General features: G+C 64.8%; 113 protein-coding genes and 2 riboswitches (1 of these 115 only partly in view). Of the genes, 51 read left to right on the top strand and 62 right to left on the bottom strand.

All coding sequences use genetic code 11. The features are described 5' to 3' along the window. Window positions 1-754 carry the 3' portion of a WYL domain-containing protein gene (locus ISO4_RS06335; RefSeq protein WP_228547953.1) on the top strand. The gene continues 32 nt to the left of window position 1, outside the view, so the window shows 754 of its 786 coding nt (coding positions 33-786); the start codon falls outside the window, past its left edge; the stop codon is at window positions 752-754. Between the two features lie 209 nt (window positions 755-963). Then, window positions 964-1275 (top strand): YecR family lipoprotein, encoded by a 312-nt coding sequence (gene yecR, locus ISO4_RS06330; protein WP_194855556.1) that lies wholly within the window; start codon window positions 964-966, stop codon window positions 1273-1275. A gap of 160 nt (window positions 1276-1435) precedes the next feature. Here yecR and ISO4_RS06325 read toward each other — a convergent pair whose 3' ends face one another. Then, on the bottom strand, window positions 1436-2053 hold the full coding sequence (locus tag ISO4_RS06325; protein WP_194855555.1) for a trimeric intracellular cation channel family protein: 618 nt from the start codon (window positions 2051-2053) through the stop codon (window positions 1436-1438). A gap of 22 nt (window positions 2054-2075) precedes the next feature. Then, window positions 2076-2171, bottom strand: a riboswitch (glycine riboswitch). After that, window positions 2172-2257: riboswitch (glycine riboswitch) on the bottom strand. A gap of 185 nt (window positions 2258-2442) precedes the next feature. On the opposite strand from ISO4_RS06325, the gene ISO4_RS06320 reads away from it, so the two are divergent. Together ISO4_RS06320 and ISO4_RS06315 are read left to right on the top strand one after the other, a co-directional pair. Further along, window positions 2443-3348, top strand: a complete 906-nt coding sequence (locus ISO4_RS06320) for a flagellar brake protein (protein WP_194855554.1) — start codon at window positions 2443-2445, stop codon at window positions 3346-3348. 6 nt (window positions 3349-3354) lie between these two features. Next, window positions 3355-4251 (top strand): HD-GYP domain-containing protein, encoded by an 897-nt coding sequence (locus ISO4_RS06315; protein ID WP_194855553.1) that lies wholly within the window; start codon window positions 3355-3357, stop codon window positions 4249-4251. 35 nt (window positions 4252-4286) lie between these two features. Here ISO4_RS06315 and ISO4_RS06310 read toward each other — a convergent pair whose 3' ends face one another. Further along, window positions 4287-5132 carry a LysR family transcriptional regulator gene (locus tag ISO4_RS06310; RefSeq protein ID WP_194855552.1) on the bottom strand — a complete coding sequence of 282 codons (846 nt, stop codon included), beginning with the start codon at window positions 5130-5132 and terminating at the stop codon, window positions 4287-4289. Window positions 5133-5234: 102 nt separating this feature from the next. On the opposite strand from ISO4_RS06310, the gene ISO4_RS06305 reads away from it, so the two are divergent. The 7 genes from ISO4_RS06305 to ISO4_RS06275 are packed head-to-tail and all read left to right on the top strand — an operon-like array spanning window position 5235 to window position 11235. Then, on the top strand, window positions 5235-6980 hold the full coding sequence (locus ISO4_RS06305; protein ID WP_194855551.1) for a diflavin oxidoreductase: 1746 nt from the start codon (window positions 5235-5237) through the stop codon (window positions 6978-6980). A gap of 9 nt (window positions 6981-6989) precedes the next feature. Continuing rightward, window positions 6990-8687 carry an NADPH-dependent assimilatory sulfite reductase hemoprotein subunit gene (locus ISO4_RS06300; protein ID WP_194855550.1) on the top strand — a complete coding sequence of 566 codons (1698 nt, stop codon included), beginning with the start codon at window positions 6990-6992 and terminating at the stop codon, window positions 8685-8687. A 14-nt stretch (window positions 8688-8701) separates the two neighbouring features. Beyond that, entirely contained in the window at window positions 8702-9028 is a 327-nt protein-coding gene (locus ISO4_RS06295) for a DsrE family protein (RefSeq protein ID WP_194855549.1), read from the top strand. Between the two features lie 20 nt (window positions 9029-9048). After that, window positions 9049-9462, top strand: a complete 414-nt coding sequence (locus ISO4_RS06290) for a DsrE/DsrF/TusD sulfur relay family protein (protein ID WP_067610517.1) — start codon at window positions 9049-9051, stop codon at window positions 9460-9462. 2 nt (window positions 9463-9464) lie between these two features. Next, a complete protein-coding gene (locus tag ISO4_RS06285; protein WP_194855548.1) occupies window positions 9465-9845 on the top strand; it encodes a DsrE family protein in 381 nt (126 codons plus the stop codon). Then, window positions 9833-10828, top strand: a complete 996-nt coding sequence (locus tag ISO4_RS06280; RefSeq protein WP_194855547.1) for an NAD(P)H-dependent flavin oxidoreductase — start codon at window positions 9833-9835, stop codon at window positions 10826-10828. The genes ISO4_RS06285 and ISO4_RS06280 overlap by 13 nt, the downstream gene beginning before the upstream one ends. Before the next feature lie 44 nt (window positions 10829-10872). Next, window positions 10873-11235, top strand: a complete 363-nt coding sequence (locus ISO4_RS06275; protein ID WP_194855546.1) for a DUF488 domain-containing protein — start codon at window positions 10873-10875, stop codon at window positions 11233-11235. Window positions 11236-11348: 113 nt separating this feature from the next. On the opposite strand, the gene ISO4_RS06270 is transcribed toward ISO4_RS06275, so the two are convergent. The 3 genes from ISO4_RS06270 to ISO4_RS06260 form a co-directional block, all read right to left on the bottom strand. Next, on the bottom strand, window positions 11349-11750 hold the full coding sequence (locus ISO4_RS06270) for a GreA/GreB family elongation factor (protein ID WP_194855545.1): 402 nt from the start codon (window positions 11748-11750) through the stop codon (window positions 11349-11351). Window positions 11751-11957: 207 nt separating this feature from the next. Beyond that, window positions 11958-13310 carry an NADP-specific glutamate dehydrogenase gene (gene gdhA, locus ISO4_RS06265; RefSeq protein ID WP_194855544.1) on the bottom strand — a complete coding sequence of 451 codons (1353 nt, stop codon included), beginning with the start codon at window positions 13308-13310 and terminating at the stop codon, window positions 11958-11960. Between the two features lie 18 nt (window positions 13311-13328). Then, a complete protein-coding gene (locus tag ISO4_RS06260) occupies window positions 13329-13475 on the bottom strand; it encodes a hypothetical protein (RefSeq protein WP_194855543.1) in 147 nt (48 codons plus the stop codon). Between the two features lie 562 nt (window positions 13476-14037). Between ISO4_RS06260 and rnk the strand changes: the two genes are divergently transcribed. The 3 genes from rnk to ISO4_RS06245 all read left to right on the top strand — a co-directional run bounded on the left by rnk (window position 14038) and on the right by ISO4_RS06245 (window position 16115). Continuing rightward, window positions 14038-14412, top strand: a complete 375-nt coding sequence (gene rnk, locus ISO4_RS06255) for a nucleoside diphosphate kinase regulator (protein WP_194855542.1) — start codon at window positions 14038-14040, stop codon at window positions 14410-14412. Window positions 14413-14475: 63 nt separating this feature from the next. After that, window positions 14476-15150, top strand: coding sequence for a FadR/GntR family transcriptional regulator (locus tag ISO4_RS06250; protein WP_194855541.1), 675 nt, complete (start codon window positions 14476-14478; stop codon window positions 15148-15150). Next, window positions 15150-16115 carry a bile acid:sodium symporter family protein gene (locus tag ISO4_RS06245; protein WP_194855540.1) on the top strand — a complete coding sequence of 322 codons (966 nt, stop codon included), beginning with the start codon at window positions 15150-15152 and terminating at the stop codon, window positions 16113-16115. The genes ISO4_RS06250 and ISO4_RS06245 overlap by 1 nt, the downstream gene beginning before the upstream one ends. Here the strand turns inward: ISO4_RS06245 and ccoS are convergent. From ccoS to nirK, 7 genes are all read right to left on the bottom strand, one after another. Then, window positions 16039-16260, bottom strand: a complete 222-nt coding sequence (gene ccoS / locus ISO4_RS06240; RefSeq protein ID WP_083209689.1) for a cbb3-type cytochrome oxidase assembly protein CcoS — start codon at window positions 16258-16260, stop codon at window positions 16039-16041. The two genes, ISO4_RS06245 and ccoS, sit on opposite strands and share 77 nt — an antisense overlap. Further along, a complete protein-coding gene (locus ISO4_RS06235) occupies window positions 16257-18668 on the bottom strand; it encodes a heavy metal translocating P-type ATPase (protein WP_067610503.1) in 2412 nt (803 codons plus the stop codon). Before ISO4_RS06235 ends, ccoS begins: the two co-directional genes overlap by 4 nt. A 213-nt stretch (window positions 18669-18881) precedes the next feature. Continuing rightward, on the bottom strand, window positions 18882-19769 hold the full coding sequence (locus tag ISO4_RS06230) for a c-type cytochrome (RefSeq protein WP_067610499.1): 888 nt from the start codon (window positions 19767-19769) through the stop codon (window positions 18882-18884). Window positions 19770-19774: 5 nt separating this feature from the next. Beyond that, the gene (locus tag ISO4_RS06225; RefSeq protein WP_067610497.1) at window positions 19775-19972 is read right to left on the bottom strand and encodes a cbb3-type cytochrome oxidase subunit 3; all 198 of its coding nucleotides are present in this window, start codon (window positions 19970-19972) and stop codon (window positions 19775-19777) included. Next, a complete protein-coding gene (ccoO, locus tag ISO4_RS06220; RefSeq protein WP_228547952.1) occupies window positions 19969-20622 on the bottom strand; it encodes a cytochrome-c oxidase, cbb3-type subunit II in 654 nt (217 codons plus the stop codon). The genes ISO4_RS06225 and ccoO overlap by 4 nt, the downstream gene beginning before the upstream one ends. Further along, on the bottom strand, window positions 20619-22097 hold the full coding sequence (gene ccoN / locus ISO4_RS06215) for a cytochrome-c oxidase, cbb3-type subunit I (protein ID WP_228547951.1): 1479 nt from the start codon (window positions 22095-22097) through the stop codon (window positions 20619-20621). Before ccoN ends, ccoO begins: the two co-directional genes overlap by 4 nt. A 38-nt stretch (window positions 22098-22135) precedes the next feature. Next, a complete protein-coding gene (nirK, locus tag ISO4_RS06210) occupies window positions 22136-23491 on the bottom strand; it encodes a copper-containing nitrite reductase (RefSeq protein WP_194855538.1) in 1356 nt (451 codons plus the stop codon). A 159-nt stretch (window positions 23492-23650) separates the two neighbouring features. Between nirK and ISO4_RS06205 the strand changes: the two genes are divergently transcribed. Together ISO4_RS06205 and ISO4_RS06200 are read left to right on the top strand one after the other, a co-directional pair. Then, window positions 23651-24829, top strand: a complete 1179-nt coding sequence (locus ISO4_RS06205; protein ID WP_194855537.1) for an NnrS family protein — start codon at window positions 23651-23653, stop codon at window positions 24827-24829. Window positions 24830-24917: 88 nt separating this feature from the next. Continuing rightward, the gene (locus ISO4_RS06200) at window positions 24918-25646 is read left to right on the top strand and encodes a succinate dehydrogenase iron-sulfur subunit (RefSeq protein WP_194855536.1); all 729 of its coding nucleotides are present in this window, start codon (window positions 24918-24920) and stop codon (window positions 25644-25646) included. Between the two features lie 59 nt (window positions 25647-25705). Here ISO4_RS06200 and ISO4_RS06195 read toward each other — a convergent pair whose 3' ends face one another. From ISO4_RS06195 to ISO4_RS06185, 3 genes are read right to left on the bottom strand one after another with little or no spacing between them, the layout of a single operon-like run. After that, window positions 25706-26647 (bottom strand): acyl-CoA dehydrogenase middle domain-containing protein, encoded by a 942-nt coding sequence (locus ISO4_RS06195; protein ID WP_194855535.1) that lies wholly within the window; start codon window positions 26645-26647, stop codon window positions 25706-25708. Beyond that, window positions 26644-27369 (bottom strand): SDR family oxidoreductase, encoded by a 726-nt coding sequence (locus ISO4_RS06190; protein ID WP_194855534.1) that lies wholly within the window; start codon window positions 27367-27369, stop codon window positions 26644-26646. Before ISO4_RS06190 ends, ISO4_RS06195 begins: the two co-directional genes overlap by 4 nt. A gap of 26 nt (window positions 27370-27395) precedes the next feature. Further along, the gene (locus tag ISO4_RS06185; RefSeq protein ID WP_142947330.1) at window positions 27396-28010 is read right to left on the bottom strand and encodes an acetyltransferase; all 615 of its coding nucleotides are present in this window, start codon (window positions 28008-28010) and stop codon (window positions 27396-27398) included. Between the two features lie 151 nt (window positions 28011-28161). Between ISO4_RS06185 and ISO4_RS06180 the strand changes: the two genes are divergently transcribed. Further along, window positions 28162-28857, top strand: coding sequence for a 4'-phosphopantetheinyl transferase family protein (locus tag ISO4_RS06180; protein ID WP_194855533.1), 696 nt, complete (start codon window positions 28162-28164; stop codon window positions 28855-28857). Between the two features lie 13 nt (window positions 28858-28870). Here ISO4_RS06180 and ISO4_RS06175 read toward each other — a convergent pair whose 3' ends face one another. From ISO4_RS06175 to ISO4_RS06155, 5 genes are all read right to left on the bottom strand, one after another. Beyond that, window positions 28871-29617 (bottom strand): LamG domain-containing protein, encoded by a 747-nt coding sequence (locus tag ISO4_RS06175; RefSeq protein ID WP_194855532.1) that lies wholly within the window; start codon window positions 29615-29617, stop codon window positions 28871-28873. Between the two features lie 11 nt (window positions 29618-29628). After that, window positions 29629-34035 (bottom strand): phosphodiester glycosidase family protein, encoded by a 4407-nt coding sequence (locus ISO4_RS06170; protein ID WP_323745345.1) that lies wholly within the window; start codon window positions 34033-34035, stop codon window positions 29629-29631. Window positions 34036-34335: 300 nt separating this feature from the next. Then, on the bottom strand, window positions 34336-36111 hold the full coding sequence (locus ISO4_RS06165; RefSeq protein WP_194855530.1) for an acyl-CoA dehydrogenase C-terminal domain-containing protein: 1776 nt from the start codon (window positions 36109-36111) through the stop codon (window positions 34336-34338). A 40-nt stretch (window positions 36112-36151) separates the two neighbouring features. Then, complete coding sequence (locus ISO4_RS06160; RefSeq protein WP_194855529.1) at window positions 36152-36568, bottom strand: YbaN family protein; 417 nt, start codon at window positions 36566-36568, stop codon at window positions 36152-36154. Between the two features lie 44 nt (window positions 36569-36612). After that, window positions 36613-37518: a LysR family transcriptional regulator gene (locus ISO4_RS06155; protein ID WP_194855528.1), complete on the bottom strand. Its 906-nt coding sequence runs from the start codon at window positions 37516-37518 to the stop codon at window positions 36613-36615. Between the two features lie 132 nt (window positions 37519-37650). On the opposite strand from ISO4_RS06155, the gene ycaC reads away from it, so the two are divergent. Beyond that, window positions 37651-38274, top strand: a complete 624-nt coding sequence (ycaC, locus tag ISO4_RS06150; RefSeq protein WP_228547950.1) for an isochorismate family cysteine hydrolase YcaC — start codon at window positions 37651-37653, stop codon at window positions 38272-38274. 44 nt (window positions 38275-38318) lie between these two features. Here ycaC and ISO4_RS06145 read toward each other — a convergent pair whose 3' ends face one another. Further along, on the bottom strand, window positions 38319-39797 hold the full coding sequence (locus ISO4_RS06145) for a DUF945 family protein (RefSeq protein ID WP_194855527.1): 1479 nt from the start codon (window positions 39795-39797) through the stop codon (window positions 38319-38321). A gap of 247 nt (window positions 39798-40044) precedes the next feature. Then, a complete protein-coding gene (locus ISO4_RS06140; RefSeq protein ID WP_194855526.1) occupies window positions 40045-41841 on the bottom strand; it encodes an acyl-CoA dehydrogenase C-terminal domain-containing protein in 1797 nt (598 codons plus the stop codon). A 236-nt stretch (window positions 41842-42077) separates the two neighbouring features. Between ISO4_RS06140 and ISO4_RS06135 the strand changes: the two genes are divergently transcribed. After that, window positions 42078-42266 carry a Trm112 family protein gene (locus ISO4_RS06135; RefSeq protein WP_194855525.1) on the top strand — a complete coding sequence of 63 codons (189 nt, stop codon included), beginning with the start codon at window positions 42078-42080 and terminating at the stop codon, window positions 42264-42266. A gap of 29 nt (window positions 42267-42295) precedes the next feature. Then, window positions 42296-43357: a phospholipase A gene (locus tag ISO4_RS06130; RefSeq protein WP_194855524.1), complete on the top strand. Its 1062-nt coding sequence runs from the start codon at window positions 42296-42298 to the stop codon at window positions 43355-43357. 207 nt (window positions 43358-43564) lie between these two features. On the opposite strand, the gene pdeM is transcribed toward ISO4_RS06130, so the two are convergent. Genes pdeM through ISO4_RS06110 form a run of 4 tightly spaced genes read right to left on the bottom strand, consistent with a single transcriptional unit; the run spans window position 43565 to window position 49335 of the window. Next, window positions 43565-44209, bottom strand: a complete 645-nt coding sequence (gene pdeM, locus ISO4_RS06125; RefSeq protein ID WP_194855523.1) for a ligase-associated DNA damage response endonuclease PdeM — start codon at window positions 44207-44209, stop codon at window positions 43565-43567. After that, window positions 44206-46680 carry a ligase-associated DNA damage response DEXH box helicase gene (locus tag ISO4_RS06120; RefSeq protein WP_194855522.1) on the bottom strand — a complete coding sequence of 825 codons (2475 nt, stop codon included), beginning with the start codon at window positions 46678-46680 and terminating at the stop codon, window positions 44206-44208. Before ISO4_RS06120 ends, pdeM begins: the two co-directional genes overlap by 4 nt. Further along, window positions 46664-48259 carry an ATP-dependent DNA ligase gene (locus ISO4_RS06115; RefSeq protein ID WP_194855521.1) on the bottom strand — a complete coding sequence of 532 codons (1596 nt, stop codon included), beginning with the start codon at window positions 48257-48259 and terminating at the stop codon, window positions 46664-46666. Before ISO4_RS06115 ends, ISO4_RS06120 begins: the two co-directional genes overlap by 17 nt. After that, the gene (locus ISO4_RS06110) at window positions 48259-49335 is read right to left on the bottom strand and encodes a ligase-associated DNA damage response exonuclease (RefSeq protein ID WP_228547949.1); all 1077 of its coding nucleotides are present in this window, start codon (window positions 49333-49335) and stop codon (window positions 48259-48261) included. The genes ISO4_RS06115 and ISO4_RS06110 overlap by 1 nt, the downstream gene beginning before the upstream one ends. Window positions 49336-49385: 50 nt before the next feature. Here ISO4_RS06110 and ISO4_RS06105 point away from each other — a divergent pair, with 50 nt between their 5' ends. From ISO4_RS06105 to ISO4_RS06095, 3 genes are all read left to right on the top strand, one after another. Continuing rightward, window positions 49386-50135 carry an SDR family NAD(P)-dependent oxidoreductase gene (locus ISO4_RS06105; RefSeq protein WP_194855520.1) on the top strand — a complete coding sequence of 250 codons (750 nt, stop codon included), beginning with the start codon at window positions 49386-49388 and terminating at the stop codon, window positions 50133-50135. A 339-nt stretch (window positions 50136-50474) separates the two neighbouring features. Next, entirely contained in the window at window positions 50475-51929 is a 1455-nt protein-coding gene (locus tag ISO4_RS06100; protein WP_194855519.1) for a flavin-containing monooxygenase, read from the top strand. Further along, window positions 51913-52836, top strand: coding sequence for an alpha/beta hydrolase (locus ISO4_RS06095; RefSeq protein ID WP_194855518.1), 924 nt, complete (start codon window positions 51913-51915; stop codon window positions 52834-52836). Before ISO4_RS06100 ends, ISO4_RS06095 begins: the two co-directional genes overlap by 17 nt. Here ISO4_RS06095 and ISO4_RS06090 read toward each other — a convergent pair whose 3' ends face one another. Then, on the bottom strand, window positions 52837-54189 hold the full coding sequence (locus tag ISO4_RS06090) for a nicotinate phosphoribosyltransferase (protein WP_194855517.1): 1353 nt from the start codon (window positions 54187-54189) through the stop codon (window positions 52837-52839). A 77-nt stretch (window positions 54190-54266) separates the two neighbouring features. Beyond that, on the bottom strand, window positions 54267-54782 hold the full coding sequence (locus ISO4_RS06085) for a macro domain-containing protein (protein WP_214013205.1): 516 nt from the start codon (window positions 54780-54782) through the stop codon (window positions 54267-54269). Window positions 54783-54894: 112 nt separating this feature from the next. Between ISO4_RS06085 and ISO4_RS06080 the strand changes: the two genes are divergently transcribed. Then, complete coding sequence (locus ISO4_RS06080) at window positions 54895-55368, top strand: LEA type 2 family protein (protein WP_142947347.1); 474 nt, start codon at window positions 54895-54897, stop codon at window positions 55366-55368. 36 nt (window positions 55369-55404) lie between these two features. Further along, complete coding sequence (locus ISO4_RS06075; RefSeq protein WP_194855515.1) at window positions 55405-56172, top strand: SDR family oxidoreductase; 768 nt, start codon at window positions 55405-55407, stop codon at window positions 56170-56172. Here the strand turns inward: ISO4_RS06075 and ISO4_RS06070 are convergent. Further along, window positions 56169-56540 carry a 3D domain-containing protein gene (locus ISO4_RS06070; protein WP_323745344.1) on the bottom strand — a complete coding sequence of 124 codons (372 nt, stop codon included), beginning with the start codon at window positions 56538-56540 and terminating at the stop codon, window positions 56169-56171. The two genes, ISO4_RS06075 and ISO4_RS06070, sit on opposite strands and share 4 nt — an antisense overlap. 32 nt (window positions 56541-56572) lie before the next feature. Between ISO4_RS06070 and ISO4_RS06065 the strand changes: the two genes are divergently transcribed. Together ISO4_RS06065 and ISO4_RS06060 are read left to right on the top strand one after the other, a co-directional pair. Continuing rightward, window positions 56573-57445: an alpha/beta fold hydrolase gene (locus ISO4_RS06065; RefSeq protein WP_228547948.1), complete on the top strand. Its 873-nt coding sequence runs from the start codon at window positions 56573-56575 to the stop codon at window positions 57443-57445. A 94-nt stretch (window positions 57446-57539) separates the two neighbouring features. Beyond that, entirely contained in the window at window positions 57540-58373 is an 834-nt protein-coding gene (locus ISO4_RS06060; RefSeq protein ID WP_142947350.1) for an SDR family oxidoreductase, read from the top strand. On the opposite strand, the gene ISO4_RS06055 is transcribed toward ISO4_RS06060, so the two are convergent. The 4 genes from ISO4_RS06055 to ISO4_RS06040 form a co-directional block, all read right to left on the bottom strand. After that, on the bottom strand, window positions 58360-58989 hold the full coding sequence (locus ISO4_RS06055; RefSeq protein WP_228547947.1) for an acyl carrier protein phosphodiesterase: 630 nt from the start codon (window positions 58987-58989) through the stop codon (window positions 58360-58362). The genes ISO4_RS06060 and ISO4_RS06055 overlap by 14 nt on opposite strands. A gap of 253 nt (window positions 58990-59242) precedes the next feature. Further along, window positions 59243-59836: a GNAT family N-acetyltransferase gene (locus tag ISO4_RS06050; RefSeq protein WP_194855512.1), complete on the bottom strand. Its 594-nt coding sequence runs from the start codon at window positions 59834-59836 to the stop codon at window positions 59243-59245. Window positions 59837-59886: 50 nt separating this feature from the next. After that, complete coding sequence (locus ISO4_RS06045) at window positions 59887-60294, bottom strand: hypothetical protein (protein ID WP_194855511.1); 408 nt, start codon at window positions 60292-60294, stop codon at window positions 59887-59889. Between the two features lie 68 nt (window positions 60295-60362). Then, on the bottom strand, window positions 60363-60701 hold the full coding sequence (locus ISO4_RS06040; RefSeq protein ID WP_142947352.1) for a histidine triad nucleotide-binding protein: 339 nt from the start codon (window positions 60699-60701) through the stop codon (window positions 60363-60365). A gap of 252 nt (window positions 60702-60953) precedes the next feature. Between ISO4_RS06040 and ISO4_RS06035 the strand changes: the two genes are divergently transcribed. Next, entirely contained in the window at window positions 60954-61865 is a 912-nt protein-coding gene (locus ISO4_RS06035; protein ID WP_142947353.1) for a 6-carboxytetrahydropterin synthase, read from the top strand. A gap of 190 nt (window positions 61866-62055) precedes the next feature. Here the strand turns inward: ISO4_RS06035 and ISO4_RS06030 are convergent, their stop codons facing one another. Beyond that, window positions 62056-63006, bottom strand: a complete 951-nt coding sequence (locus ISO4_RS06030) for a LysR family transcriptional regulator (RefSeq protein WP_194855510.1) — start codon at window positions 63004-63006, stop codon at window positions 62056-62058. 194 nt (window positions 63007-63200) lie between these two features. Between ISO4_RS06030 and ISO4_RS06025 the strand changes: the two genes are divergently transcribed. Both ISO4_RS06025 and ISO4_RS06020 read left to right on the top strand, forming a co-directional pair. Beyond that, window positions 63201-63455 carry an Arc family DNA-binding protein gene (locus ISO4_RS06025; protein ID WP_323745343.1) on the top strand — a complete coding sequence of 85 codons (255 nt, stop codon included), beginning with the start codon at window positions 63201-63203 and terminating at the stop codon, window positions 63453-63455. Between the two features lie 150 nt (window positions 63456-63605). Continuing rightward, on the top strand, window positions 63606-64829 hold the full coding sequence (locus tag ISO4_RS06020) for a GGDEF domain-containing protein (protein WP_142947356.1): 1224 nt from the start codon (window positions 63606-63608) through the stop codon (window positions 64827-64829). Between the two features lie 15 nt (window positions 64830-64844). Here ISO4_RS06020 and ISO4_RS06015 read toward each other — a convergent pair whose 3' ends face one another. Beyond that, on the bottom strand, window positions 64845-66419 hold the full coding sequence (locus ISO4_RS06015; RefSeq protein ID WP_194855508.1) for an HD-GYP domain-containing protein: 1575 nt from the start codon (window positions 66417-66419) through the stop codon (window positions 64845-64847). 158 nt (window positions 66420-66577) lie between these two features. Here ISO4_RS06015 and thrS point away from each other — a divergent pair, with 158 nt between their 5' ends. From thrS to cysS, 3 genes are read left to right on the top strand one after another with little or no spacing between them, the layout of a single operon-like run. Next, window positions 66578-68494, top strand: coding sequence for a threonine--tRNA ligase (thrS, locus tag ISO4_RS06010; RefSeq protein WP_194855507.1), 1917 nt, complete (start codon window positions 66578-66580; stop codon window positions 68492-68494). 9 nt (window positions 68495-68503) lie between these two features. After that, window positions 68504-68932 carry a phosphoribosyl-AMP cyclohydrolase gene (gene hisI, locus ISO4_RS06005; RefSeq protein WP_142947359.1) on the top strand — a complete coding sequence of 143 codons (429 nt, stop codon included), beginning with the start codon at window positions 68504-68506 and terminating at the stop codon, window positions 68930-68932. Between the two features lie 9 nt (window positions 68933-68941). Further along, window positions 68942-70324, top strand: coding sequence for a cysteine--tRNA ligase (gene cysS / locus ISO4_RS06000; RefSeq protein ID WP_142947360.1), 1383 nt, complete (start codon window positions 68942-68944; stop codon window positions 70322-70324). Between the two features lie 15 nt (window positions 70325-70339). Here the strand turns inward: cysS and ISO4_RS05995 are convergent, their stop codons facing one another. After that, window positions 70340-71014 (bottom strand): START domain-containing protein, encoded by a 675-nt coding sequence (locus tag ISO4_RS05995; protein ID WP_255442127.1) that lies wholly within the window; start codon window positions 71012-71014, stop codon window positions 70340-70342. Between the two features lie 170 nt (window positions 71015-71184). On the opposite strand from ISO4_RS05995, the gene yidD reads away from it, so the two are divergent. From yidD to ISO4_RS05970, 5 genes are all read left to right on the top strand, one after another. Beyond that, a complete protein-coding gene (yidD, locus tag ISO4_RS05990; RefSeq protein WP_194855506.1) occupies window positions 71185-71421 on the top strand; it encodes a membrane protein insertion efficiency factor YidD in 237 nt (78 codons plus the stop codon). Continuing rightward, window positions 71414-71722 carry a hypothetical protein gene (locus tag ISO4_RS05985; protein WP_194855505.1) on the top strand — a complete coding sequence of 103 codons (309 nt, stop codon included), beginning with the start codon at window positions 71414-71416 and terminating at the stop codon, window positions 71720-71722. The genes yidD and ISO4_RS05985 overlap by 8 nt, the downstream gene beginning before the upstream one ends. An 80-nt stretch (window positions 71723-71802) precedes the next feature. Beyond that, a complete protein-coding gene (locus tag ISO4_RS05980) occupies window positions 71803-73881 on the top strand; it encodes a TonB-dependent receptor domain-containing protein (protein WP_194855504.1) in 2079 nt (692 codons plus the stop codon). Window positions 73882-73921: 40 nt separating this feature from the next. Continuing rightward, a complete protein-coding gene (locus ISO4_RS05975) occupies window positions 73922-75223 on the top strand; it encodes a hypothetical protein (RefSeq protein WP_194855503.1) in 1302 nt (433 codons plus the stop codon). Between the two features lie 120 nt (window positions 75224-75343). Beyond that, window positions 75344-75874 carry an outer membrane beta-barrel protein gene (locus tag ISO4_RS05970; RefSeq protein WP_194855502.1) on the top strand — a complete coding sequence of 177 codons (531 nt, stop codon included), beginning with the start codon at window positions 75344-75346 and terminating at the stop codon, window positions 75872-75874. A gap of 95 nt (window positions 75875-75969) precedes the next feature. Here the strand turns inward: ISO4_RS05970 and folE2 are convergent, their stop codons facing one another. Together folE2 and ISO4_RS05960 are read right to left on the bottom strand one after the other, a co-directional pair. After that, complete coding sequence (folE2, locus tag ISO4_RS05965) at window positions 75970-76932, bottom strand: GTP cyclohydrolase FolE2 (protein ID WP_142947366.1); 963 nt, start codon at window positions 76930-76932, stop codon at window positions 75970-75972. Window positions 76933-77125: 193 nt separating this feature from the next. Further along, window positions 77126-77983, bottom strand: a complete 858-nt coding sequence (locus ISO4_RS05960; RefSeq protein WP_194855501.1) for a tetratricopeptide repeat protein — start codon at window positions 77981-77983, stop codon at window positions 77126-77128. A 249-nt stretch (window positions 77984-78232) separates the two neighbouring features. Here ISO4_RS05960 and dctP point away from each other — a divergent pair, with 249 nt between their 5' ends. Next, window positions 78233-79249 (top strand): TRAP transporter substrate-binding protein DctP, encoded by a 1017-nt coding sequence (gene dctP / locus ISO4_RS05955; protein ID WP_323745342.1) that lies wholly within the window; start codon window positions 78233-78235, stop codon window positions 79247-79249. Window positions 79250-79283: 34 nt separating this feature from the next. Here dctP and ISO4_RS05950 read toward each other — a convergent pair whose 3' ends face one another. Both ISO4_RS05950 and ISO4_RS05945 read right to left on the bottom strand, forming a co-directional pair. Continuing rightward, window positions 79284-80567 carry a TRAP transporter large permease gene (locus tag ISO4_RS05950; protein WP_194855499.1) on the bottom strand — a complete coding sequence of 428 codons (1284 nt, stop codon included), beginning with the start codon at window positions 80565-80567 and terminating at the stop codon, window positions 79284-79286. Window positions 80568-80600: 33 nt separating this feature from the next. Beyond that, window positions 80601-81194: a TRAP transporter small permease gene (locus ISO4_RS05945; protein ID WP_142947370.1), complete on the bottom strand. Its 594-nt coding sequence runs from the start codon at window positions 81192-81194 to the stop codon at window positions 80601-80603. Window positions 81195-81466: 272 nt separating this feature from the next. Between ISO4_RS05945 and ISO4_RS05940 the strand changes: the two genes are divergently transcribed. The 5 genes from ISO4_RS05940 (at window position 81467) to ISO4_RS05920 (ending at window position 85416) form a co-directional block, all read left to right on the top strand. Next, window positions 81467-82006, top strand: coding sequence for a MarR family winged helix-turn-helix transcriptional regulator (locus ISO4_RS05940; protein ID WP_142947371.1), 540 nt, complete (start codon window positions 81467-81469; stop codon window positions 82004-82006). Between the two features lie 4 nt (window positions 82007-82010). Continuing rightward, window positions 82011-82556 carry a diaminobutyrate acetyltransferase gene (gene ectA, locus ISO4_RS05935; protein WP_142947372.1) on the top strand — a complete coding sequence of 182 codons (546 nt, stop codon included), beginning with the start codon at window positions 82011-82013 and terminating at the stop codon, window positions 82554-82556. Between the two features lie 33 nt (window positions 82557-82589). Then, window positions 82590-83894 carry a diaminobutyrate--2-oxoglutarate transaminase gene (gene ectB / locus ISO4_RS05930; protein ID WP_194855498.1) on the top strand — a complete coding sequence of 435 codons (1305 nt, stop codon included), beginning with the start codon at window positions 82590-82592 and terminating at the stop codon, window positions 83892-83894. A 76-nt stretch (window positions 83895-83970) separates the two neighbouring features. Continuing rightward, the gene (locus ISO4_RS05925; RefSeq protein WP_194855497.1) at window positions 83971-84369 is read left to right on the top strand and encodes an ectoine synthase; all 399 of its coding nucleotides are present in this window, start codon (window positions 83971-83973) and stop codon (window positions 84367-84369) included. 396 nt (window positions 84370-84765) lie between these two features. Further along, entirely contained in the window at window positions 84766-85416 is a 651-nt protein-coding gene (locus ISO4_RS05920; RefSeq protein WP_194855600.1) for a response regulator transcription factor, read from the top strand. Between the two features lie 25 nt (window positions 85417-85441). Here ISO4_RS05920 and ISO4_RS05915 read toward each other — a convergent pair whose 3' ends face one another. The 8 genes from ISO4_RS05915 to ISO4_RS05880 form a co-directional block, all read right to left on the bottom strand. Then, complete coding sequence (locus ISO4_RS05915) at window positions 85442-88906, bottom strand: hybrid sensor histidine kinase/response regulator (RefSeq protein ID WP_194855496.1); 3465 nt, start codon at window positions 88904-88906, stop codon at window positions 85442-85444. Window positions 88907-88935: 29 nt separating this feature from the next. Continuing rightward, the gene (locus tag ISO4_RS05910) at window positions 88936-89157 is read right to left on the bottom strand and encodes a hypothetical protein (RefSeq protein WP_142947377.1); all 222 of its coding nucleotides are present in this window, start codon (window positions 89155-89157) and stop codon (window positions 88936-88938) included. A gap of 13 nt (window positions 89158-89170) precedes the next feature. Continuing rightward, on the bottom strand, window positions 89171-89767 hold the full coding sequence (locus ISO4_RS05905) for a 3'-5' exonuclease (protein WP_194855495.1): 597 nt from the start codon (window positions 89765-89767) through the stop codon (window positions 89171-89173). A 2-nt stretch (window positions 89768-89769) separates the two neighbouring features. Continuing rightward, a complete protein-coding gene (locus ISO4_RS05900; protein WP_194855494.1) occupies window positions 89770-91584 on the bottom strand; it encodes a DUF294 nucleotidyltransferase-like domain-containing protein in 1815 nt (604 codons plus the stop codon). A gap of 79 nt (window positions 91585-91663) precedes the next feature. After that, window positions 91664-93460 (bottom strand): sodium:solute symporter family protein, encoded by a 1797-nt coding sequence (locus ISO4_RS05895; protein WP_194855493.1) that lies wholly within the window; start codon window positions 93458-93460, stop codon window positions 91664-91666. A gap of 31 nt (window positions 93461-93491) precedes the next feature. Next, window positions 93492-93749, bottom strand: a complete 258-nt coding sequence (locus tag ISO4_RS05890; RefSeq protein ID WP_067609617.1) for a DUF4212 domain-containing protein — start codon at window positions 93747-93749, stop codon at window positions 93492-93494. Window positions 93750-93871: 122 nt separating this feature from the next. Further along, a complete protein-coding gene (locus tag ISO4_RS05885; protein WP_194855492.1) occupies window positions 93872-94192 on the bottom strand; it encodes a hypothetical protein in 321 nt (106 codons plus the stop codon). Window positions 94193-94453: 261 nt separating this feature from the next. Continuing rightward, window positions 94454-95416, bottom strand: a complete 963-nt coding sequence (locus ISO4_RS05880; RefSeq protein ID WP_194855491.1) for a tRNA dihydrouridine synthase — start codon at window positions 95414-95416, stop codon at window positions 94454-94456. Between the two features lie 245 nt (window positions 95417-95661). On the opposite strand from ISO4_RS05880, the gene ISO4_RS05875 reads away from it, so the two are divergent. From ISO4_RS05875 to dxs, 4 genes are all read left to right on the top strand, one after another. Then, window positions 95662-96072 (top strand): GFA family protein, encoded by a 411-nt coding sequence (locus ISO4_RS05875; RefSeq protein ID WP_194855490.1) that lies wholly within the window; start codon window positions 95662-95664, stop codon window positions 96070-96072. A 94-nt stretch (window positions 96073-96166) separates the two neighbouring features. Beyond that, window positions 96167-96403 carry an exodeoxyribonuclease VII small subunit gene (locus tag ISO4_RS05870; RefSeq protein ID WP_067609609.1) on the top strand — a complete coding sequence of 79 codons (237 nt, stop codon included), beginning with the start codon at window positions 96167-96169 and terminating at the stop codon, window positions 96401-96403. Continuing rightward, complete coding sequence (locus ISO4_RS05865; protein ID WP_194855489.1) at window positions 96393-97295, top strand: polyprenyl synthetase family protein; 903 nt, start codon at window positions 96393-96395, stop codon at window positions 97293-97295. Before ISO4_RS05870 ends, ISO4_RS05865 begins: the two co-directional genes overlap by 11 nt. An 81-nt stretch (window positions 97296-97376) precedes the next feature. Further along, complete coding sequence (gene dxs, locus ISO4_RS05860) at window positions 97377-99299, top strand: 1-deoxy-D-xylulose-5-phosphate synthase (RefSeq protein ID WP_194855488.1); 1923 nt, start codon at window positions 97377-97379, stop codon at window positions 99297-99299. A 20-nt stretch (window positions 99300-99319) separates the two neighbouring features. On the opposite strand, the gene thiL is transcribed toward dxs, so the two are convergent. From thiL to ISO4_RS05830, 6 genes are all read right to left on the bottom strand, one after another. Continuing rightward, window positions 99320-100240 carry a thiamine-phosphate kinase gene (gene thiL, locus ISO4_RS05855; protein ID WP_194855487.1) on the bottom strand — a complete coding sequence of 307 codons (921 nt, stop codon included), beginning with the start codon at window positions 100238-100240 and terminating at the stop codon, window positions 99320-99322. Window positions 100241-100269: 29 nt separating this feature from the next. After that, a complete protein-coding gene (gene nusB, locus ISO4_RS05850) occupies window positions 100270-100767 on the bottom strand; it encodes a transcription antitermination factor NusB (protein ID WP_194855486.1) in 498 nt (165 codons plus the stop codon). Beyond that, a complete protein-coding gene (gene ribH / locus ISO4_RS05845) occupies window positions 100767-101237 on the bottom strand; it encodes a 6,7-dimethyl-8-ribityllumazine synthase (protein ID WP_067612907.1) in 471 nt (156 codons plus the stop codon). Before ribH ends, nusB begins: the two co-directional genes overlap by 1 nt. Window positions 101238-101247: 10 nt before the next feature. Continuing rightward, complete coding sequence (gene ribBA, locus ISO4_RS05840; protein ID WP_194855485.1) at window positions 101248-102357, bottom strand: bifunctional 3,4-dihydroxy-2-butanone-4-phosphate synthase/GTP cyclohydrolase II; 1110 nt, start codon at window positions 102355-102357, stop codon at window positions 101248-101250. Between the two features lie 66 nt (window positions 102358-102423). Then, entirely contained in the window at window positions 102424-103086 is a 663-nt protein-coding gene (locus ISO4_RS05835; RefSeq protein ID WP_142947391.1) for a riboflavin synthase, read from the bottom strand. Window positions 103087-103186: 100 nt separating this feature from the next. Next, window positions 103187-103606 (bottom strand): GFA family protein, encoded by a 420-nt coding sequence (locus ISO4_RS05830; protein WP_194855484.1) that lies wholly within the window; start codon window positions 103604-103606, stop codon window positions 103187-103189. A gap of 98 nt (window positions 103607-103704) precedes the next feature. Between ISO4_RS05830 and ISO4_RS05825 the strand changes: the two genes are divergently transcribed. Beyond that, on the top strand, window positions 103705-104337 hold the full coding sequence (locus tag ISO4_RS05825; RefSeq protein WP_194855483.1) for a nitroreductase family protein: 633 nt from the start codon (window positions 103705-103707) through the stop codon (window positions 104335-104337). 37 nt (window positions 104338-104374) lie between these two features. Here ISO4_RS05825 and ISO4_RS05820 read toward each other — a convergent pair whose 3' ends face one another. The 3 genes from ISO4_RS05820 to ISO4_RS05810 form a co-directional block, all read right to left on the bottom strand. Beyond that, a complete protein-coding gene (locus tag ISO4_RS05820; RefSeq protein ID WP_142947394.1) occupies window positions 104375-105346 on the bottom strand; it encodes an NAD(P)H-dependent flavin oxidoreductase in 972 nt (323 codons plus the stop codon). A gap of 172 nt (window positions 105347-105518) precedes the next feature. Then, entirely contained in the window at window positions 105519-106145 is a 627-nt protein-coding gene (locus ISO4_RS05815) for a TetR/AcrR family transcriptional regulator (RefSeq protein WP_142947395.1), read from the bottom strand. A 78-nt stretch (window positions 106146-106223) separates the two neighbouring features. Further along, window positions 106224-106925: an FMN-dependent NADH-azoreductase gene (locus ISO4_RS05810; RefSeq protein ID WP_194855482.1), complete on the bottom strand. Its 702-nt coding sequence runs from the start codon at window positions 106923-106925 to the stop codon at window positions 106224-106226. A 147-nt stretch (window positions 106926-107072) separates the two neighbouring features. On the opposite strand from ISO4_RS05810, the gene ISO4_RS05805 reads away from it, so the two are divergent. Continuing rightward, window positions 107073-107954, top strand: coding sequence for a LysR substrate-binding domain-containing protein (locus ISO4_RS05805; protein ID WP_194855481.1), 882 nt, complete (start codon window positions 107073-107075; stop codon window positions 107952-107954). Here the strand turns inward: ISO4_RS05805 and ISO4_RS05800 are convergent. Together ISO4_RS05800 and ISO4_RS05795 are read right to left on the bottom strand one after the other, a co-directional pair. Then, window positions 107951-108277 carry a YnfA family protein gene (locus tag ISO4_RS05800; RefSeq protein ID WP_323745341.1) on the bottom strand — a complete coding sequence of 109 codons (327 nt, stop codon included), beginning with the start codon at window positions 108275-108277 and terminating at the stop codon, window positions 107951-107953. The two genes, ISO4_RS05805 and ISO4_RS05800, sit on opposite strands and share 4 nt — an antisense overlap. Further along, on the bottom strand, window positions 108274-108600 hold the full coding sequence (locus ISO4_RS05795) for a DUF2834 domain-containing protein (protein WP_142947398.1): 327 nt from the start codon (window positions 108598-108600) through the stop codon (window positions 108274-108276). The genes ISO4_RS05800 and ISO4_RS05795 overlap by 4 nt, the downstream gene beginning before the upstream one ends. A gap of 179 nt (window positions 108601-108779) precedes the next feature. Between ISO4_RS05795 and ISO4_RS05790 the strand changes: the two genes are divergently transcribed. Continuing rightward, window positions 108780-110048 (top strand): GGDEF domain-containing protein, encoded by a 1269-nt coding sequence (locus ISO4_RS05790; RefSeq protein WP_194855480.1) that lies wholly within the window; start codon window positions 108780-108782, stop codon window positions 110046-110048. A gap of 2 nt (window positions 110049-110050) precedes the next feature. Here the strand turns inward: ISO4_RS05790 and ISO4_RS05785 are convergent, their stop codons facing one another. From ISO4_RS05785 to ISO4_RS05775, 3 genes are all read right to left on the bottom strand, one after another. Next, window positions 110051-110788: a TFIIB-type zinc ribbon-containing protein gene (locus ISO4_RS05785; RefSeq protein WP_194855479.1), complete on the bottom strand. Its 738-nt coding sequence runs from the start codon at window positions 110786-110788 to the stop codon at window positions 110051-110053. A gap of 21 nt (window positions 110789-110809) precedes the next feature. Beyond that, window positions 110810-111394, bottom strand: coding sequence for a DJ-1/PfpI family protein (locus ISO4_RS05780; RefSeq protein ID WP_194855478.1), 585 nt, complete (start codon window positions 111392-111394; stop codon window positions 110810-110812). Window positions 111395-111407: 13 nt separating this feature from the next. Beyond that, the coding region (locus ISO4_RS05775) for a RibD family protein (protein WP_194855477.1) at window positions 111408-111720 on the bottom strand (313 nt) is incomplete at its 5' end.

The following is a 111720-nucleotide window of genomic DNA, read 5'->3' as shown; positions in this document are numbered from 1 at the left end:
GGCTACACGGGACCTGTCTAACTATCGTGAGAGGTACTTAACGGAGAGGAAGCAATCTCTGGAATTCGATCAAACGACGAAGAGCTACATAGCGGACAACCGTTTCGTTCCGCTGTTTGAGCACAAGTCGATAGAAGCACTATCCATGCTCTCTAGTGGACAGTTTTCCTCTGCCGAACAAGACACTGCCCTCATACCAAGCGAACTCCCAACTACGCTCAACGAGATTGAACCCAACTTGTTGGGGGTTATCACGAGGGCGATAAACCTCCAGAGAGTTATCTCTATTGAATATCGTTCTCACTCCAGCGGCTTCAAAGTTAGAGACATTGCACCGTTCGCGATTGTGAACAACGGTTTGCGGTGGCATATCCGAGCTTATGATCGCGATAGGGCGAGGTTCACCGACTTCGTTTTGGCTCGAATTAGTAATCCTTTCTTTGTGAAGTCGAATGTTTTACCCGAGGAGATGCCAGATCACGACATTCAGTGGAACCGGATTGTGGAACTTGAACTTCAACCACACCCCAATTTAAGCAATCCAGAGACCACCGAATATGAGTTCAACATGGATAACGGCGTGTTGAGAGTGAGACTGCGGGCTGCCGTAGCAGGTTACGTGCTCCGGAGATGGAACGTCGACTGCAGCGCCAAAGGAACACTCAAAGGAAGTGCTTATCAGCTATGGCTTAGGAACAGTCAAGCTCTATATGGAGTGGAAACCCTCAGTATTGCACCGGGTTACGGCGAATAGAGGAGTTGGCATTCTCTCCTCCTACCCGCTTTCCACCCGAAAGTGAGTAGACCACCGGCACGGGGGAGCACAGCCGAGAGATGCATTAGCTGGATGAGTTACCGTTAACTTCTCTGTAATAGTCAACCCTGTTTAGGTCGTTGAATTATGACAACTCTCGTGTCATCTTCTCCCGCTCAAAATCAATAAGAGCTCAACAGGGGGGATTAATGTTGTTAAGAACAGCATCCATAGCGGTAATTTTAAGCGTTTTCTTTTCCGGCTGTGCGGTGACAAAGGTACCTCAGCCGACCGGTGGCAGCAAAGCCGATGGCACAGTTCATCTCTCTTATGAGTACGGCTCGTTTGAACAGCCAACTGTTGATGAGGAAGCAGCCTTGCGGAAAGCTCAACAACGCTGCCAAGCTTGGGGTTATGATGATGCAGACGCATTTGGAGGAGCTGTCGAACAATGCCAACAGTCGAACCAGTATGGATGCACCAGATACTTTGTTACCATGACCTATCAATGCATGGATTAAACTGAAGCATCCACTATCAGCTTTGCATCCTTCAAGTGAGGCCAGCCTTTAACGCTGGCCCCAGCTTTTTTGCCTCGTTATTAACCTTCTAATCTATTCCCCAAAGGCATCTGCTATTACCCCAAGCAGGACGGACTACACCGGACGATTGATCCATAGCCTAACCCCAGCGCGCCTGCGAATAACGGAACACCGGCAGCGAGACACGCCAGCGGATGGCCACCATGCGCAGCAGCAGGCCGACGCTGAACGCGGCCAGTTGCGTCACGCCCTCGCCCACGCCCTGGCGCAGCAGGAACAGGTACAGCACGGCCACCACCAGAGACACACAGGCGTAGATTTCCCGGCGCAGCACCTGGGGCACCCGGCCGCACATAATGTCCCTGATGATCCCGCCGAAGATGCCGGTGGTGATCCCCGACATGACCACCACGATGGGCTCATAACCCAGTTCCAGCGCGACATTGCAGCCGATAATGGTAAAAGCGACCAGCCCGATGGCATCGAGAACCAGAAACAGCTGGCGCAAGTGGCGCATGAACCGGGCGATCGCAATGGTGACCAGGCCACCGGTGAGGGTCATGTAGATATAGCTGGGATGCTGGGTCCAGGTGACCGGGAAGTTGCCCAACAGGATGTCGCGAACGGTACCGCCACCCAGGGCGGTGAGAAAGGCGATCACGGCCACCCCGAACAGATCCATGTTGCGGCGTCCGGCGGCCAGGGCTCCGGACATGGCTTCGGCGGTGATGGCAATGAAATAGACAGAGGTCAGCACACAGTACTCCTGCGTTTACTTGGCCTCTCCCCCTGTCCTGCTACCTGAGAGTTTACAGAGCGGGTCTGCTTGCCCCTTCGGTGGACTGCGTGAGCAGCCTCTCTCCAGACGGCGTTGGATGGTGTCCGCAGTACCTGTGCCTGAGCGTTTATGGGAGGTTGCGCCTTCGGCGGGGCCCGCGGCCCTCTCTCCTGCGGATGAGCGGAGTATAGAGGCGGGCAGGTCGGCCGTCGAGAAACCCGACGACATAGTGACACCGCGCCGACGGGCCTATTTCAAGAATCGGAATAACGGTGGCGAGCCACAAAGGTATTGCGACATCGTGAACGCTCGTACTTTTTTCGTACTAACCACTGTTCAGAATGCGATTTTCAGGCTACCTTCACGCTATGTTCACACTAACCGTCAATGCGGCACATCCGCTGGCTGCAAGGGCCCTAAAACCAACACTGGCGTATAAGAACGAGTATGCAGCTATGTCACATTCCAATGGCAACCATACCGCGAACGTGATCCAGCGCCTGGTAAGTCACGACCACGACATAACTCTATTTTCCAAGCGCCTGGCCCACTCCTTGAAGGCGGAGGTAACGGGGCTCGATACAAAAATCGGACTGCTTCTCCTGGAAGTCAGCGCCGCCGGAAGAGACCTGACGCATTACGTTCGTGATGGTTATTTTTCGTTCGACATCGAAGCAAAAATCACTCCCGAGGGTCACGAAAAAGAGGTGCACAGTTTTGACCGGATTCCGGCGGAGGTGCACAAGAAGGACGCCGACACATACCTGATTCGGTGCCAACTTCCAGAGTCCGTGTTCGTGACCGAAAGCCGCGGCGCATTGCGAATACCGTTCATACTCGGCATGAACGCCAGAGTGTCGATTTCCGCCTACGACGCCGAGCTGACTATAGAGGCGAGGGTTCGGAACTTCTCCGCGGGCGGCTGTCTGGCCGATATGTCGATCGAAGACAGTCTTTCATTATACGTGGGGCAGACAGTGCCGGACCTGGCCATCACCTTCCCCAATGGCGAATATCTTTTCTCGAAAGGGCGGGTTCGCCATATACGCCCATTCGGCAGCCTCGGACGTGCGGCGGTCGGCCTTCAATTCATCGACGTGTCCAGCACCATGAGCAAAGAGATATTCCAACATATCTCAGAGTGCGAACGGGAAGCCGCCAGCCGGTCCGGTCTGAAGGAGAACGTCACACCTTCGGAACTTTTCATTGCAAAAAGAACCGTCGCCGCGGCCACCAGTATTAGTAAAAGCGAGAAGTCCAAAATGTCCCGGTAGCCCGCCATGGTTCCAGAAGTGTTAAAGGTCGCTCAGCAGCTCAAAGTCATCATGATGTTCATAAAGAACCGCGGCATCTTCAGCGAAGACGCGCTGTTCGAATGTGGTGATATATTAATCGACTGCGTGAAGAGCAACCGGAAACAGCTGCTCTATGCACTCTCATTCTTGAGGGGGCAACCCGAATGGGTACGTCATGCGATACAGTCATCGGGCATTTTCGCGGACATATTGATAGCGCGGGATCCACACTCGGCACTGATCCGGGAAGCAGTCATCGGCGCCTTGATCCACAACATGGGGAAGCCGCTTTTAATCGGCAGACAGATGCCTTCTTTGAAAGTAAATATGAACCCGAGGCAAAGAGCGATCCTCAGAACGCACTCTCAAACCCTGTTAAAGAAGCTCTCCGACTTGAATTGGGAGCCTGGAAAGGCTTGCCGGGACATCATTGAAAACGCGAATGAGCGTTTGGATGGGAGTGGTTACCCCGCCGCCAAGATAGCCTCGGAGTTGTCGGAGCAGACCAAGTTGATATCCGTTATTAAGGCTGTCAACAAGCTGACCCATGAGCGAAACGGCGCGGCACCAAGGCCGCCTTTGGACGCGTACAGGTGGATCCACGCTCAGCCCGATGTCTATGACCCCCGAATTGTGGTCGAATATATCCAACATTACGGGCTCTACCCTATCGGGAGCCTAGGTAAATTCTCCGGCGGCTTTCTGGCCTGGATCATGGATATAGACGGCAAAGGCATGCCGAACAAAGTGCAGCTCACAAAAAATCTGGCGTTTCAGGACACATCCATTGATACCGTTTTGACCTCCGCGGACTTCCACCAGATTGGCGCCCTGGAGGGCATCGTCAACCCGGACGATTTCGACGTAAAGCCGCTTTTTTAAGCCGGCTTACGGCAGGTGCGGATCCGGAAGCGTCACTACTTCGGCGGTTCATCCTGTTCCATCAGCGACGCGCGCAATGCTGCGAAGGCTGAAGCGGTAAGCTCGGAGTTCTGCTCCCGTGCATAAACCAGATAGACCGGATAGCTGAATTCCGGCGCGGCGGGGACCCGCTCCAGTTCACCGCTCTCCAGATACGGTTGAACCACCCTGGTGCGAAAGTAGCCGCTGCCGCCGTGCCGCAACAAATAGCGCAGCGCCAGCGGCCCCAGATCCACATTGATCGCGGCTCGGGCTCTTTCCGGCCAGGCGCTGTCATGCTGCCGGCGAAAATCCGCGCCCCAGTCCACATAGACATAAGGCGCTTCCTCGGCACCGCGACGCACCAGAATCAGCTTCTCCTCCATCAACTGTTCCACTTGCATGCCGGGCCAGTAATCAGGCTGATGAACCAGGGCGGCGTCCAGCACGCTCTGCTCCAGTTTTTCATGCAAGGTGGTGCGCTCGCCGACTTCGGCGCGCACCGCAACGTTCGGACAGGCTTCGCGCAGAGCGGACAACCAGTTCAACAGCCACGGATTCCAGAGGCTGACTTCGCCCCCCAGGGTGAGCACCTGGCCGGCGCCCTCCGGCAACGGCAATGCACGCCGGGCCGCGTCCCAGGTACGAACCAGCTGGCTGGCATGGGTGGCGAACTGCTCCCCATTGGTGGTCAGGCGGGCACCACTGCGGTTTCGCACGAACAGGCGGCAGCCGAGCTGGCCCTCCAGGTTGTGGACGCGCGCGGTCACGGTGGTCTGGGTAACGTGCAGACGTTCGGCGGCGGCCATGAAGCTGCCGGAGCGGACGATCTCCAGGAAGGTGCGAGCCAGCTCGATATCCATGCTTAATATCAATATTTTGAATGTTAAGCCCCATTGTATTTCATTATTCGGCGATCATGCAGCCGTTCATACTGCCGGCTTCAGGTATTGATGGAGTCCGCGATGACCGCGCACGCGCTGGCGCCGCCTTTTTCGGAAACGCAATGGCGACGAATCCACACGCTGCTGGAGGAGCTGGATGACCAGCAGGCGCTCTGGCTGAGCGGTTACCTGGCCGGCCAGAACACCGACACCGCCCGCTTGGGCCAGAAGCCGGAGGACGCTCCGGCGCTGCTGATCGCCTACGGCACGGAAACCGACAACAGCCGGGAGCTGGCCGAGCGATTCAGCGAACAATGCCGTGAAGCCGGTGTGGCGGCGGAGGTCCAGGACCTGGCCCGGGTGCGCCCCCGGCAGCTGGTTAAGCGCAAGCACCTGGTGGTGATCACCGCCACCCATGGCGACGGCGACCCGCCGGAACCGGCATTACCGTTCTTCGAGGGACTGGCGGACGACGCCACCGCGCCCCGGCTGAAGGGGCTTCACTTCGCGGTGCTCGCCCTGGGGGACAGCACCTACGAGCACTTCTGCACCGCCGGCCGACAGCTCGACGCGCGCCTGGAGGCGCTGGGCGGCCAGCGCTTACTGGAACGCCAGGAATGCGATGTGGATTTCGAAGCCCCGGCGAAGGCATGGCTGGCCCGGCTGATCGAGAAGCTGCCCAAGCGCGAATCCAACACCGCCCCGGCCGCTTCAACCAGCGCCACGAAGCGCGGGCCGGTCTATGACAAGCGGCGCCCGCTGGAAGCGGAAATCCTGGTCAACCAATGTCTCACCGCGCCCGACAGGACCAGCCCCATCCACCATCTTGAATTGGCTCTGGAGGCTCCGGATTTCGCGGTGGCGCCGGGCGACGCCGTGGGCGTGCTCGCCGACAACCCTCCGGAGCTGATCGCCGCCGTGCTGGACGCCACCGGCCTGAGCGGCGAGCAACCGGTGACCGTGGACGGCGCCCCCCAACCGCTGGTGCAGGCCCTGCGCCAACACCGTGACCTGACCATACCCGGCGGACGTTTCCTGGAGTACTGGGCGGAGCTGACGGAAAGCGCCGCCCTCCGCGAGGCCGTGGCCGGCGGCACCCGGACACAGCGGGCCGTGCTCAAACAGCATCAGGTCCTGGACCTGCTGCGCGATTACCCGGCGCGGCCCGACGCCGAGGCCCTGGTGGCGTCGTTGCGTCCACTGCAGCCCCGCCTCTATGACCTGGCCAATGCCCTGAGCGCCTTCGACGATGAACTGCATCTCACCGTTAAGCGCTTCCGCTATCCGTTCGCCGGACGCTGGGAAACCGGGGTCGCTTCCGCTTACCTGCTGGATCTGCAGGCCGGCGATTCGGTGCGTCTCTACCCGCATCGGAATGCGCGCTTCCACCTGCCGGACGATCCCGATACACCGCTGGTGCTGATCGCCGAGGGAACGGGTATCGCGCCCTACCGCGCTTTCCTGCAACACCTGGCGGCGGCGGGCCGGCATACACCGTGCTGGCTGGTGTTCGCGGAACAACGCTTTGAAGAAGACTTTCTTTACCAACTGGACTTTCAGGAGGCGCGCGATAACGGCCTGCTCAAGCGGGTGGACACAGTGTTTCAAGCCGAACAGCCCGGTCGGGAGCTGGCCGACCCGCTGCTGGAGCAGGTCGACCGGCTCAGCGAGTGGCTCGAGCGCGGCGCCCATCTTTACTTCTGTGGCGACAAGGACCGTCTTGCCGAAGCCGAAGCCCGGGTACGCGACGCCTTCGACCGGCGCCTGGGCGCCGGCCATTGGAAACAACTTTCGAAGGCGAAACGTCTTCACCGGAACCTGTATTAGGAGGGCCATATGATCGACCGCAGTTCCGATCTCAGCCAGCCCGTGGACGCCCTGAACGAGAGCGAGCAACTCAAGGCCCGCAGCCGCTATCTGCGTGGCGGCATCGCCGAAGGTCTGCAAGACCCGCTCACCGGCGCGGTTCCCGGTGATGACCCGCTGCTGATGAAATTCCACGGCATCTATCAGCAGGATGACCGCGACCGGCGCGCGGACCGCCGACGGCGGCACCTCGAGCCGATCTATCAGTTCATGGTGCGAATGCGCATCCCCGGCGGTGTGCTCGACAAACACCAATGGTGGGGAATCGCGGAGCTTTCCCGGCGTTACGCGGAACGGGGCATCCGCATCACCACCCGGCAAACCGTACAGTTGCACGGTGTACGCAAACCCCACCTGCGTGCGCTGATGCAGGGTCTGCGGGACATCGGCCTGGACACCATCGCCGCCTGCGGTGACGACAGCCGGGGCGTGGTGTGCGGCACCAATCCGTTTTTGTCCCGGGCACACCAGCGCGTCGCGGAACTGGCCCGCATCACCAGCGACAGGCTGATTCCCAAAACCGGCGCTTACCCCGAAATCTGGTATCGCGAGTCCGCTCCCGCCACGCACAGCGAAGAGCCGGTCTACGGCGAACTCTACCTGCCGCGCAAGTTCAAGGTCGGCTATGCGATACCGCCGGTCAACGATATCGACGTCTACGGCCAGGACCTGGGCCTGATCGCGGTGATCGACAATGGTGAGCTGCAGGGCTTCAACGTTTGTGTCGGCGGCGGCATGGGTCAGCTGGACAGCCGCGAGGACAGCTACCCCCGGCTTGCGGAGGAAATCGGTTTCATCGATGCCGAAGACGCCCCCGCTTTCAGCGAAACGGTGATGACCATCCAGCGCGACTTCGGTGATCGCAAGGACCGCCACCGGGCCCGTTTCAAATACACCTTGGATCGTCTCGGCCTGGACTGGTTCCTCGACGAACTGGCGCACCGCCGGGGACGCGACCTTGAGCCGGCGCGGCCACGGCGCTTTGAGCACAACGGAGACCGGCTGGGCTGGCAGCAGGGCGACGATGGCCTCTGGCACGCCACTCTCTATATCGAAAGCGGGCGCCTGGACGATGCTCTGCGGGGGCAGATCAGCGGCTTGCTGGAACAGTACGGCGGCCGTTTGCGCATGACCACCAATCAAAACCTGCAACTGACCCATATTGAAACGCACGAGCTCGAACAGCTGCAGTGGCGCCTGGAGGACCTGGGCCTGGCATGGCGTCTGACACCCGACACTCAGGCGGCGCACACCCTGAGTTGCGTGGCGCTGCCCACCTGCGGCCTGGCCATGGCCGAAGCGGAACGCTACACACCCCGTTTGCTGGATGTGTTTCAGCGCCTCAAAGGCCAGTACGGACTCGCCGACGTCCCGATCACCCTGCGTTTAACCGGCTGCCCCAATGGCTGCGCGCGTCCCTATCTCGGCGAGATCGCCCTGACCGGGCGGGCGCCGGGTCTCTACAACCTCTACCTGGGCGGCAGTTTCCACGGCGACCGGCTGGCCCGTCTGTACGCGGGCAACGTCAATGAAGAGCGCTTTCTTGAATTGCTCGCCCCTTTGCTGGAGCGCTTCGCCGAAGAGCGGGACCACGGCGAACACTTCGGCGATTTTCTGGTGCGTCGTGGCCTGCTCGACGACACGCCCGTCGCCCTCACCTCTTTCTGAAAACGGAGCTTGCCATGTCTCACTATCTTTTTATTCAAAGCCAGGACCCGTTCACGGAGACCCGCACCCACCATCAGTTTGACCTGATCGGCCAGCTGCACGACGCCGGCCATCAGGTGGCGGTTCTGCTGGTACAGAATGGCGTGACGCCGGCCCGGCGCGGCGCCAAAAGCGATCTGTTCGACGATCTTTTGCTGTGGGGCGTCACGGTCCGGGCTGATCAATTCGCCCTGGCGCAACGGGAAATCGACCACGCCGATCTCAAGGACCAGATCGGTGTCGCCGACATGGACCTGGTGATCGATGCCATGCTCGCCGGCCATAAAGTGATCTGGCACTAACCGCCCAACCGGAGCCTGTGATGAGTGATACCAAGACATTGACCTTCGCCTTCATGGAGCCGCCCTTTGAAAGCGAGCGGACCGTGACCTTTTTTCGGCTACTCGATGCCGCCCTCGACCGGGGCGCGGGCGTGCGTGTCTTCGCCTACGAAGGCGCCGTGGCGCTGGCCTTCGCCAGACAGCAGCCGCACGGCAACGCCGTCCATCACCGCGACAGCGAGGAAGAGGATCACCCGCTGACCAAGGACTGGATCGCCGCGCTACAAGAGAAGGCGCGCAGCAAAGGGATCGGGTTCGAGTGGATCAACTGCGGCCTGTGCGTGGACGAACGCGGCGTCAACGACGTCATCGAAGGCTGTGGCCGGGGCGGCCCGCCGGACCTGTGGCGTTACGCCAGCGAGGCCCATAACACTCTGACCATCGGTACGAGGTAATCATGAAAGTACTGCAAGTGATCGACCAAGCCTACCGGACCACCACCGAGGAACAGGACGACACCATTCTCTGGCTGACACAGTCAATGCGTGGCGCCGGTGGCGACCTGATGGTGCTGCTCAGCGGCCACGGTGTGCACTACGCGATATCGCGCGAACGGCAGCCGGCGTTGACGCTGGGCACATGGCGGCAAACCCAGCCGGCGGAACTGCCCCGTGATATCGCCAACCTGGTGGAAAGCGGCGTGCCGGTGTACGCCATCCAGGACGATCTGGAAGAGCGCGGCCTGGGTGGGCTCGCGCTGCAAAACGGCGTTCGCCCGGTCGCGCGCCGCGCGGTGGCGGAACTCTATGAGCAAGCGGACCAGGTATGGCACTGGTAACACCGACCCTGCACACGCCGCTTTGCGACCTGCTGGGTTGCCGGTGGCCGATTTTGCTGGCCGGCATGGGCGGCGTGGCCCGTCATCGCCTGGCCGGCGCCGTGGCCCACGCCGGCGGCTTCGGCGTGCTGGGCATGGTGCGCGAGCCGCCCCATCGCCTACGCGCCGAAGTGGAAGCGCTGCGGGCCGCCGGTATTGAACACTTCGCCGTCAATCTGATTCCCGCCGCCACGGCGCCGGCGCTGCTTGAGCAGCAGATCAGTACCTGCCTGGACCTTTCGGTGCCCTGGATGGTGCTGTTCTGGGATGTGGATCAGCGGCTGATCCGGCGCCTCAAGGACGCCGGCGTCGGCGTTATCCACCAAATCGGCGCAAGCGGGGACGCGCAGGCCGCCGTGGACGCCGGCGCGGACGTCCTGATCGCCCAGGGCGTCGAGGCCGGAGGCCATGTGCGGGGCCGCATGACCACCTTCAGCCTGCTGACCGAGCTGATTCCCTGGAGCCCGGTGCCCGTCGTCGCCTCCGGCGGTATCGCGGAGGGCAGAGGTCTCGCCGCGGCCCTGACGCTGGGGGCTCAAGGTGTCAGTCTGGGCAGCACTTTCCTGGCCACCCATGAGGCCAACGCCCACGATCATCACAAGCGGCGACTGATACAGGCCCGGGGCGAACACACGGTTTACACCACGACCTTCGACCGCAACTGGCACGAACCGGCACCGGTGCGGGTGCTGGCTAACCGGGTTACCCGAGGGGATTACGACGACTTGAAATCCCAGGGCCGCGACCAAATCATCGGGGAACAGGACGGTCAGCCGGTCTACCTGTTCTCCACCGATTCCCCATTACAGGGCGCCAGCGGCGACCTGGACGACATGGCGCTTTACGCTGGCCAGTCCTGCGGCGCCATCAACGCCATCGAGCCGGCGGCTCACAGGATTCAACAGCTGGTCACCGGCGCTGAAAAGGCCCTGCGCCGGCGCTAAGGCGCAGGGTGACCGGCGAAACGATAACCGCAAGGAGTGCATGTATGAAGCAACCGCACCGGATTCAGTGCAAGCGGGTCTACGACGACGCAGACAAAAATGATGGCTATCGCGTACTGGTGGACCGCGTCTGGCCGCGCGGCATCAAAAAGGAAGACCTGCGGGCCGACGAATGGCGCAAGGAGCTGGCCCCGTCCAGTGAACTGAGAAAATGGTTCAACCACGACCCCAAACGCTGGGCGGCGTTCTACCAGAAATTCCACGCCGAACTGGACCAACAAGGCGACGCCGTTGAATCTGTTCTGAAAGGCGCTGATGGCGGCACGCTGACGCTGCTCTACGCCGCCAAGGACGAAGCGCACAACAACGCGGTGGCGCTGAAAATGTATATTCAGAATAAATCGTAGTGGCAGACGAGGGGCGCCCAGCGCTCCTCTTTCCGATTATGGTTTTCCCTGTTTTTTATCTCGGCGCTTCTCTTTCAAGCTCCGTTTGGCCTTTTTCTTTTCTTTCTCTTTGCTCATGATTCATCATCCTCGGCACATGACTCAATTTTGGTAATCAATACGCTGTATTCATGACCCAGAAACCGGGGGTGTACGACATCACCGACTCTGGCGCCGAACAGCGCCTCACCGAACGGCGAGAGAATGGAAATGACACGGTTCTCGGGGCAGGCTCTCCCCGGCTCCACAAGCACGAAATCCACCTCGCCCCTATAATCAAGATCCAATAGCCATACCCGACTATCAATACCCGCGGACGCTGGCTTGTTATCACCCAACTTGCGCCGCTCCATACGCTCAAAAAGGGCGGCTAGAGTGTGCGGGCGTAAAGGATGACACCAGGAACGGATCGACAGATATTTTCGCGCGGCCTCTGAAAGACCACGCCAACGCCGGTGCGAATGCCCGAGCGCCATGGCTGCATCTCCTAAACAGAAATAAGAAAAGGGTTACATGAAGTAGCCGGACGGACAGACGTCCGCCCGGCTTAAACCAGAAAGGTGGGAAAGAGGAGCACTAAAAACCGGCGGGGGAACACGACGCACCTTAAGGAAAATGAGCCAATAGAGACCAGACCATAGCTCACCTATAAAATAAAGCAAGCCATGGCCTAGAAATAGACGTCAGAACACCCCTTGTTCGATCATTGCGTCCGCCACTCGTCGGAATCCAGCGATATTCGCACCGAGTACCAAGTTACCTTGCACTCCGAACTCCCTGGCCGTGTGGCTCGCACGCTGATGAATATCGTACATTATGGTTCTGAGCGCCGTATCCACCCGCTCCGCCGACCAACTCGCCATGGCCGCGTTCTGTTGCATCTCTAGCTGGCTGACGGCGACGCCCCCGGCATTGGCGGCTTTTCCGGGGCCATAGCTGATGCCTGATTTCAGAAATACGGATACGGCGTCGCGCGTACAAGGCATGTTAGCGCCTTCGGAGACACAGATTACGCCATTGGCGACTAATGCTTCAGCGTCGGATCCGGACAGCTCGTTCTGGGTGGCGCAAGGGAAAGCAAGATCGGCATTCTCGCACCACACTGCGGATCGTCCCTGTGGGTAGTCGCTTGCAGGGATGAAATGCGCATCCCGGTGCGTTTCCAGATAAGCAGACAAAGCGCCACGATCACGCTCTTTGATGGATTTCAAAAGAGGGACGTCCAACCCCGCATGGTGCACCAGCGTGCCCGTGGAGTCCGAGCACGTAACGGGCCGGGCACCCAGTTCCGTAAGCTTCTCCATGGTATATATCGCGACATTGCCGGCACCGGAGACCAAGCAGGTTTTACCGGCTATCGACTCACCGCGTTCAGCGAGCATATTCTCGGCAAAGTAAACACAACCGTACCCGGTGGCCTCCTTGCGGCCCAACGATCCGCCCCAGTCCGCTGATTTACCCGTCAATACCCCCTCGAAGCGGCCACTTAAGCGCCGATACTGGCCGTAAAGGTAGCCAATCTCTCGATGACCGACACCAATGTCTCCGGCAGGCACATCAACAGTGGCACCTATGTGACGGTAAAGCGCTGTCATGAACGCCTGGCAAAAACGCATTACTTCGCCCTGCGAACGGCCTTTGGGATCGAAATCAGAGCCTCCCTTGCCGCCGCCTAACGGCAAACCGGTCAGAGCATTTTTGAAAATCTGCTCAAAACCCAGGAACTTGATAATGCCTCCATTTACGCTCGGATGGAATCTTAAGCCACCCTTATACGGACCCAGCGCGGAGTTGAATTGTACGCGATAGCCTTTGTTGACGCGTACACGGCCGTTGTCATCTACCCAGGCGACACGGAAGAAAATCTGTCGCTCGGGCTCCAATAGCCGTTCCAGCACACCTTCGTCACAATAACGAGGCTCGGCCTCCAGCACCGGTGTCAGTGCTTCCAGCACTTCTTCCACCGCCTGATAGAACTCCGTTTGACCAGGACTGCTCTGCTGCAAACCCACCAAAATATCTGAAAAATTACCCATATTGAATTCCTAGAAGTCTCACCCCGCGGGAAGGCCCGCTCCCTCCTCAATACCGAGATGAATATTCATATTTTCGACCGCCGCGCCGGTCGCGCCTTTTCCGAGATTATCGAGACGCGCGATCAAACAGCACCGCTCCTCATTGACAAAGACGAATAGATCCATTCGTTTGTTCCGATTGCTACCTCGTGGATCAAAAAACCGGCTTCAAGGTTAATGACACTGTCCTGCGACATCACACGGACGACCGGCTCATCTTGATACCGCGCGGTTAATACTTCGTGCAACCGCTTCGATGTGACTCCAGGTGGCAAACAGGCAAACTGCAGAGCACCATTGTACCCGGTCTGGGACAACGCAGAGACCACCGGATAGCTACTCGGCAAGACGCCCGCGTCCTCCAAAGTCGTCCCCCTGGCCCATCGACAAAAGCACTATACCGCGTGGTTCCCCTTTGGAGACCGGGAGCCAGCCTCCCCGGGTCGAAAATAACCCCTGGCAAAAATTGGCAGGAGTGCTAGGGTATCGGAATGAACAGCTCTCTTGAACCTGCGCGCCGGACGGCGCCACCAGAAAGTCTCTCACTGAAACCGGCTGTCGGCGCTGTCCGACGGTCGGCAGCTGCGCTCGCCTTCCATTTCTGACGCCGCACCCCAATGGAACGTCCCCGGGGGTTCGGCGCCGCCGGGGACACACAATCTTCTGCACTTCCATTGGAGAAACTGGCATGACCGACTTGCCCCCTATTGTTATTTCCACCCTCGACCGGGATAGGCTTTACGCACTTCTTGAACGCCATCACGAAGACCTTGAAGTGGTCGCTCGGCTTTACGAAGAATTGGATCGAGCCGAGTGCCGCCCTCAAGAGGCGATGCCCGACAATGTAGTAGCCCTGCACCGCTGGGCCTACTTCAAAAACCAAGACAACGGACGCGAACATCGCCTGATGCTCGTGTTTCCCCAGGAGGTGAATGAGGGCGCTGATCGCCTCTCCATCCTGAGTCCAGTCGGGGCGGCGTTGCTGGGACTGTCCGTCGGCGCCAGCATCGATTGGCCAAGCAACGGCAAAACACTGCGTCTGACCCTGATCAGCGTGGACTGACACCCTCTTGCATTTCCAATAAATTCATAGGATGATCCCATTATTATTCATGGGACCAATTCTATGAACACAAACACCCTGCCCCGTCGCTCCCTGGTGGACGGCGCCATTGATCGTCTGCGCCAGGCGGTGGAATCCGGCGAATGGCCGGTGGGCCGCCGATTACCGGTGGAATCGGCGTTGGCCGAGGAGCTGGGCGTGGGCCGGAACACCGTGCGCGAAGCAGTGCGGGTGCTGGTGCACGTGGGCCTGCTGGAAACCCGCCAGGGCGACGGCACCTATGTGCTGCGCCGCCTGGATCCGGCGGAATCGCTACGGCGGCTGCGCCGCACCACCCTGCGCGATCAACTGGAAATGCGGATCGCCCTGGAAAGCGAGGCGGCACGCCTGGCCGCCGAGCGCCGGGACGAAGCCGACCTCCAGGCCATGCGCGAGGCCCTTGAGGCGCGCCAACAGGCGGGTGACGACCTTGAAGCCCGCATTCATCATGACCGGCGGTTCCACAACGCCATCGTCAGCGCCGCCAACAACCCCGCCCTGAGCGCCTTGTATGAGTATTTCAGCGAGGCGGTAACCGAAACCATCGAACGCACCGAGCGCGATGCGGCACTACCCGAACCCGACCATGCCGACCACGCCGTACTGCTCGGCACCCTGGAACGAGGCGACGCCGAGGCCGCCGCCAAAGCGACCCGCACCATGCTGACACCGGCACTGCGCGCGCTGGACACCCTCTGATGCGCCTGCGCCCGGACCCGTTCACCCTGATACTGCTGGCCGCCATTCTGGCCGCGTCGCTATGGCCCAGCGAGGGCACGACGGCCGAGTGGCTGGGGCGACTCGGCTCCCTGGCGGTGGCGGTGCTGTTTTTTATCCACGGCGCCGCCCTGTCGCGGGACCAGATCCGCGCCGGCGCCACGCACTGGCGGTTGCACCTGTTTATCGCCGCGCTGACGTTTCTGTTTTTTCCGCTTTTGGTTCTGCCCATCGACGGCCTGGCGCCGCGCTGGATCCCCAAGGATCTGGCTCTGGGGTTTCTTTACCTGGGCGTACTGCCGTCGGCGGTGTCCTCGTCGATCGCCTTTACCGCCATGGCCCGCGGCAACGTGCCCGCCGCCGTCTGCAGCGCCGCGGCCTCCAACGTGTTCGGGATGATGCTCACGCCCTTCTTGCTGATGTTACTGGTGAGCACCACCGGTGACGGCGGCTTCGATACCCTACAAGCGCTCAGGGATATCGTGCTTCAATTGCTGCTGCCTTTTGCCCTCGGCCATGGGCTGCGACACTGGCTCGGCCCCTGGCTGGACCGGCACCCCGGCTTTTCCGCCCGCTACGACCAGGGCGTTATTCTGCTGATCGTCTATGCGGCGTTCTCCCAATCGGTGGCAAGCGGTCTGTGGCAGCAACTGCCGGTGACGGCCATCGTGCTGGCCGTGGCGCTGTGTCTGCTGTTGCTGGTGATACTGCTGGCGCTCACCACCTGGCTGTCGCGGCGCGCCGGCTTTAACCGGGCCGATGAAATCGCCGCGGTCTTTTGTGGCTCGAAAAAGAGCCTGGCGTCGGGACTGCCGATGGCCAAGGTCCTATTCGCCGGCCATCCCGGGTTCGGCATGATCATTCTGCCGATCATCTGCTACAACCAGATCCAGATTCTGGTGGGCGCCGCCCTGGCCCGGCGCTATGTTCAATCCTCTCCGCACTAACCTCTTCCGGGTCGTCGGCCAAAGGCAAAAGACCCGGGCTCTCCATATCCTCGAATTGATCGTGATTCACTGCCCAGAAAAACATCGCCACAGCACCTGCCAGAATCAGCAGGGACAGAGGAATCATGACGAGGATAATATTCATAACCGAGCGCCTTCCTGCACTTCCTGAATGGAGCCCGCGTGACTCCGCTTACGGTCAATACGCAGCGCATTGAGAACCACCACCAGGGAACTGGTGGACATGCCGATGGCCGCCAGCCAGGGCGGCACCCAGCCCATCGCCGCCAGTGGCATGGCACAAAGGTTATAGCTAAGCGCCCACCGTTGATTCTGGGCCAGCACTCGCAGCGTGGTGCGGGCCACTGTGCGACACTCGGCAATGGCGCTCAAGCGACCGGAACACAGGACGATGTCCGCCTGCGCCTGGGCCAGGTCACTGCCGGAGGAGAGCGCGACGGAAACATCAGCGCCCGCCAGTACCGGGGCATCGTTGCTACCGTCCCCGACCACCAGCACGCGATGACCGGCCTGGCGCAGTTCGCCGATGCGAGCCAGCTTGTCGGTGGGCATGCAGCGCCCCCGCCAGGCGGCCACCCCCAGCTGCGATGCGACCTCGGCGACCCGCGCCCGGGCGTCGCCGCTCAGTATCTCACTCTCAATGCCCCATGCCGTCAGCTGATCTATCAAATCACCGGCGTCGGCACGGATCCTTTCATGAACCTGGAAGCGCGCAAGCACACCTTCGTTGTCGGCGAGGAGAAGGTCGTCCTCGCCTTCGCCACCGCCAGTGGCGAAGTCTCCCCGTCCAAGGCGTAATGCCCTGCCCGCGACGGTACCGGTGATACCCAAACCAGGTAGCACCCGAGCATGATGCGCGGGCAACAGCGCCCGGTCGTTGCTGTTGGCCAATGCCCGTGACAGCGGGTGCTCACTGGTATCGGAAAGACTGGCCGCCCATTGGAGGGCGGTATCCATATCAATCGAATCATCGAGGGCGGTCACGGCGATAGATGGCTCGGTAAGCGTGCCGGTTTTATCAAAAACAACCCGATCGACCCCCGCCAGTATTTCCAACCCGTCGGGGCGCAGCACTAATACGCCCTGACGCGCCAAGACTGAGAGGCTGCGCGTGATAGCAGCGGGAACGGCGAGCGCGAAGGCGCAGGGGCAGGAAACCACCAGCACCGCCAGACAGGCGTCCAGTAGGCGGCTAGGATCCACAATCGCCCACACCAGCGCCGTCAGGGCCGTCAGCCCCAATACGCGCAGCACGAATCGGGATGCGGTCTTTTCGCCGGCACGGGCCAGCCGGGGGCGCTCGGTTTGAGCGCGGGTGGCAAGCCCAGCCAGGTTGGCCAAGAAGGTGTCCTCGCCGCAGTGTGTTACCTGAAGGGTGATCGCTTGGCCTTGAACCACGCTGCCGGCAATCACCCGGTCACCGGCACACTTCTCCACCGGCCTGGATTCGCCTGAAAGCAACGACTCATCGACCCTTGCACGGCTGTCCAGCAGCAGGCCGTCAGCCGGTATCGATCCACCGTCGCGCACCCGGACCCGGTCTCCGGAGACCAGTTCGCTCAGTGCTACGCGGTGAGGTTGGTCGTCACTATCAAGCTTTTCGGCCCAACTCGGAGTTAACCGCGCCAACGCATCGGTGTGGTCTAGAGCGCGGTGCCGTGCGCGCATTTCCAAGTAGCGCCCAGTGAGCAAGAAGAAAACGAGCATGGCCACGGAGTCAAAGTAAACCTCCGTGCCACCGGTCAGACATTGAAAAAAGCTAGCGCCGTAGATCACCGCGATCGCCAGTGCGATCGGTACGTCCATGTTGAGGTGGCGGGCGCGCCAGGCTTGCAAGGCGCCGGCGAAAAAGGGGCGTGCCGAATACAGCACCACCGGCGACGCTACCAGGAAACCCAGCCAGCGGAACAGTTCCAGTGTCGCCCCCTGGATCTCATTGTCGGGCCCAAGATAGAGGACCAGGGCGAACATCATCGCCTGCATCATGCCAAACCCAGCTACCAACAAACGTTTTAGCAATTGTTTGGATTCGTCGCGGCGCGCATCGTCGAGGGCCCGCGCGTCCAACGGGCGAGGTTGATAGCCGGCACCAGTGAGGGCTTCCAGCAGACTCGACAGTGGCGTCTGATGCGGATCGAAGATAATGCGAGTGCGCCGGGTCATCGCGTTGACCTGTACCCTGTGCACGCCCGGAAGCCCCATTAAGGTCCGCTCAATCAGCCAAGCGCACCCACCACAACGAACCCCATCGACTAACAGGCACACTTCGCTGCGTTTGCCCGAAAGCGGACGCAACACATGGCGCGCCAAGCGCGGATCCCGCCAAACCTGGGCGCCGGCATCGGATTCCGCGTCGGGCTTATGGGAGGGACCACGACGCAGCCGGTAATAATCGCTCAGGCCTTGTGCATCGATCCACTCCGCCGTGCCCTGACAGGCGCTCGAGCATACCGGCCGCGGTGCGCCTTCCAGCGTGGCGGTCAAAGGTACATCAGCCGTTGGTGCGCCACAGTGGTGGCAGGGCGCGGTCATCGTGGCCTCTCCTCGGTGCTCTCTTCGGACCTCTGCTGTTCGCGGGTTAACGGCACCCCCCGAAACGATTGGCTTTCGCCAGTGACGTCCCCAGGAGTTTGATAGGCCTGGCTCACCACGATCAGATGCACGCTTCCCGCCAGGCTGGCCAATAAGATAATGAGACCAAGCCACAACAGAGGCACCCGGTACCAGGGCGTTTCAGCGCCGGAGCTATTTTCCATTTGCCAGCATCCAGGCGGCAACTAGTCGTATTTCCGCCTCATCCAGGCGACCTTTCCATGCCGGCATTTGTCCATGCCGCCCCTGACTAATCGATGTCATGATCTGGTCAAGTTCGCCCCCATAAAGCCAGGCATCATCACTAAGATCCGGTGCGCCGATGGCCGGGTTGCCGGAACCATCAGGCCCATGACAGCCGGCACAGGCGTCGAACCGCTTTTTTCCAACTTCAGCGGCTGTCGGACGGTGGGGCGCCCCCGACAAGCTGCTCACATAGTGGGCCAGATTTTTCACGCGTCCGTAGCCGAGAAACTCCCAGCCCGGCATCACCCCTTCTCGACCCGTCCGAATACTAGCCAGAATGGCTTTCTCGTCGCCGCCATAAACCCAGGCGTCGTCAAGCAAATCGGGGGCGCCGATAGTGGTATTGCCGCGTGCATCCCTACCATGGCAAGCCGCGCAGTTGTCCTGGAAAAGGCGCCCGCCCAAGCGAACCGCCTCGGCGTCGGCCGCCAGGTCTGACGGGGCGCCGTTCCGGGCTTTCTCCAGTAACGGGGCCAACAGCGCCTGGTTGCGCTCCTCCGCTCGTTCCAGCTGACCCCGAGAGCTCCAGTCCAGCAGACCATCATAGGCACCAAACCCGGGATAGAGCACCAGGTAGCCAATACCGACGATAAAAGTGCCTGCCGACATCAGGTACCACCAGCGAGGCAATTGACGCACCCCCTCGCGAAGAGTGCCATGGGCCCATACGTGCCCGGTGGTGCCATCCTCACGAGTGGGGATAGACACCCGGGTACCCCAGAGAAACAGAAACAGCGTTATACCCAGATTCAGCACCACCAGGAACATGATCCAAAGCGACCAGTGAAGACTCATGATGATTAATCCCCCTTGTCGGTTTTCGGGAATGTTCCTGAACGTGCCGGGTCGGCGTCCACCGGATCTTCCATGGGTAAGTCAGCCATGCGACGAAAGACGGGCTTGTGCCGGTCGCGCCAGACCCATATCCAGATACCGATAAACACCGACATCAACACAACAATCATGACGCCGATGGCGTGTCCCCATATTGGATTCATGGCACGGCATCCCCTTTCAAGGCGTCGGGTGACGGACGGTTACGTCCCAGGCCTTGCAGGTAGGCCACCAGGGCATCCAATTCCGTCTTGTTTTTGAGAGCCTCCGGGGCCTCGGCGATCGACTCACTGCTATACGGATCACCAAGAGCCCGTAGGGCCCTCATACGCGCCTGTATATCCGCCGGATCGATAGTAGCCTCGGCTAGCCAGGGATAGGCGGGCATATTGGATTCCGGTACCAAGGAGCGTGGTGCAATGAGATGTTCGCGCTGCCAAGCGTCGGTGTACTTACCACCAACCCTCGCCAAGTCAGGCCCGGTACGCTTGGAACCCCATTGGAACGGCCGGTCGTATACCGACTCCGACGCCACGGAATAAGGCCCATACCGTTGAGTCTCGAACTGCAGTTTGCGGATCATCTGTGAATGGCAGACATGACAACCCTCGCGTACATAGATGTCACGGCCAGCCAAGCGCAACGGTCCGTAGGGCTTAATGTTGTCGGCGGGCTGGACCCTGTGCGCCTCCATGAACAGAGGGGTAATCTCCGCCAACCCGCCGAGCGAGACCATGAAGGCGGTTAGAATGCCCAACAACCAAGCATGCTTTTCAATCTTCTCAAAATGACGATAGCGAATCGGAAATTTCATGACGCACCCCCACTGGCAGCGGTCAAGGGTTGGGGGGTCTGATCATGCGTAGGTTCCGGGATTGGAACGGGTATCGGTTTAATTAAGTGCGCCCTGGCATCATCAGCGGTGTGCCAAAGATTCCACAACATCAGCCCCATGCCAGCGAGAGTGAACAGGCCACCGAGCCAGCGCACCACGTAAAGAGGCTTGATCGCCATCAGGCTTTCCATGAAGGAGTAGGCCAGAGAACCGTTCGCCAGTGTCTCGCGCCACATCACGCCTTCCATCACGCCAGCGGCCCACATGCCGCCGATATAGATAAGCGTTCCCGCCACATGCAGCCAGAAGTGTACCTCCATCGCAGTCCTGGAATACATTGGCTTGCCCAGCGCTCGCGGCGCCATCGCGTATAAGGAACCAATGGTGATCATCGCCACCCAGCCCAGGGAACCGGAATGGACGTGCGCCACGGTCCAGTCCGTGTAGTGGGACAGGCTGTTCACGGACTTGAGCGCCATCATCGAGCCCTCAAATGTGGCGGCGGCGTAGAAAACCAGCGAAAGCACCATGAATTTGGCGGCCGGATCCGTTTTCAGACGGTGCCAGGAACCATTGAATGTCAGCAGTCCGTTGGCGGCCGAACCCCAACTGGGCATCAGTAGCACCAGAGAAAACGCCACCCCTACGGACTGCACCCAATCCGGCAGCGCGGTATAAATCAGGTGATGCGAGCCGGCCCACATGTAAACCGAAATCAGGGCCCAGAAATTGACGATCGAAAACCGATAGCTCCAAAGCGGCTGGCGGGCCTGACGCGGCACGAAATAATACATCATGCCAAGGAACCCGGCGGTCAGGAAGAACGCTACAGCGTTGTGGCCGTACCACCATTGCACCATGGCATCGACCGCTCCCGAATAGATCGGATAGGACTTGGTCAGTGAAACCGGAATCACCATGTTATTGACGATATGCAGCAGACCCACGGCGATGATAAAAGCACCGTAGTACCAGTTCGCTACATAAATGTGCTGAACGCGGCGGCGGGCCAACGTGGCAAAGAAAACGACCCCGAACGACACCCAAGTTACCGCGATTATAATATCAATCCACCACTCCGGCTCAGCGTACTCCTTACTCTGTGTCAATCCTAACGGCATCGTGACCATCGCCAGCACACAGGCTGTCTGCCACCCCCAAAAGGTAAATCGGGCCAGTCGCCCGAGGGCCAGACGTGTATGGCCGGTCCGTTGCACAACGTAATAGCAGGTACCAATGAGCGCGGAGCCGCCGAACGCGAAAATAACGCCAAAGGTGTGGTCAGGCCGGATACGGCTGAACGTCAACCAAGGCACGCCGAAGTTCAATGACGGCCAGTACAGCTGTGCCGCGGCGAACACCCCGACGGACATCCCTATGGCGCCCCAAACAACGGCCGCCAGCAGGAAAAGACGTACAATCTGATCGTCATAGGTTTCGGTGGTTTGTGACATGGGCATTCCGGTGGCTTCCCTTTGTTGATTCGAGCGGTTTACTCATGGGGCTCAAAGATGTCGTGATCCGGTTCGCCACTAACATCAAGGAAGCCTACCAGACCGCGCTCCATCCGTGACAGCGCATGATCGACAAGCAAGTAACGGCCGGGATAGTCCACTTGGAACTCCACCATAGTGGTGCCACCTGGCGCGACGGAGGTGGTCTGCACATCCTTCAAGGGCTCACCACTCAAGCTTCCCTCATGATAAACGCGGTCGAATATTTCACCGATAACATGGAAAGAAGAGGTGGCATTGGGGCCACCCACACCGAAGAAAATACGCACCGTCTCTCCGACCTTCGCCTCCATGCGATGGGTCTTGGTAAGGGCGTCGGTCGCGCCGTTAAAAACGTAGTATTCAGGCTGTTCGTCGAGCATCTTATCCAGGGAAAATGACAATTCCCCCCGCTGACCGTGTGGTTCCGTGGTATAGAGTTCTCCCTGCATCACGTAGAATTCTTTATCCACCTTTGGCAACCCGCCGGGCGGCTCCACCAGGATCAGCCCATACATACCATTGGTGATATGGTGCGCAACCATGGGCGTGGCGCAGTGGTAAACATAGAGGCCCGGTTTCAGCGCCAGGAAAGCAAAGCTTTCAGTTTTGCCCGGGGCCACCTGAGTCACCTCGGCGCCACCTCCCGGACCAGTGACGGCATGGAAATCCACGGAGTGAATCATGGTGGATGCCTTGTCATTATGAAGCTCGACAGTGACCCGGTCGCCCTGCCGAACCCTCACGAAGGGTCCTGGTATCTGATCATTGAACGTCCAGAACTTGTAGCGCGTCCCATCCGCCAAATGACCCACCTTTTCCGTGGTTTTAAGACTTACACTAACGTTCTGGGCGGAACGGGACCCTATGGCCGGCGGCAGGTCCATGGGCGAATGGCTCAAATCATCGCTTTCTATGCTGGCACGCGCCTCCGCCCCCGGTTCGCCGACCAGAATGCGGCCTTCCATGCCTGCTGCACGATGCCCCGGTACCGAGCACCAGTAGAAAAACTCGCCGGCCTTACCGGTACGAAAGATCAGCACGGAACTTGAACCCTCGCCGCTGACACGATCGGAGCGCGCCTCGAAGGCTTCCGCGACGACATCGTGAAGCGCCCCGTCGCCGTTAATCATGTTGATCTGAACAAGGGTGTCTTCCGGCACCCTTAAGGTCGGATTAACCTGGCCATCGATTTCGCCGCCCTGGCCGATATAGACCAATTTACCCTCAGCTACCGCAGTACGCAGGGTGAAGGTCATGTCCGCCATGTATTCGGAATCCGTGCTCGCCGCGAGCAAGGGAGCCGACAGGACAGCAAACAGCGCGGTGAATAGGAGTAAGGGGGAAAACTTCATAATTATCACTCTCTGTGGCGTTTTGGCCGCGCGTACCCAACAGCTTCAGGGCAGCGCTTTTTTATTTCCTGGTAGTACCCTCTATAATAGGTATATCGTATACCTATTATTTGGCATGCCGCAAACCCCCTTTTCCCTTTAATCCGCTGGAGTCTTGCCATGGATCAAGATCACGCCGGAAACCGGCCTCTTCCAGATTTTCCTTTGCTGCGATTCCCGTTTCGGCTTTTCTTTATTTCTTCCGCCCTGGTGGGTGCCATCCTGATTCCATCGTGGCTGTGGGTCTGGACCCACGGATGGCTGGGCTTGGCGCTCGAACCGGTGTCCTGGCATCAGCATGAAATGCTGGCCGGCTTTGCAAACGCTGCGGTAGCTGGTTTCTTACTCACCGCGATATGCAACTGGACCGGGACGCCGCCCCTGTCGGGCCGGCGTCTGTTAGGCCTGTGGTTGTTGTGGCTCGCAGGACGGCTGGGCATGGCGCTCGGCGCCGACTTCCCCCTGCTCGCCGCACTATTGGATCTCGCCTTCTTGCCTGTGGTGGCGCTGAGCTTGGGGTTACGTGCCTGGCACGCACGCCAGCGCCGCCAGGTGGTGTTGCTGCTGGTATTGATGATGCTCTGGGGGTTGGATCTGCTGTTTCACTGGACCGGAGACGCACGCTTCCTGCACGCGCTGGTTCTACTGACCGCATTATTGATCCTGGTGATTGGCGGCCGGATTACACCGACGTTCACCGCGAACTGGCTACGGATGCAAGGCCTCGATCCTGAGAGCGTTGTGAGCCGCCCGTGGCTGGATCGCGCTGGCCTGGTGGCCACCTTGGTGCTGGTTGTGCTGGAGGCAGGGGCCTGGAAGGTTCCGGCGCTGACCGGCACGGTGGCCCTATTGGCGGCGTTGCTGGTGCTAGCCCGGCTGGTGAGCTGGTCCGGCTGGCGAACCGCCCGCGAGCCGCTGTTGTGGCTCCTCCATGCTGGCCACCTTTGGGTGGCGATTGGCTTTTTGCTGCGAAGCCTGGCGGCGTTCTCGCTGGTGCCCGATAGCGCCTGGCTTCATGCGCTCGGCGCCGGCGCCATGGGCACCATGATTCTGGCGGTAATGACCCGAGTGGCCGTCGGGCACACCGGCCGACCGCTTCGCCTGCGTCCCGGCGGCCTTTGGGCCTACGGGCTAATTCTGGCCGCTGGCATGGCACGCGTCCTGGTCTCACTAGGCTGGCTACCGCTGATGTCCGGCCTATGGGTGGCATCGCTTGCCTGGAGTACCGCCTGGTTGATATTCCTGATGGTCTACGGACCGATACTGATGGCTCCTCGCGCCGACGGCAAACCGGGTTGATGCGAAAACCACTCATAACAGCCGGACACAGTGCGCGACCACGGTATCCCCTGATTCCATCGCAAGGAGCTAAATTGGAGGGCGCCTCATGATTCAGGTTCATCTTTATCGTTATCTCCCTGACCAGGACACGCATCCGCATATGGACCGCGTTGATCTTCCCGACCAGTTTCATAGCCGTATGGTTTTGGATGCCCTTGAGTATCTGCATGAGCAGGACCCCACTCTGGCCTACCGACGCTCTTGTCGAGAGGGCGTGTGCGGCTCTGACGGTATGAATATCGATGGCAAAAATCGCCTAGCCTGTGTGACGCCAGTGAAGGAGGTGCTGGGGAAAAGCGGAGACCTGACTATTCGCCCGTTGCCGGGAATGCCGGTGATTCGGGACCTGGTCGTGGACCAGAGTTTGTTCTTTGAGCAATACGAGAGAACGAAACCGTGGTTAATCAATCGAGAACCGGCGCCGGGTAAAGAGCGACTGCAAAGCCCTAGTGAGAGGGCCAGACTTGACGGGCTTTATGAATGCATTCTGTGCGCCTGTTGCACCTCTCAGTGCCCGTCCTGGTGGTGGAACCCGGTTGAGTACCTGGGCCCGGCCGCTCTGCTCCAAGCATACCGGTTTATCGCCGACTCGCGCGACGATGGCTCGCCCGAACGTCTGGCCTTGTTGAAAGATCCTTACAGCCTCTTTCGTTGTCGTAGTATTGGGAACTGCACTTGGGTGTGCCCCAAGGGTCTGAATCCGATGCAAGCCATCGGCCGGATACGTCAGGAAATGGTTAAGGACGCACTTCGCAAGGAGCCGGACCCCAGCTAAGCCCCGCCCGATCCCCGGCGCGGCGAGGCTTATAACCATGGACTTCGCCTCGTCCGGCCTTAATTCAACTCAACTGTCTCCCAGGCACGCTGCGCGCGCAGGGCGCGCGGCTTGCCGGCGACCTGGAACAGCGGGCGGTCGCGCCGCCAGCGTTCGGCGGCGGCGTCCCGCTCATCGGCCCAGAGCGCGTCCGCTTGCTGGTAAAGGTCGTTGGTGCGCGCCAGGGCGCCGGCCAACGCGATATGGGTGGCCGGCGCACCGGCGGGTTGCGCCGCCACGGCGGCGAGCCCGGCCTGGCTGGCGATAAGACTTTCCAGAAAAGACCGGGGCCAGCCCCGGGCGCGGCCTTCGCGGACCAGCCAGGCCTGCACCGCCAGGGCGATGAAGGTGTCCTCCACGGTGCGGAACGGCTTCACGAAGTCGCTGTAGCCGTCACCGGGCAGTACCGCGTCGGCCTTGGCGCCGTCGAACACGGCGGCCACATGGGGCACTTCGGGCACGAACTCCAGCGGCGGCTTTTCCACCAGGCTGACGCCCTGGGCGTGGGTGTCGACCTTGGCGATCTTGAGCGCCGGGCGTTCGTTGTCGCCGCCGCCATCCACGCGCCCCACCACCAGCAGGCCGGTACAGGCGGAACCCAGCGTGGTCCAGGTTTTCCGACCGCTGACGGTAACGCCGCCCGGGCCGCCGTCGAGGAAGCGCGTCTCGATGTCGCGGGGGCGGTTACCGCCGGCTTCGGTGGCGCACATGGCGAGCAGCTCGTGGTCGTCCACGGTGCCGCCGTTCACTTGAATCAGTTGTCGCAGCGCCGACTGATAGCCGGCGGCGAACGCCCAGCCCACCCGGTCGGCGGCGAAGCCGCCGCGCAGGGCCAGCCCTACCGCGTCATGGCGCTCGGCGGCCAGTCGGCGCCATTGTTCGCACCAGGCTTGCAGGCCGTCCGGCGCGGGGACCTCGGTGGGCCGGGTCAGACAGAACGTCAGGTCGTCATTCATGGTCAAAACGCCGCTCTCCCCACCGACGCACCGCCGTCGATAAACAGGGTCTGGCCGGTGATGTAGCCGCTGTGCTCGCCGAGCAGGAATGCCATGGCGGCGGCGATTTCGTCCGGCTTGCCGAAGCGGTCCATGGGTACGGACGCCAGATAGCGGGCCTCGCCCTCGCTGCCGGGCGGATTGTTTTCGCGGAACAGTTCGGTCTCGGTGGGCCCGGGGGCCACCGCGTTAACGGTGATGCCGGTGCGCGCCAGTTCCAGCGCCCAGGTGCGGGTGAAATTCACCAGCGCCGCCTTGGCCGAGGCGTAGGCGGTGCGCCCGGGCATGCCCAGCACCGTCAGGCTGGACACATTGAGCACCCGGCCCCAGCCCTGTTCGCGCATGTTCGGCAGCACCGCCTGGGTGGCCTGGATGGCGGAGTGCAGGTTGACGCCCATGACCGCGTCGAAGCTGTCCAGGTCGATCTCGCCGAGGGGCTGCGGGCGCACCAGGCCGACGTTATTGACCACACCGTCGAACCGGAAGCGGCGCGCCAGGTCGGCGAACACCGCGTCCGCCTGCTGGCGGTCGGACAGATCCGCCGACACCAGGGTGCCGGGAAAGTCCCGGTCGTCCGCCCGGCGGGCGATGCCCACCACGCCGTGGCCGGCGGCCGCCAGCCGCTGGGACAGGGCCCGGCCGATGCCCTTGCTGGCACCGGTGATCAAATAGGTTCTTGTCGTGGTCATTCAACGCTCCAATTGAAAAGGCCCGTTCAACGGGCCGGCACGCCCTTCACGGTGGCACCGTCGGGCACATCGTGCAGCACCACGGCGCCGGCGCCCACCACCACATTGTTGCCAATAGTGACGCCTTCGCGCACCACCGCGCCGATACCGATAAAGCTGCCCTCGCCCACGGTGACGTTGCTGGCCAGATGGGTGCCGGGGCAGAGGTGTGCACCGTCGCCGATCACGCAGTCCCGGTCCACGGTGGCGCCGGTGTTGACGATCACCCCAAGGCCGACGCGGCTGTCCACGCTGACCACGCCGCCGGCCAGCACCACCGCGCCGGGGGTGATCTCGGCGAAACGGCTCACCGACGCCTGGGGGTGGATGATGGTGGCCAGGCTCACGTTCTTCGACACCAGTTCGCGCAGGCGGCTCAGGCGGGCGTCATTACGGCCGATGCCCACCGCCACCGAATCGATGTGCACCAGGGCGTCGAGCAGCGCGCCGCTGCAACCGACGATCTGCCAGCGCTCGTTGGCCTGTTTGTCCGGCCAGGCGTCATCGTAGAACTCGATTTTGCGCCACCCGGACGCCATCGCCGTATCGGCGAGTACCTTGCCGTGCCCGCTGGCACCCAGAATCGCTAACGACCTTGTCATACCCACCTCCTCACGCCGGTGCTGGTCTCTTCGTTGTACCACAAAAGCGGCGGCGGTGAGCGTGGCGACATGCGACGTCCGCGGCGGTGAAAAAGACAGCGGTCCGCCCCGGTGCGTACAATAACGGCTCTCGCACGCCACGACCGATCCCATGACCGACCAGCGCTTGATACCGCCCTGCCTGCACGACCTGGACGTTAGCGCCTGGGACGCCGGCCTGTATCTGGCGCGCTGCCGGTTCCGCCCGGAACAACTGCGCGACAACGCCTTCCAACTGGCCCGCGTCCCCGAGCCGGACACCCTGAGCGGCGCCATCGCCAAGCGCCGCTGCGAGTACCTGGCCGGCCGGGTGTGCGCCGCCACCGCCGGCCAAGCGCTCACCGGTGAGCGCCTGCTTCCGGCGCTGGGCAAAGACCGCGCGCCGCTGTGGCCGGCGCCCCTGGTGGGCGCCATCACCCACAGCCACGGGCGTGCCGCGGCGCTGGTGGGGCACCGGGATCAATGGCAAGGGCTGGGTCTGGATTATGAGGCCTGGCTGGCGCCGCGCCGGGCGCTACGCCTGGCCGGGGAGATACTGACCGAACAGGAACGCCAGGCCCTGCAGGGCCTGGATGAGGCCGAGCAGGCACGCCGGATCACGCTGACGTTTTCGGTGAAGGAGAGTCTGTTCAAAGCGCTCTACCCGCTCACCGGACGGCGCTTTTACTTCCAGGACGCCGCCCTGGACGGAGAAGACCGGATCCGCCTGCTGACCACGCTGTCCGCCGACTGGCGGCAGGGTATGGCCCTGCCCTACCAGTGGCGGGACGACGACGGTGTGCTCAGTTGGATCCGGGTGCCGGCCTGAGGTCGGTCAGCGTTCATTCCTCGCAGAACAAATTTCCCTCGTGCTGGCGACTCAAACGCACCAGGTCCACCGCGCCGGAGAAATAGGCGTCGCCCTCACCGCCGACACTGACGCCCAAGGCGTCGGTGCTCAGCACCGGTACGCCGGGTTCAGCGCCGAAGGCGGCCACGACGTCACAATCCACCGCGAGGGTGACACGCTCACCGTCCGAGGCGAGCTGGATTTCACGCCAGCCGCCGCCGCTTTCCAGACTGGTGAGCATGCGCTGGCTTTGCGCCGGCAAATCCACTAACAGACGATCGTTGCTGAGAGTCACCGTCAGCGCGGTGCCGTTGGCGGACGCCAGCGACACCACCGGGCCGGTGTCCGCCTGGTCGGTGCGCGCCCTCAGGTGCAGAGAGAAGCGCTCGCCGATCACGGTGTTGTTCAATGCGCTGGTGGCGCGCGTGGCAAACCGGGTATCACCGTCGAAAACCGCCACCCGACCGATGGCGCCGCCGTCCTCGAGTGCCGGCGCCACCGGCTCGCCGGCGCTGTCGAGCACATAGAGCGCGTCGCCATAGGCGGAGGCGTCATCAATGCAGGGGCTGTCGCAGTTTTCCTGCTCTTCCATCACCCAGAAGCCGAGCACGAAGCCGTCCACCGGCATGTACTCCACCGGCGCCGGCACGTCGCGCTCCACGTAACGGGTATCGTCGCCGCCGCAGGCCGCCAAAGCGGCGGCGAGCAGCACTACGGGCAAGGTGTTCTTCAATCTCATTACGGCTCTCCTCAGCGATCGGTGCGCGGCTGCAGGGTGACGTCGTCCACCACGGTGCCGTCCAGGGTACGGGTCAGCACATGCAGGTCGTCGCCCTGGATATCCAGAGTGGTGTAGGTGTTCACGTTGTCGTCGAACAGCACGTCCGCCACCAGCGCGATGCCGCCACCGTTGTTGTCGTAGTACTTGGCGGAGTCGGAACCGGCAATCAGGTAGGTAGCCCCGCCCGGCGTCGGTTTGCCGCCGCTCAGCGGCAGGCTGCGCGAGTACATGTGGTCGTGGCCGGAAAGCACCAGATCGATGCCGGTTTCATCCACCACCGGCGGGATGTAAGCCAGTGAGCGGCCGTTGCCGGAGGCGGCATTACCGTTGTACGGCGGGCGATGCACCATCAGCACCTTCCAGGTGGCATCGCTGGCGTTCATGTCCCGGCGCAGCCAGTCCATCATCACCGGCCAGTCTTCCTCGGCCTGCAGCTCGGAGGTGACCACGGCGATGTGGACCGGGCCGTAATCAAAGCTGTACACCGCCCGGTCGTAGGGCGCCGGCAGGCCGTTATCGCTTTCCGGCAGCGGGAACAGGTCGGCGAATTTCTGCGCGCCTTCGTTGTAAACCTCATGGTTGCCCTGGGTGGGCACGAACGGATGCGAGGCCAGCATGTCGTCGCCTTCCAGAGCTTCCAGGAACAGGCGCACCAGGCGGTAATCGGTGAGGTCCTCGGTGACGTCGCCGACGTGCAGGATCAGATCACCGTCCGGCAGTTGCGCCTGCATCTTGCGATACAGCTCGGTTACCAGGCCGCTGCCATTAAAGATGTTTTCGTTGGACAGGGTCTGGGTATCGCCGAACAGATGGATGCGTACGCGGTCGTCGCCGTCATCGGTGGTGAAACCGAAGGTCTCGCTCATGGCCCCGTTGGCGCCCACCTGGTACTGGTAGCCGGCGCCCGGCTGCAACCCTTCCAGGGTGGCCCGGTGCACGCGCACCACGCCGGCCTCGCTGCCGTAGAAGAACGGCACCACCGCGGATTGCGCGGCCACGTCCTGGCTCAGGCCGTCCGTACCGAAACGTACCCGCGATTCGGTCACCGAGGTGTCGGTGAACCAGGCCACGTTCATGGAGGTGGCGTCGTGGCCGGGGGTCAGGAAGACATGACGCGGTGCCGTGTCCAAACGCTCGACCAGGGCGCGCACGTCGGTCATCAGCGAGGAGCCCTGGGCGTCGTAGGCGCGGAACAACAATGACCGCGTGTCGGCGGACGCCGGCAGGGTGACCTGCAGCATGCCGTCGGCGTCGGTGTCGCCGAGTACGTTGACGTTGCTGATCTGGTCGGTGCCACTGTTGTACTCGAAGGTCTCCAGGGTGACGCCCGGGGCCGGTTCGCCGGCCTGGTTCACCACCAGCATGTTGGTGCTTTCGCCTTCCACGCCCCAATCGGTCAGCAGGCGATAGCGGCTGCCCACTTCCTTGCGCACCACCGGATGATGGAAGGTGTCGCCGTCCAGTTGGCCGTCGACCACCACCGAGACGAAGGTGTTCTGAATGTAGTCGCGCACGCTCAACTTCAGGTAAGCGACCACGCCAGTGGCATCGCTGAAACCGCTGAAGTTGCCCTGCCAGCGCCCGTTGGTTTCGCTGACACCGGACGCGGTGAGGTCGGCGTCTTCCACCGTCATGCTGGCCTTGGTGCTGTCATAATCCAGGGTCAGGGACAGGTCGTTGAAGGCACCACCGCCGGTCACGCGGATGGGAATACTGAAGGTGCCGCCCGGGTACAGACTCAGATTCTCGCTGTCCAGATAGAGGCGCGGCGCACCGGTGACCACATTGAACAGATAGTTGCCGGCGGTGACGTTGCCGTTGACGTCGAACAGGCGGTAATCCAGACGATGCCAGCCGTCGTCCAGGCCCTGCGCCTGGTAGCGGATGCGGTCACTGCCGTTGTGGGTCAGGGACGAGGACACGTCCTGGCCGTCCAGGGTCAGCTGGCTGGCGCCGAAGTCCACGCCGGAGGCGTCGTTGACCTGAAGGGTGATCAGCGGATCGGCGCTGTCCACCGTCTCGCCGGAAGCCGGGCTGGCGGTGACGCCGGGGCCTGCCAGATCGGTGTCGTCACTGTAGATGGCGGTGAAATCGTCCAGCACCACATGGGAGTCGATACGCTCGGCGGTCTTCAATACCAGGAATCGGAACGGTTGGTAGAACGTCAGCGGTTCCTTGTAGCCGGTGCCGATGCTGGCCTTCATGAAGTGCCAGCCGCGTTCCGGCAGCGCTTCGCCTTCGTTGTTGTAGTTGATGGTCACGGTCTTGCCGTCGGCGTCCTTGAGGCTGCCGCGTACCCACCAGACCTTGCCGGCCAGTTCGTCGGGGATGTACACATTGACGCCCAGATACTTGGGATAGCCGGGCAGCGCGGTGACGCCACCGGGATCGGTGAGGTAGGCACCGAAGGTGCCGGGCTGGTCCGGGTTGGCTTCCCAGTTCAGTTCCATGGAGTAGCTGCCGTCGAAGACCTGATCCTCGACACGCTCGATGTTGACCTGATTGTGGCGCGCGCCGGCGGCCTGGAAGGCACTGACGTCGCCTTCGAAGTCGGCGACGATTGCCGGCGCCACACCGATATTGATGGTCAGTTCGGCGCTGCGGCCGGCGGCGGACACGGTGACGGTGCAGCTTTCGCCCTGCACACGGGTGGTGGTGACGCTGCCGTTCTCCGGGTTCACCTGGCACAGCGCGGCGTCGTCCACCTGATAGTCCAGCGCTTCAGCGGAGAAAGTCACCGACTCACCGTCACTGATCAGTTCCGGTTGCAGAGTTACAGTGGCGCCGCTGTCCACGGCGATGGCGTCGCTGGGGAAGCGGATTTTGTCCAGCTCGTCGGTGACGCGAACCCGCGCCACGCCCTTGCGCTCGCCGACCTGAACCACCACGTACCCTTCGCTGGCGCCGTCGCCGGCGCGGAAGGCGCCGGTGCGCGCGTCGATCAGCCCCAGGGACGCATCGCTGATGCCGTACTCGGGGATCTCACCGCCCTGCTCCCAGGAGCTGGCGTCATAACCCACGCCCTTGAAACGGCGATAGGTGGAGCCGGCCATCAGCGTGATGGTGCGCGGATAGACCGCCACCGCGTTGCTGGCCGCGCGGGCCCGTTCGGTATTGAGCGCCAGCCCCCACTTGGTGGCGGTAACCCGCTCGCCGCCGTCGGACGGCGTGTTAAGCAGATGGGTGTACCGTTCACCGGGCAGCCGCGCCGCCAGGGTGGTGGAGCCGCCGCCATCCAGATTGATGGCCCGGTCGGCGCCGTAGGCGATCATCAACTGGCCCAGCTTGGTCTGGGTGATGCCGTCGGTGAGCGAGCCCACCGGCTTGTCGACCACCAGGAAAAAGTAGCTGCCGTCATTGCGCACGCCGAAAGCGGTACGGCCACTGATGGCGTTCTCGTCCTGGTTGGCGCCGAGCTGGCCGTCTTCCACCAACAGGCCGCGACCGAAACCGCCGCCCAGGGCGCTTTTAACCCGGGCCCAGTCCGGGTCATCGGTTTCGTAGCGGATGTCCACACGGGAGCCGGTGGTCAGGGTACCGCCGTCGACCAACAGCGCGTGGCCGGCCGGCAATACATAGCCGTTGCGGTCCTCGATGCGATCCACCACGGTGCCGCTGAGTGGCGGCAACTGGGCACTGATACCGCCGTGTTCCAGGGTCACCACGCTGATGCCGTTGGGTTCCGCTTCGATCAGCGCGGCGGAGCGGCCGGCCAGATCCACGGTGCCCCGGTAGCTTTCCGCCAGATACAGTTCCGCATCGCCGGTGCCGCGGGTGAAGCTGGTGTTCACCTGGCTGGCGTTGTCGAAGTAATGCACCTCGCCCAGCTCGCCCAGGGCGTTGCCGTCCTGGTAGAGATTGAGGGTGAAGGTGGGCACGTCCTGAAGAATGTCCGCGCCGCCGTCTTCATAGACCGCGATCACGTCTTCATTGCGGTCGGAAAAGCCGGTGTAGGTGATACCGTCCTTCTTGATCAGACCGCTGTTCCAGCCCTGGGTCATGCTGTAAGGGTCCGCGTTGACCGCCAGGATCAGGTTTTCGCCGTTGTCGATGGCGTGGTTGGCCGAGACCGTGGTGCGCTCGAAGGAGAACTGGCCTCGCGAGCGGGTCAGCGGCACCAGCGACAAACTGTCGCCGAGGGTGAACTCGGCGCTGATGATGGCTTCGTCGCGGGTATGGTTCAGGCGGCCCTGGGTGAGCGTCAGATCCTGGTTCACCGCGTAGCGATGGAAGTCGGTGATCTCCGTGTTCTCCGGCTCGCGCGCGGTGGTGCCGGAAACCGTCGGCGGCGTTGCCGTCTCGAATTGCTGATCCGCGTCCTCGGGGGGCGCGATCACGTTGGCGGTGAATGACTCGGCGCCGGACAGATCATCCACATAAGGGACGTCCGTGGTGGTCTCAAGATACTCCGTATCCGTATCGCCTCCGCAACCGCTCAATGCCACGGCGGTTAACAGAGTCAGCGGAGCGGCGCGCATCCAACGCCGCCAATGATGGCAACTCACGATTTTCTCTCCCGGTATAGAAAGGACTGACTGACAGGCCAGCGGCCAAAAGCGGTAAGTTAGTTGCCATTGATTGCAGGGGCGTGAACAGAACGTGACAGCATTTATGTCAGTGCAAAAAAAAGCGGCCCGAAGGCCGCTTTTTAGGTTTCCAGAATCAGAACCGGGGGATCAGAACAGGTCCTGATCCAGGCTCATCATGGTGCCGGCACCGGCCTTGATCTGCTCGGCCAGGGCGCCGGCGCGGGGCAGCAGGCGCTCGTAGTAGAAGCGGCCCACGGTGACCTTGGCGCGGCCGAAGTCGTCGTCGCGTTGCGCGGCGGTGACCATCATGCGCGCCCACAGCCAGGCGTAGGTGACGTAACCGAACAGGTCGAGGTATTCCACCGCGTTGGCGTTGACCGCGTCCGGGTTGTCGCCGGCCTGGCGCAGCATCTCGGTGGTGGTGCTTTCCAGCAGCTCCACGGCGCTGACCAGACGTTCCTTGATGCCGTCCAGGCCCGGCTGGTTGGCGTTGTCGTCGATCCAGCGGCGGATGTCGGCGAGGTACGCTTCCACGTATTTACCGCCGTTGCGGGTCACTTTGCGGCCGGCCAGATCCAGCGCCTGGATGCCGTTGGTGCCTTCGTAGATCTGCGAGATGCGGCAGTCGCGCACGAATTGCTCCATGCCCCACTCACGCACGTAGCCGTGGCCGCCGAACACCTGCTGGCCGATCACGGTGGTGTCGAAGCCGCGGTCGGTGAAGAACGCCTTGGCCACCGGGGTCATCAGGGCGACCCGGTCCTGGGCGGCTTTTTTCTCGGCCTCGTCCTCGGAGAACTTGGCCTTGTCCAGCTCCATGCCCACATAGGCGGACAGCGCCCGGCCGCCTTCGTTGAGGGCGCGCATGGTCAGCAGCATGCGGCGCACGTCGCCGTGGACGATGATCGGGTCGGCGTTGCCGCCTTCGTTCTGGACGCCGGTGGCGGCGCGGCCCTGCAGGCGCTCGCGGGCGTAGTCGGCGGCGCTCTGGTAGCTCACCTCACCCAGACCCAGGCCCTGGATGCCGATGGACAGGCGCTCGTAGTTCATCATCGTGAACATGGCCGCCAGGCCCTGGTTGGGCTCGCCGATGATCCAGCCCTTGGCGTCGTCGAAGTTCATTACGCAGGTGGCGGAGCCCTTGATGCCCATCTTGTGCTCGATGGAACCGGCGGCCACGCCGTTGCGCTCCCCGGCGTCGCCGTTGGCGTCGGGCAGGAACTTGGGCACCAGGAACAGGGAAATGCCCTTGGAGCCGGCGGGGGCGTCCGGCAGCTTGGCCAGCACCAGGTGGATGATGTTGTCCACCATGTCGTGCTCACCGCCGGTGATGAAGATCTTGGTGCCGGAGATGTTGTAGGAGCCGTCGTCGTTGGGCACCGCCTTGGAGCGCATGATGCCCAGGTCGGTGCCGCAGTGCGGCTCGGTGAGGCACATGGTGCCGCTCCACTCGCCGCTGTAGAGCTTGGGCAGGTAGGCCTGCTTGAGCTCTTCGGAGGCGTGCGCGTCCAGGCACAGGGTGGCGCCGTTGGTGAGCGCCGGGTACAGCGCGAACGAGGAGTTGGCGCTGTGCATCATCTCCTCGAACAACACCGCCAGGGATTTGGGCATGCCCTGGCCACCGAATTCCGGGTTGCCGGAAAACGCGCTCCAGCCGTTCTCGGCGTAGGTCTTGAAGGCTTCCTTGAAGCCTTCGGGGGTGGTCACTTCGCCGTTGTCGAAGTGGCAGCCCTGCTCGTCGCCTTCCCGGTTGAGCGGGAACAGCAGGTTTTCCACCATCTTGCCCGCTTCATCGAGGATCGCGTCGGACAGATCGCGGGTCACCTCGGCGGTGGCGGACATGGAAGCCCAGAGCTTATCGGCCTCGAACACATCGTTAAGGACGAAGCGCATGTCTTCCAGGGGCGCTTTATAGGTGGCCATTGGCATATCTCCCGAAACAGCTTGGTCGCGGGACGATAGTTTAGTCCCGGCGAACAGGGCGTAAATGTTTATTTGTGACCCGCCGTTCATCCTCTTCCCGGGGCTCCGGGCGGCGCCACAGCCACAACATCAGGGCGCACAGAAACAGCGGGACGCCGATCTTGACCGGGTTGGGCACGGGGGACAAGGCGATGATGCCGATACTGACGAGCATCATGGTGGAGGCGGCGCATTTGCCGCGCCGGGATATGGCGCCGCGCTCACGCCAATGGAGGATGGGCGGCCCATAACGGGGATGATCCAGCAACCAGGACTCCAGGCGCGGCCAGCCCCGGGCGCCGGCCCAGGCGGCCACCAGCATGAACACCACGGTGGGCATGCCCGGCAGAACCACGCCGATCAAGCCCAGGGCCACGCACAGCAGCGCCAGGGCACGCCACAGGAATACCTTGATCATGGGCTGATTACAGCACGGCGGCCCCCCGCCGGGCCAGCGGCGGCCTATTGCTCCTCGAAGGAGGCGTAGTAGGCCGCCAGGCTGTCGATCAGGGCGCGCACCGCCGGCAGCATGCCGCGGCGGGACGGAAACACCGCATGAATAATATCCCGGCGCGGAGCCCAGTCCGGCAGCAGATGGACCAGGTCGCCCCGCGCCAGGGCGTCACGGACGGTCAGCAGCGGCAGTTGCACCACCCCGACCCCGCCCAGCGCCGCCCGGCGCAGGGCCACCATATCGGTGGTCACGAAGCGCGGTACATGGCGCACCGATAGCGGCCGGTCTCCGGGGCCGTACAGGTCCCATTCATAGCGCGGCGCCGGGCTGCCCAGCCACAGCGTGGGCCAGCCGGCCAGGTCTTCCGGTCCGGCGGGCGTGCCGTGGCGTTGGATCAGATCCGGGCTGGCGAGCAGCCCCAGGTGCCGCTCGGACAGCACCTTCATCACCAGGTCGCTGTCCTCCAGCGGCGGTTGACGGACGCGGATCGCCACGTCCACCGCTTCGTGCACCAGATCGACCCGGCGGTTGGTGGCCTCCAGATGCACGGTGACCCCCGGGTAATCGCGCATGAAGCCGGCCAGGAACGGGCCCACGTGCACATGCAAAAGCGTCACCGGACAAGCCAGCCGGATCACCCCGCGGGGCTCCGCCCGCACGCTGTCGATGGCCTCCTGGGCGGCGTCCGCCTCCACCAGCATGGCCTTGCAGTGCTCGTAGTAGGTGTGCCCGGTCTCGGTGGTGGAGAAGTGGCGGGTGGAACGGTGGATCAGGCGCACGCCGAGCCGCTCTTCCAGGGCCGCCACCCGGCGGCTGAGTTTGGATTTGGGCACGCCGATGGCGCGGCCGGCCGGCGCGAAGCCGCCGTGCTCCACGGTTTGCGCGAAGTAATAGAGGTCGTTCAGGTTTTCCATTGCGCCGCCATTATCGTCCCATAAATAGAACAAAGCGTAGCACTTTAGCCCACTACCGGGCATACCGTCTCATTTATAGCATTCAAAGCATGGAGAGGCAGCCGGCTTCTCCAGCCATCAAGGAGCTATATCATGAGTACTTACAATCGCTTGAATAAGGACGACGCGGCGGTACTGCTGGTGGACCATCAGGCCGGCCTGTTGTCGCTGGTCCGCGACATCGACCCGGACCGCTTCAAAAACAACGTGCTGGCCCTGGCGGATATGGCCGAGTACTTCCAGCTACCCACCATCCTCACCACCAGTTTCGAGGACGGCCCCAACGGCCCGCTGGTGCCGGAGCTCAAGGCGCAGTTCCCGGACGCGCCCTACATCGCGCGGCCCGGCCAGATCAACGCCTGGGACAACGAGGATTTCCTCAACGCGGTGAAGGCCACCGGCAAGAAGCAGCTGATCATCGCCGGCGTGGTCACCGAGGTGTGCGTGGCGTTCCCGGCCCTGTCGGCTCTGGAGAAGGGCTTCGAAGTGTTCGTGATCACGGACGCGTCCGGCACCTTCAACGCCATGACCCGCGACGCCGCCTGGCAGCGGATGACCGCCGCGGGCGCGCAGTTGATGACCTGGTTCGGCGCCGCCTGTGAGTTGCACCGCGACTGGCGCAACGACATCGAGGGCCTGGGTACGCTGTTTTCCAATCACATTCCGGATTACCGCAATCTGATCACCAGCTACAACACCCTGACCTCGAAAGCCTGACCCGGTGGGCGCTCGCCGAAACGGCGGGCGCCCCGGCAGCGGGGTTAATAGCCGCCGCTGTCCAAGGTCTCCGGCAAGTCAGCACTCACCCCACCGCGGGCGGCCGCCTGGCCCTTGCTCATCAGTTCCTCGACCGTCATCGACGCCCCATTGAGAGTGACCTCGCCCTGCTCCAGTGTCAGGCGGGTACGTAACCGGCCGTCCTGCTGGCGTAGCCAGCCGCTGCTTTGGTAATCCACCAGGCCGGCGCGCAGGCCGGGCGGCAGCAGCGCGGAGGCGGCGTCGAAATCCACACTCAGGTCGACCAGCCGGGCCAGCGCCGCGGGCGGCAGCATCTGCAGCTCGGCGAAGCTCGGGTTGAGGCCGTCCAGGCCGTTGTAGTCGAGGGCGCTGTCCAGGGTGAGCTGGCGTTCGCCGGCGCCGTCCACCACCATCTTGACGGTCATGCCGGTGCGTTCGGGATGCAGCAGCTGGGTGCTCATCACGGTGATCATCTCTTCCCCCAACGCGGCCATCCGCTCGCCCTTCTCCTGCATCGCGGCGGAGTCACCCTCGCCGCTCATCGCCTGCATCATCATTTCCAGTTGCAGACTGTCCAGCTCCTGGGAGATGCGCTGCACGCGGATGGCGGCGGCGCGGTCGAAGCCGTGCCAGTCAAAGCCCAGCCAGGCGCTGTCGACGCGCTCCGGCACCTGGTCACCGCTCAGCGCGTCCAGCCACAGGCCGCTGTCGCCGCTCAGGGTATCGCCGTCTTCCCGGGTGCGGGTGCGCAGGGTCACGTTGCCCGCCACCTGCTCGCGGCCACCGGCGCTGACGCTGAGACCGTTGGCCGCCATGGTCATGTCGATCAGCGGCAGCACCTCGCCGAGCATGGCCTTAAGGCGGACTTCCGCGTCCAGCTCGGGCAGCACCAGGGCGCCCTGCGGGCCGGCCACGCGCAGGTCGCGGCCGCGCACAAAGAAGTCGCCGACCTTGGCGACCGGGTCGTCGACCCGACCGTCCATGCGCAGCTCCGCCAGCGAGGCACTCAGCTCCGGGCTCTCGAACCGGAACGGCGACACCAGCACACGCAGGTCCACGCCGCCGTCGAAGGTATACCAGCTGTGCCCGATCACCGGCGGCTGGCCGGCGAACAGGCCGTCGACCATCTGCTTGATTTCCGGCGGCAGCGGGCTCAGGTCCAGCTCGCTGCGCGCGTAGGCGAGCCCCAAGGACGGACCGTCGGGGCCGAACAGCAGCGGCCCGTAGTGAATCTCGCCGCGATCACAAAGCTTGCCGGAGTAGGCCTGCAGCATGGCCATATCCGGCGGCAGCCGATCAAACACCAGACAAATACGCGTGTCGGCGCCGAACAGCCCCTTGTCGTACTCGGCGATATCCAGCCGCACCAGGTCGGAGCCCGGTATGATTTCCTGGCCCGCCACCTGGGCGCGCACCGTGTCTTCCACCTTATTGCCGATCACATAGCCGGCGGCCAGCCAGAGCCCGCCCAGCACCAGGACCGCGAGAAGCAGTTTTTTCATTTTTCCCCCAGAATATTATTGTTCCGGCCGGCAGCCGGTACCCCCAGCCGCTAACTATAACGGCATCGCCGGGAAATTTTCACCACGCGGTTCGCAGCTTCCAGCCGCACAAAAGCGTCTCTGGGATCCTGCCGGGTGGCTAACGCCACCCTTTCGCTTGCCAGGCAAGCTCCCCACAGGTGCCACACACCACAAAAAAAGCCCGGCGCGAAGGCCGGGCTTTTCGGTCGTACAGTGACGGCCGCAATCAGAACGCGAAGTGCTCCGCGTCCAGCTCCATCAGGCTGTCGATGCCACCCTCGATAGCGCCTTTGTGGCCGGCGATACGGGGCAGAATGCGCTTGAAGTAGAAACGCGCGGTGCTGATCTTGGCCTTGTAGAAGTCCTCGTCGCCGGCGCCGGCGTCGAGCTGCGCCTGGGCCTTGCTGGCCATCAGCGCCCACAGGTAGGCCAGGGTCACGTAACCGGAGTACATCAGGTAATCCACGGAGGCGCCGCCGGCGTACTCCGGGTTCTGCATCGCCTGCATACCGATGGCCTGGGTCAGATCGCCCCACTCTTTGTTGCTGGCCGCCAGCGGCTCGATCAGCTCCTTGAGCTTGTCGTTGTCGGCGTTGGCTTCGCAGAACTTGTGGATGATCTTGGTGAAGTTGCGCAGGGCCTGGCCCTGGGTCATCAACACCTTGCGGCCCAGCAGGTCCAGCGCCTGGATGCCGGTGGTGCCTTCGTACAGGGTGGAGATGCGCGCGTCACGCAGGTTCTGCTCCATGCCCCACTCGCGGATGAAACCGTGGCCGCCGTAGATCTGCACGCCGTGGTTGGCCGCTTCCAGACCCACCTCGGTGACGAACGCCTTGGCGATCGGCGTCAGCAGCGCCATCAGGGCGTCGGCCTCTTTGCGCTCTTCCTCGTCCTTGGCCAGCTTCACGGTGTCACCCAGCTGGGCGCAGAAGTACACCAGCGCGCGGCCGCCTTCGGCGAACGCCTTGCTGGTCAGCAGCATGCGGCGCACGTCCGGGTGCACGATGATCGGGTCGGCCGGGCCGTCGGCGTTCTTGGCGCCGGACAGGCTGCGCATGGCGAGGCGGTCCTTGGCGTAGGTCAGGCCGCCCTGGAAACCCAGCTCGGCGTGGGCCACGCCCTGGATGGCGGTACCCAGACGGGCGAAGTTCATAAAGGTGAACATGCAGTTCAGGCCTTTGTTCTCCGGGCCGATCAGGTAGCCGGTGGCGCCGTCGAAGTTCATCACGCAGGTGGCGGACGCCTTGATGCCCATCTTGTGTTCGATGGAGCCGCAGGCCACGCCGTTGCGCTCGCCCACGCCGCCGTTACCGTCGGTGAGGAACTTGGGCACGATGAACAGGGAGATACCCTTGGTGCCCTTGGGCGCGTCCGGCAGGCGGGCCAGCACGATGTGGACGATGTTGTCGGCCATGTCGTGTTCGCCGGCGGAGATGAAGATCTTGGTGCCGGTGATCTTGTAGGAGCCGTCGGCCTGGGGCTCGGCCTTGGTCTTGAGCAGACCCAGGTCGGAACCACAGTGGGCTTCGGTCAGGCACATGGTGCCGGTCCATTCACCGCTGGTGAGCTTGGGCAGGTAGGTCTGCTTCTGCTCGTCGGTGCCGTGGGCTTCGATGGTCGCCACCGCGCCGTGGGACAGGCCCGGGTACATGCTCCAGGACCAGTTGGCGGTGCCGGTCATTTCGGAGATGGCGATGCTGGAGGAGCCCGGCAGGCCCTGGCCGCCGAATTCCGGGTCGCCGCCCATGGCCGGCCAACCGCCTTCCACGTACTTGGCGTAGGCTTCCTTGAAGCCTTTCGGGGTGGTCACCACGCCGTTCTCGAAACCGCAGCCTTCCTCGTCACCGGAACGGTTCAGGGGCGACAGCTCGTTTTCGGCGAACTTGGCGCCCTCTTCCAGGAAGGCGTTGAGCAGTTCGCTGTTCACTTCTTCCAGACCCAGTTTGGCGTAGTGGCCGTCCAGGTCGAGAACTTCGTTCAGCACAAAGCGCATGTCGCGCAGGGGAGCCTTGTAATCAGGCATGTCGGATCTCCCGGAATGGTTTGCAATGCAGGGAAACCGGCCCCGGAGGTCTGTGGAAAGAGCAGCGAAACGGGGCGGGTCCATCGTCAGGACGGCAATGGTAGCGCCGCCCGAAAGCCGGTGCCCACAACTATTTGTGACCCGTAAGTCAAACAAGCGTTTGAAACCACTTTTCGTCCGGGAAGGCTGGTATAGTTCCGCTCAGTATCAGGGCACACGAACAGGAGCGACCCGCCATGATCGACCCCAACCTGCTGGATATTCTGGTCTGTCCGGTGAGCAAGGCACCGCTGATTTTCGACGAGCGGAAGAACGAATTGATGTGCAAGGCGAGCGGCCTCGCCTACCCGGTGCGCGACGGTATTCCTCTCATGTTGGAAGAAGAAGCTCGCACCATGGAAGACGACGAACTTCGCTCCCTGTAGGCCCGAGAACCACCGCCAAGGATGCCCCGATGAAACGGCTGCTCTCCTCATCGCTGTTACTCTTTTCCTTTGTTTTCGCCGCCGGCCAGACCGCCTTCGCTCAACAGACGGAGGGCGGTAACGGCGACGCCACCGCCGAGGATAACGCCGCGGCGGCCGCCCAGGAGCAGGCCCGCAAGCGCGAGGCCTGTCTGCTGCGCGCGGCCCAGACCGCCGGCGACGACGTCACCCTGGAACAGCTGCGCGGCTGGTGCGACGACGGCGCCCCCGAGCAGCGGCTGCCCCACGAGGACGCCCTGCTCGCCCGCCTGGCCCTGGAGCAGACCAGCCAGGAAAACCCGTTCGTGATCACCCCGCACCGGCGCAACTACCTGATGCCCTACAGCCACTGGAGCAACCCCCAGTGGAACGACCCGGACCGCGAGGACCAGAACCTGGATTCCGGCGAGGTGAAGTTCCAGTTCTCCCTGAAAGCGCCGGTGTACGACGACTTCTGGGACGGCAGCACCCTGTACATGGCGTTTACCGGGGTGTTCTTCTGGCAGGCTTACAATAGCGAGGAATCGCGCCCATTCCGGGAGATCAATTTCACCCCGGAGGTGTTCCTCGCCAAACCCATCGACTGGCAGCTGGGCCCGGTTCAGTCCGAGCTGCTGGCGTTCGGTTTCCGCCATGATTCCAACGGTCAGGACGAGCCCACCTCACGCAGCTGGAACCGTCTCTACCTGCGCCATGTGTCGCAGATCGGCTCCTACTATGTGTCGGTGATGCCCTGGTACCGTATCCCCGAGGAAGAGAAGGATTTCCCGCTCGATCCGCGCGGCGACAACAACCCGGACATCGAAAAGTACATGGGCAATTTCCAGCTGGAGGTGGCGCGGGTGTTCGGCAACCACGTGCTGGAGTTGATGGTGCGCAACAACCTGCGCTCCGACAATAAAGGCGCCGGACAGATCAACTACTCGTTCCCGATCAACGATCGCTTCAAGGGGCTGGTGCAGGTCTTCACCGGCTACGGCGACTCGCTGATCAACTACGACGATTACGAAACCCGCTTCAGCCTCGGCATCCTGCTCACCGACACCCTTTAAACCTCCCCGGGCAGGAGCGGGCTGTGGGAGCGGGCCTTGCCCGCGAAAGGGAGCGAAGCTCCCGGCAGGATCCCAGAGCACTCTCTAACGGCAGCACAAACAGCCTCTCTGGAATCCTACCGGCCGGCTTTACCGGCCTTTCGCTTGCAAGGCAAGCTCCCACAAACCTCGCTTCGTAGCGAATCCTGGCAGGGTTGCCTCCCCGCTCTAGGGCAGAGGATACAGGTCACCATCCAGAGCCATCACCACCTTTTCCCCTCGTGCCGGGCGAATCGGCCAGCCTCCAGTAAGACCGCCGAAGGCGGGTAGCACGGTGACACCCTCGCGCAGCCAGAATACCGGGGCGCGCACGCTGTCGGCGCCGCCATGCAACCGGTAAGCCGGGTGCAGATGGCCACCGAGGACATGTCGACCGCTGACCGGATAGGGGTCATGGACAAGCCGGAACGGCCCCAAGTCCAAATGCGAGTGCCAGATCATATCCAGGTCGAGACCCTCGGCGTGACGGTCATGATTGCCAATCACGACCTCCGGGGTCAGTAACGCATGGCGCGCCCGCCAAGCTGGCCAAGCATCCAGAAACGGCTCACCCCGACTTGGCCGATGGTGGAAAAAATCCCCTAGAACGATCAGTCGTGCCGGCTGAAAATGTTCGATTAAAATACTGAGCCGGTCCAGGTCCGCGCGGCTCTCGCCCCCCGGTACCGCCAACCCACGGCGACGCAGAAAGGCGCCTTTGCCAAAATGCGTGTCCGCCACCAGCAACGCGCTGTCGCCGGGATAGAACAGGGCCCGGTCGCCGTGCAGCCAGACGGTCTCACCGGCCAGGGTCAGTGCCAGGCTGTCGCTCATGCGTCCCCCGCCCGCCGGTCCGCGTGTTTCTCCAGGCGCTCGGTCATGCGCGCCACCCGGTCGCGCCAGCTCTCGGTGCTCAGCCGGTTACGCAGGCGCTCCACCCACAGCGGAAACGCCAGCGGCGTGAACCGCTCGGGGGTGGTGAGCACCAGGGCCTGGTCGCGGGCCCGCTCCAGCACCGCCCGCAACCGGCCGATTTCCAGCTGGCTTTCCAGCACCTCGCGGCGCGCCTGATCCAACAGCAGGTGGTCCGGGTCGTAGCGGTCCAGGGTGTCGTAGAGCAGGCCGCTGGACGCCTGCAGCTGCTTGCCGGTTTTGCCCTTGCCGGGGTAGCCCTGGAACACCAGCCCGCTGATCCGGGCGATGTCCCGGAAGCGGCGGCGCGCCAGTTCGCCGGCGTTGAGCGCCGCCAGCACATCCTCCACCAGGGATTCCGGCGTCAACAGCGCGCGCCAGTCGTCCTCGTGCAGCGGCGGCACCTTGGCCGCGGTGAGCAGCTCCAGCCCGTAATCGTTCACCGAGATCGAGAAGGTGGCGGGAAACCGCTGCCCCAGCCGCCAGGCCAGCAACGACGCCAGCCCTTCGTGGGCGAGCCGGCCGGCGAACGGAAACAGGAACCAGTGGGTACCTTCGCGGGAGCGGCTGCGCTCGATCAACAGTTGGCGCCGCGACGGCAGCGCCGACTGGTCGAGCTGCACTTCCAGCACGTCACGGATCGCCTGCACTTCCTGGTCCCGGTAATCGCCGCCGGCCACCTCCTCGAGGATATCCAGCACCGTGTCCGCCAGCTCCGTGGACAGGGGCAGCCGCCCGCCCTGCCAGCGCGGCACCAGCGAGCGCCGCCCCTTGGCCGCGCGCACATAGGCGGTCATATCACGCACCCGGATCAGCTCCAGGGCCCGGCCGGAAAACAGGAACACATCGCCGGGCTTGAGGCGGGCAACAAAACTCTCTTCGATGGTGCCGATACTGCCGCCGCGTGGGTATTTAACGCGCATCTGGTAATCGCTGGTGATGGTGCCCACCGCCATGCGGTGGCGGCGCGCCAGCCCCTGGTCGGTGACCCGGTAGACGCCGTCGTCCTCCACCACCCGCCGGAACTGGGGGTAATGCTCGAGCACCGCGCCGCCCCGGGTAATAAAGTCCAGGCACCATTGAAACTGGGTGTCGGTGAGGCCGGCGAAGGCGTGGGTGGCGCGGGCCTCCGCCAGCACCCGGGGCGCCTGGAAGCCGTCGCCCACCGCCAGGGTCACCAGGTGCTGCACCAGCACATCCAGGCACAGGGTCAGGGGCGGGCGCGCCTCCACCCGGCCGGCGGCCCAGGCGCGCCGGGCGGCGGCGATCTCCACCAGCTCGAAGGCGTGGCTGGGCACGCACAGGATTTCGCTGTCGGCGCCGGGCCGGTGGCCGGAGCGCCCGGCGCGCTGCATCAGCCGCGCCACGCCCTTGGGACTGCCCACCTGCACCACCCGGTCCACCGGCGAGAAATCCACGCCCAGATCCAGGCTCGAAGTGCACACCACGCAGCGGAAGGCGCCGTCGCGCAAACCCTGCTCCAGCTTCTGCCGCAGGCGCCGGTCGATGGAGCCGTGGTGCAGACCGATCTCGGTGATCCAGTCCAGCCGGGCTTTGGCCAGCGCCTCGAACCACAGCTCAGCCTGGGCGCGGGTGTTGGTGAACAGCAGCGCCGTCCGGCCTTCTTCCAGGTAGTCGATCACCGGTTGCAGTTGCGCCAGCCCCAGATGCCCGGCCCAGGGAAAGCGGTCCACCTGGTCCGGGCAGAGGCCGCGCACCGTCAGTGTCTTGGGGCTGTCTCCGGCAATGCGCTCACCGCCGGGTTGCCCGCCTTGCGCGCCGCCGAGCAGCACCGCCATGGCCTGGTCCAGATTGCCCAGGGTGGCGGACAGCCCCCACACCGGCAGGCCGGGCCGGCGCGCGCGCAGCCACGCCAGGCACAGCTCCAGCTGGACGCCGCGCTTGCTGCCCAGCAGCTCGTGCCATTCGTCCACGATTACCGCGTCCAGGTGCTGGAAGCGCTGCGCGGCGTGCTTGTACGACAGCAGCAGCGACAGGCTCTCCGGCGTGGTGATCAGCGCTTCGGGCAACCGCTTGCGCTGGCGCGCCCGGGCGGCGGAACCGGTGTCGCCGGTGCGGGTTTCCACACGCCAGTCCAGGCCCACGCCGTCCAGCGCCTCGCGCAGATTGCCGGCGGTGTCCTCGGCCAGCGCGCGCAGCGGGGTGATCCACAGCACCCGCAGGCCGCCGCCCCGGTCGCCGCGGTCCAGCGCCCGGGACACCGGCCCCAGCCAGGCGGCCAGGGACTTGCCCGAACCGGTGGGGGAATGAATCAGGCCGGAGCGGCCGTCGCGGAACGCCGCCCAGCCGCGGCGCTGGAACGGCGCCGGGGACCAGCCCTGGCGGGCGAACCAGGCGTCCACCGCCGCCAGACCGTCAGCTGCCGTAGGCATCCAGCAATTCCTTGACCTGGGTCAGGCTGTCCGCCTGATCCGGCGTCAGGTCCTGGCGCCAGCGGGCGATGCGCGGAAAACGCAGGGCGATGCCGGATTTATGGCGCGGCGACGGCTGGATGCCCTCGAACGCGATCTCGAACACATGATGTGGCTGCACCGACCGCACCGGGCCGAATTTCTCCATCGTGTTGCGGCGGATCCAGCGGTCCAGGCGGCCGATCTCCTGGTCGCTCAGCCCGGAGTAGGCTTTGGCGATCGGCACATAGCCGTCGCCGTCCGGCACCGCCAGGGTGTAATCGGTGTAGAGGTTGGCGCGGCGGCCGTGGCCGGGCTGGGCGTAGAGCAGCACCGCGTCCAGGGTCAGCGGATCGATCTTCCACTTCCACCAGTCGCCACGCACCCGGCCGCTGCGGTAGGGGCTGTCCCGATGCTTCAGCATCAGCCCTTCCACCTGGTGCTCGCGGCTGTCGGCGCGCAACGCGGCCAGCGCCGGCCAGTCCGGCGCGTCCACCAGCGGGCTCAGTTTCAAGGCCGGCTCGCCGGCGTCGGCGATCAGGGTTTCCAGGGCCGCGCGGCGCTCGCGCAGGGGACGGGCCCGCCAGTCCCGCCCCTGGTACTCAATCAGGTCATAGGCGAGAAACGCCACCGGCACTTCACGCAGCAGCTTCTCGCCCACTGTTTTGCGCTGAATGCGGCGCTGCATTTGCGAAAACGGCAGCACCCTGTCGTGCCAGGCCACCAGTTCACCGTCGAGCACCGCCTCGGGCAGCGCCCCGGCGGCGGCCTCCACTTCCGGGAAGCGGCCCGCCATGGGCTCCTCGCCCCGGGACCACACCCAGACGCCGTTAGGCCGCGCAATCAACTGGGCGCGGATGCCGTCCCATTTCCATTCCGCCTGCCAGTCGCTCAGCGGGCCGAGGCTGTCCGGTTCGTCCTTCAACGGCGACGCCAGGAAAAACGGGTACGGCTGGCCGTCCCGCTCCTCGCGGCGCTCCTCACTGAGCAGGTGGGTAAAGAAGCTGGCGCCGGGCTCGAACTCGCCCATCAGCCGGCGCGCGATCAACGCCCGGGGCAGCCCGCTCCGTTCCGCCAGGGCCCGCTCCACCAGCCCCCGTGAGACGCCCACCCGCAAGCTGCCGGTGAGCAGCTTGTTGTAGAGAAAGCAGGCCTCGCGGGGCAGCCGCCGCCACTGCGCCATCACCCGGGCTTTCTGCTCCGCCTCGTCCTGGCCGCGCAGGGCCAGGACGCCGCCTTCCACCCAGGCGGTCAGCGAGGTGTCCGCGGGCGCCGGTTCCGGGGCCGGGTCCATCAGCAGGCTGATGGTTTCCGCCAGGTCGCCGACGTGCTGGTAGGTCTCTTCCACCAGCCACTCGGGCAGGCCGCAGGCTTCGGTGACCCAGGCGCGCAGTTTGCGCGCGCCCACCAGCCGTTTCATGCGGCGGCCGGTGAGCATGTACACCGCCCAGGCGCCGTCGTCCGCCGGGGCGCGGTCGAAATAGCGCTTTAGGGCGTCCAGCTTGACGCTGGTGCGACTGGTGGCGTCCAGCTCCGCGAACAGGGCGATGAAGTCGCGCATCAATCGCCCTCCCCGCCGTACAGCGTGCTCAAGGCGCGCGCCTCGATGCCTTCCTCTTCGTTGAGATAACGCACCAGTTCGTCGCTGCGCCCATGGGTGGTGAGCACCGTGCGGGCGCCGCTTTCGCGCACGGTGCGCAGCAACGCCGGCCAGTCCGCGTGGTCGCTGAGTTCAAAGCCGTAATCGTAGCCGCGCCGCCGGCGGTTGCCGCGAATGCGCATCCAGCCGGAGGCGAAGCCGGTGCTGGCGTTCTTGAAACGGCGCATCCAGGGGCTGCCGGCCGCCGACGGCGGCGCCAGAATCAGCTCGCCGCTGAAATCATGCTGCCGAGGCAAGGCGGACACCGGCGCGGTGGCAAGCATCGGCACACCCGCGCGACGGTACAGCTCGGTCAACGCCACCATGGCGCCGTGCAGATACACCGTGCGGCCGGCGTGTTCAGGCCGCTCCGCCAGCGCCGCCAGCACCCGTTGCGCCTTGCCGAAGGCGTAGGTGAACAGAATACAGGGCCGGTCGGGATGGTCGTCCCACCAGCGGCCGATATCGGCGGCCACTTCCTCCACCGGCGGCCAGCGGTAACAGGGCAAGGCGAAGGTGGACTCGGTGATCAGGGTGCCGCAGGGCACCACCTCGAAGGGCGCGCAGGTGGGGTCCGGGTCACGCTTGAAGTCGCCGGTGACCACCCACACCCGGCCATCGTCATGGGCCAGGCGCACCTGGGCCGAGCCGAGCACATGGCCGGCGGAGTGCAGGCTCACGCGCACCGGCCCGAAGCGACGGCTTTCGCCATAGTCCAGGGCTTCGAAGTGATGTTGGCGGCCCAGGCGGTGGCGCAGAATCGGCACGCTCTGGTGGTGGGCCCAATAGCGGGCGCTGCCGGAGCGGGCGTGATCGGCGTGGGCGTGGGTGATCACGGCCCGGGGGACCGGTCGCCAGGGGTCGACGTAGAAGTCCCCGGCGGCGCAGTAGAGGCCCTCCCGGGCCGGATAGATCAAAGGGTCATCCATGTCCGCGATGGTAATAACGCCCGGTGAGGCGGCGGTGAAAACAAGGTAAAAGCCGTTGATCGACGCCATGGGCGGCGGGCTTCACGTTGTTTTTCTGGAACAGGCGCAACACTGTGCCGATGACTCCGACACGATTGATCACCGGTGCCAGTCACGGCATCGGCCTGGCGATGACCGCGCGCTGTCTGCGCGCCGGGGACCGGGTTTTCGCCGTCAGCCGCGACCCGGACCGCAGCGACGCGCTTGCGGCGCTCGCCGCCGAAGCGCCGGATCGCCTGCACCCTCTGGCCGCCGACCTGTGCGACGAAGACGCCGTGGCGCGCCTGTTTGAAACGGTGCGGGCGCACACCGACACCCTGGACGCCCTGGTGCACTGCGCCGGCCTGCTGCACGACGCCGAAACCGGCCTGTCACCGGAAAAGCGGGTGGAGGACGTGAACCTGGCCGCCCTGCAGCGGGTGTTCGCCATCAACGGCTTCGCCCCCATTTTGCTGGCCCGATACGCGCTGCCCCTGCTGCGCCACGACCGCCGCGCGGTGTTCGCATCGCTGTCCGCCCGGGTGGGCAGCATCGAGGACAACCGGCTGGGCGGCTGGTATGCCTACCGGGCCAGCAAGGCGGCGCAGAATCAGTTTTTGCGCACCTTCGCCGTGGAGGCCCGGCGGCGCGCCAAAAATCTGATCGTGCTGGCGCTGCATCCGGGCACCGTGGAGACCGGCCTGTCCGCCCCGTTCCGCGCCAACGTGCCCCCGGAAAAGCTGTTCAGCGCCGACTTCGCCGCCCAGTGCCTATTGAGGAACATGGAGAACGCCGGCGAGGAGGACAGCGGCGGCTTCTTCGCCTGGGACGGCGCGCCGATTCCCTGGTAGCCGTCCCCTGTTAACAGAGAGTACGTTGATCCTCGCCAGGCCCCTCCATTAGGGGTGTGGGAGCTTGCCCTGCAAGCGAAAGGCCGGCAAAAGCCGGCCGGCAGGATCCCAGAGAGGCTGTTTGTGCCGCCGTTAGAAAGCGCTCTGGGATCCTGCCGGGAGCTTCGCCCCCTTTCGCGGGCGGGGCCCGCTCCCACAAGGCCCGCCCCCACAAACCGAGCTTGGTAGAAAGGGGCGGCGCCGACGCCTGACTAAAAAAACCGGGGCGGTTACAGAGCGGCCATAAACAGCCTGTCCGGGCCGCGCTACAGTGGTGCCAATTCAATGGCAGGGTCTGTTATGCAACCGGATTATCAAGTCGCCATCATCGGCGCCGGCTTCGGCGGCCTGGGCATGGCCATTGCGCTCAAGGACCGGGGCCAGCACGCCTTCGTGGTGCTCGAAAAAGAAAACGACGTGGGCGGCTGCTGGCGCGACAACACCTACCCCGGCGCCGCCTGTGACGTGCCCTCGCACCTGTACTCGTTTTCCTTCGAGAAGAAATTCGACTGGTCGCGCCGGTTCGCGCCGCAAGCGGAAATTCTCGCCTACCTGCGCCATTGCGCGGACAAGTACCGGCTGCACCCGCATATCCGTTTCGGCACCAGCGTCAACGGCGCCCGCTTCGATGAGGCCACCGGCCTCTGGCATCTGGACACCAGTAACGGTCCGATCACCGCGCGCGCCCTGATCACCGCCACCGGCCAGCTCAACCGGCCCGCCTGGCCGAACCTGCCGGGGCGCGACCGCTTCGCCGGCGAGACCTTCCACAGCGCCCGCTGGAACCACGATGTGGACCTCACCGGCAAGACCGTGGCGGTGATCGGCACCGGGGCCAGCGCCATCCAGTTCGTCCCCGAGATCGCCAAGCAGGCGAAACAGGTGCTGCTGTTCCAACGGTCTGCGCCCTATGTGATTCCCAAACCGGACCGGCCCTACTCGGCCACCGAGCAACGCCTGATGGCGCGCTTCCCGCTGCTTCAGAAACTGGACCGGGCGCGGGTCTACGCGCAGAACGAGGCGCGGGTGCTGGGCTTCACCAGCCTGCAGGGCGCCATGCGTTTTCACGAATACTTGTTCAAGAAGCACCTGCGCGAGTGCGTGCCGGACCCGGACACCCGCGCCAAACTGACGCCGGACTATCCGATGGGCTGCAAGCGCATCCTGATCTCCAACGACTACTACCAGGCGTTGACGAAATACCGGATTCCGGTGATCACCGGCGGCGTGCGCGCGATCACCGCCGACGGCGTGGAAGACACCGACGGGGAGCACCACCAGGCGGACGTGATCATTTACGGCACCGGCTTCCAGGCCACCGACTTTCTGGCACCGATGACTATCACCGGCCGGCGCGGCCAGGACCTCAACCAGGCCTGGCGCGACGGCGCCGAAGCCTACCTGGGCATCACCGTGCACGGCTTCCCCAACCTGTTCATGCTGTACGGCCCCAACACCAACCTGGGCCACAACTCGATCATCTATATGATCGAGTCACAGATCGCCTATGTGGTCAGCGCCCTGGAAACCCTGGAACGGGACGGCCACCGCTTCGTGGATGTGCGCCCCGGCGTACAGGACGATTTCAACCGCCGGCTGCAGGCGCGCATGCGCGATACGGTCTGGGACCAGGGCTGCGAGAGCTGGTACAAGACCGCCAGCGGCAAGAACACCAACAACTGGCCGGGCTTTACCTTCAGCTACCGGCAACGCACCCGACACCTGGACCCGGAAGACTATGAGTTGCACCCGTGAAACCGGCGGCGCCGCGCCCACGCGCGGCCAGAAAATACTGGCGGCGACGCTGCGCGGCAGCCTCAGCGTTCTGCTGAAACCCGCGTTCCTGTCACGCAGCCCGGTGGCCCTGCAACGGCACTGGCTGGCGGCGCTGTCGCGCACCACCCTGCCCGCCCGCGGCGTGCCCAGACGGCGCACGGTGCTGGGCCCGGTGCCGGTGGAGCTGACCGGCAACGGCCACAGCGGCACGGTGCTGTATCTGCACGGCGGCGGCTACGTGAGCGGGGCGCCGGTGACGCACCGGGCGCTGACCAGCCATCTGGCCAAACTGGCGGACGCCAGCGTGGCGGTGGCCGACTACCGGCTGGCCCCGGAGCACCCGTTTCCGGCGGCCCTGGACGACGCCCACCGCGCCTATCTGGCGCTGCTGGAGAAAGGTCACGCGCCGGAGCGGCTGGCGGTGGCCGGCGACTCGGCCGGTGGCGGTCTGACCCTGGCGCTGCTGCAGCGCCTGCGCGACGAAGGCCAGCCGCTGCCCGCCTGCGCGCTGATGTTCTCGCCCTGGGTGGACCTGACGCTGGCGGAAACGCCGCCCACCGTGCCCGGCGAAGCCATGCTCAACCGGCAGTGGCTGGCGTTCGCCGCCGAGGCCTACGCCGGTGATCAGCGCGACAGCGCCGGCGCGTCCCCGTTGCTGGGCAACCTGGACGGGCTGCCGCCGCTGCTGATCCAAACCGGCAGCGACGAGATTCTCGCCAACGACAGCGAACGCCTGGCCGAGGCGCTGGACGGCGCCGACTGCGACGCCCGCTACCAGCGTTACCCGGGCCGCTGGCACGTGTTCCAGCTGCACGCCGGCATGCTGCACGACGCCGACCTGGCGCTGGCGGAGTGCCGCGACTTCCTGCACCAGCACTGGCGCTGATCAGTCCAGCGCCGACACCGTGTCGCGGCGCAGGGCCGTCAGCGCCTCGCTGATGCGCACCGGATAAACGCCGCCGGCCTCGGCCACCGGGGCCAGTGAGCGCACCGCCGCCGGCAGGCTGGCCAGCTGATCGCGCAGCCTCTGGCGGGCCTGATCCGGGTCCGGTAGCGGCGCCACCGCCTCGCCGTTTGCCACCACCGGCCGCAGCAGCGGCACCCCGTCGCGGGCTTCGTCGCGGCCGGTGATCTCGTCGTAGTGGCAGCCGCCGTCGCCGTCACTGAAGCGCCACACCTGCTTGGCGCCCGGGTAGAGTGGCTTGCCCGGCGAGGTCTTGAGGCGCGGGCGGCCCTGGTATTCGGTGAGCTTGTAGGCGAAATCCAGCGACGGGGCGTCCGCCACCGAGCCCATTTCCGTGCCCACCCCGAAACCGTCGATCGGCGCGCCGGCCTCCACCAGCGTCTGGATGCGGTGCTCATCGAGGCCACCGCTGACCACGATGCGGACCCGCTGAAGCCCGGCGGCATCGAGCTTGCGCCGCGCCTGGCCGGCCAGTTCGCCGAGGTCGCCGGAGTCGATCCGCACGGCGCCCACGTCCAGCCCTTCGTCGCGCACCAGAGCGATCACCCGGTCCACGCCGCGCAGGGTGTCGTAGGTGTCCACCAACAGGGTGGTACCGGGGTAGTCGCGGGCGTAGCGGCGCAGCGCCTCGGTTTCGTCATCGTGGGACTGGATGTAGGAGTGCGCCATGGTGCCGCGCACCGGCAGGTCGAAGCTCAGGCCGCCCAGCACGTTGCTGGTGCCGGCAATGCCCGCCACCCGGTAGGCGCGCACGCCGCGCCAGGCCGATTCCAGCCCGTGCATGCGGCGCATGCCGAAATCCACCACCGGCACGCCGTCGGCGGCCAGCACCATGCGCGCCGCCTTGGAGGCGAGCAGCGTCTCCAGGTTGACGTAGTTCATCAGCAGGCTTTCCAGCAACTGCCCCTGGATCACCGGCGCCCGCACTTCCAGCAGCGGCTCATTGGGGAACACCACCGAGCCCTCCGGCAACGCCCGGACCTCGCCTTCGAAGCGGAAATCGGCCAGCCAGCGCAGGAAGGCGTCCTCGAACAGATCCAGTTGCCGCAGCCGCTCGATCTGCTCGGGATAGAAACGCAGCCCGCGAATCAGATGGGCGGCGTATTCCTGCCCGCAGGCCACCGCGAAACGGCGCCCCGCCGGCAGCTTGCGGAAGAACAGACTGAACACCGCCTCGCCGCGGTGGTCGTCGCGCCAGTAGGCCTGCGCCATGGTCAGTTCGTAGAGGTCCGTGAGCAGGGCCAGTTCCCGCTCCGAGGGCCAGAGAGCGTCCATTGATACTCCTGCGGTTGGTGAGCCGCGCCGTCACAATGCGACGCCACCCCTGTGTCTGACCTCACCGGGGCGGCTTTTCAAGTACCGGTGGCGGCTTCCAGGGCGCGCCGGTGCGCCGCCAGGGAGGCCGCGTCGAACAGCACGAAACGCACCCGCTTCACCCGCTCCAGCCGCGCCCCTTCCGAGACCACCGTGGCCATGGCCACGGCGGCCGCCTCATCCATCGGGTAGCCGAAGGCGCCGGTGGAAAGCGCCGGGAAGCCCAGGCTGGTCAGCCCGGCGTCCTCGGCGAGCCGCAGCGCATTGCGATAGCAATCCGCCAGCAACCGGTCGGCGGGACGGTCGCGGCCGTACACCGGCCCCAGGCAGTGAATGACGTGGGGGTTGGGCAGCCCGTGGCCGCCGGTAAGCACCGCCTGGCCGGGCTCGATCGGTGCCAGGGGCGCGCATTCGCGGGCCAGTTCCGGCCCGGCGGCGCGGTGAATGGCGCCGGCCACGCCGCCGCCGGTGGCAAGGCGGGCGTTGGCGGCGTTGACGATCACGTCCAGGTCGGGCTGGGCGGTGATGTCACCTTGTACGCATTCGATATCCATGGCGTGCCTCCTCGAAAGGTTATTGCCGAAGCGGGGCCGGCGGGGACAGCGCGACGGCGGCGACTGCGGTATCATTGCCGTTGGGGGCCGCCCATGATCCGCTGGAGTCGTTATGCCGTTACTCGCCCGTTTAAGTCTGCCCGTGCTGCTGCTTCTGACCACCGCCTGCCAGAGCTTTTCCGGCCTGGAAGCGCCGGAAGTGAGCCTGTCGTCACTGCGCCTGGAAAGCGCCGGCGTGTTCGAGCAACGATGGCAAGCGGTGCTGCGCGCGCGCAACCCCAATGACCGGGCAGTGACCATCAAGGCCCTGGATTACGAGATCCTGGTCAATGGCGAGCGCCTGGCGCGGGGCAACAATAACGAAGCGACCACGCTGCCGGCACTGGACGATGTGCTGATCACCACCAGCGTGTCCACCAGCCTGCTGGGTACCCTGCAGCAACTGCAACGCCTGCAGCAGAACGCCGGCGAGCCGCTCACCTATCAGCTCAAGGGCAGCGCGCGGGTGGCCGGGCTGGCGTTCCCGATTCACTTCGACCGGGAAGGGGAGTTCACTCTGCCGATGGCGCCCCAACCGGCAAACTGATTGTCCGAGACCGACGTTTTACCCTGGGGGAGCAACATGGACAGCATTCTGATCACCGGTGCCGCCAGCGGCATCGGCCTGGCGACCGCGCGCCGGTTTCACACCAACGGCTGGCGGGTGGGCCTGCTGGACGTCAATGAGGGCGCCCTGCAGGCGGTGCACGCGGAACTCGGCGAACGCTGCTGGTACCGGCGGCTGGACGTCACCGACATGGGCCAGTGCGAAGCGGCGGTGGCGGCGTTCGCGGAAAGCGCCGGCGGCCGCCTGGATGTGCTGTTCAACAGCGCCGGGGTGCTGCGCATGGGCCATTTCGAGGACCTGAGCGCCGAGCAGCACCGCTTCACCCTGGACGTGAACGTGGCCGGCACCCTGCAGATGTGCCTGGCGGCCCTGCCCTACCTGAAACAATCCCGCTCGCCCCGGGTGCTCAACATGAGCTCCGCCTCGGCGCTGTACGGCGTGCCGCACCTGGCCAGCTATTCGGCCTCCAAATTCGCGGTGCGCGGCCTCACCGAGGCGCTGGATCTGGAATGGCGCCGCCACGGCATTCGCGTACAGGACCTGATGCCACCGTTCGTGAACACCGGCATGGTCAACAAGCAGACGTTCGAAGCGCCGGTGGTGCGCCGCATGGGCGTCAAGCTGAGCGCCGACGACGTGGCCCGGGCCGCCTTCGACACCCTGCAGGGCGACCCGCGGGTGCATGTGCCGGTGGGGCTGCCGTTCCGCTTCACGGTGCTGCTGGAGAAGGTCATGCCGCAACGGGCCACGCGCGCCCTGATGGCCTGGCTGAGCCGCGACTAGTAGCGGATCTCCACTTTGCGGCGGCCCCACTGCAGGGCCTCCTCCCGGTCCTCGCCCAGGTAGACGTCGATCTTGTTGCGCCAGCGGGCGTGCATCTTGTCGCGCACGTACCAGGTGCCCTCCAGGCCTTCGATTTTCACCGCGGTGCCGTAATCCAGGCCGGCGGCGAGCAGGTCCCGGGACACGGCGATGGCTTTCATGCCCGGCACCAGGGTGTCGCCCCAGGCCGCCAGACTATGGTCCTCGCCGTGCCCCTGCCCGGGCAGGGAGTTAAAGGCGGTGGCGGTGACCGTGCGCCGCTGGGAAAACTCCTCCGCGAGCGCCGGGCCCGCCAGCAACACCCCGAGAAGCACCCACCCGGCATTCACGAGGCCTTGCCCATACTGTTTCGATGTCCGCATTGAAACTCCTTATTCTGCTGTCGCTGATCGGCGGCCTGTCGGCCTGCGCCGGGCGCCCGCCGGTGCCGCCGCCGCTGGAGCTGCGCGCCTGGGACGCCCCGGGCCGGCCCAAGGCGGTGATTCTGGCACTGCACAGCTTCGGCGACTACAGCGCCGCCTTCGACCTGGCGGCGCCGGATCTGGCCGCCGCCGGCTACCAGGTGTACGGCTTTGATCAGGCCGGCTTCGGCGCCCGCACCCTGGCCGACGGCCGCTGGGCCGGGGAAGCGCGGCTGGTGGCCGACGCCGCCGACACCGCGCGCCGCCTCGCCGAGCGGCACCCGGACACGCCGCTGTTCCTGCTCGGCGAAAGCCTGGGCGGGGCGGTGGCCATGCTGGTCGCCAGCCGGCACCCGGAGATACCGCTGCGCGGCCTGATTCTGGCGGCGCCGGCGGTTCGCGAGGGCATTCGACTGCGCTACGGCTGGAACGTTCTGATCGGCTCGGCGGCGACCCTGGCGCCGGGCTACCACCTGGATGTGGAGCGCGCCCCGGATGACCCGCACCTGGCACCGGCGGCCGCCCGGCGGCGCGCCAACGACCCGCTGGTGATGCACGAAGTACGCATGGACGCCTACTGGGGCCTGATCCAGCTGGCCGACAGCGCCAGCGACGAAGCCGACCGCATAACGGTCCCCACCCTGCTGCTGTACGGCGACCTCGACACCTCGGTGCCGGCGGTGGGCATTCAGCGGTTGCGTGACCGGCTCGGCGCGCACGGCGATTATCAGACGTTTCCGCGGGGGCCGCATCTGCTGCTGCAAGGGCGCCACTGGCCCAGGGTCACCGCCGCCATCAAGCGCTGGGCCGGCGCCCGGGCAACATCGCGCTAACAGGCCGCAGCGCCCGTGCACCGGCGCTTTCCGGGTACCGCTTTGGGTAATTTTTCTATGCTAGGCTGGCGGCTTCGCACAGGAGGGAACGCAGATGAATAAACGGGTTCTGATCACCGGTGGCAACTCCGGCATCGGGTTTTGCACCGCGCAACAACTGGCCGGGCGCGGCGCGGAAGTGGTGCTTGCCTGCCGCGACCAGACCAAGGGACAGGCGGCGCTGGCGCGCATCAAGGGCGGCCACCCCCAGGCGCGGGTGCGGCTGTTCCCGCTGGACCTGTCCGATCTGGCCCAGGTGCGCGGCTGTGCCCGCCGCCTTAACGACGAGCTGGACGGCATCGACGTGCTGATCAATAACGCCGGCGTGGTACCCACCCGGCAGCAGTTCACCCGCGACGGCTTCGAGATGCAGATCGGCGTCAACTACCTGGCGCCGGTGCTGCTCACCCATCTGCTGCTCCCGTTGCTGCAACAACGCGAAGACGCCCGGGTGATCCATGTGGCGTCGGTGGCGCACTGGCTGGGCCGCATTAACACCAAGACCTGGCGCGGTCGCCGGCCCTATCTGGTGATGGACGCCTACGGCCAGTCCAAGCTCGCCAACATCCTGTTCAGCGACGTGCTCGCCCAGCGGCTGGCGGCCCAGGGCATCACCAGCAACGCCCTGCACCCGGGCGGCGTGGACACGCCGATCTTCCGCCATGTGCCGGACCTGGCGATGAAACTGATCCGCCCCACCCTGACCACGCCGGAGAAGGCCGCGCGTCTGCCGGTGCGCATGGCCCTGGACGAGGAGTTCTACGGGGTCACCGGTGGTTACTTCGACGCCAAGGGTCCGGCCGCCCGCTCCCCGCGGGCGCGCAACAAGAAGCAGGCGGAACGTCTCTACCTGGACACCATGGCGGCGCTCGACATCAACCCGCTGTAACCCCGCCATCGTCGGCGGGCGGGGCCTCCAGGGCCTGCTCGTCGACGTGTTCCCGCAACGCCGGGTAGAGCGCCAGGAACACCGCTTCCAGCCGGTCGTGGTGGCGCTCGATATCCTCAATCGCCCCATCGAACCGGTTGGCGAAGCGCACCCGGGCGGCGATCCGGTCCAGCGCCCGGCCCACGTTCTCCAGCTCCGCGTAGTGCCCGAACCAGTCGTGCTCGACGATGCGCCCGGTGGTGGCGCGCATGGGCGCCGGCATCAGGGCGGCGCCGTCGCGCAGCAGGCGGTAATCCTTGTCGATGGCCTGGTCCAGCGGCGTGTCGTGGAAGCGCGACCAGTGGCGGATCAGGAAGTGATCGAACAACACGTCCAGCGCCACCCCGGCGAACCGGCGCCGCTGCGGGGAGAACAGCGCGCGGCTCTCGATCACCAGGGGGTGATGATCGGTGAAGCGGTCCACCAGCCGGTGGTTGTGCAGCCCCAGGCGCACCGCCTCGGGCAGGTCCGGCTCGCGGACACCGCGCATGAAATCCCCCAGCAGGTTGCCCACCTTGGAGGGCACCGTGGGTCGCGCCAGCGTGAGGTGCGCGAAGTAGTTCATGTAGTGGTCCATGCGGTTAATTCTGTCACTCTCAGAGTGCCTGTGCCGGCGCGAATCAAGGCGCGTATCGCCGGCAAGGGTGGTTCCCTTGCCAAGAGACGCAACGCCGAGTCGCGCCGGCACAGGCTCTCCCGAAGGGCCACCACACAAGCGCCGTGGTCGGTGTTGCGCTCACTTGAATTGGCACCACCAGTTCTGCGTTCGCGCGCCTGGCCCACGCCGCTTGTGTGGCGGCTGAGAGTGACAGAATTAACCGCATGGACCACTAGAGGCGGCCCAGCCGCAGGTTGAGATTCTGGCGCACCGCCGGCCACTCCTGGCTGAGAATGGAAAACACCACCGTGTCCCGGTAGATACCGTCGGCGCTCACCGTGTGATGGCGCAGCACGCCGTCCTGTTTGGCGCCCAGCCGGGCGATGGCGTTGCGCGAGGCGTGGTTGTGCCAGTGGGTGCGCAGCTCCACGGCGATCGCCTCCAGGCGTTCGAAGGCGTGGCCGAGCAGCAGCAGTTTGCACTCGCTGTTCACGGCGCTGCGCTGGAAGCGGCGCGCGTACCAAGTGTGCCCCAGCTCCAGCCGGCGGTTGTCCGCATCGGCGCGGAAAAAGCGGGTGCTGCCGATCACCCGCCCGCTTTCCCGGTGGCGCACCGCGAACGGCAGGTCACCGTGCCGCTCGCGGCCCTCCAGGGCGGTCTCGATATAGGCGGTGACCCGGTCCGGCGAAGGCACGAAGGTGTACCACAGTTTCCAGAGCTCGCCGTCGGCGGTGGCGTCGGCCAGCGCCTCGGCGTGGTCGGCCGTCAGCGGCTCCAGCACCACGTGCTCGCCGTCCAGCGTGACCGGTTCGATCCATACCGCCATGGTTGTCATCCTGTCGGTTCGGGAAACCGTCAGGATAACGGATATCGGCGTCAGTCGCCGCCGGCGGCCTCGGTGCCGGCCTTCATTTGCCGGTCGACCCGTTTGAGGGCGGCGGGAATGGCGTCGCAGTCACCGCCGTCGCTGGTGCAGGACACGCAGCCCACGGCGTCATTGGCGGCCATGGTCAGGTTCACCCGGTAGGCCAGTTCCGGCAGCTTGGCGGCGCGGTTACGCAGCTCGGTGGCCTGGGCGCCCAGCCCGGCGTGCTCGGCCTGGCACGCCTTACGCTGCGCCGGGTCCTCGGAATCATAGTCGCGGTGCAGCTCGACGCCCTGCTGATGCAGACTTTTCAGCTCCTCAATCATGGCGTTGACCTGCTCCGGGTTCTGCGGCGGTACCGCTTTGGCCAGGCCGGTGACGGTCAGCAACAGGGTGATAACAACCCAGGATGTCTTCATGGTGCACTCCTTTTTTATTCTGCGTTTTTATTGTTCCCGCCCGATTCATTCCGGCGGAGCGCCGGGCCTCAGCCCGGCGGCCAGCTGAACGGACGCCCGCCCAGCACATGCACGTGCAAATGGAACACGGTCTGGCTGGCGCCGGCGCCGTTGTTCACATTAAGACGGAAATCCTCCAGTCCTTGTTCCCCGGCCACCTGACCGGCGACCAGCAACAGGTGTCCGAGCAATTCCTTGTCGCCCTGCTCGGCGTCGGACAGCTTGGGGATCGGCTTCTTGGGAATCACCAGGAAATGGGTCGGCGCCTGCGGGTTGACGTCCTTGAACGCCAGACACAGGTCGTCCTCGTAGATAATATCCGCCGGGATTTCCCGGTCGATGATCTTGGAGAAAATCGTTTCGCTCATGGTCTTTCCCTTTTACCACGCGGGCTGGCGCGCGGACGTTCAATGTTCAGGCAGAGGCGTTCTCAGAGGCTCCCAACCATAGAACAAGCCGCAGCCGGTTGCCAGAAGGGTGGACCGGCGGCCGGGCCGCGTGTTCCCGTTCACAACACCGGGAAGAACGGCTGCTTATTTATCGAAGTTGGGGTGAGTCCCCGCGCCCCGACTGACTATAATGGCGGGGACAACCGCTCACTCTCCAACCGACGGGGCTCTATGGCCACGCTTTTCGTTGAAAATCTGACCGTTGTGGACTTTTCCTACCTGCACGCCAAGCGCGGCATGGTCGGGGAGTCCTGGATCGTGGACCTGGAGCTGTCCGGCGACCTGGACGCCCAGGGCATGGTGTTTGATTTCGGTCACATCAAGAAAGCCCTGAAGCAGGCCGTGGACGAACGGGTCGACCACCGCCTGCTGCTGCCCGGGGAAAGCGATCTGCTCGGCCTGCACCGCCGTGATGACGGCCACATCAGCCTGGAGTGGCGCTACCTGGCCGGCGAGATCCGCATGGTGGCCCCCGCCGACAGCATTCTCGAGCTGTCCGGCACGGCGATCACCAAGGCCGGCGTCACCCTCTATCTGATGGACCTGATCCGCGATTCGGTGCCCGACAACGTCACCGAGGTGCGGGTGGTGCTGCGCGAGCAGGATACCGGCACGGCGCCGTTCTACCACTACTCCCACGGCCTCAAGAAACACGACGGCAACTGCCAGCGCATCGCCCACGGCCACCGCTCCGGCATCGAGATCTTCGAGAACGGGCGCCGCAGCCGCTACTGGGAAAAGCTCTGGGCGGACCGCTGGGAGGACATCTACATCGGCACCCGCTCGGACCTGGAAGGCACCTACTACGTGGAAGACGTGCCCCACCACCGCTTCCGCTACGACGCGGAGCAGGGCCACTTCGAGCTGGTGATCCCCGAGGACCACTGCTACCTGGTGGACACCGACTCCACGGTGGAAAACCTCGCCGAACACATCGCCGAGGAACTGGCCCGCGAAGCCCCCGGCAAGCGCTTCCGGGTGCGCGCCTTCGAAGGCGTCGGCAAGGGCGCCATCGCCGAAGCCGGCGAAGACAACCCCGGCCGCGCCAAAGCGGGCTGGCTCCAAGGCTCTTCAGTGCTGTGAAGACAGCACTGAAGAGCCAGTTAAGAGTTAACAGTGAATAGTTAATGGCGAAACAAGGCCCTGCGGATTCGCAACGGCCTATCTGCGTATCAGCAAGCGCCCATGCCATCAGCGCGGCCCCTCCCCCATCAGCCCGCAACACGCCCTCCCGCGCAACTATTAACTGTTAACTATTAACCATTAACTGCTCTCATGGGTCTTCCGCGAGGATCTGCTCCGCTTCTTCCTGGATCAGGCGGCGCAGCCAGCGGTGGGCGGTGTTGTGGTGCAGCAGGGGCGACCAGGCCATTTTCAGCTCGAACTCGGGGATTTCGAACGGCGGCGCCTTGATCACCAGGCGGGCGTTCTGGGCCTGCATGCGCGCCACCCGGCTGGGCAGGGTGGCGACCAGGTCGTTGTTCATCGCCAGCAGGGCCGGCATCTGGTAGTGGCGGGTGAAAATGCTGATCTTGCGGGTGCGGCCGATGCGCTGCAGGGCGTGATCGATCCAGCCCAGGCCGCCGAGTTTTTCCGGGTTCATGCCGAAGCCCACGCCGAAACCGGTTTTCGACACCCAGATGTGCTGGGCGGACAGGTAGCTGTTGAGGTCAAAGCGCCGGGCGATGGGGTTGTCGCGGTTGAGCAGGCAGGAAAACGAATCCCGCCACAGGGTCACCTGGTGGAACGAACCGGGGATCTCGTTGAACCGGTTCACCGCCATATCGACCCGGCCCTGCTCCATGTCCGGATAGCTCACGTCGGAGGGGGTGAGAAAGTCCAGCACCACGTTGGGGGCCTCTTCACGCAATCGACGCACAATATGAGGTACTAAGGTACCTTCAGCGTAATCACTGGTCATAATGCGGAACACGCGGCGGCTTTCCGCCGGCCGGAACACATCCTCGGGCGTGAACAGGGACTCCGCCTGACTGATCAGCTGACGGACCAGCGGCTGCAGTTCCAGCGCCCGGTCGGTGGCGGTCATGCCCTCGCTGGTGCGGATCAGCAGCGGGTCGCCGAACATGTGACGCAGGCGCTTGAGGCAGTTGCTCATCGCCGGCTGGGTGATGCCCAGCTGCTCGGCGGCGCGGGTTACGTTCTTCTCGCGCAACAGCACGTCCAGGTACTTGAGCAGGTTGAGATCGGCGCTGGCAATATTCATGGCGTGAATGCCCGGAGCAGAACATAAAAACGAAGGGTATACCAAACCGGTGCAAGATGTTAACCGTGTCGCTTTCTGGGCGTCCACTGGGACAGACGTATCGATTTAAAGCAAAAAAATGCGTATCGTGATGTTTTTCCCAGGGTGTAGTACGCACTATGAAACAGGCGGAACGTACCCGGTCCGAGAAGTTCGTGGTTCGCTTTCCTCTCGGTATGCGGGACTGGGTCGCCCAGGCGGCCGGCGTGAGTCACCGCAGCATGAATGCGGAGATCGTCGCGCGACTCAGGCACAGCATGGATAACTGGCCGGATCAGCTGCCCGGCGACGAGCCCGCGGTGCCGGCGGGGGACGAAGAGCGTTTCCTGCTTGACCACTTCCGCCGCCTGCCCGCCGCCAAGCGACGCGCGCTGATCGCGCTGCTGGACGGCAGCCGGCCGACTGTCTGAAAACTGACCATAGCGACGGCGCGTTCGGCGCCCGATGGTTTAGAGAGTCAAGTGTCATTACTCTAAACTTATTATGCGATGACCCGATGGTTGCGATGTCGACCGGCAGGTGAGTTGATCACGCCGGCGGTATCAGGGGGATAAAAGCAGTTGAAAAACGAACCTCAACGGACGAGTACCTTACCCAACGGCAACGACATCAGGCTGCCCTGGCACCTGCGTTTGCCCGCCCCGCTGGAGCGTGATTTCGCGGATTATTTCCGCGGCAGCGTGGCCAGCGTGACACCCTGGGCGGCGGCCAGCCTGGTGGCGCTGCTGATTCTTGCCCTGATCGTGGAATACACCATTTCGCCGGAGGCCGCCGCGGTGACCTGGCGCCCGCGGTTGTTGTGCGTGATGCTGATCGTGGCCACCGCCCTGATCGCGCGCCGGGCGGACTGGCGCCGCTGGCTGCATGTGTCCAGCCTGGCCGTGGCGTTCGCGGTGGCGCTGACCGGCAACTGGATGGGCCTTAACGTGGACCACGCCATGGCGTTCGGGCTGTTCCTGCAAACCCCGCTGGCGATACTGATGGCCTGTGTGGTGTTGCGCGTGCCCTTCCATCTGGCCGCCGTCAGCAGCCTGGCGATGCTCGGCATTCTGGTTCTGACGCTGTTCGGCAGCGACCGCGTGGACCGGGACCTGTCGCTGGTGTTGCTGCTGCTGTCGGTGGCCAGCGCCAGCATGAGTCTGTTTGGCCAGTACATCTACGAGCGCCTGCTGCGCCAGCACTTCCTGTCCGAGAACGTGCTCTTCCAGCACCGCGACGAGCTGCATTCCGCCAACCGCATCCTTGAGAACCAGGCCACCGTGGACGGTCTCACCGGCTGCCTCAACCGCCGCGGCATGGAAAACCGGCTCGACGAGGTACTGCACGGCTTCGGCCGCGGCGGCGTCTCCGAGCGCATTACCCTGGTGCTGTTCGATATCGATTTCTTCAAGCAGTACAACGACACCTACGGGCACCTGGCCGGCGACGACTGCCTGAAAACCGTGGCCTCGATCCCCCGCTCCATGGCCCAGAACAGCAAGGATTTCGTGGCCCGTTACGGCGGCGAGGAGTTCGTGGTGGTGCTGGTGGATACCAGCCTCAAGGACGCCCTGGTGTTCGCGGAACGCATGCGCACCCGCATCGAACAGCTGGGCCTGCCGCACACCGGTTCCCGGATCAGCCAGGTGGTGACCATCAGCGTCGGCGTCGCCAGCGCCGGCAACTGCGACAACGACGCCACCAATCTGATCAAGTGCGCCGACGAAGCGCTTTATCAGGCCAAGGGCGCGGGCCGCAACCGGGTGGCCTACATGAGCGACCAGGGCCGCGTGGTCACCCTCTGACGGCAAGGCGCCGGCCTAGTAGTAGGGCGAGGGGTCGTCCACGTCCAGTTGCTCCGGATCCAGGGCGGTGCGCGCGTAATCGCGCCACACGCCGGCGTCCAGAAACAAGCGGTACAGGTCCGGGTCCAGGTGCTGGTTGTCGCGCATGCGCTGCATGATGCCGAGCGCCTCGGACAGTTTGAGCGGCTCCTTGTAGGGTCGCTCGCGGGAGGTCAGCGCCTCGAACACATCGGCGATCGCCATGATCCGCGCCGGCACCGACATCTGTTCGCGGGTCAGCCCGCGCGGGAAGCCGCGCCCGTCCATACGCTCATGGTGGCCGCCGGCGTATTCCGGCACCCGGCGCAGCTTGCGCGGGAACGGCAGGGATTCGAGCATCTCCAGGGTAATGTCCATGTGCCCGTTGATAATGCGGCGCTCCTCTTCGGTGAGGGTGCCGCGCGGAATGCAGAGGTTGTTGACCTCGTCCTCGGATAACAGCGGCCGGCGCTGGCCGTGGGCGTCGATCCACACGGTTTCGGCGATACGCCGCACCCTCGCCTGGTCCTCCGGGGCCATGGATTCGCCGCCTTTATTGATACGCTCCAGAAAGGTGAGGTCATCGCTGAGGGTCTGCACCGCCTCTTCCATGCGCTCGCGGAATTCCGGCTCGCGGGCCGGCTCGGTGAGCGCGTCCCTTTCGTAGCGGCGTTCCGCTTCACTGCGCAGCACCGCGAAGCGGGCCGCCACCATTTCGATGCGGTCGTGCAGGCTGTGCAGCTTGGTGGATTTATCCAGCACCGAATCCGGCGTCGCCAGTTTGCCGCAGTCGTGCAGCCAGGCGGCCACGCTCAACTCGTACCAGCCGTCTTCGTCGAGTTCGAAGTCGGCGAAGCGGGTCTGGTCGTCACAGGCGGCGCGCGCCAGCAGCTCGGTAAGCAGGGGCACGCGCTCGCAGTGCGCGCTGGTGTGCGAACTCTTGGCGTCGATGGCGCGGGCGATCACCTTGACGAAGGCGTCGAGCAGATCCTTGAGCTCCTGAACCAGCAGCAGGTTGTTAAGGGCGATGCCGGCGTAGCCGGCCAGCGCTTCGAGCAACGCCAGCGCCGGGGCGGGGACGGCGTCGCCGTGCGGCACCCCGTCCGGATGGGGGTTCACCAGTTGCAGCACGCCCACCACCACCCCTTCGTGGTTGCGCATCGGCACCAGCAGCAGGGAATCGACCTGCCGGACCAGCAGCGGCACCAACAGCGCCAGGTCCTGCGCGTGGAAGCGGTCCGCCCCGGTGAGATGCAGCGGCTGCCCGGAGCGCGCCACGCGCACCGCCGGCCGGTGGGCGTGCTCGTCGTCCAGGGGCAGGCGGGGGCCTTCCAGGGCGCACACCGGCGCGCCGTCCGGGCCGTTGCTGCAGTGCCGGGCGCAGTCCAGCCATTCGGCGTCGCCCTCTTCACGGTACAGCCAGAGCACGCCGGCTTCGGCGCCGGCCAGCACCTGCGCCTCTTCGAGCACGGCCTCGATCAGGGGCGCCAGATCGCGCTGCTCATTGATCTGCCGGGCCACCCGTAACAGAGGCGGAAGATGGGGGTCCGGCACCCGCTGCAACTTGTTCATTCGGTTTCCCTGTCGGTTCGACGGGATAAGCATAGGCACAGGCTGTCGCCAGCGTAAAGGAACCTTGCTTGAACGTGAGAAGGCGATTGCCTACCATTCCCCGGTTCTAATGGGGGTTTTTCCCCCAGCCAACCCATTACTCGGATTCCGTGTCACCCATGAGCGTGAGCTATCGACTGCCCGACGGGGCAACTATGGAGTTTGATCAGCCGGCCTCCGCCCTGGAGATCGCCGGACGGATCAGCAAGAAACTCGCCAAACAGGCCCTGGCGGCGAAAGCCGACGGTCGTCTCACGGACGTGTACCTGCCGCTCACCGACGGCACGGAGGTGGAAATCATCACCCGTGAGCACGAAGACGCTCTGGAACTGATTCGCCACGACGCCGCCCATGTGATGGCCGAAGCGGTGCAGGAACTGTTCCCCGACACCCAGGTGACCATCGGTCCGACCATCGAAAACGGCTTTTACTACGACTTTTACCGGGAAGCGCCCTTTACCCCGGATGACCTGGGCGCGATCGAAAAGCGCATGCAGGAAATCGTACGCCGTAACGAGGATATCCGCCGTGAAGTCTGGGACCGCGACGAAGCGGTCTCTTTCTTCCTCAAGCAGGGCGAGGACTTCAAGGCCGAGATCATCCGCGACCTGCCCGCCGGCCAAGAGGTGTCCTTGTACCGCCAGGGCGATTTCATCGACCTGTGCCGCGGCCCGCACCTGCCCGCCACCAGCAAGCTCGGCGACGGCTTCAAACTGATGAAGGTGGCCGGCGCCTACTGGCGCGGCAATGCCGAAAACGCTCAGTTGCAGCGCATCTACGGCACCGCCTGGCGCGACAAGAAGGAACTCAACGCCTACCTCAAGCAGCTTGAGGAAGCGGAGAAGCGCGACCACCGCAAGCTGGCGCGGGAAATGGGCCTGTTCCATATCCAGCAGGAAGCGGTGGGCAGCATGTTCTGGCACCCCAAGGGCTGGCGTCTGCGCAAGAACCTGGAAAATTACATCCGCGACAAGATGGTCAAGTACGACTATGAAGAGGTCGCCACGCCACAGTTGATGGACCGCATCCTGTGGGAAAAATCCGGGCATTGGGACAAGTACGGCGACGACATGTTCACGGTCTGCACCCACGACGACCGGGAAATGGCGATCAAGCCGATGAACTGCCCCGGCCACGTGCAGATCTTCAACCAGGGCATCAAGAGCTACCGCGACCTGCCGATCCGCATGGGCGAGTTCACCGCGCTGTTCCGCAACGAAGCCCACGGCGCGCTGCACGGCCTGATGCGCGCCCGTTCGTTCAGCCAGGACGACGCCCATATTTTCTGCACCGAAGAGCAGATCAATCCGGAAACCGCCGGCTTTATCGAGATGCTGCGCGAGGTGTACAAGGACTTCGGCTTCGAGGAGTTCCGCATCAAGTTCTCCGACCGGCCGGAGAAGCGTGCCGGCTCCGACGCGACCTGGGACAAGGCCGAAGCGGCGCTGCGCGGCGCGGTGGAATCCCTGGGCCTGGAATGCGAGCTGAACCCGGGCGAGGGTGCCTTCTACGGCCCCAAACTGGAGTTCGTGCTGCGCGACGCCATCGGCCGGGACTGGCAGTGCGGCACCCTGCAGGTGGATTTCGTGCTGCCCGAGCGGCTGGACGCGGAATACGTGGCCGAGGACGGCTCCCGCCAGCGGCCGGTGATGCTGCACCGGGCAGTGCTCGGTTCGCTGGAACGCTTCCTGGGTATTCTGATCGAGTCCACCGCCGGCCATTTGCCGCTGTGGATGTCACCCAGCCCGGTGGTGGTGGCGACCATCACCAACGCGGTGGACGACTACGCCGCCGAGGCGGTGGCGCTGCTCAAAGCCAAGGGCATCCCGGCGGAGCTGGATACCCGCAACGAAAAAATCGGTTTCAAGGTTCGCGAGCACTCCAAGGCCAAGACCGCCCGCATCTGGGTGGTGGGCGAAAAGGAAGCGGAAGAACGCAAGGTGGCGATCCGCAGCCTGGGCTCCAAGGAGACCCAAGAGCTGGGCCTTGAAGACGCCGTGGAGCAGCTGTTTCAGGAAACCCGCGCGCCGATCTGAGGGACGCCCATGTTCAAGGACAACGAACAACAACCGGAAGGCTTCAGCGTCCCGCTCAGCGAGGCGCTGGACAACCTGGCGTTCAACGACGCCGGCCTGGTGCCGGTGATCGCGCAGCAGCACGACACCGGCGAGGTGTTGATGTTCGCCTGGATGAACCGGGCGGCGATCGAGGAAACCCTGGCCACCGGGCAAGTGTGTTACTACTCCCGCTCGCGCAAGACGCTGTGGCGCAAGGGGGAATCCTCCGGCCAGACGCAGACCCTCAAGGCACTGCGGGTGGACTGCGACGGCGACGTGCTGCTGGCCAGCGTCGAGCAGACCGGCGCGGCCTGCCACACCGGGCGGCGTGATTGCTTCTTCTGGAAACTGGACAACGACACCGCGCGCATCGATAAGTCACCGCTTGTCGATCCCAAGGACCTTTATGACCACTGACGGACCAGCATGCTGACACTGCATAACACCCTCACCGGCCACAAGGACGCGTTCCAGCCGCTCGACCCGCAACGGGTAACCCTCTATGTGTGCGGCCCGACGGTCTATAACTACGTGCACATCGGCAACGCGCGGCCGGTGGTGGTGTTCGACGTGCTCTACCGGCTGCTCTCCCGGCTGTATCCGAAGGTGGTCTACGCCCGCAATATCACCGACATCGACGACAAGATCATCACCGCCTGCGCGGAAACCGGCGAGCCGATGACCGCGCTCACCGAGCGCTTCACCGACGCCTTCCGCGAGGACATGGCGGCGCTCAATACCCTGCAGCCGGACATCGTGCCCAAGGCCACCGATCATATCGGCGAGATGACCGCCATGATCGAAACCCTGATCGCCAAGGGCCACGCCTATGAAGCGGACGGCCATGTGCTGTTCGCGGTGGAGTCGATGCCCGACTACGGCAAGCTGTCCGGCCGCAATCTGGAAGACATGCGCGCCGGCGCCCGGGTGGAAGTGGCGGACTACAAGCGCCACCCCGGCGATTTCGTGCTGTGGAAACCCAGCAGCGACGACCAGCCCGGCTGGGAATCGCCCTGGGGCCGCGGCCGGCCGGGCTGGCACATCGAGTGCTCGGCGATGATCCACAAGCATCTGGGCGATGTGATCGATATTCACGGCGGCGGCCAGGATCTGATCTTCCCGCACCACGAGAACGAAATCGCCCAGGGCTGCTGCGCCCACGGCACCGAATACGTGCGCTACTGGATGCACAACGGCTACATCAATATCGACGGCGAGAAGATGTCCAAATCCCTGGGCAACTTCCGTCTGGTGCGGGACCTGCTGGAGAAGTTTCCCGGCGAGGTGCTGCGCTTCGCGCTGCTGTCCAGCCACTACCGGTCGCCGCTCAACTTTTCCGCCGAACTGCTGGAGCAGGCGGAAAGCAGCCTGGATTCACTCTATTACGCCCTGCTCGGCCGTGGCGAAACCGTGCACGCCGACCCGGACTTCCGGCTGCCCGAGGATCACCCGGTGCTCACCGCGCTGCTCGACGACCTGAACACCTCCGAGGCGATCAGCGCCCTGCACGCCGTCGCGGCGCGCCTCAACAAGGCGGCGCTGGAAGAAAAACCGACGCTCAAAGCGGAACTGCAGGCCGCCGCGCAGCTGCTCGGTCTGCTCGAGGCCGATCCCAGCGCCTGGTTCCAGGACAAGAAAGCCGGCGACGACGGCCTCGACAACGCCACCATCGACGGCCTGGTGGCGGAACGCACCCAGGCCAAGAAAGACAAGAACTTCGCCCGCGCGGACGAAATCCGCGACCAGCTCAAGGACGCCGGCATCCAGCTCGAGGACACCCGCGAAGGCACCCGCTGGACGCGCGGCTGAGCAGACGGCGCGACCCTAGAAACGAATCCCGTCGAAGACCGCCGGCAGGTCGTCCTGGCCGGCGTTCTTGAAGCGCGGCTTCTCCAGCTGCGCCTGCAGCCCTTCCAGCGTCACCAGCGGCGCCTTGGTGGCGACCAGATTGGCCAGCCACACCGGCACCTTGCCGCCCGGGTCGACGAAGGTGCGGAATTCCACCCGCGTCCAGCCGTCGGCCAGCGGCGTCACCACGAACCGATTATCCAGCGCCGGGATGCGCACATAGCCGTCGCTGGGCGGCCGCGCGCCCTCGGCGTTGACGCTGTGCAGGGTCACGGCACCGCTTTCCGGCGCCTGGCTGACGCTGTTGTCGAGCACCACGTCGCGGTCGGACACCGGCCAGATGCCGTTGAAGCGCATATAGGTGCGCTCGCCGCCGGTGTCCGGCACCGCCTCGCTGGCCTGGACCTGGAAGATCCACTCCGGAAAGGTGTCCACGGCGGTGATCGCCGCCAGCACCGGCACCGGCCCGTGCGGCACCTCCACCACGCCGCGAAACGCCTTCACCGGGCTGTCCGGCACATCCCGGGTCCAGGTGGAGACCTGGTCGCGGGCGTCGGCCTCCCGGTTGGGTTGCCAGGATTGAGCGGCGGCGGAGACGCTGACGGCCAGGAGTAGCAGCCCTGTGCACAGGGACACAAGCGGGTTCAACACGGCGATTCCTCGGTTCGGTGAGAGACAGGCCGCTCAGTATGGGACCGCGCCGCCGGCGCACAAGCACACCGCGCTGGATTGGCCCCTTTTGCACATCACGGTGGTCACACCGGCCCGATAACCGCTATGATGCCCAGCCGACTCAACCCCTGTTATGACCGGATGCCAACGTGAAACGCCTTCTGCTGGCCGCCCTGCGTGTGTACCAGACCGTACTGAGCCCCTGGCTGGGGAATCAGTGCCGGTTCTATCCGACCTGTTCGGAGTACGCGCGTCAGGCGGTGGAAGCCCACGGCAGCCTGCGCGGTTCCGGTCTGGCGGTGAAGCGGCTGTGCAAGTGCCACCCCTGGCACCCCGGCGGCTTCGACCCGGTGCCCGGCCACCGTTGCGGGGACGCCCATGAGTGAGCGTCGCGTCTCGCGCCCACAGGGACGGTTACTGTTCGTCGCCCTGTTGCTGGTGGCGCAGACGCTGCTCGCCTGGCACGCGCCGGCGCACATTCTCGACGGCCACGACGGCCAGTCCGCGATCGTCGCCCACGACTGCGACCTGTGCGTGCAGGGCCATGGCCTGGTGGGCGTGCCCGCCCTGTTCACGCCGCCACCGGTTCTTCCCGACACCACCACGCCGCCGGCCGACGTCAGTCGCCCGGTGGCGGTGACCCCGACCAAAATCCATCCGGCGCGCGCGCCACCCCGCTTCTCCTGAACGCCAAGCACTGACTTCCCTTACAGGGCCCGACCGTGGCACAGCGCCACGGTGGCCCGTGGTTGTATTCAGGAGACAACATGAAACGCTTTACGCCCCCCATGGCGGCCGCCACCGTGGCCGCCATGGTCTGGTCCGTGGCGCCGGCCGCCGAGCCCGCGTCCACCGACACCGGCGGCCGGCTGGACGCCGTGGAAGTGTCCGCCCTGCCGCTGGGCAGCGACGCCAATCTGACGCCGGCCTCTTTCGACCTGCTTGAAGACCAGCTGCTGTTCCAGCAAAGCGAAGCCACCCTGGGCGATACCCTGGATGGCCTGCCCGGCGTGCACGCCGACACCTACGGCGGCGGCTCCGGCCGGCCGGTGATCCGCGGCCAGGCCGCGCCGCGTGTCAGCGTGCTGTCCGACGGCGCGCAGCTGTTCGATATGTCGGCGATTTCGCCGGACCACGCCACCACCGTGGAACCCATGCTGTCGCGCAAAGTGGAAGTGCTGCGCGGCCCGTCCACCCTGCTGTATGGCGGCGGCGCCATCGGCGGCGTGGTCAACGTGCTCGACAACAAGATCCCCACGCGCATGCCGGACCGGCCGGTGGAAGGCTTCGTCTCCGCCCGGGGCAACACCGTGGCCGACGAACAGGCCGGCGCCGTGGGTCTCACCACCCGCGCCGGCGACAACATCGCCATCCATGTGGAAGGCGCCCGCCGCGACGCCGATAACTACGAGGTGAACGGCTTCACCGAGCAGGAGATCGACGGCACCTGGGCGGAAAGCAACAACGCCAGCGTCGGGCTCTCATGGATCGGTGACCGGGGCTATCTGGGCATCGCCTACTCCTACCGCGGCGACCTCTACGGCCTGCCCGGCCACAGCCACGAGTTCGAGGGCTGCACCAGCAACGGCGCCAGCCTGGATTGCGCGGAAGAGGGCCATGAGCACGAGCACGGCGAAGAGGAAGCGCCGTTCGTGGACCTGGACAGCCGCCGCGTGGACCTGCGCGGTGAATACCGCCAGCCGTTCGACGGCGTGGAAGCGGTGCGCCTGCGCGCCAGCCACACGGATTACCGTCACCATGAGATCGAGGAAGGCGAAATCGGCACCAGCTTCCGCCACCGGGGCGTGGACACCCGCGTGGAGGCGGAGCACGCGCCGATCCTCGGCTGGCGCGGCACGGTGGGCACCCAGTTCACCGACGGCCAGATCGAGACCACCGGCGAAGAGGGGCTGTTGCCGAAAACCGATACCCGGGTGGCGGCCCTGTTCGCGGTGGAGCGCTACCGCTTCAACGACCAGTGGCAGCTGGAGGCCGGGGCCCGCTACGAGCACCAGGACCTGGACCCCGATGACGCTCAGCGCCCGCTGCCTTCGGTGAGCGATTCCGCCACCTCGATCTCCAGCGCGCTGACCTGGGCGTTCCGCCCGGATTACAACGTGTCGCTGTCGGTGGCGCGCTCCCAGCGTTTGCCGCAAACCCAGGAGGTCTACGCGCGCGGCGTGCATCTGGCCACCAACACCTATGAGTGCGGGCTGCTTTCCGACACCTTCACCTGCGGCGGCGCCGCCAACGACGCCGACCTGGAAACGGAGACGTCCCACAACGTGGGCCTCAATCTGCGCAAGGTGCAGGGCGATCTGACCTTCGACCTCGGCGTGTTCCACAACCGGGTTCAGGACTACATCTACGCCCGCACCCTGGATCAGATCGAGGAATTCCGCCTGATCAAGTACAGCCAGGAAGACGTGGAGTTCACCGGCGCGGAAGCGGAAGCCACCTACCAGTGGACCGACCGCTTCTCCACCACCGCCTTCGGCGACACGGTGTACGCGCAATTCGAGGACAACGGCAATGAGCTGCCGCGCATCCCGGCACAGCGGCTGGGCGCGCGCCTGAACACCTACTGGCGCGCCTTCGACGCGGAGCTGGAGTTCTACCGGGTGTTCGCCCAGGACCGCATCGCCGGCTTCGAAACCCGCACGCCGGGCCACGACATGCTCAATGCCACGGTGAGCTACACCTTCACCGGCAGCCCCCAGTACAGCGCCTTCCTGCGCGCCAGCAATCTGCTCGGCGAGGAAGTGTGGAACCACGCGTCGTTTTTGGCGCGCACGGTACCGGAACCCGGTCGCAACCTGACCGCCGGCGTGCGCCTGACCTTTTGACGCGGAACATCCACAGCAAAAAGACATTGGAGAGAGCACGATGAAACGCTCATTTTCCCCCACCGGCGCCGCCCTGCTGGCCGCGTCGGTATTGCTTGCCGCCTGCAACAACGACACCGGCAGCACCCCGCTGCCCGGCGGCGAAGACGAACACGACCACGGCGCGGAAAGCGCCGGCCGGCTGGTGTTCACCCACGCCGACGGCTCTAATTCACGGGTCTATGTGCACGACCTGGAGAGCCGCTCCACCCTGGCGGATTTCGCCCTGGTGCATCCCGCCACGGCGGTCCACAGCAGCCCGGAGCACCGCTACGCGGTGATCGTGCAGCGCGACAACGATCAGGTGGAATTCCTGGACGGCGGCGTCTACCGCCATGACGACCATGTCGACGAGGGCGATCCGGCGATGCTGCCGTTTACCCTGTCCGGCGTGCGGCCCACCCACTACCGCCACCACGGCGAGCAGGCCGCCCTGTTCTTCGACGGCGACAGCGCCAGCGCCGCCCTGAGCCAGTTCCATCTGTTCAGCGATGAGAGTCTGGAAAGCGGCGGCACCCTGGCCCATCAGACCCTGGACACCGCCCATCACGGCATCGCCGAGCCCCTCGACGGTGTGGTGCTGGCCAGCCACGCCGCCGCCAGCGGCGACGCGCCGGACGGCATCAGCGTGTTCGAGCTGCACGGCGACCACTTCCACAATGAAGGCGAGCTGGCCACGGCCTGCCCGGGCCTGCACGGCGGCGCATCCAACGGCACCTTCTCGGTGTTCGGCTGCGACGACGGCGCGCTGGTGGCCGAACTGCACGGCGACCATTTCGACGACGCCAAGATCGCGGTGGCGGAGCGCCTGGCCACGGTGGTGGGCCACCCCGATGTGGCGGAGTTCGCCGCGTTCTCCTACCCCGGCGGCAACCTCTACGCGCTGGACCCGGAAGCCGGCACCGCCACGCAGGTGGACTGGCGCGACGGCGCCGTGGACGGTGACGGCGACCCGGTCTCGGCGCTGGCACGGGGCTTTGACGGCCACGGCGAGCACCTGCTGGTTCTCGACAGCAACGGCGATCTGCACGTGCTGGAGAGCAGCGACTGGAGCCACCGCGGCAGTATCGCGGTGCTCGACAGCGTGCCCGCCAGCGGCCCGGCACCGGCACTGGCGGTGAGCGCCGCCGGCGATCAGGCCTTCGTCAGTGACCCAGCGGCGCCGGCGATCCACATCATCGACCTGGAAGCGCTGAGCCTGGAAGCGGTGCCCCTGGCATTCCCGCCCACCGGCCTGGCCTGGACCGGCGTCGGCGAGGCGCACGACCATGACGGCCACGACGATCACGATCACGACCATTAACGCCCTCCGCCCCGGCCGTCCGGCCGGGGCCTTGCGCGTCGCCTTGCGCGCTTCTTTTCACTACAATGCGTTCACGGACAGCATCCCTAATAACCATCCGCAGTAATGATCGGAGTACCCATGAAGCCTTTCCTGTTAGCCGCGAGCCTTGCGCTGCCCCTGACCCTCCTGCCCATTGCCGCCGGCGCCTCCGGCTTCGCGGGTATCGACGTTGTCAGCAGCGAAATCGAACCGGACGACGGCGGCAGCGCCGATCCCACCGCGCTGCAGTTCAAGTTCGGTACCTGGATCAACCGCAATGAAACCCTGGGCGGCGAGCTGCGCCTGGGCCTGGGTATTGATGAGGACGACCTGGGCCGTGGCACCGATGTGGAAATCGACCGCTACTACGGTGCCTATTTCCGTGGCCAGTTCCCCAACACCCTGCCAGTGCGCCCCTACGGCCTGATCGGCCTGACCCGCATGGAAACCACCGAGAACTTCCCCGGCGGCGGCTCCACCGGCGAGAACTACTCCGGCCTCTCCATCGGCCTGGGCGCCGACGTGAGCCTGACCGACGTGGTGTTCGTGAGCGTGGAATACATGCGCGCCGTGGACAGTGGCGGCGACGAAGTCACCAACCTGTCCCTGGGGCTCAACGGCCGCTTCTGAGCGCCGGCGACCCGAGGAGCGACCGCCAGGGACGGCGGTCATAAAAAAAGCCGCGCTATGCGCGGCTTTTTTTGTAGCGGCCTTACGAGCCCCGGTCAGGGAATCGGCAGGTAGCCGCCCTCCACTTCCTTGGTGGCGATGGCCACCGCGTTGTGGGCGTGCAGGCTCTCCAGGTGATTCACCCGCAGCCAGAAGTCCTGGTAGCAGGGCTGGCCGTCCAGCGCCCGCTTCAGGCGCCGCGCGGAATCCTCGCAGAACATCAGGTTCTGGCCGTTGAGCTTGGCGAATTCCTGCTCGTCGACGCGCTTCACGGCGGTCTGCACCGGCGTTTTCAGCGCGCCCTCGATGGAATCGATCAGGGCGGTGATCGGGAAGGCCTCGTCGCAGTCGGTATCCAGCAATACCCGCACCTGGGCCACGGAGCGCTGGCTGTGCGGCGTCGCCATGATGCCTTCCTCGGTGCCCAGCCACTCGAACACCTTCTCCATGTCCACGGAGCCTTCGCCCTCGAAGTCCTTGCGGAACTGCTCCTGGATCAGCTGCCGGGCCAGCGCCGCGGAGCACGGGCAGGTGGAGGAATAGGGCACTTCCACCGCCAGCTCCATGCGCATGCCGTCCGGGGCCAGGGTCGCCTTGATGGTCACCGGGTAGCTCTTCCAGCCGGAGTAGCTGCTTTTCAGCGCCGGCCGGCGCATCGAGTACTCGAAATCGAACTGCACGAAGCCCCGGTCGCTGAGGCCCTCGTGGGAGTCGAGGAAATTCTGCAACAGCTTGCGGATCGAATAGGCGCTTACCGAGTGATCGCCGAAGGTTTCCTCCAGCATCAGGTAAAGCCGGGACATGTGAATGCCCTTGGCGTCCGGGTTGGAAAGGTTCACATAGGCCTGGATGGACGTGCTCACCGGGCGTTCGCCGGCCAGGGTGTCGCTGATGCGGGCCGGCAGATGGATCTCGCTCATGCCCACCCAGTCCAGGGTGCTGTGAATGTGTTCCACCATGGAGTTCGTCGCCACATCGGGCATCGACTTGGTGGTTTCCGAACTGCTATCGCGCTTCATGGAAATCTCCGCTGGGACGGCAAAGGACGGAGCATGACCGCTGGCCGGTGAAGGCTGGGACAATTCTCCAGGCGATGCCGCCCGACCTCTCAGGGGCGCAGAGTGTAGCAGAAACCGCCCGGCAAATAGACAGACCGGAACGACGGGATTGGCGATAAAAGCGACAGCCCGGGCCTATCGGCGGCGGGCCCCGTCACAGGGGCGTTTCATCGTCCTCGGCGCGCCCCACCAGCTCCTGGAAGCGCTCCATTTCACGCAGCGGAACGAACATTTCCTCGGCGCGGGCGTGCTGGCGCAGGGCCTCGGAGATGGCCACCGCCTGGCGCAGGTCGCGCAGGGCGTTCTCGGTCTCGCCCAGGCCGGCCCAGGCGCAGGCGCGCTGGTAGAGGGCGTGGGCGTTGTCCTCGTCCACTTCCAGCACCCGGTCGCACAGGCTCAGGGCCCAGCGCTGCTCGCCCAGCTCCAGGGCGGCGTCGGCCTTCCAGGCCAGCGCCTCCGGGTCGTCCGGGCGCAGCTCCAGGATCCGGTCGTAGAGCTCGATCTTCTCTTTGTAGCTGGTTTCCTTGGTGGCTTTCAGCCACAGGCTGTGGATCTCGTTGGTGCGCTCGATCTCTTCCTGGTTTTCGGTGATGGTGCGCGATTTGCGGCGCAGCTCCTGCTCCAGGTCCGCCAGGCGCGACTCGTACTCCACGGTGAGCCGGGACATCTCCTTCTCGGCGTAGACGCGGATGTTGTCCTTGAGGTCACGAATCGTCGACCAGCCCACCAGCGCCAGAATCGAGGCGGCGCCGGCGATCAGGTAGAAGAAGTAGGTCACCGTGTTGGTGGCGTAGCCCATGGCCTTGTCGGCCACTTCCAGTTCCCGGTCGGTGACGATCCGGTTCATGTCGTTGCGGTACTCCATCATGTCCTGACGGAGGCTGCGCAGCTCACCGAGAATCCAGTTCTCGCGGAACTGGGAAATCACCGGTCCCCTCTCGATCTCGCTTTGCGCTTCCGGGCGGGAGTCGTCAGTTTCCTGCTGGGCCCCGGCCCCGGCGCCGACAGCCATCAACAACACCCAGATTCCCGCCTTCAGGCACCGCTTGAACAAGACCGCGTCCTCTTCGCCAATGGTTCGCTCATACCGTCACACGCCCCGGCCGCCGTGGCCAGGAAAGTCGGAGAGTATGGTGGCATTAAGGTCCGTCAGGCGCCAGCCCGAAGGCCGCAAAAGCGACCCGGGGCGCGCTTGACACATTCCGCCGGATGCAATGTAGTGAGTTCATCCGCAATGTCACCACCAAGGAGTTTCATGAGAATGCATCGACTCGTGGGCGCCGTCGCCGCGCTCGGCCTGATGGCGCTCAGCGCCAGCGCCAACGCGGAAACCTGGCGCATCGGCCTGGAAGAAATCGAAGGCAGTGTCCAGCATCGCTACGCGGAACGCTTCAAGGAACTGGTCGAGAAGAAAAGCGACGACGAGATCAACGTGCAACTACTGCCCTACGGCACCTGGGGGTCGACCTATTCCGCCCTCTATGACGCCATCCAGGGCGGTGCCATCCAGCTCGGCTTCGGCTCCGGCTTCCTGGGCGGCACGGTGCCCGAAAGTCAGCTGCTTAATCTCAACTACATCATGCCCGACGACCAGTGGCTCACGGCCAAGGTGCTCAACTCCGATGCCTTTCTCAAGAGCGAACCCTGGCGGCAGGCCTTCCGCGCACGCGATCTGGTCGCCCTGGCCGAGCTGCCCGAGGGTAACCAGGCGTGGACGGCGAACAAAGCCGTCCGCACCCCCGCGGATATGAAGGGGCTGAATATCCGCGTCATGGACAACAGCCTGCTGCGCGCCACCTACCGGGCCTACGGCGCCTCGCCCACCTCCATCGCCTATGGCGAGCTCTACAGTGCCCTCCAGCAGGGCCAGGCCGAGGGCAATATCCAGCCGATCTTCGCCCACGAGGAAATGGGGTTCTACGAGGTCCAGGACTACATGATCTTCGCCGGTCAGTCCCAGTTCGTGGCCACCCTGATCGGCAACGCGGACTGGTACGACGGCCTTTCCGATGATCAGCGGGCAATGATCGACGCGGTTACCAAGAAACTGGTGCGCGAGGGCCACGACATCCAGACCCGGTTCAACAAGAAGCGTCTCAAAGCGATCCGATCCAAGAGCGATATCGAGATTATCGAGCTGGACGACGCCCAACGCGACGCCTTCCGCGAACTGGCCAGGCCGGTCCGCGAGACCTACATCGAGGAGGTAGGCGAGCGTGGCGAGCAATCATTGAACACTCTGCTCGATGCCGTCAAAAAGGCCGACGGCAAGCAATAACCGCCCTTCCCACGGTGTCTGGTCCTGGAGGGAATCAGGGATTGCCCAGCGACGGCAGCCATAACGAAATCTGCGGGAACAGGATCAGCACCACCGTGGCCAGCAGTAACATCAGAATAAACGGCGGCGTCCCTCGGATCACTTCCAAATAGGGCCGCCGGAACACGGCGATGGCGGTGAAAATGTCGCAGCCGAACGGCGGCGTCGCTGAACCGATGGCGGCCTGCAGGGTGACAATCACGCCCACATGCACCGGATCCAGGCCAGCGGATTCCACCAGTGGTTTGAAAATCGGCACCAGGATCAGAATCACCACGATGGGGTCCACGAACATGCAACCGACAAAGAAGGCCACCGCAATCAGCGCCAGCGCCGCCGTTTGACTGTCGCCAATGGCATCGATGGCCGGGCCCAGCAGCTTCTCCGGCACGCCGGCGGTGCCCAGGGTGTGGGAGAAGGCAGCACCAATGGCCACCAGGATGAACACCACCGCGGTGATCATGCCCGAGGACAGCGCCAACCCGCCGAGATCCCGAATGCTCACCTTGCGGTAGATCACCACCTCCAGCAACAGCGCGTAGGCCACCGCCACCGCGGACGCCTCCACCGCGCTGAACAGCCCGCCATAAATGCCGCCCACCACCAGCACCGGAAAGCCCAGCGGCAAAATCGCCCGGCGCAGGGCCCGCAGTCGATCAGGCCAACTGGCGCGCGACTCCGGCTCAATACCTTTGGCACGGGCACCCAACCAGCAATAGGTGGCGAACATCATCAGGATCAGAATGCCGGGCAGAATGCCGGCAAGGAACAAGTCGCCGATGGAGGTCTTCATCACCACGCCATACACGATGAAACCGATGCTCGGCGGGATCAGCAGGGCGATATCGCTGGCGTTGATGATCAGCGCCAGCGCGAAACTGTCCGGGTAGCCCTTGGCCAGCAGGCGCGGGCGCATGGGGCCACCCATGGCCACCACGGTGGCCTGGGTCGAGCCGGAGACGGCGCCGAACATGGCACAGGCCGCCGCCGTGGTGATCGGCAACCCGCCGCGCCAGTGCCGACTAAAGGCATCCACCAAATCCAGCAGACGATTGGCGGTGTGCCCCTTGGTGAGAATGTCGGCGGCGAAAATGAACATGGGCACCGCCGCCAGCACCCAGCTGCCGACGCCGGTGACCATCCAGGTCACCGCCTGGTCGGGCCCGAAGAAAGTCATCCCGGTGAACATCATGAACAAGGTCCCCACCGCCAGCGGCACCATCATGGGATAACCCAGCAGCAGCAGGACCAACATAATCAGCGCGAGCACGATCAGCATAGCGTCGCCTTCTCGCCCAACCGGTGCTGCGAATCAGACACGGTCGTCATGGTGCCCTCCCGCTTCGCCGCCGTGCACCGGCACATCGGAATAGGTTTCTTCTTCGTTGAACGACCGCCAGATACCGGGAGACAGGGCGTTGCGGATCAGGGTCAGCAGGTACTGGATTCCGGCGAGCGCAAAGCCAGCGGGCAGGGCCTGGTAGACGATCCACATCGGCAAGCCCAGAGCGGAACTGACCCGGCCACGGTCGTGAACGTCGATCACGTACTGACCGGACTTCCAGGCGAAATAGAACATCAGGGTTGCGGTGCCGACGCAGATCAACATCAGAAGGGCCTTGCGGGCGCCGCCGTGGAGCTGTTCATAGAGTGCGGACATACGGATATGACGGGCGTGACGGGCGGCATAACTGACCCCCACGAAGGTCATCACCACGATCAACATTTCGGTGACTTCGTAGGTGCCGGGGATCCCCCGATCGAACAATAACTGGCCGACCACGTGAGCGCTCATCAGTAGCGCCATGGCGAGCATGGTGCCGCCGATAATCAGACGTTCGATAACTCCGATAGCACGGTCAAGCACGGCGAGGGCGGCAAGCACTCCCTTAATCGCGAACTTCATCAAACTATACAACCACAAGGTTTACCTATCATCAACGCTGCCAAAGCCGCTTATAACGCGCACTACGGCAATGCCAGGGTCCCCAGCCTCACCGGCAACTGTTTTGACATCTAAATATTATATCTCTAAAATAGCCTACCACTTATTGCCAGGAATATCCCGGTCATGCGCTGGACTCACGTGACGAAAACCGTGACACAACCTGCTTTCACGTCAAAATGACCTTGTCTCCTCACGGTCACATTGGTTTGTTATCCAGAGAATTAACGACCATGGCCAGACACGACGAAGTGTTGATTGCCCTACGCCAGATTATCCGCGCCACGGACCTTTACTCGCGCAAGCTGAGCAAGGTGGCCGGCCTCACCGCGCCGCAGTTACTGATTCTCCAGGCCACCGCCTCCCACGGCGAAATGACCATGGGCGATATCGCAACGGAGGTGTCCGTCAGCCAGGCCACCGTCACCACCATCCTTGATCGGCTCGAAAAACGTGGCCTGATCGAGCGTAAAAGGGGTGAACGTGACAAACGCCGGGTTTATGCTTATTTGACCGACGCTGGCCGCGACATCATGGAGCGGGCGCCGACTCCGCTTCAAGATGAATTCATGTCCCGCTTTTCGCATCTCGAGAATTGGGAACAGTCGCTGATACTCAGCTCCCTGCAGCGGGTGGCGGCGATGATGAACGCCGGTGACATTGACGCTTCGCCGGTATTGGATCTGGGTGCCATTGACCGCACCCAACCCGCCGCCGACGGCCAGCGCCGACGGCCTCGGATCAACCCATCTTTTGAAACCGACCAGAAGTGACATCATGCCTGCAGACGAACCGAAAAAGGCGGATTCATCCTCCGCTGACACAAAAGACGACATCATTTTTCGCAAGCCCGAGAGCCCGGACGGCCCGCGGGTGCACAAGCTGATCGCGGAATGTAAGCCGCTGGATGAAAACTCCGTGTACTGCAATCTGCTGCAGTGCACGCACTTCGCGGACACTTCGGTGGCCGCGGAAATGGATGGCGATCTGGTGGGCTTCATCTCCGGGTACATCCCGCCCAAGCAGCAGAACACGCTGTTCGTGTGGCAGGTGGCGGTGCACGGCAAGGCACGCGGCAAGGGTCTCGCCAAGCGCATGCTGGCGGAACTGATCAAGCGCGACGAAGCGGAAAACGTTCAGTTCATCGAGACCACCATCACCCCGGACAACGAAGCGTCCTGGGGTATGTTCCGCAGCTTCGCCTACGAGCGCCGGATGCCCACCGAAGAGTTCATCCTCTTCGATTCACGCATCCATTTCGCCGGCGAGCACAATGATGAACATTTGCTGCGCATCGGGCCGTTCAACCGCGACGACGCCTAAAACGAATTGAGACACAGCGAGGTAGAGAGAACCATGGATACGGATATTTTTGACAGCATTGAGTCCGAAGTTCAAAGCTACGCACGCAGCTTCCCGGTGGTGTTCCAGAAAGCCAAGGGCAGCTATCTGTACGACGAGGACGGCCAGGAGTACCTGGATTTTCTGGCCGGCGCGGGCACGCTGAACTACGGCCACAACAATCCGGTTCTGAAAAAAGTCCTGCTCGACTACATCGAGAACGATTCCATCGTGCACGGCCTGGACATGCACACCGTGGCCAAGCGTGACTTTCTGCAAGCGCTGGAAGACTATGTGCTGAAGCCGCGCGATATGGACCACGTGGTCCAGTTCCCCGGTCCCACCGGCACCAACGCGGTGGAAGCGGCACTGAAGATCGCCCGTAACATCAAGGGCCGCGAAAACATCATCAGCTTCACCAACGGCTTCCACGGTGTGACCCTGGGCGCGCTGTCCACCACCGGTAACAGCCACCACCGTGGCGCCGCCGGCGTCACCATGGGCGGCGTCAGCGTGATGCCGTACGACGGCTACCTGGGCGACGCCTTCGACACCACCGAGTACCTGGACAAGGTGCTGCTGGATTCATCAAGCGGCGTCGACCATCCGGCCGCCGTGATCGTGGAAACCGTACAGGGCGAAGGCGGCATCAACGCGGCCAGCTTCGACTGGCTGCGCAACCTGGAGCGCGTCTGCCGCAAGCACGACATGCTGCTGATCCTGGACGACATCCAGGCCGGCTGTGGTCGTACCGGCACCTTCTTCAGCTTCGACAATGTCGGCATCAAGCCGGACATCATCACCCTGTCCAAGTCGCTGAGCGGCTATGGCCTGCCCCTGGCGGTGGTGCTGCTGAAGCCGGAGCTGGACCAGTGGAAACCCGGTGAGCACAACGGCACCTTCCGCGGCCACAACCTGGCCTTCGCCACCGCCGCCAAGGCGCTGGAACACTTCTGGAGCGACGATACCTTCGCCAAGGAAGTGCAGAAGAAGGGTGACCTGATCACCGACCGGTTCCGCGATATCGCGTCCGGCTTCGACGATCACTGGTTCTACCTGAACGGCCGCGGCATGATGCAGGGCCTGGTCTGCCGTGACGGCGAACTGGCCGAGGAAATCACCAAGGCCGCGTTCAAGCGCAAGCTGGTGATCGAAACCTCCGGCGCCGACGACCAGGTGATCAAGACCCTGTGTCCGCTGACCGTGACCGAGGACGAGATCAACCACGCCATGGACGTGCTCAAGGAAAGCGTCGAAGAAGTCATGAAAGACCGCATCAAGCGCGGCGACGCCAATTCCGTTTCCAGCCTGGCGGGCTGAACCCTTCCCGACCTCCCGGCCGCTTCGCGCGGCCGGGCTTCCCTGTTTTTTTCCTTTTTTGTTTTTGGAGGTGTAGATGATCGTTCGCACTCTGGCGGAAGCCGAGAAAACCGACCGTCGCGTGGTCGCGGAAAACGGCAATTGGCAGTCCGTTCGCCTGTCCCTGAAAGAAGACAAGATGGGGCATTCCTTCAATATCACCACCATCTTTAAAGGCACCAAGACCCACATCAAATACGCCAACCACTGGGAATCCGTTTACGTGATTTCCGGCAAGGGCAAGATCGAGATGGTGGAAAGCGGCGACGTGCACGAGCTGACGCCAGGCACCATTTATCTGCTCGACCAGCACGACGAGCACTACCTCTATGGTGGCGAGAACGAGGACATGGTGGTGGCGTGCGCCTTCACCCCGCCCCTCAGCGGCAAGGAAGTGCACGACGAGAACGGCGTCTACCCGGCCGATCTTGACTGACAGCGGCGCCTGCCAGCCAAGCGAAGAGAACGGAACCCCAGGGTTCCGTTTTTTTTGGCCTGCGCCCCGGGACTCGACAAAAGTCTAATTCCACGGCGCTCCGGAAGCGGGCAAGGTACCGGGCATATCAAGTGCGGGCCAGACCCGCCGACAGCCGGATAACAATAAATCGAACCCCGAACAAACGGCTTGGGAGAGTTTCCGCAGGACCCTGGACGCCCGCGCCAACCGCGCCGGGCGTCCGCTTGACCATCAAGCTGATTCTGATTGTCCACGTCTTTACCTCGGCTGCCAGGCGGCGGCCCCTCTTTTTTATTTCTGATTCCTCGCACGGCGGGGCGCGCTGGCGCCACTTAGACGCTAGTATTGTATCGTCCGGAGATAAAACAGGTCCTAATAATGAGAATACTGATCGCCGACGACCATCCGCTGTTCCGCGCCGCTCTGCGTCAGGCCGTGGAAGTGAGCTTCAAGGACGCCCGTATCCAGGAGGCCGATTCCCTGGCCTCGCTGGAAAAGCTGGGCGACGACCAGGTCCCCTTTGACCTGATTCTGCTGGACCTGCACATGCCGGGGACCCACGGCTTTTCCGGGCTGATCTATCTGCGCGAGCTGTACCGGCGGGTGCCGCTGGTGGTGATCTCCGCCAACGAGGAGCTGGAAGTGATCCAGCGGGCGCTGCAGTTCGGCGCCGACGGTTTTATTCCCAAGTCGGCCTCGGTGGAAGCGATGACCCAGGCGGTGCTGAAAGTGATGGAAGGCGAACGCTGGGTGCCGGAGAAGGCACGCCGCCCGCTGCCGCCGGATCTGCCCGACTTCGCCGCCATGCGCGAGCGCATCACCAGCCTGACGCCGCAGCAGTTCCGGGTCATGGGCATGCTCATGGAGGGGCTGCAGAACAAGGTGATCGCCTATCAACTGGACGTGTCCGAAGCCACCGTCAAAGCCCACATGACCGCCATCTTCCGCAAGCTGGGCGTCCGCAACCGTACCCAGGCGGTGCTGGCCCTGAAGGATCTGGCCATCGAGCCACCCGGCCTGGCCTGAACCCCGCGCACCTGAAGCGCCGCGCCTAGAGCGCGCGCAGCACCTCCAGCAACGCGGCCTCGCTGACCGGTTTCTGCAGAAAGCCCACGCCCTGCTCACGGGCCCGCACGCGCACCTCGGCGCGGCGGTCGGCGGTGATCAGCATCGCCGGCACCACATCCTCCCAGCAGCCGTCCAGCGCATCGATCACCTGAAAGCCGGTCTCGCCGTCGTCGAGCTGATAATCCACCAGCAACAGGTCCGGCGCCGGCCGGCCCCGGGCTTCCTCCAGGGCGTCGGCGCGGGAGCGGGCGACGATCGGGTCACAACCCAGGGCGCGCAGCAGCGCCTCCAGGCTGGCCAGCAACGCCGGATCGTTATCCACACAGAACACCCGCAACCCGGCCACGTCGCGCTGATCGGACACCGCCGGTTCCGGCGGGGACGCCACCTCCGGTTCGCCCACCACCAGCGGCACGGAAACGGCGAACACGGTGCCGCGCCCGGGCCAGGAGCGCACACTGATGCGGTGCTCCAGCAGCCGGCAGATACGGTCGGCGATCGCCAGCCCCAGACCGAGCCCCTTGATCTGTCGGCGCCCCAGTTGCGGCAGGCGCTGGAACTCATGGAACACGCGCGCCTGCTGGTCGTCCGGAATCCCCGGGCCGGTGTCCCAGATCTCAATGGAGAGCGTGTCGCCGCGACGGCGGCAGCCGAAAAGCACCCGGCCGCGCTCGGTGTAACGCACCGCATTGGAGAGCAGATTCTGCAGCACCCGGCGCAGCAGCGCCTCGTCGGTGCGCACCTGCAGATCACTGAACACGGTGCGCAGGGTGAGCCCCTCCGCCCGCGCCAGCACACTGAACTCCTGCCCCAGTTGCTGCATCAGCGGGCGCACCGCCACGGTGCGCGGGTGCGCCTGCATGGTGCCGGTGTCCAGGCGGCTGATCTCCAGCAGCGCGGAAATAATCTGCTCGGCGGCACGCAGCGAGCTGTCGATATGCCCCAACACTTCCCGCTCATAGCCGAACGCCTCGTCCTTGCGCGCCAGGCGCTGGGACAGGGACGAGGCAAACAGCTGCGCGGCGTTCAACGGTTGCATCAGGTCGTGGCCGGCGGCGGCCAGGAAGCGGGTCTTGCCCTCGTTGGCCTGCTCCAGCTGGCTATTCAGTTCCGAGAGCCGCCGGGTGCGCTCGGAGACCATCTGCTCCAGGTTCTCGTTGATCTGGCGCAGGGCGATTTCGTCGCGCTTGCGTTCGGTGATGTCCATGTAGGTGCTGACGAAACCGCCGCCCTCCATGGGGTTGCCGCGCACCTCCACGATCACGCCGTTGGGCAGCTCCCGCTCGAAGCGGTGGGCGCTGCCCTCGCGCAGCAACTGCACCCGCTTTTTCACGTCCTGCTCGAGATCGTCGCTGGCGTAAAAGCCGCGTTCCGCATTGTGCCGGTAGACTTCCTCGATGGGCCGTCCCAACCGGATAAAGCCTTCCGGGTAATCGAACAGATTCACGTAGGCCTGGTTCCAGGCGACGATATTAAGATCCCGGTCGACCACGCAAATGCCCTGGCTGATGGTCTCGATGGTGGTGCGCAGCAGCTGGTGGTTGAACTGGATCAGCTGCGAGGCCTCATCCATGATCCGCACCATGTCGTCGCGGCGCACGTTCTGCTTGCTGAGCAGCGAGCCCATCACAATGCGGGCGGTGGACGCGCCCATGGCGCCGGCCAGCAAACGCTCCACGTAGCGCACCAGATGCAGCGGCGCCGGCAGCGCCGGGTCCTCCGATATCTGGCGGCGCTGCAGATAATCAAAGAACAGCCCCCGCGCGCGCGGGTGGCCCAGGCCCCGCTCACACACCTGCAGCAGCTCGCCGGTGGTGATCAGCGGGTGGCCCATGCCCTCGCGCCACCAGTCGGTGGGGGTGTCCACGAAGCGGGTGGCCTGGGTGTCGTCCAGCGGCGCCTGGGTGGCGCGGCGGGACAGCCACACATAGGCCAGCAGATTAAGGCTCAGGCTCCAGAACACACCGTGGGTGAGCGGCTCCAGCCCCTCGATGGCGAACAGCGCATTGGGCCGCAGTATGCCCAGCCCCAGCAGACCGGCCCGGTTGAGGTAATCCACCCACTCCACCGGCAGCATCAACGGCAACAGCAGACAGTAGCCCCACACCAGAAAGCCCACCGCCAGGCCGACAAAGGCGCCGCTCTGGTGGCCGCGCCGCCAGTAAAGCCCGCCCAACAGCGCCGGCGCCAGCTGCGCCACCGCCGCGAACGACAGCAGGCCGATGCGCGCCAGCCCTTCAAAACGGTCGATCAGAATATGGAACAGGAACGCCAGCGCCAGCATCACCACAATGCTCAGCCGTCTGAGCAGACGCACCTGGTTACTCAGGTCCGAGAGTTCCTCGTCGCCCTGGATCCGGTACTGCACCCAGGCGGGCATCAGCACCTCGTTGGTGAGCATGATCGCCAGCGCCATGGTGGACACGATCACCATGCCGGTGGCCGCCGCGATGCCGCCGATGAACGACAACAGCAGCAGCCCCTGATTGTCGGCCGCCATGGGCAGCGACAGCATGTACATATCCGGCTGCGTGGAGCCGGGCTGGGTGATCATGCCGGCGGCCACGATCGGCAGCACGAACAGCGCGAACAGGCCCAGGTAGGTGGGCAGCACCCAGCGGGCGGTGCGCAGGTGCTGCAGGTCGTTGTTTTCCACCACGCCGGCATGGAACTGGCGGGGCAGGCAGATGATCGCCAGCATCGACAGCAGCAGCGCGGTGACGAAGCTCTGCGAAAACAGGGCCGGCTCGAACACCGACCGTATTGCCGGCACGTCACGGACCCGCTGCCACATATCCACCGGGCCGTCGAAGATCGCGAACAGGCAGAACAGGCCGATGATCACGAACGCCACCAGCTTGATGAAGGATTCAAAGCTCACCGCCAGCATCAGCCCGGACTGGTGCTCGGTGGCGTCGATATGGCGGGTGCCGAACAGCAGCGTGAAGATCGCCATCAGGGTGGCCACCACCAGGGCGATGTCCGGCGACGGCGCCACCTGGGGGCCGACCACATGCTCGAAGGACAGGGTCACCGCCTTGAGCTGCAAGGCGATGTAGGGCAGCACGCCGACCACCGCCACCAGGGTCACCAGCACCGCCAGCTGCCGGGACTTGCCGTAGCGGGCGGCCATGAAGTCGGCGATCGAAGTGATGTGGTGCTGCTTGCCCACCGACACCAGCTTATAAATCAACTCGCCGCCCAGCAGCATGGTGAGGATCGGGCCGAGATAAATGGGCAGGTAGGTCCAGCCGTTGCCGCTGGCCTCGCCCACGGCGCCGTAAAAGGTCCAGGAGGTGCAGTACACGCCCAGGCCCAGGCTGTAGGTCCAGGCGTTATTGACCACCCGCAGGCCGCGCCGCTCGGCGCGGTCCCCCCACCAGGCGATCACGAACAGCACCATCACATACAGCAGGGCGAACACACCCAGCTGCCAGAGACTAAACAAGAGAGCGCCTCCGTCCGATCATCACGGCTTTACCACTGAAACAGCACCGCCACGAAACGCAACACCACCGCCAGAATCATCACCAGCAAGCCGGCGCGCTGGATCTTGAACTCGGTGACCGACAGCGCCATGCCCCGGCGCCAGAAGCGCAGCACCCCGCCCCAGTCGCCGGTGCGGCGGATATACTGGCCGTAGGCCACCAGCACCAGCAGCAGGCCCAGCGCCAACAGCGCCCCTTGCAGGTATTGCATTGTTATTCTCCGTTTATGGTTCGCTTTTCAGCTTCAAGTACATCAAGGCGGCGGTGGTGGCGTCGCCGCGGGCGCTGTGCCGGCCGATCACCGGCACCCCCAGCTCGCCGGCGACACGCTCGAAACGCAGGTCCGGCAGCGACTCCGGATTGCGATAATGGTGCCGCCGCCGATACAGGTCGGACAACTCGATCACCGGGTTGGGCAGGTCGAACCCCAGGGACGCACGCAGATAGCGGTTGATAATCCCCAGATCGAAATCCAGACACCAGCCCACCAGCGGCCGGTTGCCGATAAAGTCGAGCAGGTTGCGCAGGCCCTCTTCCACCGGCACGCCGTCGTGCAAGTCCACACCGCGCAGACCGTGAATGCAAATCGACTCGCCGTTCAAACTGGCCGGCCGCGCCATGCGCAGGTCCAGCGCCGCGCCCGCCTGAACCCGGCCGGCGCTGACCGGCACCGCCGCCACCGAGACCAGTTCGGCGGTGCGCGTGTTCAGCCCGGTGGTCTCGCAATCCAGCGCCATCACTTCGTCGCCCGGTGGCGCCGCGAACAAATGACCATAGGGGCCCTTGCCGTGGCGCCGCCGTTGCACAAGACGCTTCAACATCGTTAGTACTCCAGATGAAAACGCCGGGTCAGGCGCTTCTTGAACTCATTGACCACCTGCAGGGACTCCCTGAGCAGGTCTCTCTCCAACGGCGACAGCGCCTGTATCAGCAGTTGGTTGTTGCGGCCCTCTTCGTCGTTGCCCTCCAGACGGGCCAGCTGCTGCTTGAGCCGCAGCTCCGCGAACAGCGCCATGGACTCGCCCAGCTCCTCGGCGAAGCCGGTCTCCATATGCCCCGCCTCCACCAGCCTGTCGAGCCGGCCGAAGGTGCCGGTCTCACCGATGCGGTGTTGCAAAGACATGGCGCGCACCCCGTGCACCACCGGAAACAGGCCGCCCTTTTTGATATCGATGCCCTGCTGGGGCTTCTTCAGGGCGCCGAACCAGTTCAGCGGCGTGGAGAACTTCAACAACGGCCGGGCGAAGCGCGACAGGATCAGATCGTTGTTGCTGCACACCCGGAACAGGTCCCGCCGCAGCTCATCGACCAGCTCGGTGCGCCCCGCCGCCGGGTGCGCGTCGAGCAGAATCGCCAGGTTCATCATCGAGGCGTCGTCGCCCTGCTTGGCCCAGCGGCCGATGCGTGCCTTCCAGTCGGTGGCGCTGCCCACCCACTCCGGGTTGGACACCATGATGTTGCCCGGACAACGGGGGTAACCGAGCCGCAGCAGGGTTTCGGTGAAGCGCTGCATGTGCGCGTCGCGCTCAGGCCAGTTCTCCGGGTCGTCGACGATCAAGGCGTTGTCCTGATCGGTCTTGAGGATCTGCTCGCCCCGCCCTTCGCTGCCCAGCACCAGCAGGCAACCGTGCTCCTGATGGCTCTCCGGCACCACGAACTGGAACGCCTTGCTGATGATGCGGCCGTTCAGCGCCGCCAGCAGATCCATGGCGAAGCGCATCTTGACGCCCTGCGCCATCAGCGCCTGGATCAGTTCCGGCAGACGGGCGCTGGCCATCGCCAGCGCCTCCAGGTTGTCCGCCTTCTCCACTTCCAGCCCCACCACGTAGGAGCGACTGGAGAAGAAACTGAGCACATCGGTGAGCTCCACCACGCCCACCGGACGGCGGCCGTCCATGACCACCACCCGCTGCACCTCGTGGCGGGTCATGCTGACCAGGGCGGCGAACAGAAACTGATCCGGCGGCACCGTCACCAGCTCGAAACTGGCCAGCGCCAGAGCACGAGAGTCCGGGGTCAGGCCGTCGTTGACCAGGCCGCGCAGCAGGTCGGTTTTGGTGATCACACCGACATGGCCGTCGCGCTCCATCAGCAGGCTGTCGGCGTTGTGCTCGTTAAGCGCGGCGACCGCCTGGGCGATGGTGCCGCCGCTGTCGAGTATCAAAGGCTGGCGCATGCATTGATGCACCTTGGCGAGCATAAAGCCCGCCATGGTCACCCCGCCCTCGCGCCGCTCGGCAAGAAGCTGGTTCTTGCTGGCGAGGCGCTGGCGGAAGTAATCGTCGAATTCTTTCTGATCCTGGCACAACGACTGGAACAGGTCGGCCGGTATCAGATAACACAGAGTTTCTTCTTCGGTAATAAACCGGTAACGGCTGCGACCGTTAAGCACGCTGAGCGCGCCGAACAGATCACCGGCACTGTAGACACCAAGCCGTCCCGCCTCCGCGGGAAGGGTCGGGTCCAGTTCCAGAACCGCGCCTTTGTGAACCAGATAAACAAACTGCGCCGGATGGCGCGCTTCGATAATCACCGTACCGGTTTCGAAGTACGCCATTTCCATGGCGTTCTCGAGACGGTGGCGGTGTTCCTCGTCCAGCAATGAAAACGGTAGTTGGGTAAAGTCCACGTCGATCATGGCCAGGTCCTGAACGGAGATCGGGGCCGCGCGGATACGCGGCCCCGATATTCAGCTTACTCCGTTTGTAGTAGCGCCGTTAGTGGGCGGAAGCCCCGCCGGCGCCACGCGGTACGCGGATGTCTTCAACGATATGCTGGATGTGCTCCGGCGGCGGCGCGGTCACACGGGATACCGCGAACGCGACGATAAAGTTGAGGACCATACCGACGGTACCGATGCCCTCCGGTGATACCCCGAACAGCCAGTTCTCGGCGCTGTTCAGCTCCGGCGACACGAACTTGAAGTACACGATGTAGGAGAAGGTGAAGGCCAGGCCTACCGCCATACCCGCGATCGCGCCCTCTTTGTTCATGCGCTTGTAGAAGATCCCCATCAGAATCACCGGGAAGAAGCTGGCCGCGGCGAGACCGAAGGCGAACGCCACCACCTGCGCCACGAAGCCCGGTGGATTGATACCGAAGTAACCGGCGATCAGGATCGCCACCACCGCGGCCAGACGCGCCGCCAGCAGCTCCTGTTTCTCGGAAATATCCGGTTTGAGCGTTTTCTTCAGCAAGTCATGGGACACCGCCGACGAGATCACCAGCAACAGGCCGGCCGCCGTCGACAGGGCCGCGGCCACGCCACCGGCGGCCACCAGTGCGATCACCCAGGCCGGCAGATTGCCGATCTCCGGGTTCGCCAGCACGATGATGTCACGGTCGATATACACTTCCGCATCGTTATCGGTGACTTCGTTGGTGACCACGCGCTGACCGTGGGAGCCGGTCACTTCGTCGCGGTCGCCGGCGAAGGTCGGCGTGCCCTTGAAGGCGGCGCCGGCGGACATCTGTACCCGGCCGTCGTCGTTCTTATCCACCCAGCCGATCAAACCGGAGTTTTCCCAGTTATAGAACCAGCCCGGCAGCTCTTCGTACTCGGTCTGATGCACGGTTTCGATCAGGTTGGTACGGGCGAAGGCGCCGACCGCCGGAGCGGTGGTGTACAGCAGGGCGATAAACAGCAGCGCCCAGCCGGCACTGATACGCGCATCACGGACCGTGGGTACGGTGAAGAAACGCACGATAACGTGGGGCAGACCGGCGGTACCGCACATCAGCGCGGCGGCGATGAAGAACACATCGATGGTGGACTTCTGACCTTCGGTATAAGCGCCGAAGCCGAGATCCTGAACAATGCCGTCCAGTCGCTCGAGCAGGTAAACACCGGTGTCGTTACCGGCGGCGTCCAGTACCGTGGCGCCGAAGCCGGTCTGCGGCAGCACATGGCCGGTCATCAGAATCGACAGGAACACCGCCGGTACCAGGAAGGCGAAAATCAGTACGCAGTACTGGGCAACCTGGGTGTAGGTAATCCCCTTCATGCCGCCGAGTACGGCGTAGAAGAACACGATCGCCATGCCGATCACCACGCCCATGTTCACGTCCACTTCCAGGAAGCGGGCGAACACGATACCCACGCCGCGCATCTGGCCGGCCACATAGGTAAAGGAGATAAAGATCACGCAGATCACCGCGACGGTACGCGCCACGTTGGAATAGTAACGATCACCGATGAAGTCCGGCACGGTGAACTTGCCGAATTTTCTCAGGTAGGGCGCCAGCAGCATCGCCAGCAACACATAGCCGCCGGTCCACCCCATCAGATACACCGAGGCGTCGTAACCGGAGAAGGCGATGATACCCGCCATGGAAATAAACGATGCCGCGGACATCCAGTCCGCCGCGGTGGCCGCGCCGTTGGCGATCGGTGATACACCGCCGCCGGCGACGTAGAAGTCTTTCGTGGATGACGCCCGCGACCAGATCGCGATGCCGATATAGAGCGCGAACGAGCCACCGACGAAAAGATACGTTAGTAGTTGAACATCCATCTCTTGGTCCTCTTTGTTATTTTCGCGGCGCTCACTCTTCGTGGACGTCGAATTTTCGGTCGAGCTTGTTCATGGTGAAGGCGTACATCCAGATCAACACCAGGAACACATAGATCGAGCCCTGCTGGGCGAACCAGAAACCCAGTTTGAAACCGAAGAACTGAATGTTATTGAGTGCATCCACGAACAGGATGCCGCAGCCGTAGGACACTACGAACCAGATGATGAGATAGGTGAAGATGAGCTTGAGATTAGCGGCCCAGTAGGCACGGGCGTTTTCTTCTCTCATTTGTTTACCCCTTTGCGCACTGACAAACACGGGACCCGCGTTGACACGGGCCAGCTGGCTCAAGAGTAAACAAAGGTGTGTTCAGCCACAGTATGACTTTAGTCGAAGGGCCTGGAGCGGGTTCAGCGGACGTAAAGCGCGCACATCAGCCAGTCGTTCAGCGACACCACCGCGCCGCCCTTGTGCAGGGCTTCGATAAAACTGTCCTGAAGATCGCACAGATCGCCGTTGAGAAATTCCGGCTGCAGCACCCCCCCGTGGGAGACCTGCACGTCTTCCCAGCCGAAACGCCCGGCGACTTCTTCCACCAGTTTAAAGTCGTGGACGCTGTAACGGGGACGACGGCAAAACACAATCAGAACGTAGCGTTCCCCGGCTTCGTATTCCGGTTCCATGGCTTTGGTCGCCTCACCCTCGGCGAAAAAAGCGTGTACCTCGTACATGTTCCGCTCTCCTGCAAAACCCTGTTCACATAACCGCCTTTTAAGGGATAGCACGGACCATGCCGGTGTCGTGATCGAAAAAAGGTTAAAGGCCCCCCTAAAAAAATGAAAACATGCGGCGGGGGACGCCGAGGGCATGGCGGAGAAGCGCTCATCGCGGGGCTTACAGCGGCGGCCGCTTGCCCGGAACCGGGCGCCAAACCGGGCTCCGAGAGGGCTGAAACAGGCCTCGAAAGGGCCTTTGGAAAGGCAGGTTTCGGCCTAAAAAGATACAACTTGGCCGTCGTTGTTTCCCCCTGACTCGCGCTCCAGAATGGCGCGCAGATCCGCCAGCCGCGTCTCGCGCTTCACCGACTCCATCAGCGGCCCCGCTTGCGGCCAGCGCCGGCGGCTGTAGCTGAGCCATTGCTTGACCCGGCCGCACAGCTGCGCCTCGCTGCCGGTGCCGACGATGTCGGCGCCGAAAGCACGCAATACCGCCAGCACTTCCGTCCAGCCGGTGGGTTCGCCGCCCGCCACTTCGCGGGTCAGCATCGGGTTGGCCACCGCGCCGCGCCCCAGCATCAGATCCTGGCAACCGCTCTCCGCCTGGCAGCGGCGGGCGTCCTCGAGGGTCCATATTTCGCCGTTGGCGATCACCGGCAGAGTGACCCGCTCACGGATGGCGCCGATCCGGTCCCAATAGGCCGGTGGCCGGTAACCCTGCCGCTTGGTGCGGCCGTGCACGGTGAGCCAGGCGGCGCCGGCCTCCTGCACGCCCAGAGCGTTATCCAGCGCCAGATCCATGTCCTCGTTGCCGAGCCGCATTTTCACCGACACCGGTATGTGGGCGGGCACCGCCGCGCGCACCGCCCGGGTCACCGCGTGCACCCGCTCCGGCTCATCCAGCAGGATGGCGCCGCCGCCATGGCGGTTGACGATCTTCGCCGGGCAACCGAAATTGAGGTCGATGGCCGGCGCCCCCAGTGCCACCGCCTGGGCGGCGTTGTCCGCCATGCTCACCGGGTCCGAGCCCAGCAACTGCAGATGCACCGGGGTGCCGGAACGGGTGCGGGCGCCATCGCGCAGCTCCGGGCACCAGCGGTAGAAGACACGGGGCGGCAACAGCTCGCCGCTGACGCGCACGAACTCGCTGACACACCAGTCGTAGGTGCCGACATCGGTGAGGGCCCGGCGCACCCAGAAGTCCGCCAGACCCTCCATGGGGGCGAGGATCCGTTTCATGGGCGCGGATTCTAGCACGCTGGCAAACAGGCAGGATCCCCGCCGGCTCCGCAAGCGAAACGCCATAGATTAAGGAGATCAGAGGAAGAAGCCGCTTGCGACGACCCGGCGGGCATTTCACTATAGGACGCCGCCCCACAAGGCGGAAGGGCGTGTTTAGACCCTTTTGGAATCAACCGGGACTGCTCATTACGGCACCACCCGTAGTGAATGCTCACACACCTCCAGCGTCAGGAGTTACGCCGATGACCACCTACGAAGGCGGCTGCTTGTGCGGCCAGGTCCGCTACCGGATCACCGGCCCCTTTCACCAGTTTCACCTGTGCCATTGCTCGCGCTGCCAGCGCTTCAGCGGCACCGCCCACGCGGCCAATCTGATCGCCGCCGCCGACGCGCTGGAATGGCTCCAGGGCCAGGATCAGGTGCGCCGTTTCGACCTGCCCGAGGCGAAGAGTTTCTCGCGCGCCTTCTGCGTCCAGTGCGGCAGCATGGTGCCCCATGAAAAACGCGACGGCAGCGGCGTGATCGTCCCCGCCGGCGGACTGGACCAAACCCCGGACCTGGACCCCAACGATCACATCTTCTATGCCGACCGGGCCGGTTGGTACGACACCGGCCTGGGCGCGAAGAAGTACGACGGGCCGCCCGGCGCCTGAAGCCAGGGCCGGCGGCCGCCCCAATTGACCCCCCGGCGGTGCTGAAGTATGTTGCGCCGGCCATCCCACGAGGTCACCCGAGGTTATCGCACACATGGCCAAAAAGACCCCGCAACTGGAACAATCCCTGGACAGCCTGGAAGCCCTTGTGGAACGAATGGAATCCGGTGAGTTGACCCTGGAAGAGTCCCTGCAGGCGTTCGAGCAGGGCGTCAAACTGACCCGCGAGTGCCAGCAGGCGCTGAGCCAGGCGGAGCAGAAGGTGCGCATCCTGCTGGAGCAGGACCCGCAAGCCGAGCCGGTGCCGTTCGAAGGCCGCGATGACCAGTAACCTCAACGCCCTGGACCCGCTCAACGCCACCGTGCGCGCGCGGCTCGACCAGGCCCTGCGCGACCATCTGCCCGACCCCGCGGCCAGCGACGCCCCGCGCCTCGCCGAAGCGATGCGCTATGCGGCCCTGGCCGGCGGCAAGCGGATCCGCCCGATGCTGGTGTACGCCGCCTGCCGGCTCGCCGGCGGCAGCCTGGAACAGGCCGACGTGCCGGCGGTGGCGGTGGAGCTGATCCACGCCTATTCCCTGGTCCACGACGACCTGCCGGCGATGGACGACGACGATCTGCGCCGGGGCCAGCCCACCTGCCACCGCGCCTTCGACGAAGCCACCGCGATCCTCGCCGGGGACACCCTGCACACCTTCGCCTTCGAGCTGCTCAGCCGCGCCGGCGACTACCCGGACGGCGCCCGCGTCGGCATGGTGCGCGCCCTCACCCAGGCCGCCGGCGGCACCGGCATGGCCGCCGGGCAGATGCAGGACATGGCCGCCCACGGCCAGCTGCAGGACGTGGCCGCCCTGGAACGCATGCATTACCTGAAAACCGGCCGCCTGATCACCGCCAGCCTGACCCTGGGCTACCTGGCCGCCGGCCGCCCGGACGCCGAGCTGGCGCGCAACCTGACCGCCTACGGCGACGCCATCGGCCTGGCGTTCCAGATCCAGGACGACATCCTCGACGTGACCATGGACACCGAACAGCTCGGCAAACCCAGCAAGTCCGACGAGAAGCACGGCAAAAGCACCTTCCCGGCCCTGCTCGGCCTGCAGGCCAGCCGCGAGCGCGCCCAGGCCCTGTGCCGGCAGGCCCGCGCCGCCCTCGCCGGCTACGGCGACGCCGCCGGGCCGCTGCAACAATTGGCGGACTACATCGTGCAGCGGTCTCACTAGATCACTGACGACGGGCCCCAAGGATCGTTATAATGCCCTCCCCTTGCCAAGCCGACGCCGACTGATTCAGGCTCCCAACCAATGCAAAAGACGTTTACCGACATTCCGCTGACCCGCCCCCACACGCCGTTGCTGGACCGCATAGGCGCGCCGGCGGACCTGCGGCGACTGCCCGAAACGGACCTTGAGCAGATGGTGGACGAACTGCGCGCCTACCTGCTCTACGCCGTGGGTCGCGCCGGCGGGCACTTCGGCGCCGGCCTCGGCGTGGTGGAACTGACCGTGGCCCTGCATTACCTGTTCGACACCCCCCACGACCGGCTGGTGTGGGACGTGGGCCACCAGTGCTACCCGCATAAGATTCTCACCGGCCGCCGCGACGAGATTCTCACCGTGCGGCAGCAGCACGGCCTGTCCGGCTTCCCGAAACGCACCGAGTCGGAATTCGACACCTTCGGGGTGGGCCACTCGTCCACCTCGATCAGCGCCGCGCTGGGCATGGCCCTGGGCGCCGAGCAGGCCGGCGACAAGCGCCGCACCGTGGCGGTGATCGGCGACGGCGCCATGACCGCCGGCCAGGCCTTCGAAGCCATGAGCCACGCCGCCCACACCCGCGCCAACCTGCTGGTGATTCTCAACGACAACACCATGTCGATCGGCCATAACGTGGGCGGGCTGGCCAACTACTTCGCGCGCATCTGGTCGTCCAAGACCTACATCGCCCTGCGCGAAGGCGGCAAGAAAGTGCTCTCCGCCATGCCGGCGGCCTGGGACTTCGTGCGCCGCACCGAAGAAAGCATGAAGAACATGGTCAGCCCGGACATGCTGTTCGAGGCGATCGGCTTCAACTACATCGGCCCCATCGACGGCCACGACATCGACGAGCTGACCGCCACCCTGGAGACCATGCGCGACCTGGAAGGGCCGCAACTGCTGCACGTCTACACCACCAAGGGCAAGGGCTTCGGCCCGGCGGAAGCGGACCCGGTGGGCTACCACGCGATCAACAAGATCGAGCCCAAGGCGAAAGTGGAAGTGGCCAAGCCGGCCAAACCGAAGAGCCCCAAGTACCAGGAAGTGTTCGGCCAGTGGCTGTGCGACCTGGCCAAGCAGGACCCGCGCCTGATCGGCATCACCCCGGCCATGTGCGAAGGCTCCGGCATGGTGGATTTCGCGCGCCGTTTCCCGGAGCGCTACCACGACGTGGCGATCTGCGAGCAGCACGCCCTGACGCTGGCCGGCGGCATGGCCTGCGAAGGCCGCAAACCGGTGGTGGCGATCTACTCCACCTTCCTGCAGCGCGCCTACGACCAGCTGATCCATGACGTGGCGCTGCAGGACCTGGATGTGACCTTCGGCATCGACCGGGCCGGCCTGGTGGGCGAGGACGGCGCCACCCACGGCGGCGTGTTCGACCTCGCCTACCTGCGCACCGTGCCGAACATGATCGTGGCGGCGCCGTCGGACGAGAACGAGTGCCGGCAGCTGCTCTACACCGCCTGGCTGCACGAGGGCCCGGCGGCGGTGCGCTACCCGCGCGGCACCGGCCCCGGCGCCAAAATCGAAGACACCATGACCGCCCTGCCGGTGGGCGAAAGCCGCACGCTACGCCAGGGCAAGGGCGACGTCGCCCTGCTCGCCTTCGGCGCGCTGGTGCCGGCGGCCCTGGAGGCCGCCGAAAAACTCGACGCCACGGTGATCGACATGCGCTGGGTGAAGCCCCTGGACCGGGGCGCGGTGCTGGACGCCGCCGCCCGCCATGACCTGGTGGTGACGCTGGAAGACCACCAGCGCATGGGCGGCGCCGGTTCAGCGGTCAACGAGCTGCTGATCGACGAAGGCGTGGTGGTGCCGGTGCTCAACCTGGGCCTGCCGGATCACTTTATCCACCACGGCAAGCGGGACGCGCTGCTCGCCGAGCACGGCCTGGACGCCGTCGGCATCGAAGCCAGCGTGCGCCGGCGCCTGAAGCGTCTGCACGACGCCCTGCCCCACCGCGCCTGAGCCGGCCTGCCCGGCCCGGACTAAAAGTGCCGCCAGCCCCCCGGTCGGGCGGGCTCGGTGCGGCCGTCCGGGTAACGCAGCAGAATCGGCCCCTTCTCGGTGATCATGCCGATGTCGCTGGTTCCCGGCGGCAGGGGCCGGGCGTCCGGCCAGGTAAACAGCAAGCAGTAGTCGTCGCCGCCGGTGAGCTGCAACGGGTAACGGTCCGCCTCGTCCAGGGCCGCCAGCTCCTCGTTCACCGGCAGCGTCGCCAGATCCAGCTCCGCACCCAGCCCGCCGCTCGCCTTGAGGATATGCCCCAGGTCCTGCAACAGGCCGTCGGAGACGTCGATGGCGGCCCCCGCCCGGCCCACCAGGGCGGCGCCCAGATCCAGCGGGAAAGCGGGCCGGGCCAGGTGGCGGGCGCTCACCGAGGCGCGCTCGCCGGCCTGCCAGTGACGCAACCCCAGGCCGCCCTGCCCGGGCACGCCGCCGATCGCCAGGCGCTGGCCGGCGCGGGCGCCGCTGCGGCGCAACGCACGGCCCGGCGTCACCGCGCCGGTGGCCTGGATGCTCACGCTCAAAGGCCCACGGGTAACGTCACCGCCGACCAGCGCGATGCCGGCCCGGTCCGCCAGATCGAACAGGCCCTGGGCGAAGCCCGCCAGCCAGGCCTCGTCGGCCTGCGGCAGCGTCACCGACAACAGGAACCACAGCGGGCGGGCGCCCATGGCGTAGAGATCGGACAGATTCACCGCCAGGCAGCGGTGGCCCACATCGGCGGCGGGCAGGTCGTCGGGGAAATGGTGGCCGCCGAGGCTGGTGTCCAGGGTCATCACCAGCTCGTCGCCGGCGGGGGGCAACAGCAGGGCCGCGTCGTCGCCGGGGCCCAGCACCACGCCGTCGCCCGGCGGCTGGTCCGGGCGGCGGAAGTAGCGTTCTATCAGAGCGAATTCATCCATAATCAAACGCTCCCTTTGTTATGCCACGGTCAGTCCTTGTCCGCTCCATCGTCGTCCGGGGCCTGCCGGGACGCGGCGGGGCGGTGGGCGGTCTCGGCGGAACGCAGCCGCCGCGCCAGTTTATCCAGCACGCCGTTAACGTACTTGAAGGAGTCGTCGGCGCCAAACACCTTGGCCAGCTCGATGCTTTCGTTGATCACCACCCGATAGGGCACATCCAGACGCTCCTTGAGCTCGAAGGCGCCGATGCGCAGCAGCGCCTTCTCCACCTGGGACAGCTCCTCCACCCGGCGATCCAGGAACGGGCGCAATGCCTCGTCCAGGCCGGTCACTTCGGCGGGCACGCCGTGCAGCAGGTCGTGGAAATAGGTGCGGTCCACCTTCTGCATATCGTTGGCGGCCAGGAACTGGGCCTCGATATCGCTCAGCGTGGCGCCGGCAAGCTGCCACTGGTACAGCGCCTGCAACGCGTAGCGGCGCGCCTTGCGGCGCGCGGCGGGGGAAGACGGTACGGCGGACTGGGTCATTAAAGCGCCTTGAACAGAGAAACCATTTCCAGAGCGGACATCGCGGCCTCGGCGCCTTTATTGCCGGCCTTGGTGCCGCTGCGCTCGATCGCCTGCTCGATGGACTCCACGGTGAGCACACCGAAGGCCACCGGCACGCCGGTGTCGTTCTGCACCGCGGCGATGCCCTTGGCGGCCTCACCGGCCACGTACTCGAAGTGGGCGGTGCCGCCCCGGATCACCGCGCCCAGCGCGATCACCGCGTCGTAGTCGCGCTTTTCCAGGATCTTCTTCACCGCCACCGGCAGCTCCCAGGCGCCGGGCACGCGGATGATCTCGATGTCATCGCGGGCCACGCCGTGGCGCACCAGGGTGTCCACCGCGCCGGCCAGCAGCGCTTCCACCACAAAGCTGTTGAAACGCGCCACCACCAGGGCGTAACGGCCGCCCACGTTGTTCAGAGTGCCTTCGAAGGTTTTGATATCGTGCATGTGTTTTTCCTTAGCCGTCCGCTTCCACGTATTCGACGATCTCCAGGTCGAAACCGGAAAGCGCGTTGAATTTCATCGGTGAGCTGAGAAGGCGCATCTTGCGCACGCCCAGCGCCTTGAGAATCTGAGAGCCGGTGCCGATGTTGCGATAAGTGCGCGACTCGCCCTTGGGCTTGTTGGCGGTGCCGTCGAAAAACGCCTGCAGGCGGTCCAGGGTGGGCTCGGAGTCCTCGTCCTGGCCGAGGATGATCACCACCCCGGTTTCCGCGTCGGCCACCGCTTCCAGCACCCGGTGCATGTTCCAGCCGGTGCGGCCGTTGAGCTTGGCGCTCATCAGATCGCGCAGCGGGTCCACCTGGTGCACCCGCACCGTCACTTCCTTATCCTCGTGCACCTCGCCTTTGACCAGGGCGATGTGCACATGGCCGTCGACGGTGTCGCGGAACGCCACCAGCCGGAATTCACCGTACCAGGTGTCCAGCGGGTGCTCGGACACCGGCTCGATGGTCTGTTCGTTGAGCGCGCGGTACTGAATCAGGTCGGCGATGGTGCCGATCTTGATGCCGTGCTCCTGGGCGAACTGTTCCAGGTCCGGGCGGCGCGCCATGGAACCGTCCTCGTTCATCACTTCGCAGATCACGCCGGCGGCCTCGCAGCCGGCCATCACCGCCAGGTCGCAGGAGGCCTCGGTGTGCCCGGCGCGGCGCAGCACGCCGCCCGGCTCCGCCATCAGCGGGAAAATATGCCCCGGCTGGACGATGTCCGACGCCTTGGCGTGTTTGGCGGCGGCGGCCTGCACGGTGCGCGCCCGGTCGGCGGCGGAAATACCGGTGGTGACGCCCTCGCGGGCCTCGATGGAGACGGTGAACTTGGTGCCGAAGCCGCTGCCGTTGGCGCGCACCATCAGCGGCAGATCCAGCTGCTCGCAACGCTCCTTGGACATCGGCATGCAGATCAGGCCGCGCCCGAAACGGGCCATGAAGTTGATCGCCTCGGGAGTCACGTGTTCGGCGGCCATCACCAGGTCGCCTTCGTTTTCCCGGTCCTCGTCGTCCATCAGGATCACCATCTTGCCCTGACGGATGTCCTCGATCAGTTCTTCAATGCTGTTGAGTTGCATGAAACCTACCTTTTAATGCACGCCGCGCGTGCCGGTGTTTGCGCGCCCTCGGGCCACCGCCGCGAGCTACTTCAGAAAACCGTGCTCGGCCAGGAACGACATGGACACGCCCTCCGAACCGGGCCGGGCGGCGCGCTCGCCGAGCAGCAGCCGCTCCAGATAGCGCGCAATGATATCAACTTCCAGGTTCACTGGCGTCCCCGGTTTCCAATCCTGGATGGTGGTGACGTCCTGGGTGTGGGGAATGATGTTCAGCGAGAACAGCGCGCCGTCCACGCTGTTCACCGTCAGGCTGATGCCGTCCACGGTGATCGAGCCCTTCTGGGCGATGTAGCGGGCCAGCTCCGCCGGCGCCTCGATGTCGATGCGCACCGAGCGGGCGTCCGGGGTCATCGCCTTGACCGTGCCAAGGCCGTCCACATGGCCGCTCACCAGGTGCCCGCCCATGCGCGTGGAGGGCGTCATCGCCTTCTCCAGGTTCACCCGGCTGCCGCTCTTGAGCTGCTTCAGGGAGGTCAGCGACAGGGTTTCGCCGGAGACATCGGCGCTGAAGCTGTCGCCGCCGGCCAGGGCGGTGACCGTCAGGCAGACGCCGTTGACGGCGATCGAGTCACCCAGCTTCACGTCGCCGAAATCCAGCTCGTCGCTGTGGATACGCAGCGTCACGTCGCCGCCACTGGGCGTCAGCGCCGCCACATGGCCCTGGGCCTCGATGATGCCTGTAAACATGGTTTGCCGCTCCTGCAGAGACACGCGGGGAGGAAGGGGCGCCTATCATAAACGTCCGGCGGCGGCGGGCCAAATGCGCACACCGCCGACGGGGGGCCGGTCAGCGCTTTCCGGCCGGGTCGGCCATTCCTTCGTAGCAGGGCAGATCGTCCAGAATCGGCCACCAGTTGGCCTTGGAGCCGGTGTAGGCGTGAAACACCGGGCGCGCCTCCAGGGGCTCGTTGAACAGCCCGGCGCGGATCCGCAGCACGCCGGGCAGGTCGGCCTTGCGGCTGTAGACCGGCGAGCCGCAGCGCCCGCAGAAGGCGCGGACCTTGCCGGGCGAGGATTGGTATTCGGTGATCAGCTCGCGACCGCTCAGCAGCTCAAAGGCCGCTTCCTCCACCGGCGTGTTGGTGGCGAAGGGGGCGCCCTGGGCTTTGCGGCACTGCTGGCAATGGCACACCTGAATCGGCGCCAGGGGGCCGCGGACTTCGAAGGCGATGCCGCCGCACAGGCAGCTTCCGGTGTAGGATTGCACGATCTTTCTCCGTGTTGCGGGTGTGGACGCTGTGCCTCGATACCGGAGAGGATAACGGCTTACCCGCGAACCGGCACTGTTTCGACACTGGAGTCCCCATGACGCTTGAAGACGCCCTCAACTGGCGCTACGCCACCAAACGCATGACCGGGGCAAAGGTCCCCGAAGAGAAAGTGGAGCGCATTCTGGAGGCGGCCCGGCTGGCGCCGTCGTCCTTCGGCCTGCAGCCCTACACCCTGCTGGTCGCCGAGCCGCTGGAGCTGCGCCGGCGCATCGCGCCGGTGGCGATGAACCAGCCGCAGATCACCGAGTGCTCGCACCTGATCATTTTCGCTGCCTGGAGCCCGGTCACCGAGGCCCAGGTCGAGGAAATGGTGGATTTGATCGCCCGTGAGCGCGACCTGCCCCGGGACGCGCTGGCCGGGCTGGAGAACACCGTGAAAGGCAAGATGGCCGGCTTCGCCTCCGAGGAGGAAGGCTTTCAGTGGGCCGCCCGCCAGGCCTACATCGGGCTGGGCATGGCGCTGGCGGCGGCGGCCATGGAGCGGGTCGACGCCTCGCCCATGGAGGGCTTCGATCCGCCCGGGCTGGACCAGCTGCTGGGCCTGCGCGAGCAGGGGCTGCGCAGTGTGGCGCTGATGGGCCTGGGCTACCGGGACACCGACAACGACCGTCAGGCGGGCCAGAAAAAAGTACGCCGGCCCAGGGAAGCCCTGGCCCGGCGTCTTTAGCGGCTGGCGCGCGCTCCCTGGGAGCGCGTTACAAGCCTTAGTAGCGCTTGGCGTCCAGCGCCTTGGCGGCGGCGTGGTACTCGTCGGCGAGCTGGTCGACGATATTGGCCGCCGGGCGCACCGCGTCCACCACGCCGATGCCCTGGCCGCAGCCCCAGATGTCTTTCCAGGCCTTGGCCTTGGAACTGCCGCCGGAGCCGAAATTCATCGCCGACGGGTCGCTTTCCGGCAGGTTGGCCGGATCCAGCCCGGCCTTGGCGATGGACGGCGCCAGGTAGTTGCCGTGCACGCCGGTGAACAGGTTGCTGTAGACGATATCGGTGGCCTTGCTGTCGACGATCATCTGCTTGTAGGCCTGGTCGGCGTTGGCCTCCTCACTGGCGATAAACATCGAACCGATATAAGCCAGATCCGCGCCCATGGCCTGGGCCGCCAGCACCGAGGAGCCGCTGGCGATCGAGCCGGACAGGGCCAGCGGGCCGTCGAACCACTGGCGGATTTCCTGGATCAGCGCGAACGGCGACAGCTGGCCGGCGTGGCCGCCGGCGCCGGACGCCACCGCGATCAGGCCGTCGGCGCCCTTCTCGATGGCCTTGCGGGCGAAGCGGTCGTTGATGATGTCGTGCATCACCGTGCCGCCCCAGCCGTGCACCGCCTGGTTGAGCTCTTCACGGGCGCCCAGGGAGGTGATCACCATCGGCACCTTGTACTTCTCGCACAGCTCCAGGTCTTTCTCCAGACGGTCGTTGGTCTTGTGCACGATCTGGTTCACCGCGAACGGCGCGGACGGCTGGTCCGGGTGCTCCCGGTCCCAGGCGGCCAACTCCTCGGTGATGCGCGCCAGCCATTCGTCCAGCTGCGACAGCGGCCGTGCGTTCAGCGACGGGAACGAGCCCACCACCCCGGCCTTGCACTGGGCGATGGTCAGGTCCGGGTTGGAAATGATGAACAACGGCGAGCAGATCACGGGCAGCCGCAGGCGTTTGGCGATTTCCGGGGGCAGAGACATGGCGATTCCTGTTAAGTGGGTGACGTTTACTTTGTAAATCTTTCGAATTCGGATAAACCGGGGATCGTGCTCTGGCACGGCGTCCGGTTCGGAAGGCAAATATTTACAACGTACATTTTATAAAATCAAGCGCTTCCTGACATCGGCTGGCGTCCGCCGGTGAGCGATTCGGTCAGGATTCGTCGTCGCGGCGCGGCGGCGACACCGCCATGCCCGCCAGCAGGGTGCGCATGGTTTTCTTGCGCAGGGTGTCCGCGTCGATCTCGCCGCCCAGCCGCCCGGCCATGTCCAGCACCACGATGCCGTGCAGGGTGGACCAGAACATATAGCCGATCAGGTCGGCGTCGCCGTCCATCATCCCTTCGCGGATCATATCACGCACATAGCCGACCATGGTCTCCCGGGCGCGGCGGCTGGCGCGCACCAGCTCCGGGTAGCGGCTCTCGTCGACCTGGGAGATCTCCGACATCAGCTGGTAGGCCGCCGGATGCTCGGTGGCGAAGCGCACATAGGCGTCGCCGATGGCGCGGGCGCGCTCGCGGGCGTCGCTGCCCTGGGCCAGCCCCGCCTCCAAAGCGGCGGCGAAGCGGTCCAGCGCGGCGGCGCGCACGGTGGCGAGAATCTCGTCCTTGTCCTGGAAATAGCGGTACGGCGTCATCGGGCTGACGCCCACCCCGGCGGCGATCTGCCGCATGGTGACGTTATCCGGTCCGCGCTCCACGAACAGTTCCGTGGCCACCTCGCAGACGCGCTCGCGGAAGGCGGCGATCTCCTGGTCGGTTTTCGGCTTCTTGGGCAACGGGGCGCTCCATGGTCTGCGGGCACAGGGCCGGACGGCAAAGGCTTACAGTGTAAACCAAACGCCGGGGCCCCGGCATCACGCGGATACCGCCCGCGGCACGGGGAAAGCGTCCCGCTGCAGCCGGGCCACCAGCCGCTCCACCTCGGCCAGGGCGTCGCGTACCGACGCGTCCAGCCGCTCGCCGCCCTCCTCCTGGTACTCAATGGCGATCTCATGGAAGTGCCCGATGCCGATCAGTTCCAGCGCGGTGCGCACGCTGGCTTCCAGATGGTTCAGGTGCGCCAGCGGGCCGCCGGCGCCCAGGCCGAACCCGCCCCGGGACGACAGAATCACCGCGTGGCGCGGCCGGTCGTTGAGCAGCGGGCCCACCGGGTGATCGATGTTGGCCGGATCGAAATAGATGGTGCGCTCCACGCGCACAATCTGGTCGATCCAGGCCTTGAACGCCGCCGGGTAGCTGTAGTTGTACAGCGGCACGCCCAGCACCAGCACGTCGGACTGGATCACCTCGTCCACCAGGCTGTCGCTCTCCGCCAGCACCTGCTGCAGGGCGGCGGGGCGCTGGGCCGACGGCGTAAAGGCGGCTTCGATCCACTCCACGTTCAGCAGCGAAGGCGGCCGGACGCCCAGATCCCGGCGCGTCACCGCATCCCGCGGCCGGGCGGCTTTCCAGTGCTCGATGAAGTGGTGGCTCAGCCGCCGGCTGTGCGAGCCGTGCTCGTGGGTGCCGGAACGTCCGGGGCGGGGGCTGGCGTCGAGGTGCAATAAGCGGGTCATGGCATTGTCTCCGGTCAGGGTTGGCTTGCAGGTGAGCTGATCTCACTCCTGCTTGACAGGCTTCCCATGAAACCGGAGGCTTAAAGCCGCGACAAACGATGAATTCTTGCCGTGAAGGCAAAATAAAACTCATCCATAAGGCACCCCATGAGCGCCCGCAAACTGCCCTCCCTGTCCGCCCTGCGCGCCTTCGAGGCGGCGGCCCGCCACCGCAGCGCCAAAGCCGCCGCCCAGGAACTGTCGGTGACCCCCACCGCCATCAGCCACCAACTGCGGCAACTGGAGGACTATCTGGGCGTGGCCCTGTTCGTGCGCAAACCGCGCCAGCTGGTGCTCACCGGCGCCGGCCAGACCCTGCTGACGGCGTCCAGCGAGGCGTTCGATACCCTCGCGGAAACGGTGGCCCGGCTGCGCCACGACCCGGGCCACCAGACCGTCACGCTGTCCACCATCCCGGCGGTGGCCGGGCGTTTTCTGCTGCCCTGGGTGTGCCTGCTGCGTGACCGCCACCCGCAACTGAATCTGAACCTGCGGATCTCCCACGACCTGGTGGCGCTGGACGGCGTCGCCGCCGACATGGCGATCCGCTACGGGGACGGCCACTGGCCCGGGCTGGTGTCGGAGAAGCTGTTCGATAACGTCTTTGTCCCCGCCTGCAGCCCGACCCTGGGCATCACCCGGCACGACGATCTGCACCGGCACACCCTGCTGCACTACCAGCCGCCCAGCCATTCCGGCGCCCTGCTGAGCTGGACGACCTGGCAAAAGCTGGCGCGGGTGCCCGACCTGGACATGGGCGCCGGCCTGGTGTTCTCCGACGAGACCCACACCATCACCGCCGCCCTGGACGGTCAGGGCATCGCCCTGATGAGCAAGGCGCTGATCGCCGACGAACTGGCCCGCGGCCGGCTGGTGCAGCCGTTCGGGCCGGACCTGCACGCCAAGCCGTTCCACCTGGTGTACCCGGAAGAGCGGCTGCGCGAGCCCGCCATCGCGGCGGTGCGGGAGTGGGTGCTGGGGTTGCGTTAGGCGCCGCGCGGGCCGAACAGAATGACCCCGGCGCCGAGCAGACAGATGGTGGCGCCGAGCAGGTCCCAGCGGTCCGGGGCGCGCTGCTCCACCAGCCACAACCAGAGCAGCGACATAACGATATAGACGCCGCCGTAGGCGGCGTAGGCACGGCCGGCGTAGTCGGTGTCGACGAGACTGAGCAGCCAGGCGAACAGCGCCAGGCTGACCAGGCCGGGCACCAGCCACAGCGGCGTTTTCTCCAGCCGCCACCAGGCCCAGACCGAAAAGCAGCCGGCGATTTCCGCCAGGGCGGCGGCGATGTAGAGAAGCGGTGTAATCACTTATTGGTGCCTGAATTGAGCCGCAACAGCAGGTAGACGGCGAAGCCGGTGGCGACGCCGGGCACCAGCCCCAGCAGCGGCGCGATCCAGCCGTGTTTTACCGGCCGGGCCTTCGCTTCGTAAGCCACCCAGGTGGTGAGCACCACCCAGCACATGATGGTGTCCAGGGAATAGCCGGTGGCATAGGGATTGACGAAACCGGCACTGATGGCGGCGAGCAGATCCGGGTCACCGATCAGCGGCGGAATCACGATCACAACGAACAGCAGCGCGAACAGCGCCGCCCAGAGCACGAGCAGCAGGCGAAAGGTTCCGGTGGTCATGGTGAGGCCCTCATTTTTCTCAGGAGCTTAGCCCTGGCCACCCGGAGAAAGCAAAAGCCGCTTGGTAAAGAGCCCAAAGCCACAGAGACGTGTCCCGAATAAGCTGAAACGAAGAAACAACGGTTTTGACGGGTGTTTTTGGTATTCTTGCCGCTCATTTTTTAGTCGCCCCGGAAACCATGCCCGAACACTCTGCTTCCACCTTCCTGGCCGGCGCCGGGACGAATACCTGGACGCTGTGGCTGAACATCATGGCCACCGGCGCGGCCGTGGCGTTGTTGCTGCTGCTGAGTGTGTTCACCCTGGCGCTGTATCTGTACCGCGACCGGGAGGCGCCGGCGGCGCTGCAGTTCGCCCTGGCCAACCTGTGCGCCACGGTGTACATCGCCGGCGATCTGACCTCGCGGATCGACGCCGTGACCGGCGACCTGGACGCGGTGATGACGCCCTACCGCGTGGCGCTGAGCGCGGTGATGATGGGGCTGGCGGCGCTGATCTGCATGCACCGGGTGCTGCGCCGCCGGCACGAGCCGCGCTGGCGGCTGGCGGCGATTTACCTGGGCGGCGCCCTGCTGGCCAGCGTGCTGTGGGTGGATCATCCGGCGCTGATCATCGCCAGCAACCGGCCCACCATCGAGGGCAGCCAGGTGTTCGCGGATTACGGCGCCGCCGGCGCGCCCTTCTTCGTGCTGTGCATGGTGGCGTTCAGCTACACCAACTGGCGGATGGTGCGCCGCGCCCGGCGCACCGGCGGCACCCTGGCCTGGTGGCTGACGGTGATCGGCTTCGTGCTGGTGTTTCTCACCGGGGTGCATGACACCCTGCGCGAGATGGGCGTGGAATTGCTGCCGCTGAGCGCGCTGACGCCGGGGTTCGTGGCGTTCCAGGTGGCGGCGCTGGCGGCGATGGTGATTCATTATTCGCGCACGCTCAGCGAGCGCACCGAGACCGACCACCAGCTGCGGCACCTGGCGGACAAGGCCACCCGTGACCCGCTTTCAGGGCTGTTCAACCGCGCCTTTCTGGAAAGCCATCTGGACGGCCTCGGCCCCCACGCCCGGGGCGGTCTGCTGTTCATCGACCTGGATCATTTCAAGGTCGTTAACGACCGCTTCGGCCACACCCGGGGCGATGCCTTGCTGCGCGCCGTGGCGCAACGCATCGACCACACCATGCGCGACGGCGACATCGCCTGCCGCTGGGGCGGCGACGAGTTCGTGGTGTTTCTGGCGGACGCCAACCCGGACGCGGCGGACTCCATCGCCCGGCGCCTGCTGGAGGCGTTCGAAAGCATCCCCGCCGGCGACAGCGAGGACCTGCGCATCGGCGCCAGCATGGGGTTCGCGGAGCTCACCGACGACGACTGGCGGCGCACCCTGCGCCGTGCCGACCAGGCGCTGTACCAGGCCAAGGACCGCGGCCGCGGCGTGGTCGCCATCGCCTCCTGAGGTCAGCCGCGCTGCCGGCGCCAGCCCCGCCATAGCAGCCAGGCGCCCCACACCATGGCCAGCACCATGATCGCCCTGCCGCTGTTCAGCGTCAGCGCCGCCAGCGTCTTGTCCCAGGCCAGCAGCCCGGTCTCGCCGAGAATGAATTCCCAATCATGGAAGCCGTAGGGGGAGGACTTGCCGTAGTTGCCGCCCAGTAGCGGCAGCTCGCCGGCACGGGCGTCGGCCATGTAGGGCGCGATGTCGAGGAAGTTTTCGCCGAACCACCACAGGCAGACGCTGGCGCCGAAGGTGTCGTGGCGCCGCAGCAGGGCGATGCCGCAAATCACCGGCACCAGCAGTTGCCCCAGGGTGCCGCCCAGGGAACCGATGAACTGGCCGAAAAGGCCGAAGATCACGTGCCCGGCTTCGTGGAACGGCAGGTTCACGTTGTGCAGGAAGGCGGGCTGGTAACCGAGCTGGTGGAGGCTCTGTGTGATGTAGCTCCAGCCCCACACCACCAGACCCACCCAGAGCAGCGCGTACAGGGCCGGGTAACGGTAGAGGGTATCCGGTGGCACCAGCAGGCTCTGGAAAAACGCTTTCAGGCGCTCGGCGCGGTCCGGGCCCGGCGGCGTCTGATTTTCCCGCAGCTCGCGCTGGCGCTCCAGGTAGGCTTCGTACTTGTGAAAGACCAGCCCGCAGCCGCCACAGGTGGTGTCCCCGGCGCCTCGCGGGTGCTCGCATTTGGGGCATTGCATGACGGCGACCTCCCCCCGAAATCAGCTCGCCCGGTGAAAATCCATCTGCCGTGCCGTGGCGGCGGCCAGGGTACGGCTCTGTAACCGTTCCACGAGATGCAGGCTCATATCAATGCCCGCGGAAATGCCGGCGGAGGTGACCACCTCGCCCTGATCCACCCAGCGCGGCCCGTCCTCCACCGTCAGCGCCGGGAACCGGGTGCGCAAAGCGTCGATGTCTTCCCAGTGGGTGGTCACCCGGCGGCCGTCCAGGACACCGGCGGCGGCGAGCAGGAAGGCGCCGTTGCAGACCGAGGCGGTGAGCCGCGCCGCCGCCGAGACTTCCGCGATCCAGCCCACCACGGCCGCCTCGTTCATGACCTCGTCCACCACGCCGCCGGGCACCAGCAGAACGTCGATCGGGGGATGATCCGCGAAGCTGTAATCCGGCTGAATCACCACGCCCGCGCGGCTGGTGGCCGGCCGCCGCTCAGCGGCCACCGAGAACACCGAAAACGGCGCGCCCTCCGGGGCCAGCCGGTTGGCGGTGGTGAACACCTCGCAGGGGCCGGCGAAGTCGAGCAGTTCCACACCGGGGTACAGGTACACCCCCACGTTCAGGGTCATGGGCCGCCTCCGTTTACGGTCGGGTGAGCGTCAGGCGCAGGTCGTCGCCGACGCGGCGCAGGTCGCTCCATTGCAGGCGGATCTGCTGGTCCATGCGGTCGAACGGCAGATCCAGCAGGCCGCGGGCGTCGGCGCCCAGCAGCGTGGGGGCCAGGTAGACGATGAGCTCATCGAACAGGGCCTCGCGGACAAAGGCCCCGGCCAGGGTGGCGCCGCATTCCACCAGCACCTCGTTGCATTCGCGGCGGCTCAGCTCGGCGGTCAGGGCGTGCAGGTCGAGGCCGCGCCGTTCCGCGCGGGCGGCGGCGCCGGGCTCGGCGGGATCG

The organism is Alloalcanivorax venustensis ISO4, assembly GCF_015356855.1.
Lineage (GTDB): Bacteria > Pseudomonadota > Gammaproteobacteria > Pseudomonadales > Alcanivoracaceae > Alloalcanivorax > Alloalcanivorax venustensis.
The sequence above is the reverse complement of the archived record's forward strand: the minus strand, read 5'-3'. Positions and strand labels throughout refer to the sequence as shown.

Excerpts from the sequence above, each read along its gene's own strand:
- yecR (WP_194855556.1), top strand. The coding sequence starts at position 964 with ATGTTGTTAAGAACAGCATCCATAGCGGTAATTTTAAGCGTTTTCTTT.
- ISO4_RS06320 (WP_194855554.1), top strand. The coding sequence starts at position 2,443 with ATGTTCACACTAACCGTCAATGCGGCACATCCGCTGGCTGCAAGGGCC.
- ISO4_RS06315 (WP_194855553.1), top strand. The coding sequence starts at position 3,355 with ATGGTTCCAGAAGTGTTAAAGGTCGCTCAGCAGCTCAAAGTCATCATG.
- ISO4_RS06310 (WP_194855552.1), bottom strand. The coding sequence starts at position 5,132 with ATGGATATCGAGCTGGCTCGCACCTTCCTGGAGATCGTCCGCTCCGGC.
- ISO4_RS06305 (WP_194855551.1), top strand. The coding sequence starts at position 5,235 with ATGACCGCGCACGCGCTGGCGCCGCCTTTTTCGGAAACGCAATGGCGA.
- ISO4_RS06300 (WP_194855550.1), top strand. The coding sequence starts at position 6,990 with ATGATCGACCGCAGTTCCGATCTCAGCCAGCCCGTGGACGCCCTGAAC.
- ISO4_RS06295 (WP_194855549.1), top strand. The coding sequence starts at position 8,702 with ATGTCTCACTATCTTTTTATTCAAAGCCAGGACCCGTTCACGGAGACC.
- ISO4_RS06290 (WP_067610517.1), top strand. The coding sequence starts at position 9,049 with ATGAGTGATACCAAGACATTGACCTTCGCCTTCATGGAGCCGCCCTTT.
- ISO4_RS06285 (WP_194855548.1), top strand. The coding sequence starts at position 9,465 with ATGAAAGTACTGCAAGTGATCGACCAAGCCTACCGGACCACCACCGAG.
- ISO4_RS06280 (WP_194855547.1), top strand. The coding sequence starts at position 9,833 with ATGGCACTGGTAACACCGACCCTGCACACGCCGCTTTGCGACCTGCTG.
- ISO4_RS06275 (WP_194855546.1), top strand. The coding sequence starts at position 10,873 with ATGAAGCAACCGCACCGGATTCAGTGCAAGCGGGTCTACGACGACGCA.
- ISO4_RS06270 (WP_194855545.1), bottom strand. The coding sequence starts at position 11,750 with ATGGCGCTCGGGCATTCGCACCGGCGTTGGCGTGGTCTTTCAGAGGCC.
- gdhA (WP_194855544.1), bottom strand. The coding sequence starts at position 13,310 with ATGGGTAATTTTTCAGATATTTTGGTGGGTTTGCAGCAGAGCAGTCCT.
- ISO4_RS06260 (WP_194855543.1), bottom strand. The coding sequence starts at position 13,475 with ATGGATCTATTCGTCTTTGTCAATGAGGAGCGGTGCTGTTTGATCGCG.
- rnk (WP_194855542.1), top strand. The coding sequence starts at position 14,038 with ATGACCGACTTGCCCCCTATTGTTATTTCCACCCTCGACCGGGATAGG.
- ISO4_RS06250 (WP_194855541.1), top strand. The coding sequence starts at position 14,476 with ATGAACACAAACACCCTGCCCCGTCGCTCCCTGGTGGACGGCGCCATT.
- ISO4_RS06245 (WP_194855540.1), top strand. The coding sequence starts at position 15,150 with ATGCGCCTGCGCCCGGACCCGTTCACCCTGATACTGCTGGCCGCCATT.
- ccoS (WP_083209689.1), bottom strand. The coding sequence starts at position 16,260 with ATGAATATTATCCTCGTCATGATTCCTCTGTCCCTGCTGATTCTGGCA.
- ISO4_RS06235 (WP_067610503.1), bottom strand. The coding sequence starts at position 18,668 with ATGACCGCGCCCTGCCACCACTGTGGCGCACCAACGGCTGATGTACCT.
- ISO4_RS06230 (WP_067610499.1), bottom strand. The coding sequence starts at position 19,769 with ATGAGTCTTCACTGGTCGCTTTGGATCATGTTCCTGGTGGTGCTGAAT.
- ISO4_RS06225 (WP_067610497.1), bottom strand. The coding sequence starts at position 19,972 with ATGAATCCAATATGGGGACACGCCATCGGCGTCATGATTGTTGTGTTG.
- ccoO (WP_228547952.1), bottom strand. The coding sequence starts at position 20,622 with ATGAAATTTCCGATTCGCTATCGTCATTTTGAGAAGATTGAAAAGCAT.
- ccoN (WP_228547951.1), bottom strand. The coding sequence starts at position 22,097 with ATGTCACAAACCACCGAAACCTATGACGATCAGATTGTACGTCTTTTC.
- nirK (WP_194855538.1), bottom strand. The coding sequence starts at position 23,491 with ATGAAGTTTTCCCCCTTACTCCTATTCACCGCGCTGTTTGCTGTCCTG.
- ISO4_RS06205 (WP_194855537.1), top strand. The coding sequence starts at position 23,651 with ATGGATCAAGATCACGCCGGAAACCGGCCTCTTCCAGATTTTCCTTTG.
- ISO4_RS06200 (WP_194855536.1), top strand. The coding sequence starts at position 24,918 with ATGATTCAGGTTCATCTTTATCGTTATCTCCCTGACCAGGACACGCAT.
- ISO4_RS06190 (WP_194855534.1), bottom strand. The coding sequence starts at position 27,369 with ATGACCACGACAAGAACCTATTTGATCACCGGTGCCAGCAAGGGCATC.
- ISO4_RS06185 (WP_142947330.1), bottom strand. The coding sequence starts at position 28,010 with ATGACAAGGTCGTTAGCGATTCTGGGTGCCAGCGGGCACGGCAAGGTA.
- ISO4_RS06180 (WP_194855533.1), top strand. The coding sequence starts at position 28,162 with ATGACCGACCAGCGCTTGATACCGCCCTGCCTGCACGACCTGGACGTT.
- ISO4_RS06175 (WP_194855532.1), bottom strand. The coding sequence starts at position 29,617 with ATGAGATTGAAGAACACCTTGCCCGTAGTGCTGCTCGCCGCCGCTTTG.
- ISO4_RS06165 (WP_194855530.1), bottom strand. The coding sequence starts at position 36,111 with ATGGCCACCTATAAAGCGCCCCTGGAAGACATGCGCTTCGTCCTTAAC.
- ISO4_RS06160 (WP_194855529.1), bottom strand. The coding sequence starts at position 36,568 with ATGATCAAGGTATTCCTGTGGCGTGCCCTGGCGCTGCTGTGCGTGGCC.
- ISO4_RS06155 (WP_194855528.1), bottom strand. The coding sequence starts at position 37,518 with ATGGAAAACCTGAACGACCTCTATTACTTCGCGCAAACCGTGGAGCAC.
- ycaC (WP_228547950.1), top strand. The coding sequence starts at position 37,651 with ATGAGTACTTACAATCGCTTGAATAAGGACGACGCGGCGGTACTGCTG.
- ISO4_RS06145 (WP_194855527.1), bottom strand. The coding sequence starts at position 39,797 with ATGAAAAAACTGCTTCTCGCGGTCCTGGTGCTGGGCGGGCTCTGGCTG.
- ISO4_RS06140 (WP_194855526.1), bottom strand. The coding sequence starts at position 41,841 with ATGCCTGATTACAAGGCTCCCCTGCGCGACATGCGCTTTGTGCTGAAC.
- ISO4_RS06135 (WP_194855525.1), top strand. The coding sequence starts at position 42,078 with ATGATCGACCCCAACCTGCTGGATATTCTGGTCTGTCCGGTGAGCAAG.
- ISO4_RS06130 (WP_194855524.1), top strand. The coding sequence starts at position 42,296 with ATGAAACGGCTGCTCTCCTCATCGCTGTTACTCTTTTCCTTTGTTTTC.
- pdeM (WP_194855523.1), bottom strand. The coding sequence starts at position 44,209 with ATGAGCGACAGCCTGGCACTGACCCTGGCCGGTGAGACCGTCTGGCTG.
- ISO4_RS06120 (WP_194855522.1), bottom strand. The coding sequence starts at position 46,680 with ATGCCTACGGCAGCTGACGGTCTGGCGGCGGTGGACGCCTGGTTCGCC.
- ISO4_RS06115 (WP_194855521.1), bottom strand. The coding sequence starts at position 48,259 with ATGCGCGACTTCATCGCCCTGTTCGCGGAGCTGGACGCCACCAGTCGC.
- ISO4_RS06110 (WP_228547949.1), bottom strand. The coding sequence starts at position 49,335 with ATGGCGTCGATCAACGGCTTTTACCTTGTTTTCACCGCCGCCTCACCG.
- ISO4_RS06105 (WP_194855520.1), top strand. The coding sequence starts at position 49,386 with ATGACTCCGACACGATTGATCACCGGTGCCAGTCACGGCATCGGCCTG.
- ISO4_RS06100 (WP_194855519.1), top strand. The coding sequence starts at position 50,475 with ATGCAACCGGATTATCAAGTCGCCATCATCGGCGCCGGCTTCGGCGGC.
- ISO4_RS06095 (WP_194855518.1), top strand. The coding sequence starts at position 51,913 with ATGAGTTGCACCCGTGAAACCGGCGGCGCCGCGCCCACGCGCGGCCAG.
- ISO4_RS06090 (WP_194855517.1), bottom strand. The coding sequence starts at position 54,189 with ATGGACGCTCTCTGGCCCTCGGAGCGGGAACTGGCCCTGCTCACGGAC.
- ISO4_RS06085 (WP_214013205.1), bottom strand. The coding sequence starts at position 54,782 with ATGGATATCGAATGCGTACAAGGTGACATCACCGCCCAGCCCGACCTG.
- ISO4_RS06080 (WP_142947347.1), top strand. The coding sequence starts at position 54,895 with ATGCCGTTACTCGCCCGTTTAAGTCTGCCCGTGCTGCTGCTTCTGACC.
- ISO4_RS06075 (WP_194855515.1), top strand. The coding sequence starts at position 55,405 with ATGGACAGCATTCTGATCACCGGTGCCGCCAGCGGCATCGGCCTGGCG.
- ISO4_RS06060 (WP_142947350.1), top strand. The coding sequence starts at position 57,540 with ATGAATAAACGGGTTCTGATCACCGGTGGCAACTCCGGCATCGGGTTT.
- ISO4_RS06055 (WP_228547947.1), bottom strand. The coding sequence starts at position 58,989 with ATGGACCACTACATGAACTACTTCGCGCACCTCACGCTGGCGCGACCC.
- ISO4_RS06050 (WP_194855512.1), bottom strand. The coding sequence starts at position 59,836 with ATGGCGGTATGGATCGAACCGGTCACGCTGGACGGCGAGCACGTGGTG.
- ISO4_RS06045 (WP_194855511.1), bottom strand. The coding sequence starts at position 60,294 with ATGAAGACATCCTGGGTTGTTATCACCCTGTTGCTGACCGTCACCGGC.
- ISO4_RS06040 (WP_142947352.1), bottom strand. The coding sequence starts at position 60,701 with ATGAGCGAAACGATTTTCTCCAAGATCATCGACCGGGAAATCCCGGCG.
- ISO4_RS06035 (WP_142947353.1), top strand. The coding sequence starts at position 60,954 with ATGGCCACGCTTTTCGTTGAAAATCTGACCGTTGTGGACTTTTCCTAC.
- ISO4_RS06030 (WP_194855510.1), bottom strand. The coding sequence starts at position 63,006 with ATGAATATTGCCAGCGCCGATCTCAACCTGCTCAAGTACCTGGACGTG.
- ISO4_RS06015 (WP_194855508.1), bottom strand. The coding sequence starts at position 66,419 with ATGAACAAGTTGCAGCGGGTGCCGGACCCCCATCTTCCGCCTCTGTTA.
- thrS (WP_194855507.1), top strand. The coding sequence starts at position 66,578 with ATGAGCGTGAGCTATCGACTGCCCGACGGGGCAACTATGGAGTTTGAT.
- hisI (WP_142947359.1), top strand. The coding sequence starts at position 68,504 with ATGTTCAAGGACAACGAACAACAACCGGAAGGCTTCAGCGTCCCGCTC.
- cysS (WP_142947360.1), top strand. The coding sequence starts at position 68,942 with ATGCTGACACTGCATAACACCCTCACCGGCCACAAGGACGCGTTCCAG.
- ISO4_RS05985 (WP_194855505.1), top strand. The coding sequence starts at position 71,414 with ATGAGTGAGCGTCGCGTCTCGCGCCCACAGGGACGGTTACTGTTCGTC.
- ISO4_RS05980 (WP_194855504.1), top strand. The coding sequence starts at position 71,803 with ATGAAACGCTTTACGCCCCCCATGGCGGCCGCCACCGTGGCCGCCATG.
- ISO4_RS05975 (WP_194855503.1), top strand. The coding sequence starts at position 73,922 with ATGAAACGCTCATTTTCCCCCACCGGCGCCGCCCTGCTGGCCGCGTCG.
- ISO4_RS05970 (WP_194855502.1), top strand. The coding sequence starts at position 75,344 with ATGAAGCCTTTCCTGTTAGCCGCGAGCCTTGCGCTGCCCCTGACCCTC.
- folE2 (WP_142947366.1), bottom strand. The coding sequence starts at position 76,932 with ATGAAGCGCGATAGCAGTTCGGAAACCACCAAGTCGATGCCCGATGTG.
- ISO4_RS05960 (WP_194855501.1), bottom strand. The coding sequence starts at position 77,983 with ATGGCTGTCGGCGCCGGGGCCGGGGCCCAGCAGGAAACTGACGACTCC.
- dctP (WP_323745342.1), top strand. The coding sequence starts at position 78,233 with ATGCATCGACTCGTGGGCGCCGTCGCCGCGCTCGGCCTGATGGCGCTC.
- ISO4_RS05950 (WP_194855499.1), bottom strand. The coding sequence starts at position 80,567 with ATGCTGATCGTGCTCGCGCTGATTATGTTGGTCCTGCTGCTGCTGGGT.
- ISO4_RS05945 (WP_142947370.1), bottom strand. The coding sequence starts at position 81,194 with ATGAAGTTCGCGATTAAGGGAGTGCTTGCCGCCCTCGCCGTGCTTGAC.
- ISO4_RS05940 (WP_142947371.1), top strand. The coding sequence starts at position 81,467 with ATGGCCAGACACGACGAAGTGTTGATTGCCCTACGCCAGATTATCCGC.
- ectA (WP_142947372.1), top strand. The coding sequence starts at position 82,011 with ATGCCTGCAGACGAACCGAAAAAGGCGGATTCATCCTCCGCTGACACA.
- ectB (WP_194855498.1), top strand. The coding sequence starts at position 82,590 with ATGGATACGGATATTTTTGACAGCATTGAGTCCGAAGTTCAAAGCTAC.
- ISO4_RS05925 (WP_194855497.1), top strand. The coding sequence starts at position 83,971 with ATGATCGTTCGCACTCTGGCGGAAGCCGAGAAAACCGACCGTCGCGTG.
- ISO4_RS05910 (WP_142947377.1), bottom strand. The coding sequence starts at position 89,157 with ATGCAATACCTGCAAGGGGCGCTGTTGGCGCTGGGCCTGCTGCTGGTG.
- ISO4_RS05905 (WP_194855495.1), bottom strand. The coding sequence starts at position 89,767 with ATGTTGAAGCGTCTTGTGCAACGGCGGCGCCACGGCAAGGGCCCCTAT.
- ISO4_RS05900 (WP_194855494.1), bottom strand. The coding sequence starts at position 91,584 with ATGATCGACGTGGACTTTACCCAACTACCGTTTTCATTGCTGGACGAG.
- ISO4_RS05895 (WP_194855493.1), bottom strand. The coding sequence starts at position 93,460 with ATGGATGTTCAACTACTAACGTATCTTTTCGTCGGTGGCTCGTTCGCG.
- ISO4_RS05890 (WP_067609617.1), bottom strand. The coding sequence starts at position 93,749 with ATGAGAGAAGAAAACGCCCGTGCCTACTGGGCCGCTAATCTCAAGCTC.
- ISO4_RS05885 (WP_194855492.1), bottom strand. The coding sequence starts at position 94,192 with ATGTACGAGGTACACGCTTTTTTCGCCGAGGGTGAGGCGACCAAAGCC.
- ISO4_RS05880 (WP_194855491.1), bottom strand. The coding sequence starts at position 95,416 with ATGAAACGGATCCTCGCCCCCATGGAGGGTCTGGCGGACTTCTGGGTG.
- ISO4_RS05875 (WP_194855490.1), top strand. The coding sequence starts at position 95,662 with ATGACCACCTACGAAGGCGGCTGCTTGTGCGGCCAGGTCCGCTACCGG.
- ISO4_RS05870 (WP_067609609.1), top strand. The coding sequence starts at position 96,167 with ATGGCCAAAAAGACCCCGCAACTGGAACAATCCCTGGACAGCCTGGAA.
- ISO4_RS05865 (WP_194855489.1), top strand. The coding sequence starts at position 96,393 with ATGACCAGTAACCTCAACGCCCTGGACCCGCTCAACGCCACCGTGCGC.
- dxs (WP_194855488.1), top strand. The coding sequence starts at position 97,377 with ATGCAAAAGACGTTTACCGACATTCCGCTGACCCGCCCCCACACGCCG.
- thiL (WP_194855487.1), bottom strand. The coding sequence starts at position 100,240 with ATGGATGAATTCGCTCTGATAGAACGCTACTTCCGCCGCCCGGACCAG.
- nusB (WP_194855486.1), bottom strand. The coding sequence starts at position 100,767 with ATGACCCAGTCCGCCGTACCGTCTTCCCCCGCCGCGCGCCGCAAGGCG.
- ribH (WP_067612907.1), bottom strand. The coding sequence starts at position 101,237 with ATGCACGATATCAAAACCTTCGAAGGCACTCTGAACAACGTGGGCGGC.
- ribBA (WP_194855485.1), bottom strand. The coding sequence starts at position 102,357 with ATGCAACTCAACAGCATTGAAGAACTGATCGAGGACATCCGTCAGGGC.
- ISO4_RS05835 (WP_142947391.1), bottom strand. The coding sequence starts at position 103,086 with ATGTTTACAGGCATCATCGAGGCCCAGGGCCATGTGGCGGCGCTGACG.
- ISO4_RS05825 (WP_194855483.1), top strand. The coding sequence starts at position 103,705 with ATGACGCTTGAAGACGCCCTCAACTGGCGCTACGCCACCAAACGCATG.
- ISO4_RS05820 (WP_142947394.1), bottom strand. The coding sequence starts at position 105,346 with ATGTCTCTGCCCCCGGAAATCGCCAAACGCCTGCGGCTGCCCGTGATC.
- ISO4_RS05810 (WP_194855482.1), bottom strand. The coding sequence starts at position 106,925 with ATGACCCGCTTATTGCACCTCGACGCCAGCCCCCGCCCCGGACGTTCC.
- ISO4_RS05805 (WP_194855481.1), top strand. The coding sequence starts at position 107,073 with ATGAGCGCCCGCAAACTGCCCTCCCTGTCCGCCCTGCGCGCCTTCGAG.
- ISO4_RS05795 (WP_142947398.1), bottom strand. The coding sequence starts at position 108,600 with ATGACCACCGGAACCTTTCGCCTGCTGCTCGTGCTCTGGGCGGCGCTG.
- ISO4_RS05790 (WP_194855480.1), top strand. The coding sequence starts at position 108,780 with ATGCCCGAACACTCTGCTTCCACCTTCCTGGCCGGCGCCGGGACGAAT.
- ISO4_RS05785 (WP_194855479.1), bottom strand. The coding sequence starts at position 110,788 with ATGCAATGCCCCAAATGCGAGCACCCGCGAGGCGCCGGGGACACCACC.
- ISO4_RS05780 (WP_194855478.1), bottom strand. The coding sequence starts at position 111,394 with ATGACCCTGAACGTGGGGGTGTACCTGTACCCCGGTGTGGAACTGCTC.